At 67.9% G+C, this 87,229-nt stretch carries 78 protein-coding genes, 1 tRNA gene and 1 pseudogene; 44 read left to right on the top strand and 36 right to left on the bottom strand.

Annotated features, from left to right (window positions below; all coding sequences use genetic code 11):
• The first annotated feature begins 201 nt into the window (after positions 1 to 201).
• Both AB0M48_RS41590 and AB0M48_RS41585 read left to right on the top strand, forming a co-directional pair.
• Positions 202 to 822, top strand: a complete 621-nt coding sequence (locus AB0M48_RS41590; protein ID WP_363853586.1) for a hypothetical protein — start codon at positions 202 to 204, stop codon at positions 820 to 822.
• Positions 823 to 886: 64 nt separating this feature from the next.
• Positions 887 to 2,974: a M6 family metalloprotease domain-containing protein gene (locus AB0M48_RS41585; RefSeq protein WP_363853583.1), complete on the top strand. Its 2,088-nt coding sequence runs from the start codon at positions 887 to 889 to the stop codon at positions 2,972 to 2,974.
• Here the strand turns inward: AB0M48_RS41585 and AB0M48_RS41580 are convergent.
• Together AB0M48_RS41580 and AB0M48_RS41575 are read right to left on the bottom strand one after the other, a co-directional pair.
• Positions 2,971 to 3,444 (bottom strand): hypothetical protein, encoded by a 474-nt coding sequence (locus tag AB0M48_RS41580; RefSeq protein ID WP_363853580.1) that lies wholly within the window; start codon positions 3,442 to 3,444, stop codon positions 2,971 to 2,973. The genes AB0M48_RS41585 and AB0M48_RS41580 overlap by 4 nt on opposite strands.
• A 56-nt stretch (positions 3,445 to 3,500) precedes the next feature.
• On the bottom strand, positions 3,501 to 4,895 hold the full coding sequence (locus tag AB0M48_RS41575; RefSeq protein ID WP_363853577.1) for an LLM class flavin-dependent oxidoreductase: 1,395 nt from the start codon (positions 4,893 to 4,895) through the stop codon (positions 3,501 to 3,503).
• Positions 4,896 to 4,959: 64 nt separating this feature from the next.
• Between AB0M48_RS41575 and AB0M48_RS41570 the strand changes: the two genes are divergently transcribed.
• Positions 4,960 to 5,442: a MarR family winged helix-turn-helix transcriptional regulator gene (locus AB0M48_RS41570; protein ID WP_363853574.1), complete on the top strand. Its 483-nt coding sequence runs from the start codon at positions 4,960 to 4,962 to the stop codon at positions 5,440 to 5,442.
• Here the strand turns inward: AB0M48_RS41570 and AB0M48_RS41565 are convergent.
• Positions 5,439 to 6,011: a TetR/AcrR family transcriptional regulator gene (locus AB0M48_RS41565; RefSeq protein WP_363853571.1), complete on the bottom strand. Its 573-nt coding sequence runs from the start codon at positions 6,009 to 6,011 to the stop codon at positions 5,439 to 5,441. The genes AB0M48_RS41570 and AB0M48_RS41565 overlap by 4 nt on opposite strands.
• 120 nt (positions 6,012 to 6,131) lie before the next feature.
• Between AB0M48_RS41565 and AB0M48_RS41560 the strand changes: the two genes are divergently transcribed.
• Both AB0M48_RS41560 and AB0M48_RS41555 read left to right on the top strand, forming a co-directional pair.
• The gene (locus tag AB0M48_RS41560) at positions 6,132 to 6,947 is read left to right on the top strand and encodes an oxidoreductase (RefSeq protein WP_363853569.1); all 816 of its coding nucleotides are present in this window, start codon (positions 6,132 to 6,134) and stop codon (positions 6,945 to 6,947) included.
• A gap of 1 nt (position 6,948) precedes the next feature.
• On the top strand, positions 6,949 to 7,974 hold the full coding sequence (locus AB0M48_RS41555) for an NADP-dependent oxidoreductase (protein WP_363853566.1): 1,026 nt from the start codon (positions 6,949 to 6,951) through the stop codon (positions 7,972 to 7,974).
• 78 nt (positions 7,975 to 8,052) lie between these two features.
• Here the strand turns inward: AB0M48_RS41555 and AB0M48_RS41550 are convergent, their stop codons facing one another.
• The 7 genes and pseudogenes from AB0M48_RS41550 to AB0M48_RS41520 form a co-directional block, all read right to left on the bottom strand.
• Positions 8,053 to 9,285 (bottom strand): ABC transporter substrate-binding protein, encoded by a 1,233-nt coding sequence (locus tag AB0M48_RS41550; protein ID WP_363853599.1) that lies wholly within the window; start codon positions 9,283 to 9,285, stop codon positions 8,053 to 8,055.
• Positions 9,286 to 10,122: 837 nt separating this feature from the next.
• Positions 10,123 to 10,956 carry a trimeric intracellular cation channel family protein gene (locus tag AB0M48_RS41545; RefSeq protein WP_363853564.1) on the bottom strand — a complete coding sequence of 278 codons (834 nt, stop codon included), beginning with the start codon at positions 10,954 to 10,956 and terminating at the stop codon, positions 10,123 to 10,125.
• Positions 10,957 to 11,551: 595 nt separating this feature from the next.
• Entirely contained in the window at positions 11,552 to 11,911 is a 360-nt protein-coding gene (locus tag AB0M48_RS41540; protein WP_363853561.1) for a beta/gamma crystallin domain-containing protein, read from the bottom strand.
• Positions 11,912 to 12,016: 105 nt separating this feature from the next.
• On the bottom strand, positions 12,017 to 13,171 hold the full coding sequence (locus AB0M48_RS41535) for a helix-turn-helix domain-containing protein (protein WP_363853558.1): 1,155 nt from the start codon (positions 13,169 to 13,171) through the stop codon (positions 12,017 to 12,019).
• Positions 13,172 to 13,663: 492 nt separating this feature from the next.
• Positions 13,664 to 13,867, bottom strand: a complete 204-nt coding sequence (locus tag AB0M48_RS41530) for a hypothetical protein (RefSeq protein ID WP_363853556.1) — start codon at positions 13,865 to 13,867, stop codon at positions 13,664 to 13,666.
• A 448-nt stretch (positions 13,868 to 14,315) separates the two neighbouring features.
• A pseudogene (locus AB0M48_RS41525) lies at positions 14,316 to 14,801 on the bottom strand (IS701 family transposase); the annotation flags it as partial.
• Positions 14,802 to 14,814: 13 nt separating this feature from the next.
• Positions 14,815 to 15,747, bottom strand: a complete 933-nt coding sequence (locus AB0M48_RS41520) for a zinc-binding dehydrogenase (protein WP_363853552.1) — start codon at positions 15,745 to 15,747, stop codon at positions 14,815 to 14,817.
• Between the two features lie 95 nt (positions 15,748 to 15,842).
• Between AB0M48_RS41520 and AB0M48_RS41515 the strand changes: the two genes are divergently transcribed.
• A complete protein-coding gene (locus tag AB0M48_RS41515; RefSeq protein WP_363853549.1) occupies positions 15,843 to 16,526 on the top strand; it encodes a TetR/AcrR family transcriptional regulator in 684 nt (227 codons plus the stop codon).
• Here the strand turns inward: AB0M48_RS41515 and AB0M48_RS41510 are convergent.
• Entirely contained in the window at positions 16,519 to 17,502 is a 984-nt protein-coding gene (locus tag AB0M48_RS41510) for an AraC family transcriptional regulator (RefSeq protein WP_363853546.1), read from the bottom strand. The genes AB0M48_RS41515 and AB0M48_RS41510 overlap by 8 nt on opposite strands.
• A gap of 127 nt (positions 17,503 to 17,629) precedes the next feature.
• Here AB0M48_RS41510 and AB0M48_RS41505 point away from each other — a divergent pair, with 127 nt between their 5' ends.
• Positions 17,630 to 18,583 carry a zinc-binding dehydrogenase gene (locus tag AB0M48_RS41505; protein WP_363853544.1) on the top strand — a complete coding sequence of 318 codons (954 nt, stop codon included), beginning with the start codon at positions 17,630 to 17,632 and terminating at the stop codon, positions 18,581 to 18,583.
• Positions 18,584 to 18,710: 127 nt separating this feature from the next.
• A complete protein-coding gene (locus AB0M48_RS41500; protein WP_363853597.1) occupies positions 18,711 to 19,334 on the top strand; it encodes a GNAT family N-acetyltransferase in 624 nt (207 codons plus the stop codon).
• 140 nt (positions 19,335 to 19,474) lie between these two features.
• Here the strand turns inward: AB0M48_RS41500 and AB0M48_RS41495 are convergent, their stop codons facing one another.
• The 4 genes from AB0M48_RS41495 to AB0M48_RS41480 form a co-directional block, all read right to left on the bottom strand.
• Positions 19,475 to 19,675: a hypothetical protein gene (locus AB0M48_RS41495; RefSeq protein ID WP_363853542.1), complete on the bottom strand. Its 201-nt coding sequence runs from the start codon at positions 19,673 to 19,675 to the stop codon at positions 19,475 to 19,477.
• An 85-nt stretch (positions 19,676 to 19,760) separates the two neighbouring features.
• A complete protein-coding gene (locus AB0M48_RS41490; RefSeq protein ID WP_363853539.1) occupies positions 19,761 to 20,102 on the bottom strand; it encodes a hypothetical protein in 342 nt (113 codons plus the stop codon).
• Positions 20,103 to 20,331: 229 nt separating this feature from the next.
• Positions 20,332 to 21,519 carry a serine hydrolase domain-containing protein gene (locus tag AB0M48_RS41485; RefSeq protein ID WP_363853537.1) on the bottom strand — a complete coding sequence of 396 codons (1,188 nt, stop codon included), beginning with the start codon at positions 21,517 to 21,519 and terminating at the stop codon, positions 20,332 to 20,334.
• 298 nt (positions 21,520 to 21,817) lie between these two features.
• The gene (locus AB0M48_RS41480; protein ID WP_363853534.1) at positions 21,818 to 22,948 is read right to left on the bottom strand and encodes a serine hydrolase domain-containing protein; all 1,131 of its coding nucleotides are present in this window, start codon (positions 22,946 to 22,948) and stop codon (positions 21,818 to 21,820) included.
• Between the two features lie 291 nt (positions 22,949 to 23,239).
• On the opposite strand from AB0M48_RS41480, the gene AB0M48_RS41475 reads away from it, so the two are divergent.
• Together AB0M48_RS41475 and AB0M48_RS41470 are read left to right on the top strand one after the other, a co-directional pair.
• The gene (locus AB0M48_RS41475; RefSeq protein WP_363853532.1) at positions 23,240 to 24,454 is read left to right on the top strand and encodes a sensor domain-containing protein; all 1,215 of its coding nucleotides are present in this window, start codon (positions 23,240 to 23,242) and stop codon (positions 24,452 to 24,454) included.
• A complete protein-coding gene (locus AB0M48_RS41470; protein ID WP_363853529.1) occupies positions 24,442 to 25,098 on the top strand; it encodes a response regulator transcription factor in 657 nt (218 codons plus the stop codon). The genes AB0M48_RS41475 and AB0M48_RS41470 overlap by 13 nt, the downstream gene beginning before the upstream one ends.
• A gap of 362 nt (positions 25,099 to 25,460) precedes the next feature.
• Here the strand turns inward: AB0M48_RS41470 and AB0M48_RS41465 are convergent, their stop codons facing one another.
• Together AB0M48_RS41465 and AB0M48_RS41460 are read right to left on the bottom strand one after the other, a co-directional pair.
• Positions 25,461 to 27,965 carry an FtsX-like permease family protein gene (locus AB0M48_RS41465; protein WP_363853526.1) on the bottom strand — a complete coding sequence of 835 codons (2,505 nt, stop codon included), beginning with the start codon at positions 27,963 to 27,965 and terminating at the stop codon, positions 25,461 to 25,463.
• Positions 27,966 to 27,968: 3 nt separating this feature from the next.
• Positions 27,969 to 28,772 (bottom strand): ABC transporter ATP-binding protein, encoded by an 804-nt coding sequence (locus AB0M48_RS41460; RefSeq protein ID WP_363853594.1) that lies wholly within the window; start codon positions 28,770 to 28,772, stop codon positions 27,969 to 27,971.
• A gap of 290 nt (positions 28,773 to 29,062) precedes the next feature.
• Between AB0M48_RS41460 and AB0M48_RS41455 the strand changes: the two genes are divergently transcribed.
• Together AB0M48_RS41455 and AB0M48_RS41450 are read left to right on the top strand one after the other, a co-directional pair.
• Positions 29,063 to 29,446 (top strand): hypothetical protein, encoded by a 384-nt coding sequence (locus tag AB0M48_RS41455; protein WP_363853523.1) that lies wholly within the window; start codon positions 29,063 to 29,065, stop codon positions 29,444 to 29,446.
• A 206-nt stretch (positions 29,447 to 29,652) separates the two neighbouring features.
• Positions 29,653 to 29,817 (top strand): hypothetical protein, encoded by a 165-nt coding sequence (locus AB0M48_RS41450; RefSeq protein ID WP_363853520.1) that lies wholly within the window; start codon positions 29,653 to 29,655, stop codon positions 29,815 to 29,817.
• On the opposite strand, the gene AB0M48_RS41445 is transcribed toward AB0M48_RS41450, so the two are convergent.
• The gene (locus tag AB0M48_RS41445; RefSeq protein WP_363853517.1) at positions 29,802 to 30,065 is read right to left on the bottom strand and encodes a WhiB family transcriptional regulator; all 264 of its coding nucleotides are present in this window, start codon (positions 30,063 to 30,065) and stop codon (positions 29,802 to 29,804) included. The two genes, AB0M48_RS41450 and AB0M48_RS41445, sit on opposite strands and share 16 nt — an antisense overlap.
• Entirely contained in the window at positions 30,062 to 30,793 is a 732-nt protein-coding gene (locus AB0M48_RS41440; protein WP_363853514.1) for a hypothetical protein, read from the bottom strand. The genes AB0M48_RS41445 and AB0M48_RS41440 overlap by 4 nt, the downstream gene beginning before the upstream one ends.
• Before the next feature lie 192 nt (positions 30,794 to 30,985).
• Between AB0M48_RS41440 and AB0M48_RS41435 the strand changes: the two genes are divergently transcribed.
• Positions 30,986 to 32,632, top strand: a complete 1,647-nt coding sequence (locus AB0M48_RS41435) for a DUF6880 family protein (RefSeq protein WP_363853511.1) — start codon at positions 30,986 to 30,988, stop codon at positions 32,630 to 32,632.
• Between the two features lie 283 nt (positions 32,633 to 32,915).
• Here AB0M48_RS41435 and AB0M48_RS41430 read toward each other — a convergent pair whose 3' ends face one another.
• The gene (locus tag AB0M48_RS41430; RefSeq protein WP_363853509.1) at positions 32,916 to 33,056 is read right to left on the bottom strand and encodes a hypothetical protein; all 141 of its coding nucleotides are present in this window, start codon (positions 33,054 to 33,056) and stop codon (positions 32,916 to 32,918) included.
• Between the two features lie 259 nt (positions 33,057 to 33,315).
• Between AB0M48_RS41430 and sfnG the strand changes: the two genes are divergently transcribed.
• The 5 genes from sfnG to AB0M48_RS41405 all read left to right on the top strand — a co-directional run bounded on the left by sfnG (position 33,316) and on the right by AB0M48_RS41405 (position 38,853).
• Positions 33,316 to 34,446 carry a dimethylsulfone monooxygenase SfnG gene (gene sfnG, locus AB0M48_RS41425; protein WP_363853506.1) on the top strand — a complete coding sequence of 377 codons (1,131 nt, stop codon included), beginning with the start codon at positions 33,316 to 33,318 and terminating at the stop codon, positions 34,444 to 34,446.
• Positions 34,443 to 35,660, top strand: a complete 1,218-nt coding sequence (locus AB0M48_RS41420) for an acyl-CoA dehydrogenase family protein (RefSeq protein ID WP_363853503.1) — start codon at positions 34,443 to 34,445, stop codon at positions 35,658 to 35,660. The genes sfnG and AB0M48_RS41420 overlap by 4 nt, the downstream gene beginning before the upstream one ends.
• Positions 35,657 to 36,826, top strand: a complete 1,170-nt coding sequence (locus tag AB0M48_RS41415; RefSeq protein ID WP_363853500.1) for an SfnB family sulfur acquisition oxidoreductase — start codon at positions 35,657 to 35,659, stop codon at positions 36,824 to 36,826. The genes AB0M48_RS41420 and AB0M48_RS41415 overlap by 4 nt, the downstream gene beginning before the upstream one ends.
• 52 nt (positions 36,827 to 36,878) lie before the next feature.
• The gene (locus AB0M48_RS41410; protein ID WP_363853498.1) at positions 36,879 to 38,024 is read left to right on the top strand and encodes an LLM class flavin-dependent oxidoreductase; all 1,146 of its coding nucleotides are present in this window, start codon (positions 36,879 to 36,881) and stop codon (positions 38,022 to 38,024) included.
• Between the two features lie 475 nt (positions 38,025 to 38,499).
• Complete coding sequence (locus tag AB0M48_RS41405; RefSeq protein WP_363853495.1) at positions 38,500 to 38,853, top strand: hypothetical protein; 354 nt, start codon at positions 38,500 to 38,502, stop codon at positions 38,851 to 38,853.
• Positions 38,854 to 39,136: 283 nt separating this feature from the next.
• On the opposite strand, the gene AB0M48_RS41400 is transcribed toward AB0M48_RS41405, so the two are convergent.
• Positions 39,137 to 39,211: transfer RNA gene (locus AB0M48_RS41400), tRNA-Arg, on the bottom strand.
• A gap of 151 nt (positions 39,212 to 39,362) precedes the next feature.
• Here AB0M48_RS41400 and AB0M48_RS41395 point away from each other — a divergent pair.
• The gene (locus tag AB0M48_RS41395; RefSeq protein ID WP_363853492.1) at positions 39,363 to 40,271 is read left to right on the top strand and encodes a cation diffusion facilitator family transporter; all 909 of its coding nucleotides are present in this window, start codon (positions 39,363 to 39,365) and stop codon (positions 40,269 to 40,271) included.
• A 262-nt stretch (positions 40,272 to 40,533) separates the two neighbouring features.
• Here the strand turns inward: AB0M48_RS41395 and AB0M48_RS41390 are convergent, their stop codons facing one another.
• Positions 40,534 to 44,763, bottom strand: coding sequence for a GH92 family glycosyl hydrolase (locus AB0M48_RS41390; protein WP_363853489.1), 4,230 nt, complete (start codon positions 44,761 to 44,763; stop codon positions 40,534 to 40,536).
• Between the two features lie 151 nt (positions 44,764 to 44,914).
• Between AB0M48_RS41390 and AB0M48_RS41385 the strand changes: the two genes are divergently transcribed.
• The gene (locus AB0M48_RS41385; protein WP_363853486.1) at positions 44,915 to 46,084 is read left to right on the top strand and encodes an ROK family protein; all 1,170 of its coding nucleotides are present in this window, start codon (positions 44,915 to 44,917) and stop codon (positions 46,082 to 46,084) included.
• Between the two features lie 220 nt (positions 46,085 to 46,304).
• On the opposite strand, the gene AB0M48_RS41380 is transcribed toward AB0M48_RS41385, so the two are convergent.
• From AB0M48_RS41380 to AB0M48_RS41370, 3 genes are all read right to left on the bottom strand, one after another.
• Positions 46,305 to 48,179, bottom strand: coding sequence for an acyl-CoA dehydrogenase family protein (locus tag AB0M48_RS41380; RefSeq protein ID WP_363853483.1), 1,875 nt, complete (start codon positions 48,177 to 48,179; stop codon positions 46,305 to 46,307).
• Between the two features lie 597 nt (positions 48,180 to 48,776).
• Entirely contained in the window at positions 48,777 to 49,472 is a 696-nt protein-coding gene (locus tag AB0M48_RS41375) for a DUF305 domain-containing protein (protein WP_363853480.1), read from the bottom strand.
• A complete protein-coding gene (locus tag AB0M48_RS41370; RefSeq protein ID WP_363853591.1) occupies positions 49,472 to 50,299 on the bottom strand; it encodes a DUF3105 domain-containing protein in 828 nt (275 codons plus the stop codon). The genes AB0M48_RS41375 and AB0M48_RS41370 overlap by 1 nt, the downstream gene beginning before the upstream one ends.
• Before the next feature lie 169 nt (positions 50,300 to 50,468).
• Between AB0M48_RS41370 and argS the strand changes: the two genes are divergently transcribed.
• From argS to rho, 6 genes are all read left to right on the top strand, one after another.
• Entirely contained in the window at positions 50,469 to 52,097 is a 1,629-nt protein-coding gene (argS, locus tag AB0M48_RS41365) for an arginine--tRNA ligase (protein WP_363853476.1), read from the top strand.
• Complete coding sequence (gene lysA / locus AB0M48_RS41360) at positions 52,097 to 53,515, top strand: diaminopimelate decarboxylase (protein WP_363853473.1); 1,419 nt, start codon at positions 52,097 to 52,099, stop codon at positions 53,513 to 53,515. Before argS ends, lysA begins: the two co-directional genes overlap by 1 nt.
• Positions 53,512 to 54,813, top strand: coding sequence for a homoserine dehydrogenase (locus AB0M48_RS41355; protein WP_363853470.1), 1,302 nt, complete (start codon positions 53,512 to 53,514; stop codon positions 54,811 to 54,813). Before lysA ends, AB0M48_RS41355 begins: the two co-directional genes overlap by 4 nt.
• 11 nt (positions 54,814 to 54,824) lie before the next feature.
• On the top strand, positions 54,825 to 55,877 hold the full coding sequence (thrC, locus tag AB0M48_RS41350) for a threonine synthase (protein WP_363853467.1): 1,053 nt from the start codon (positions 54,825 to 54,827) through the stop codon (positions 55,875 to 55,877).
• Positions 55,874 to 56,728, top strand: coding sequence for a homoserine kinase (thrB, locus tag AB0M48_RS41345; RefSeq protein ID WP_363853464.1), 855 nt, complete (start codon positions 55,874 to 55,876; stop codon positions 56,726 to 56,728). The genes thrC and thrB overlap by 4 nt, the downstream gene beginning before the upstream one ends.
• A gap of 319 nt (positions 56,729 to 57,047) precedes the next feature.
• On the top strand, positions 57,048 to 59,096 hold the full coding sequence (gene rho / locus AB0M48_RS41340; RefSeq protein ID WP_363853462.1) for a transcription termination factor Rho: 2,049 nt from the start codon (positions 57,048 to 57,050) through the stop codon (positions 59,094 to 59,096).
• Positions 59,097 to 59,182: 86 nt separating this feature from the next.
• Here rho and AB0M48_RS41335 read toward each other — a convergent pair whose 3' ends face one another.
• Positions 59,183 to 59,569, bottom strand: coding sequence for a hypothetical protein (locus AB0M48_RS41335; protein ID WP_363853459.1), 387 nt, complete (start codon positions 59,567 to 59,569; stop codon positions 59,183 to 59,185).
• Between the two features lie 243 nt (positions 59,570 to 59,812).
• Between AB0M48_RS41335 and rpmE the strand changes: the two genes are divergently transcribed.
• The 5 genes from rpmE (at position 59,813) to prmC (ending at position 64,687) form a co-directional block, all read left to right on the top strand.
• A complete protein-coding gene (rpmE, locus tag AB0M48_RS41330) occupies positions 59,813 to 60,022 on the top strand; it encodes a 50S ribosomal protein L31 (RefSeq protein ID WP_363853457.1) in 210 nt (69 codons plus the stop codon).
• A gap of 85 nt (positions 60,023 to 60,107) precedes the next feature.
• Entirely contained in the window at positions 60,108 to 61,172 is a 1,065-nt protein-coding gene (gene prfA, locus AB0M48_RS41325; protein WP_363853454.1) for a peptide chain release factor 1, read from the top strand.
• A gap of 22 nt (positions 61,173 to 61,194) precedes the next feature.
• Complete coding sequence (locus AB0M48_RS41320) at positions 61,195 to 62,403, top strand: acyl-CoA thioesterase/bile acid-CoA:amino acid N-acyltransferase family protein (RefSeq protein ID WP_363853451.1); 1,209 nt, start codon at positions 61,195 to 61,197, stop codon at positions 62,401 to 62,403.
• Positions 62,404 to 62,414: 11 nt separating this feature from the next.
• The gene (gene lpdA, locus AB0M48_RS41315; protein ID WP_363853448.1) at positions 62,415 to 63,800 is read left to right on the top strand and encodes a dihydrolipoyl dehydrogenase; all 1,386 of its coding nucleotides are present in this window, start codon (positions 62,415 to 62,417) and stop codon (positions 63,798 to 63,800) included.
• Between the two features lie 17 nt (positions 63,801 to 63,817).
• Complete coding sequence (gene prmC / locus AB0M48_RS41310; RefSeq protein WP_363853445.1) at positions 63,818 to 64,687, top strand: peptide chain release factor N(5)-glutamine methyltransferase; 870 nt, start codon at positions 63,818 to 63,820, stop codon at positions 64,685 to 64,687.
• Between the two features lie 4 nt (positions 64,688 to 64,691).
• Here the strand turns inward: prmC and AB0M48_RS41305 are convergent, their stop codons facing one another.
• From AB0M48_RS41305 to AB0M48_RS41260, 10 genes are all read right to left on the bottom strand, one after another.
• Positions 64,692 to 65,015, bottom strand: a complete 324-nt coding sequence (locus tag AB0M48_RS41305) for a hypothetical protein (protein WP_363853442.1) — start codon at positions 65,013 to 65,015, stop codon at positions 64,692 to 64,694.
• Positions 65,012 to 66,682, bottom strand: a complete 1,671-nt coding sequence (locus AB0M48_RS41300; protein ID WP_363853439.1) for a hypothetical protein — start codon at positions 66,680 to 66,682, stop codon at positions 65,012 to 65,014. Before AB0M48_RS41300 ends, AB0M48_RS41305 begins: the two co-directional genes overlap by 4 nt.
• Positions 66,683 to 67,534: 852 nt before the next feature.
• Complete coding sequence (locus AB0M48_RS41295) at positions 67,535 to 68,143, bottom strand: hypothetical protein (RefSeq protein WP_363853436.1); 609 nt, start codon at positions 68,141 to 68,143, stop codon at positions 67,535 to 67,537.
• The gene (locus AB0M48_RS41290) at positions 68,140 to 69,396 is read right to left on the bottom strand and encodes a hypothetical protein (protein ID WP_363853434.1); all 1,257 of its coding nucleotides are present in this window, start codon (positions 69,394 to 69,396) and stop codon (positions 68,140 to 68,142) included. The genes AB0M48_RS41295 and AB0M48_RS41290 overlap by 4 nt, the downstream gene beginning before the upstream one ends.
• The gene (locus AB0M48_RS41285) at positions 69,393 to 69,695 is read right to left on the bottom strand and encodes a hypothetical protein (protein ID WP_363853431.1); all 303 of its coding nucleotides are present in this window, start codon (positions 69,693 to 69,695) and stop codon (positions 69,393 to 69,395) included. The genes AB0M48_RS41290 and AB0M48_RS41285 overlap by 4 nt, the downstream gene beginning before the upstream one ends.
• Complete coding sequence (locus AB0M48_RS41280) at positions 69,692 to 70,171, bottom strand: YbaB/EbfC family nucleoid-associated protein (protein ID WP_363853428.1); 480 nt, start codon at positions 70,169 to 70,171, stop codon at positions 69,692 to 69,694. Before AB0M48_RS41280 ends, AB0M48_RS41285 begins: the two co-directional genes overlap by 4 nt.
• Positions 70,168 to 70,920: an ESX secretion-associated protein EspG gene (locus tag AB0M48_RS41275; RefSeq protein ID WP_363853425.1), complete on the bottom strand. Its 753-nt coding sequence runs from the start codon at positions 70,918 to 70,920 to the stop codon at positions 70,168 to 70,170. The genes AB0M48_RS41280 and AB0M48_RS41275 overlap by 4 nt, the downstream gene beginning before the upstream one ends.
• Positions 70,917 to 72,104 (bottom strand): hypothetical protein, encoded by a 1,188-nt coding sequence (locus AB0M48_RS41270; protein WP_363853423.1) that lies wholly within the window; start codon positions 72,102 to 72,104, stop codon positions 70,917 to 70,919. Before AB0M48_RS41270 ends, AB0M48_RS41275 begins: the two co-directional genes overlap by 4 nt.
• 86 nt (positions 72,105 to 72,190) lie before the next feature.
• Positions 72,191 to 72,727 (bottom strand): DUF3558 domain-containing protein, encoded by a 537-nt coding sequence (locus tag AB0M48_RS41265; RefSeq protein ID WP_363853420.1) that lies wholly within the window; start codon positions 72,725 to 72,727, stop codon positions 72,191 to 72,193.
• Entirely contained in the window at positions 72,727 to 73,170 is a 444-nt protein-coding gene (locus AB0M48_RS41260) for a type VII secretion target (protein WP_363853417.1), read from the bottom strand. Before AB0M48_RS41260 ends, AB0M48_RS41265 begins: the two co-directional genes overlap by 1 nt.
• Before the next feature lie 268 nt (positions 73,171 to 73,438).
• Between AB0M48_RS41260 and AB0M48_RS41255 the strand changes: the two genes are divergently transcribed.
• The 13 genes from AB0M48_RS41255 to AB0M48_RS41195 all read left to right on the top strand — a co-directional run bounded on the left by AB0M48_RS41255 (position 73,439) and on the right by AB0M48_RS41195 (position 87,138).
• Positions 73,439 to 74,089 carry an L-threonylcarbamoyladenylate synthase gene (locus tag AB0M48_RS41255; protein ID WP_363853414.1) on the top strand — a complete coding sequence of 217 codons (651 nt, stop codon included), beginning with the start codon at positions 73,439 to 73,441 and terminating at the stop codon, positions 74,087 to 74,089.
• An 81-nt stretch (positions 74,090 to 74,170) separates the two neighbouring features.
• Complete coding sequence (locus AB0M48_RS41250; RefSeq protein WP_266038120.1) at positions 74,171 to 75,313, top strand: MraY family glycosyltransferase; 1,143 nt, start codon at positions 74,171 to 74,173, stop codon at positions 75,311 to 75,313.
• A 104-nt stretch (positions 75,314 to 75,417) separates the two neighbouring features.
• A complete protein-coding gene (locus AB0M48_RS41245; RefSeq protein ID WP_090066623.1) occupies positions 75,418 to 75,864 on the top strand; it encodes a hypothetical protein in 447 nt (148 codons plus the stop codon).
• Positions 75,865 to 76,013: 149 nt separating this feature from the next.
• On the top strand, positions 76,014 to 76,790 hold the full coding sequence (gene atpB, locus AB0M48_RS41240; protein ID WP_319987397.1) for a F0F1 ATP synthase subunit A: 777 nt from the start codon (positions 76,014 to 76,016) through the stop codon (positions 76,788 to 76,790).
• A gap of 61 nt (positions 76,791 to 76,851) precedes the next feature.
• Entirely contained in the window at positions 76,852 to 77,097 is a 246-nt protein-coding gene (locus tag AB0M48_RS41235; RefSeq protein WP_090008758.1) for an ATP F0F1 synthase subunit C, read from the top strand.
• A 31-nt stretch (positions 77,098 to 77,128) separates the two neighbouring features.
• Positions 77,129 to 77,674: a F0F1 ATP synthase subunit B gene (locus AB0M48_RS41230; protein ID WP_266038117.1), complete on the top strand. Its 546-nt coding sequence runs from the start codon at positions 77,129 to 77,131 to the stop codon at positions 77,672 to 77,674.
• A 3-nt stretch (positions 77,675 to 77,677) separates the two neighbouring features.
• The gene (locus AB0M48_RS41225) at positions 77,678 to 78,511 is read left to right on the top strand and encodes a F0F1 ATP synthase subunit delta (protein WP_363853588.1); all 834 of its coding nucleotides are present in this window, start codon (positions 77,678 to 77,680) and stop codon (positions 78,509 to 78,511) included.
• Between the two features lie 46 nt (positions 78,512 to 78,557).
• Positions 78,558 to 80,204: a F0F1 ATP synthase subunit alpha gene (atpA, locus tag AB0M48_RS41220; RefSeq protein WP_363853408.1), complete on the top strand. Its 1,647-nt coding sequence runs from the start codon at positions 78,558 to 78,560 to the stop codon at positions 80,202 to 80,204.
• A gap of 8 nt (positions 80,205 to 80,212) precedes the next feature.
• Positions 80,213 to 81,127 carry a F0F1 ATP synthase subunit gamma gene (locus tag AB0M48_RS41215; RefSeq protein WP_363853405.1) on the top strand — a complete coding sequence of 305 codons (915 nt, stop codon included), beginning with the start codon at positions 80,213 to 80,215 and terminating at the stop codon, positions 81,125 to 81,127.
• Complete coding sequence (atpD, locus tag AB0M48_RS41210; RefSeq protein ID WP_090066617.1) at positions 81,120 to 82,556, top strand: F0F1 ATP synthase subunit beta; 1,437 nt, start codon at positions 81,120 to 81,122, stop codon at positions 82,554 to 82,556. The genes AB0M48_RS41215 and atpD overlap by 8 nt, the downstream gene beginning before the upstream one ends.
• A 124-nt stretch (positions 82,557 to 82,680) precedes the next feature.
• Positions 82,681 to 83,889, top strand: a complete 1,209-nt coding sequence (locus tag AB0M48_RS41205) for an aromatic acid/H+ symport family MFS transporter (RefSeq protein WP_363853402.1) — start codon at positions 82,681 to 82,683, stop codon at positions 83,887 to 83,889.
• Positions 83,890 to 83,905: 16 nt separating this feature from the next.
• A complete protein-coding gene (locus AB0M48_RS41200; RefSeq protein ID WP_363853399.1) occupies positions 83,906 to 85,411 on the top strand; it encodes an ABC transporter ATP-binding protein in 1,506 nt (501 codons plus the stop codon).
• Positions 85,408 to 87,138 carry an ABC transporter ATP-binding protein gene (locus AB0M48_RS41195; protein ID WP_363853396.1) on the top strand — a complete coding sequence of 577 codons (1,731 nt, stop codon included), beginning with the start codon at positions 85,408 to 85,410 and terminating at the stop codon, positions 87,136 to 87,138. The genes AB0M48_RS41200 and AB0M48_RS41195 overlap by 4 nt, the downstream gene beginning before the upstream one ends.
• The last annotated feature ends 91 nt before the right edge of the window (positions 87,139 to 87,229 follow it).

Here is an 87,229-nt window from a genome sequence, read left to right as displayed (position 1 = left end):
TAGGGCGTGTCCCGTAAGTCCGTTCGATGAGAGTCACGGTCGAGAGTCCCGGAGGCGGTGCCGCCGCAATGCCCTCATACCGGGCGTATTCGGGCGTTGCGGCGGTGCCGTCTCCGGGGCCCTCGGCCGCGACTATCGCGGACGAGACTGACGGGACACGCCCTAGGGATCGCCTTCATGCCCGGCGAAAGACTGCCGGGCATGAACGGATCGATGTCTCGCCGGAGCGTTCTCGCCGCGGGTGTCGCGGGCTCAGCGGCGGTACTGCTCGGCACCGGGAACGCCTCCGCGGCGGCCCTCGTCACCCAGAGCGAGATCAACTCGCAGCCGACCTTCTACGAGGTGAACGGCGCCGCGACGTCGTTCCGCTACGAACCCGGCTTCTACTCCCGCCTGGAGGCCTGGCACGTGCACTGGCGCAACTGGACGCCGTACCACTGGACCGCGCCGCACAAGATCTACTCGTACGGCGCGTACGTGGACAAGCCCGGCATGCACGGTGAGGGCAGGGCGTTCGACCTCGCGCGCATGCTCATCACCGCCGAGCACCACAACCACGCCCACGTCGACAACGCGATCTCGGGCAGCGGCGACTCCAGCTTCACCACCGGCTCGGCGACCCAGACCTACTTCGTCCAGGCCGCCTGCCAGTACGTCTGGGGCTACTCCACCGGCATCGACGGCGACTGGGGCCCGCAGTCGCAGCGCGACTCCTCGGCCGCCCTCGTCCGGGCCGGCTCCGACGGCGTGATCACCACGCAGAGCCGGTGGCTCGCCTTCTGCAAGGCCAGCGCGCAGCAGGCCTGGGCGCTCGTGCCCTAGATCCGTTGACCAGCAGACGATCGAAGGGTGGCTGGGACGGGCCGGTCTGCACCACGGTGAGGACATGGAACGCACACACCGGCGCCCTGCCCTGCTGATCACCGCGCTCCTCTCGATCGCGATGTTCACCGCCGGCAACTCGGCCGCGGCTCCGCCGGAACAACCGTCGAACCACTGGCAATACAACCACTGGCCGCAACAACAGCCGTGGCAGCAGTCCGGGGACTCCGCCCGCGTGCTCGCGCAGGCCGGTTTTCCTGGCCCGATCGACCCGCAGAACTGGGTCAACCCCGACCACATGACGTGGGAACGGGACTACAGGAAGATTCCCGGTACGAACTGGGCCGACCCGTCGGTCAAGGGTTCGGTGCGCACCTTCAAGGGCGCGCTGGTCCTGCTGGACTACCCGAACCAGCCGTTCGTCGTCACGCAGGCCAAGAACTCCACGGTGTTCGGCAACCCGAGCGCCGAGGCCAGCAATGTGCCGCGCGCTCAGGTCGGGCAGTTCTACGAGGACTTCCTGAACAAGCCGAACAACCTCAACCGCGGCCACACCGTGCACGAGTACTGGATGGAGACCTCCGGCGGGCGCTACGGCGTCGACCTGAAGGCGTTCGGCCCGTACACCATGCCGGGCAAGGACCACGAGTACGCCATGGAGTTCCAGGGCGGAACCGGTTGTCCCGCGGGCGATTCCTGCAACCGCAACATCCGCACCGACGGCCGTGCCGCGTGGGTGGCCGACGTCGGTGCGGAGGTGCCGGCGGGCTACGACTTCATCTACTACCTGTCGGCGGGCCAGGACGAGTCCGGCACCTGGCAGGAGTTCGGGATGATGAAGTTCCGGACCAAGGAGGACGTGACCGACGACTTCGGCCCGCCGGACCCCGCGCTGCCGAACTGGTCGAGCACCCGTTACGTGGACTGGACCTCGTGGGCGGCGGGCTCGTCGATCTGGCCCAACGCGGGCGGCGGCTCGTCCACCCAGGCCGAGAGCTCCGGTCAGGGCGTGTACGCGCACGAGCTGAGCCACATCCTCGGCATCGGCGACAACTACAACAACCCGTACGGCAGCCCGCCGCGCCGTGACTACAGCGGCCCGTGGGACATGCTGTCGCGCGGTTCGTTCAACGGTCCCGGCGGCCCGCACTCCCGCTGGACGATCCCGGCGACGGGCGGCGGCTCTCTCGGCGCGCAACAGACCCTGCGCAACAAGATCAAGCTCGGCATCGTGGACGAGAAGAACGTCCTGCGGTTGTCCCGCGAGGCCCTGGCCGGTTCCGGCACGGTCATCGCGAAGATCACCGCCCGCGAGGTCGACCCCGGCGCCACCGGGCTGACCGGCATCAACCTCGCGCTGGGCACCGGCGACAAGTCCCCCTCCTGCAACGTCTCCACCAACCCGTTCTGCGACGGCGGCGGTTACAACAACTACACGCTCGAAGTCGTGGACCGGATGGGCGCCGACTCGTTCACCCCGGACTCCGGCGTGATGCTCGCCAAGACCAAGAACGTCGACGCCGCACCGTTCACGTGGGTGATCGACGCGAACCCGCAGGACATCGGCATGACCGACTACGTCCTGCCCGACGGCACGAAGGTCCCGATCACGATCGGCGACTACCGCCAGCTCTCCGACGCGCTGTTCCACGCGGGCACGAACTCCGGCAGCGAGTTCGAGTTCGTCGACACGGCCAACCGCCTGCACTTCTACGTGCTGGACCTGCAACGCGACTCCCGTGGCGTGCTGTCCTACACGGTGGCGATCCGGTCGCTCGACGGCGCCGGACCGCAGCAGCGCGGCGTGCGGGTCAACCCGACCGCCGCTCGTGCCGACTCGTCGGGCGTGGCGACGTGCCGCTTCCCGCTGACCAACACCGGCCGCACGGCACCCCCCGGTGGCCAGCACCCGGAGCCCGCCGACCAGTACCTCGACGGTGACGTCTACCGCGTGACCGCGAAGGCCGCGGACGGCTGGACTGTCTCGGTGCCGAACGCGCTGGCCACGGCCAAGTTCGGCGGGCGGGTCGACGTTCCGGTGCACGCCCAGCGCAACGGTGGGCCGCTCATGTCCAAGGTGACCTTGACGGCCGTGTCGGAGAGCAACCCCGGCAGGTCCGCGACCGCGACCTGCACGGTGACCGGCCGCTAGCGGCGACGGCTCCGGGCCGGTCCACGCCGGCTCGGAGCTTCCCGCTGCGGCACCGGTCCTGACGTCAGCATCACGAAGCACCCCGTCAGCAGAGCTGTGCCGCACGCCAGCCATGTCAGCGTCTGGACCGTCGGGATCGGGGCGACCACGCCGATGCTGAACAGCAGCAACGGCATGCCGAGCGCGTAGCAGACGCCGGCCGCGAACGCCCGGCCCGAGCCGGTGAGCAGCAGCGGCACCGCGGCTGCCGCGGTCAGTACCGCGAACGCGAGCCACGCGTAGGTCAGTCCGGTGTGCAGCGCGATCGTGACGTCGAGGCCGTCGTCCGCGCGGATCGCGGACTCCAGCTCGGCCGCGCAGCTGAACCCGACAGCGGCTCTCGTCCCCGCGGCGGCGGCTGTGAGCAGCAACGACGCCCCCAGGATGGTGCGACCGCGCCGGACGGGATCGACTCGCTTCCTGGTGTCCACGAATTCAGTCTGTTGGCAGCCGGCGGTGCCGTGGTGCCGCACACGCCCAAGTGCACTCAGTGGTGGTACGGGATGCGGGCCATCGGCTCGACGAGTTCGTGCTCCTCATAGGACAGATGCGAGAGCAGCGTCTCCGTGAGCAGGTCGGCCGCTTCCTGCACCTGGACGATCTTCCGCGGCTCCGCGACCGTGGCCACCAGGGCGGCGTCGAGTCGTTCGAGCACCTCGTGGATGACGTGGTGCTCCTCGGTCAGCCGGTCGAGGACGGGCCCGAGCCGGGCGTCGCCCTCTCTGAGCTGCGGGTAGAGGCTGGTGTCCTCGAGCGTGTGGTGGATGGTGACGAGCCGGCAGTAGCTCTCGCAGTACGCGCCCATCGTCCAGTTGTTCTGGCGCATGGTCATCGTGTTGATCTCGGACCGCGCCTCGCCCACGCCGATCGTGCCGTCCACGGCCTGCTTGATGATCGAACGGACCTTCGTCAGTTCCTCGCGCAGGTGGTTGTGGACCCCGATCAGCTGACGGCCCATCGCCCTGCCCGAAGCGGTGTAGACGGCGTCCGCTTCAGGCGCCGGGCCTTTTGGGCGCGTCGACTCGTCCCACAGGAGTTTCGGGCTGCGTTCCTTCTGCACCATCCCGCGCACGGCCGGTGCGACCTCCTCTGCGAACGTGCGCAGCTCGTCGTCGGTGTTGACCATCAGGATGAATCCGCTCATGCCGTCGTCCAGCGCCAGTTCAGCGAGTTGTTCGGCGGTGAACTCGGTTCCGATGTTGTAGATCCGGCGGATGTCCTTGGGTTCGCGTCCGGCTCCGTGTGCCGCCTCGTCGATGATGGCGTTCATCGCTTTGAGTTGTTGTGGCGGCGCATATGGACTCGACGGCAGCCAACCGTCGGCTTTCTGACCGGTGAGCCGGAGCATCCGCTTCTTGTAGGCGCCGAGCCAGATGCCTATGTCGTGCGCGGGAAACGGCCCAGGCCGCGCCCCGTTGAGCGAATAGTGGTTGCCGTGCAATCGAATCCCGCGACCAGGTGTCCACAGTGCTCTGATCACCGCGATGGCCTCTTCGAGTGCCTCGACCGACTCGGCAGGCGTGCGGTGCGGCCCGTCCATGGCGGCGATGGCGTCCCAGAACGCGCCCGCACCAAGCCCGAGCTCAACGCGCCCACCGCTGATGACGTCAAGACTCGCCGCCGCGCGCGCAAGAACAGCCGGCGGCCGAAGAGGCAGGTTCGCGACGTTGGGGAACACACGGACGTTGGTGGTGGACGCGGCGATGACCGACAACGACGTCCACGTGTCGAGGTTCGCCGCGTTGTACGGGTGGTCCTGGATGCTGACGAGGTCCAGTCCGAGCACGTCAGCGGCCTGCGCGAACCGCAACGTGTCACTGAACTGCTCGGCGCCGGGAGGCAGGAACACCCCGAACTCGAGTGGGTGGCCGTAATCTGTCATGCCGAAAGTATGCCACGCAGACGTTCTGCTCGACAGACGTTCTGTCCCGGCTATCATTGGCGGGGTGACCGCGCTAGAGGACGACTTCGGCTGGACCCTCGGCGTGGTGTTCCGCGCCTTCGTCAAGGCGACGAACCAGGCCGTCGGCGACCTGCCCGGAGGCCACCGCGGCTACCAGATCCTCACCGCCGCCACCCGTGACCAGCCAGAGAGCCAGTCCGCGCTCTGCCAGCAACTCGGCATAGACCGGACGGTCATGACCTACCTGCTGGACGACCTGGAACGAGCGTCGCTGGTCGAACGCCGCCCGGCCCCCACCGACCGCCGCACCCGCCTGGTCGTGGCGACCGACGTGGGCCGCGCCCGGCTGGAGGAGCTGGACCTCCGGCTGTCGCACGCCGAAGCGCATGTGCTGTCCGGCCTGTCCGCGGGGGACCGGGAGACGTTCAAGGCGCTGCTCCGCCGGCTGGCCGGGCACGTCAACGAGCTGGATCCGGTGCCGAGCGCCTGTCAGGCCGTGCAGGACATCGCGGCGAGCACGCCTTAATCGAGCAGCGCCAGCGCGTTGCGGATGCCCTGCTCCAGCAGGTCGTCGGCGAGCCCCCGGTCGGTCAAGGCGCGGGACAGCTGCAACGTGCCGACCATCAGGGCGTAGACGCTGAGAACCGTGGTGCGAGCCGACTCCGGATCTTCCGGCGCCAGGCGCGCGGCGAAGTCGTCCATGATCGCGAGCACGCTGTCGGTGTAGACCTGCCTCGTCGGCTCGCCGCACCGGCCGATCTCGTCGAGCAGGGCCGCGGACGGGCAGCCCTCCTCCGGGTTGTCGCGGTGCTCGGGGGAGAGGTACGCGCGGACGATCTGCTCCACTCCGGCGCGGCCGGGTGCGACGGCCGCGAGTTGCTCGCGCTGCTCGCGGAGCTGGTCCGAGACCGCGGTGGCGACCAGGTCCTCTTTGGACTCGAAGTGCGCGTAGAAGGCGCCGTTGGTCAGTCCCGCGTCTCCCATGAGCGTGGCGACGCCGGAGCCGTCGATCCCGCTGCGCTTGAACCGGCGGCCCGCAGTCTCGATGATCCGCTGCCTCGTCGCCAGCTTGTGCTCCTTGCCGTACCGCGCCACGTGCTCCTCCGCCGCCTCGATGTTAGTACGACCATAATCTAATTTTGCCGCATCTCTTGCCCTGGACTCGTGTCTCACCTTATGGTCGTACGGTCATAATACAAAACGTTGGAGCTCACGATGACAGCAACACCGCAGGTGGCGCTCGTGACGGGCGCGTCCTCAGGCATCGGCAAGGCGGCCACGCTCGCGCTGGCGAACGCCGGCTTCCGCGTGATCGGCACGAGTCGCAACACCTCGAGGATCACTTCTGGCGACGGCGTGACGTTCCTGGACCTCGACGTCACCAGCGACGAGTCGGTCGCCGCCGTCGTGGAGCAGGTGCTCGAACGGTTCGGGCGCCTCGACGTCCTGGTGAACAACGCCGGAGTCGGCGCCAACGGCGCCGCGGAGGAGATCTCCGCGGCTCAGGCGCAGACGGTCTTCGACGTCAACGTCTTCGGCCTCATGCGCATGACGAGGGCCGTCCTGCCGCACATGCGCGCTCGCGGCAGCGGACGGATCATCAACGTCTCGTCCGTGGCCGGATTCGTCCCCAACCCGTTCATGGCCGTCTACGTCGCGACCAAGCACGCGGTCGAGGGGTACTCCGAATCCCTGGACCACGAGGTCCGCGAACACGGTGTTCACGTCGCGCTCGTCCAGCCCGGCCCCACCAACAGCCCGTTCGACGCCAACATGGTGCAGGCGGACAGCCCGCTGCCGGTCTACGCGCACCGGCGCCGCGTCTACGACGACGTCATGGCGGAGGCGATGCGAGGCGGCGACGATCCCGCTCTCGTCGCCGCGGTCATCGCCACGGCGGCCACCGACCAGAAGCCGAAGCGGCGCTACACCGCGGGTTCGACCGCTGCGCGCGTCAGCGTGCTTCGTCGTGTCGCCCCCGCGTGGGCCTTCGACCGCGGCGTCCGCAAGCTCAACCGGATGGTGGGCTGACGTGCGCGCGTTCATCGTCGACCGCTACGGGAAGAGCGGCCTTCGGGCGGGTGAGGTACCCGAGCCGCAGGTGGGACAGCACGACGTGCTGGTCCAGGTCCACGCCGCGGGCGTCAACGCCCTGGACCTCAAGATCAGGGACGGGGAGTTCAAGCTCGTCCTTCCCTACCGCCCGCCGTTCGTCCTGGGCAACGATGTCGCCGGTGTCGTAGTCCGGGTCGGCGCCGGAGTGCGGAGGTTCCAGCCCGGCGACGAGGTCTACGCGCGGCCGGACAAGGCTCGAATCGGCACCTTCGCGGAACTCATCTCCCTCAGCGAGGACGACCTGGCGCTGAAGCCGAAGCGGCTCACGATGGAGGAAGCGGCCTCCGTCCCCCTGGTCGGCCTGACCGCCTGGCAGGCGCTGGTCGAGATCGCGGACCTGCGGAAGGGGCAGAAGGTCTTCATCCAGGCCGGCGCCGGCGGCGTCGGGACGTTCGCGATCCAGCTGGCGAAACACCTGGGCGCCACCGTGGCCACGACGACGAGCACGGCCAACGTGGACCTGGTCGAGCGGCTCGGCGCCGATGTCGTGATCGACTACCGCAAGGACGACTTCGAGACCGTCCTGCGCGACTACGACGTGGTGCTGAACAGCCTGGACGACGAGACGCTCATGAAGTCTCTGCGCGTGCTGAAGTCCGGCGGAAAGCTCGTCTCGATCTCCGGCCCGCCGGACCCCGCCTTCGCCAGGGAACTCGGCAAGCCCTGGATCCTGCGGCCGGTGATGCGGGTCCTGAGCCACCGGGTCAGGAAAGCCGCCCGACGCCGCCAGGTCGGCTACTCGTTCCTCTTCATGCGGGCGAACGGGCAGCAGCTGGGCGAGATCACCTCGCTCATCGACGCCGAGATCATCCAGCCGGTCGTCGACCGGATCTTCCCCTTCGAGGCGACCAACGAAGCCCTGGCGTACGTCCAAACAGGACGCGCCAAGGGCAAGGTCGTCGTGAAGGCCAGGAACTCGTCCGAGGAGGAGTCACGACCCTGATCACCGCTTACGAAGACGCACCGACCCGAACCGTGGACATCGGCGGACCACGTTCGCCCACCGCCGACTACGGTGCCGTCACTTGGCGGCTTTCTTCGCCTCCGCGACCGCCGTGTTCCAGGCGTCGTCCGCGCGCTTGCCCTGTTCGACGGACTGCAGGGCCGGGCCGAACACGTTCTCCTGGATCTGCCCGTCGGCAGGCCCCTTGTACTGCGCCGCCTTGACCTTCTGCACCTGTGCGGCGAACAGCGCGCCCGCCTTCACGTTGTCGAAGTAGGTGTTGACGTGCTCCAGCAGTGCCCTGTTCTCCAGGGCGTCGATCTGGCTGGGGAACGTGCCCTTCGCCTGGAACGCCTTGACCTGCTGTTCCGGAGCGGTCAGCCAGGCCGCGAGCTCCGCCGCCTCGGCCGCGTTCTTGCTCTGCTTCGGCACGGTCAGGTACGAGCCACCCCAGTTGCCGCCGCCGTTGGGGAACGCGTCGGTGACGGCCCACTTGCCGGCGTTCTCCGGTCCCGCCTGAGCCTCGATGACGCCGAGCATCCACGACGGGCAGACCGTCGTGGCGAACCTGCCGAGTTTGAAGCCGGTGTTCCACTCGTTGCTGAACGCGGCCAGCTTCCCCGACTGCCCCTTCGCCACGGCGTTCGTGACGGCGGTCCAGTCGCTCCTGATGTCCGGGTTCGACTCGACGACCAGCTTGTCGGACCTGTCGAAGTAGCCGACGTCGTGCTGGTTGTGCATGGCGTTGAAGATCTGTGCCGCGCTGTCGAACCAGGCCACGCCGGCAACCTTGGCGACGAACCTGTCGCCCGCCGCGAAGTAGCTGTCCCACGTGGCGAAGAGCCGCTTGACCTCGTCGGGGTGGGAGGGCAGACCGGCCTGGGCGAAGAGGTCCTTGCGGTAGCACATGGCCAGGGGGCCGATGTCCGTGCCGTAGCCGATCAACCTGCGGTCCTTGGTGGTCGCGGCGTCGGCCTTCCACTTCAGCCAGCGGTCCGGGGTCACCTTCTTCGGACCGATCTCCAGCAGGTCGTGGAACTGGTCGGACTTGCCCATGACCTGGCTCAGATACCCCTCTTCGACCGCCTCGACGTCGGCGAGTCCCGCCCCCGCGCCCAGCTTGGTGAAGAGGTTCTGGTGGTGCGGAGCGCCCTGACCCGTCTTGCGATGGGTGATCTTGACGTTCGGGTGCTCGGCCTCGTACGCCTTGAACAGCTCCTCGTAACCGAACTCGTTGAACGTGGCAACGGTCAGCTCGGTCTTGCCGTCAGCGGTCCGGCTCGCCACCCCACCTGTGCCACACGAAGTGATGGCGGCGGACACGACGGCGCAGATCACCACGTTGATCCAGCGGCTCGGACGCACGTGAAGCTCCTCTGACGGCGACAGCGACTGGGAGCGCTCCCAGGATTGGGGAGTCTGAAGTCGTCGGGCGGAGGTGTCAAGCGCCTTCAATCAAGGCGCACTCTGCGTGCTCGAACGGTTGCAGAGAAGAAGAAAACACCGAGCAATACGCGGGCTTTGGCCTGTTCCGTCGAGCAGTCGCGAGGGCGCGAAAATGCTTCACGTATCTGGGAGCGCTCCCAGATCGAAACCAGGACCGGTCGTCGAAAAGGACCGAAGGCGACCCGGTTCGCGCTGTCCGCGAACACGAATCGCCTTGGTCTTTGGTGCCCCCGGCAGGGCTGCACACACAGGTGCGCCGCACGCGATCAAGGTCGCTGTTCCGTCGATTGCTGCCGGTTGTGTTGCAGACCCGATCGTCGCCGGCGAGTACGGGAAGGCGGCGTTCGATGCTGTTGGCCCCCTGCTGCTGATTGGTTGGGCGGAGGTTGGTCCCACCAGAAGCCGATCTCTGCTGAGAACCTGCGGGCGCGGTTGCGGATCGGCGCCGCCCCTGCCCGTCAGCTGGTCAAGATTGTCCGAGACGAGTTCGACGAGCAGATGTGTAATCGTCTGACCGAGGCTGACGCGCTCTTTGAGGCGCTCCATTCTGACGTGGAGAACCCCCAACTCTCGCCGCGCGAACGGGTCTGACGATGTTCGGGCTGCGGTGAGTTTCGACGCAAGGCTCCCTGCGTGCTCAGCATCTTCGGGGTCGCATGGACGCCAGGAGCTCCACCATCGTTGGCCTGCGGAAACTCCATATCACCTGGTCATCCTCGGTCGCCCGTCATACGGGCGGCCGGTCCGACGAGGCTGGGCTTGAGGCATCGCGCCCAGGGCGACCCGCTTGCCGTGCGGATGCTGCGCCGTTCGTTGGCCGATGACCTGCCTACCGGACAGGACAGGAAACATTTCGAGCGTGCGTTCGACATCCTCCTGTCTGTGCAAGGCCAGTCCCGACGGAACTGGATCAGGCCGCAGTTCGCGTGGAGGCGAGCTCCGGGTCTGGGGAATCCGCGCCGTCGGGAGGTTCCATTTCCGGACCACCGCCAACATCCGCACGACGACCACCATCAGCACAGTCACGACCGCCACGACCTCGGGGGACAGATGCAGGGTGATCCCGAGTCCTACGAGGATCCCACCACCGAACGCGGGCAACGCGTAGATCTCCTTGTGCAGCACCGTCGGCACCCTCATGACCAGTACCTCGCGCATCAGGCCACCACCGACAGCGTTGATCATGCCGATGATGCCGGCCACGTAGACCGGCGTACCGTGCTCCATCGCCCTCGTCGCGCCGGTGATGGCGAACATGGCCAGTCCGATCGCGTCGCAGAACTGCACGGGCATGTCGAACCGCCACAGCCGCGGGTACCAGAGGACCACAATCGCCGCTATCACCAAGCTGGCCACGAAGTACCACGCGGTCAGCAACCCGATCGGTGGCTCGACCCCGAGGAGGACGTCCCTCAGCACGCCACCGCCGATCGCGGTGAGGACCGCTGCCGTGCCGATCCCGAACAGGTCCAGACGCGACCGTGCAGCATCCATGGCGCCCGCGAGCGCGAAAGCCAAGATGCCCAAAACTTCCATGACCACGAACACAGCTCGACCCCAAGACGTCCGAGAATGCGGGAGTTACCGAAAGCAGGTGAAGGATCCGACGACGATCTCGCCATGCGCCAACAGTGTGGCCACAGTGCGCAGTCCTACGAGCAGCCCTCTGCGGGAAGGGGCACTGGCCACCTAAAAATGCCCCCTCGGGCAAGGTTCTCCGCATGGCCCAGCAACCTTTTTGCCACCCACCGGGACTTGACGGCAGTGGATCAGCGTCGCGGACACCGCTGCGCCATAGCGAGATGCGCGAACGCGGCCGTCCGGCTGATCATCACTTGAGTCGAACTCGCGAGGCAGGTCGAGAAGAATCTCGACCTGCCTCGCGGAGTACGCCGCCAGGGGGATGAAGGCGCCGTGTGCCGAACCTGATGCACTAAAGGGCTCGTTCCGCCTTCAGTTTGCTTCCCGTCGAATGCGGAGTGGTCACGCGGACTTCGCTCGTCACCCCTCGTGAGCCCCACCGCATCGCTGCTGTGGTGCCTCGAGGCGATGACTGTGTCTGCCTCGACAAGGAGGCGCGCCGAATGGACGATTTCACCACCGCTCACGTCCGGCAGCCGGATCGTGTCCCTTAGACGATCCGGATCCCGGCCAGGCGCACGCCGCCAGGGTGGTTCGGCCAGGTGAACGTGGTCCACTTGCCGATCGGCGCTGCCGGCTGCCACCGGTTGTCACCCAACCACTGCACGCGGTTGTTGCCGGTCTGGATCTTGACGATCCAAGAATCCTCCGGGAGATTGTCGAAGGTCCCGGCGTGCGCGAAGCACATGTCGATGTTCTTGCCGTTGGACACGTGATACGTGATCTTCAGGAAATCGCTTCTGTCACACTTGGCCTGGACGATAGCCGATGCGCTGCCTACAGGAATTGCGGCCGTGATCGCAGCGGTGGCCAGCACGGTCGCCGCCAGCTTTGCGCCTTTTCGAGCCAACTGAATCCTCCGTGGGATGAGTAAAAACCTGCTGAAAAACGACAATGGAACCATAGCAATCGACCTGACAGAAAAGCCACGTGTGGTATTACGAGATGACCGACGTCAAATTGTAGATTCGCACAAGGTTCGATACTGGAGGGCCCACCAAATCTCGAACATGGTGTCCATGTCTTGGAGGTCCGCTCCTGTCAGTGTCGCGAACCGCTCCAACCTGTACCGCAATGTGTTGACGTGGACGGATAGAGCGGCCGCAGCCTCAGGGATTGACCGCCGGCAGGCCAGATACGTTTCGACGCTCGCGAGCAAAGCCTCGCCCATGGCACTCTCGACCTCGACCGGTTCGATGTACCGGGCGTGAAGCTGTCTTCCGAGCTCCGGCTCTTTCGCGACCGCCAGCCGCAGTGCCATGCGACTGTGGTTCACGATTCCGCGGTGGCCGAACCTGGTGGCGACCTCGAGCAGTTGTGTGGCTTCCGCGAATCCAGCGTGCAACTCTGACAGCCCGATCGGGCCGGTTAGTCCGACCGTGACGCCGTCGGTCAGTTCGCCGGTGATGGGCCGGGAAAACACGGCCGCTACATCACCGCCGTAGATGCCGACCAGGGCCGTGTCCTGTGCACCGGCCGCGCGTTTCAGCTGGAGGCTGAGCGCGAACGGATCGATGCCGTCGGATCGTGCCCGCAGGACCCAGTAGAGCTTGTCCAGTCCGAGTCCGAATCCGACCCCCGCCGCGACCATCTGGTCCATCGTCATCGTGCCCTCCAGCAAGCGGACGAGTAGAATCGTCTGCTGCTGCTCCGCGCGACGGTTGAGGTCCAGCTCGGCCGTGCGGTAACCGTCGAGGAACTCGTTGCTGTACTGGTCGCCAAGCTGCCAGATCCGCTGTGTGCCGAGTAGCACGGCGTCGGCAGGGGTCGCCTCGGCCTGAGTGATCCGGAGGAACTCGTCGCGCAGCAACGCTATACAACTCCGATAGGCGGTCAGGACATCCGCACTGGGTATGGCCTGCAAAGCCCGGCGCCGCCCGGTTTCTCGCTCGTCCACCTCCAAGGCGGCCGACACGTGGTCCCCACCACGGAGAGCACAGACCACGCGGATGACATTCCGGTGCGCGGACGGACGGAGCTCCGCCGGGGGAACCACGCGATACGAGCCGATCGCATTGATCACTCGCAATTGCGCGGCCACCAACTCGTCAGCCTGCTTCAACATCTGTGTTGCCGTCAAAGCAAGCTGGGCCTCGATCCGCTCGAGCACTGTCTAGCCTCTCTTGTTGGTGCACAACATGTTCATGTGCCTGAGACCTACTCGAGGAGCTGTATGCCGACCGCGGCTACAACCACGACCCGTACCGCAAGCTGTTGCACGCCAAGGCGTCAACGGGCTGGTCCCGCACGGCGCGGCAGCGAACACGGCTCCGGGCTGGGCGTGTACCACTGGGTGGTCGAGCAGGCTTTCGCGCTGCTGCACTGGTTCCGTTGCCTACGGAGCTCCGCTGGGAGATCCGTGACGACATTCACGAAGCCTTCTCTGGCCTGCGGCATCACCTGCTGGCGCCGACTCCGCAGCCTCTTATTGAGTGAGGTGAAGTGCCGTATGGTCGCTCGCTGCCTCACTGCGGAGCAGTACCGATAGGACGGCCAGCAACATCCAGGTCACCTTGTACAGCAGGGCGCGGTCACTCGGATTGCCCTCGGCGCAAGTACCTCACTGCTCCGCAGCGACCATGAGTTGTCGCGCGCGCACGCTTCAGTTCCGCGAATCCTCGCGGTTCTTGCGGTAGCTGGAGAAAAGTGCGATACCGCTGGCGACGGCGATCATCCCGAAAACGGCACTGATGTAGGAACTCAGGCCGAAGGCTTGAGTGGCGACGTTGGCCACGATGCTGCTGACCAGGAGCACCGCGAGCAGCGCTCGGGTGCGGGTGGGCGAGGAGTTCAGTTCCTTGTTCATGACAAGAAAGTTAGTTGTGCACGCCAGCGTCGGCCATACCGCAGGCTTCCGGCTGTCAGGTAGTGCAGGCTGTACTCGACCCCGTGACCTGGTGCGATGGTTCCGCTTCCGATACCGGGGAAGCGTTTGTGAAGCCGCATTCGGACTGAACCGGTCAGGTCGAGGCCGGTGCGGATGACGTGTCTCTCGGCGCGCGCGTCCGGCGCAGGACGAGCTCGAAGCAGAGCTGCTCGGCTCGCTCGGGAGCGGGCGCCATGGCTGGTAGCCACCAGGAGTGGTCAGCATTGTCGACGGTGCAATCACGCACCTGATATGAGCCTGCCGTCTTGGACCATCGCGGCGCTCGGATCGGCCGAGAGTGTGTTGGCGCAGAGGGCACCCGATCTCGTGCGATACCGAAGTGCTCGACTTAGGCGTTCAGCAAAGCTTCATCGCTGTCGAACTGCTGCGGCTTGGTGGCGAACTCCAGCTCGCCGGGAACGCCGGCCGCCCGGCACCGGTCCCGATCGGAGGTCCAGGACTTCGGCAGGTAGAGCTCACGATCGATCAACGCGTGGCCGCGCACCGAGGTGTAGGCCAGGAACACGCCCACCTGACAGCTCTCCGTGCGACCGGCGGTGCCCGAGTACTGCCGTTGCACCCCCGCCGAGCGATCGCCCTTCTTCAGAAATCCGGTGTCGTCGACGATCAACACCCCGTCCGGGGCACCCAGACTCTCCGCGACATAGTGCCGCAGATCGTCACGGACACCGTCGACGTCCCAGTCCACCCGCCGCAACAACCGCTGCATCCCGACCGCCGAGACCTCACCGGCCCGCCCGGCCGACGTCCAGCCGTTCTTGCGCTCCAACCCCGCGGTCAGACCAAGCACATACTCCCGCACCCGAGACTGCGGCTCCGGCCTGACGAACCGGCCACCGATCCGATCATGCAGTGCCGTTGCAGTACTAAGCGTGCTGGCCGATGTCGAGGATCAGCTTGCCGCGGTTGCGACCTTCGGCGAGCGCCTGAATAGCTGCGCCCGCGTTCTTCCAGTCCTCGCGCCGGGAGATGCCTGGGTTCAGGGTGCCGTCCGCTACCCGCGCGGCCAGCCAGGACAGGTCCGTGGACAGTTCGGCGTGGGCGCCCAGGAAGAAGGAGGTGATGCTGCGGTTGTTCCGGCCGTCGTGACCGGAGAAGGCGAGGGCGGGGAAGTGCTCCCCTCCGCCACTCATGTGCCCGACCGACACCAGCACGCCGTCTTCGGCCAGCTTCTCGTACGCCTGCACCATGTGTTCACCGCCGACCACGTCGATGACGCCGGCCACTGGATCGTCGAGGTCTCCTGGCTCGCGGACCACCTCGTCCGCGCCCAGCGCCCGCAGCTGGTCACCGTTGGCGTCCGGGTCGCCGGTGGAGGCCACGACGTACGCGCCGCCGAGCCGGGACAGTTGCACGGCGTATCGGCCCACCGCACCGGTGGCGCCGGTCACGAGAACCCGGCGGCCGAGAATCGGGCCGAGCCTGTGCAGCGCGCGCAGCGCACTGGTGCCCGCCACCGGAACCGTGCTGACGGCGGCGAGGTCGGCGCCGGCCGGGGCGACGCCGATCCAACCGGTCCGGACCGCGCGGAGTTCGGCCCACCCGCCGGCGAAGCCGAGCGTGACCACCGGTGTGCCGACAGCCGGACCCGAGCCGTCCGCAGCCGCCCGCACGATGACCCCGGCGGCGTCGTAACCGGGCACGCTGCCCTCCGGAGCGGCGTCTAGGTACAGGTCACCGGGGTTGACGGAGCTGGCGATCACACGGACGACAGCCTCGTCGGCGGCCGGCTCCGGGTCGGGAACTGAGCCGAGCCGGAGGTTGCCGGGTGCGGAGTGGTCGAGGAGCAGGGCCTGCATGGGTGCCTCCCAGGTCGATGATCGTTCCCTCGGCACTCTGCCACTGAGTGGCGTTTGCTTTCAAGCGGCGTATGGCACCGAGGTAAGATCGCCGCATGGCCACCGATTCCGCGCCGTCTTCCGTCCCGCGGCCGACGCTGCGGGAGCGCAAGAAGCAGCGCACACGCGAGGCGCTCGTCGACACCGCGCTGCGCCTGTTCACACAACGTGATTTCGACAGCGTGACGCTGGACGAGCTGTGCGACCGGGTGGAGGTGTCCAAGCGCACGTTCTTCCGCACCTTCGCCAGTAAAGAGGAAGTGGCGATGGCGCCCTATGAGGACATGTGGAGAGCGTTCATCGACGAGCTGGAATCCCGGCCGGTGGCCGCGGAATGCTCGATCCTGCAGGTGCTGCAAGACGCCGTGCTCGCCGCGATGCGGACCATGGACACCGGTGAGTGGGCACATCGGCTGCTGTCCTGCACACGGCTGGCGGGCAGGACTCCGGCGATCGAGGCGCACTGCCTGTACTTCTGCGGCGTCACCGTCCGCGCCGCCCTCGACGTCCTGCACCGCAGGTTCGGGCTCGCCCCGCACGACCTGCGTCCCCGCCTCGCGCTGGACGTCCTCGTCGCCGCGTTCCACCTCGGGCTGGAGACCTGGGCGGACCGGCCACGGGACCCCACCGCCGAGCACCTCGCCACCGACACGCTCGCGGCCTTCGCGGCGATCCCCGGCAGCCTCACCCTCACCGCTGCCGCACCGGCCAACCGAGCGCAGGTCGGAGGATCTACCTGACGGATGCGGTGGTGCCGGCGTTCCGACGGCTCTCACTGCCACGGCCGACGGCTAGCTCAGCGCGCCGGAACCGTCCAGGGGGCACGCCGAACGCTCTGCGAAAGGCGTTGGCGAAGGCGAACTCGGACCTGTAGCCGACCTGACGCGCAATGAGGGCGAGGGGATCATCGGTTTCCCGCAACAGCTGGGCGGCCCTGCCCAGCCTCCAGTTCGTCAGGTAGATCAGCGGGGGCTGTCCGACCATGGAGGTGAACCTCCGGGTGAACGCGGTTCGGGAAAGGCCAACTGCCTCACCCAGCTCCTGAACCGTCCACTTGCGACTGAGTTCCCGGTGCATGTGCTGAAGTGCCTCAGCGATCGCGGGATCAGCCAGCGCGGCCCACCAGCCGGTACTGGCTGTGCGCTCGGACTCCTCCTGCAACCACGCGCGGAGCGTGTAGATCACCACCAGGTCGATGAGCGCGGGCACCACCGCGTCAGCACCGGGGAGTGCGTCCACCACATCGGCGGCCAGAAGGTCGACCGCCGCGCGTAGCGCCGGGTGCCGGCCGGCCCGCGCAGGCACGTGGACGACGTCCGGCAGCGCCCGCAAGAACGGGTGCAGCGGCCGGAGCTGCAACTCGTAAGCGCCGCACACCATGTCCGCGTGCGCCTCCGCGGGTTCGACCGGCACTTCCGTTCGCAGATTGGCTCCTGGGGGGAGGCTTTCCTCCCTCGGCAGATCGGCCAGTGGCCGATCCGGTCGCTCGCTCAACCCGTGCCGAGTGCCGTGCGGCAGGAGCACCACGTCGCCCGGGCTGAGCGCCAACGGCGTCCGACCAGGCAGCAGAAGCCAGCACGCACCACGGAGCAGCACGTGGAAGCCCGCACCGGTGAAGCCGTCGAAGCTCCGCCCCCAGGCGCCGCTGCCGGAAGTGCGACAGAACGCCGGACGTCCGGCCCGGATGCTGCCGATCACATCGCTGAACACGTCCACGCCCGAAGTGTAGGCACAATCGCGCATGAATACGGCACATTTGCGCATGGCATGTGCTGATCAAGGCCTCATACAGTGATATTGCGATCCACTCGGACGCGGCCCCCACCGAGGAGAAACACCGATCATGAAGGCTGTTGTGCTGAAGGCATTCGGAGGCGCGGAGAACCTCGTCCTGGCCGACCTCCCCGATCCCCGGCCGCGACCGGGAGAGGTGCTGGTCGAAGTCGAGGCGGCCGGTGTGGGACACGTCGACGTCATGTCCCGTCGAGGTGAGTTCGGTGGCTCCTTCTCTCCGGGTTTCGTGCCGGGCATCGAGGTGGCCGGTGTCGTCGTCGGCACCGGTGAGGACGTCGACGACGCGTGGGTCGGCCGCCGCGTCCACGCGATGCTGGACCAGACCGGTGGTGGCTATGCCGAGCTGGTCACGGCAAACGTCGAGGATGTCGTCGCTCTTCCCGACCAGGTCGGTGCAGCGGAAGCGGTCGCGCTCGGGTTCAACGCGTTGACCGCTCTGACGTCACTCGAACGCGCCCAGGTGCGCAAAGCAGACAAGGTTTTGGTCCGTGGTGCCGGTGGTGGAGTGGGGCTCATGGCGACCCTGCTGGGCGTCCACCTCGGGGCCGCCGTGACGGCGGTGACCAGCTCCGCTCTTCGCGGTGAACGGCTGACAGCACTGGGGACGTCGACAGTCGTCAACCGTCTTGCCGATGCCCAAGCGTACGAGGAATACGACATCGTCATCGACCCGGTCGGCGGCCCGGAGTTCGATCGCTTCCTGGAGAAGCTGGCTCCCAACGGCCGGTACGTGCTGTGCGGAGGAGTGGCGGGTTTCCCCACACCCGACTTCGGCTCGACCTTGCTCGGCCGGTTCACGGCATCCCCGACCCTGCTCATGCTCAGCCTCTCCTCGATCAGCCGTGCAGAGCTCCGCGCGCGCATGGAAAAGCTTCTGGAGCTCGTCGCCGGCAAAACCGTCGTCAGTCCGATCGATGAAACGTTCCCTCTCGCAGCCGCGGCGCAGGCACATGACAAGCTCGAGTCCGGTGCCGCCTTCGGCAAGATCGTGCTCGTTCCCTGAACCGACGCGGAGATCAGCACTCGAACAACGGGCACGGACCAGAACGACGACGCAGAGCTTCCGGGCACCACCACGCGGCCGGATGTCGCCGTTGCGAGGCATTGAGGGAGAAGGCGCGTTGCAGACTGTGAACTGGGCGACCGTTGAGGTGGCGACCGAACGGTTCGTGCTGCGACCGTGGCGGGAGAGCGACCTCGGTGTGCTGGCGCAGGCCGCGGCAGACCCCTACATCACATCGATCACGACGGTTCCGGCCACATACACGACCGAAGCGGGACATGCCTTCCTCCGCCGGATGACGGAGCTGTCGACCGGCGGCGTCACGGTGCCACGAGCCATCGCGGACCGGGCTACCGGCACAGTCGTGGGACATATCAGCCTCCGCCTGCGTGATATCGACCTCGGTAGGGTCGGGCTCGGCTACTGGGTTCTGCCGTCAGCGCGAGGCCTGGGCGTCGCCCGCGAGGCCGTGGCCGGGCTCGCCGACTGGGCGCTGAACCGGCTCGGCAGCTGGCGCGTCGAGCTGTGCGTCGAGCCGTGGAACGAACCGTCGAGGCGAGTGGCGCTGAGCGCGGGGTTCGTTCGGGAAGGGCTGCTGCGCAGCTGGCAGGTCATGGGTGGGCGTCGGGCCGACGTGGAGATGTTCTCCCGCGTCCGCCCGCTCGCATCCGGGCCGGACGACGCTGTGCGCGGAGAGGGATCCGGCTCTGTGCCCTACAGCCCACGCCCGGCGGCGCCCGGCTCCAGCTGACCGCCGTTGACGGCGAACAGCGCCTGAAATGACTGCCGGGATTGTGCGGGCGCACCAGCACACGGTGCCCGCCGCTGCGTCGACGGCATCCGTGCTCGTCAAACCGGCCGGCCGCCGCGGAGCGAAAGGTACGGCCTGCGCTACCAAGAACCACCTGCAGCCGCTACATCACCGCCGTAGGCGCTGACCAGGGCTGTGTCCTGTGCACCGGCCGCGCGTTTCAGCTGGAGGCTGAGCGCGAGCGGATCGATGCCGTCGGATCGTGCCCGCAGGACCCAGTAGTGCTTGTCTGAGGCGAGCCCGAACCCGACCCTCGCCGCGACCATCTGAGCCGTCGTCATCGCGCCTTCCAGCAAGCGGGCGAGCAGGATCGTCTGCTGCTGCTCCGCACAACGGGTGAGGTCGAGCTCGGCTTCCCGGTAACCGTCAAGGAATTCGTTGCTGTAGTGGTTGTAGGGTCGCCTCGGCCTGAGCGACCCGGAGGAACTGGTCGCGCAGCAATGTGATGCGACTCCGATAGGCGGTCAGGACATCCGCGCTGGGTATGCCCTGCAACGTCCGGCGCCGTCCGGTTTCTCGCTCGTCTGCCGCCACTTCGGCAGGCAGGTGGTCCTCACCGCGCGAAGCGGCGACCACGCGCAAGACGTTGCGGTGCGCGGATGGCCGGATCTCTGACAGGAGAGCCACGCGATACGAGCCGATCGCATCGGCCACCCGCAACTGCGCTGTCACAAGTTCGTCGGTCTGCTGCAACAGTTGTGTGGCCATCAGGGCGAGGTGGGTCTCTTGCGGCTCGGGCACTGATTGGCCTTTCCCTTGGTGCACGACATTCTCAGTGCGTCTGAGATCGGCACGCGATCTTCCCGAAGCGGCACGCACCCGCTGTCCGGGTGGGACTGACGCGCGCAGGCGGTGCGTCGTTTCGACATAACTCACCGGCCGGTGCGGTGATTCTTCCATCGCATCGGCCGGTGAGCGTGTTCAAGAACGACGGCTGCTACTTCGTGGCGCACAGGGCCTTGTCGAAGAAGTCGATGACTTCGAACAGCTTGACTTCGTCGTTCGTCCCGGCGAGGGTGACCGCCCGGCCATCGGGGGTGATCGCGGCGCGGGTCTGGAAACCGTCGGCGTCGCCGCCGTGACCGTACGCGGTGATCCCGCAGCTGAGCTTCATCTCGAAGGTGCCCAGGCCGTAGCGCTGCCAACTAGCGACAGGGGTGGGCGCCTCCACCGTCTGACGCATCTCCGCCAGCCGGCTGGGCTTGATCAGCCGACCGTCCTGCAAAGCGACCAGGAACTTGTTGATGTCGCTCGGGGTGGCGATCATCTGTCCCGCCGCCCCGGCGACCGACGGGTCGAATCGGGTGATGTCGGTCAACTTGCCGGCGATCGGCTTGCCCTGGTCGTCCACGGACCCCAGGTAGCCCTGGGGGTGCGGGGTACGGATGTCGCGGTCGCCCGGACCGGGGTAGTAGGTCTCCTTGAGCCCGATCCGATTGATGATCCGTTCCGTGATGACCTCGGCGAGTGGCCGTCCCGCCACCTTTTGCGCCACCAGACCCAGCAGGATGTAACCGTTGTTGCTGTACGACCACACCCGGTTCTGCCCAGGAACGAAGGTCGGCGCCTGCGTCAACGCCGCGTCCAGCAGCTCCCTGGCGTCGAAGTACCGGTCCTTGATCGGCAGGATTCCCTTGGACAGCGCGGGGACCGTGGAAGACATCCCGCTGGTGTGGTTCAGCAGCTGCCTGATGGTGATGTTCCGGCCGTCGACCGCCGCACCGTCGCCGGTGCCCCGCACCACGCCTGGAAGGAACTTCTCCACCGTGTCGTCCAGTGCGAGCTTGCCCTCGTCGGCCAACTGCAGGATCGCCACGGCGACGAACATCTTCGTGTTGCTGGCGATCCGCACGTAACCGTCCGTCGGCACCTTCGACTTCGTCCGGATGTCACCCACCCCGGCGGTGTAGTTCGTCACCCGCCCGTTCCGGTCCCGCACCGACATCAGCATGCCGGGCAGCGACCCGTCACTGACCAGCGCGTCCATGTCCGCCTGCAGCGTCTTGTCCTGAACCGGCCTCGACCTGTTGTCCAACGCGCCCGCCGAAGCCACGTCCGTCAGCGTGAGTCCGGCGACCGCTACCGCCGCCATCGCCGCGGCGAACACACCACGACGCCGGCGCACGGGGGCCGGGCTGTTTTCAGTCGTACGACTCTGATCTTTCGGCAAGGCACACTCTCCGAATTGGACTGTTAGCACTGACACGCACAGTTTCGCCACCGTCCCGGTGCTCTCGCGATCCCACGTACTGCACAACTCCGGTACAGCCAGCACTACCTCCGGTCGGTCGTCGACCAACCCAGATCCCACCGGAGTAACACACAGCGCAAAGGGGTTCTGGCGTGATGCGACAACGCGCCACGCCAGAACCCCTGGTACCAAGTGACTTTCCAGACTCAGGAGCTGCCTCTTCGACCGGCGTTCACTTGGCGCACAACGTCGCGTCGACGAGAGCGGCTCGGTCCGCGGAGACGGACTTGTCGTTCACCGATCCGTTGAGCGAGGTGACGACGAGAGTCGTCGCGCGACCGTCGTCGGTGGCGGCGTTGAGGGTCGAGTAGCCCGGGATGTCGCCGCCGTGGCCCCACGCGACCTTCCCACAGCTCAACGGCATGCTGAAGATGCCGAGTCCGTAGCCCTGTCCCGACACCGGATCTGTCGGGATGGTGGTGCGCATCTGGGCCAGCTGGGCCGGTTCGAGCAACTTGCCGTCCAGCAGCGCGCGCAGGAACGTGTTGAGGTCGGCGGGCGTGGCGACCAGCTGGCCGGCCGCCCAGCCCCAGCTCGGGTCCATCCGCGTGAAGTCGACCAGCTCGCGGGTCGCGATGGTGCGCTGGTAGCCCTTGGGGTGCCGGCCGCGGATGTCCTGTTCGCCGACCTCGGGTGCGTACGTGTCGCGCAGACCGATCCGCTCGATGACCCTGGTGGTCACCAGTTCGTTGAACGGGCGGCCGGTGACCCGCTGGGCGATCAGCCCGGCCAGGACGTAGTTCGTGTTGCTGTAGGACCAACCGCCGCCGGCGGGGCCGCCGTCCTCCCGGGCGTTCGCCAGGTCGAGCAGTTCGCGCGGGTCGAGGTAGACGTGCCGGTAAGGGAAGAAGTCGCCCAAGGGCGCGAACATCGTCTCGGTGTAGTCGGGCAGGCCGCTGTTGTGCTGGAGCAGCTGGCGAACCGTGATCCTGGAGGCGTCCACGCCCTTGGCCCGCATCAGGCCCGGCAGGTACTTCTCGACCGCCGCGTCGAGCTCCACCTTGCCCTCCCCGACGAGCTGCAGCACGACCACGGAAGCGAACATCTTGCTCGCGCTGCCGAGCCGCACCCTGCCGTTCGCCGGCACCTTTGCGCCGGTCCGCAGGTCACCGACCCCGGCCGTGTAGTGGCGGGTCCGGCCACGATTGTCCCGGACAGCCGCCAACGCTCCTGGATGCCGGTCGACACCGACGAGCTTGTCGATGCTCTGCTGCACCGCATCGCCGCGGGGCTCGGCCTGGGCGGCGGGGACCGTGCCGGCGAACGCGAGACCGCCCGCCGCGACCGCCGCCGCCGCCGTCACGGCGGCCGCACGGCGATACCCCGAGGAAGAAGATCGATATCGCTGGGAAGATAATCTGAACAATGCAGCCAACTCCTGGGTTCCACGAACGTCGGTCTTGCGATGACCGACTGAGTCCAGGCTGCTCATCTCCTCCCAAGTGGACAATCCAGCTCGCTGAACAACGGAGGTAGTGGCAGCACCACCAGGCCGGGACTGCCCTTGTCCTGGTGGGTCGGCGGCGACGGGCAAGCCGACTCGATCCGATGTGGAATTGCGTTGATCGGATAGGGTCCCGGCTCGGGAGGTGGGATGACACGGGTGTGGCAGCGCCTGTGGGCGTCGCTCGATGCCGTTGCGCGCCTGATAGGCGGCCTGGGTACGGCGTTGCTCGCGATGGCCGTCCTCGTCTGGATCGGCGTGGTCGCGCTGCTCGGCTGTGTCGGTGTCGGCGTTCTCCTGGTGCCCTCCGCCCTGCGTTTGCTACGGGCGGGCGCGAACCGGGAACGGGTCAGGCTCGATGTTCTCGCCCCCGGCCCGGTGCCGCGCGAGACGCGCGCCGCGCTGCGCGCCGTGCTGCGCGATGTGACCGTGCGGCGTGAGCTGGCCTGGCTGCCGCTGCACGCCACGGTCGGCTTTTCCGTCGGGTTCATGGGGCTCGCGCTGCCGGTCACGATGCTGCAGAACACGACCTACCCGTTCTGGTACCACCTGCTGCCGCCCGAGGACAACGCTCCCAGCTTCTTCTTCTGGACCGTCAAGGGTCCCTGGGCCGTCGGGATGGCCGGCGTGCTCTGCGGCGCCCTCATCGTCGCGTTCGGGCCAGCGCTCATGCGGGTGCAGGAGTGGCCGGGCCGGCACCTGCTGGCGCCTCCGCCGGGTGCTGACCTCTCGCTGCGGATCGCCGAGCTGACCGCCACCCGTGCCGCCGCCCTCGACGCGCACGCTGCCGAACTGCGCCGCATCGAACGGTCACTGCACGACGGCACGCAGAACCGGCTCGTCACGGTGAACGTGCTGCTCGGCGCCGTCCGGCGGGCCGTGGACCGAGATCCCGCCACGGCCCACGCCGCGCTGGACCGAGCCCAGGACGCCGCCGAGCAAGCGCTTTCCGAACTGCGTGCCGTGGCCCGCAGCATCCTGCCCCCGGTGCTCGCCGACCGCGGGCTCGCCGGCGCCCTGGCCGGCCTCGCAGGCAGCTGCGGCGTGCCGTGCGAGCTGGTGGTGGACGTACCGGGCCGCTGCGCCGCCTCCGTCGAGGCCACCGCGTACTTCGTGGTCGCCGAAGCTCTTTCCAACGTGACCAAGCACAGCGGCGCCACGACCGCCGCGGTGCAGGTGGCCAGGCGAGGCGATCGGCTGATGCTGCGGATCGACGACGACGGCCGGGGCGGCGCGGACGAGAACGGCGGGTCTGGCCTGGCCGGCATCCGCCGGCGGATCGAGGCCTACGACGGGCGCTTCACCCTGGACAGCCCCGCCGGTGGGCCGACGACGATGCGAGTGGAGCTGCCGTGCGGATCGTGATCGCGGAAGACGACCTCCTGCTGCGCGAAGGGCTGGCGCTGCTGCTGCGCGCCGAGTCGCTCGACGTGGTGGCCACCACCGACACGCCGGGATCGTTCCTGGCCGCGGTGGCAGAACACCAGCCGGACGTCGCCATCGTCGACGTGCGGATGCCCCCCACCCACACCGACGAGGGGATCCTGGCGGCCGTCGAAGCGCGGCGGCGGCAGCCCGGCCTCGCGGTGCTCGTGCTCTCCGCGTACGTGGAGCAGACGTTCGCCACCGAACTGCTGACCGGCGGCGCCAGCCGGCTCGGCTACATGCTGAAGGAACGCGTCGGGAGGGTCGACGAGTTCCTGAGCGCGCTGCACCGGGTGGCCAGCGGCGGCACCGCCGTGGACCCCGAGGTGGTGGGCCAGCTACTGGCCCGCAACCCGAACACTGGCGCGCTGGGCCGGCTGAGCCCACGGGAACGAGACGTGCTCGCGCTCATGGCCCAAGGCCTCGGCAACATCGCCATCGCCGAGAAGCTCGTCATCACCGAAGGCGGAGTGCACAAGCACATCCGCAGCATCTTCGCGAAACTCGACCTCGCACCCGACGACCGGGCCGACCGGCGCGTCACCGCGGTCCTGCGCTACCTCGAAGGCACCGGACCCAGATAGCGCCGGTTCGCCGGTCACCACGGCGAGCGGAGTCACGCTGCGGCGATCGACCGTCGCCACCTCGGCTTCGGCAGAGGGGCTCGTGAGACCAGAAGCGTGAGACGTGTGGCGCGTCATCCTGGCCGAGCAACCGGCCCCGGCTACGGGTGCGAACCGAGTTCCCCACGACTGTGGACCGAATCCAGCCGCGGGCGGTGAAGGCGATCGACGTGTACCTGTGGCACGGGGCTCCGAACGCCGCCGTCAGCGTCCTTTTCGGCCGCACGCTTGACGATGACGACCGACGGGCGTCCTCGCGATGCGTGCACGCCCGTCGGTTGTCGTTCAACTGGATCCGGGACCTCTGCCGTCCCCGGTGACCGCTACTCCTTGACGCCGATGCCGGCGATCGGCGGGACGCGGAGCAGTCGTGCGGTGGGCAGGATGGTGGTGAGCAGGGCGAGCAGCGTCGTGCCGCCGATGATGGACACCCATCCCAGCGGGGGGACGTAGGGAACGCTCTGCCCGGTGAGAGTGCGCACCACCGATACCAATGTGATTGCCGCGATGGTTCCACCGATGAGCAGGGAAACGCCGAGCAGGCCGGACTGTTCCGCGTGGACCATCCTTTTCAACTGCTTCCGGGTGACGCCGACCATGCGCAGTGAAGCCAGTTCACGGCCACGGGTGAGAGCGGCCATGACCATGGTGTTGGCGGCGGCCATGGCGGCGAAACCGATCATGATGCCCATCAGCAGCTTGTTCAACCAGGCGCTGAGCGCCAGATCGTTGGCAAGCTGGCCGGCGTGCCCGGCCGTGTTCGTCACGGTGCTGCCGGGGTACCGGCCGGTGACGTCGGCCAGGGCGGTGGTGATGTCGGTGCCCGGTTCGGCGCGGACGAGGATCCGCTCGTAGCCGGTCGAGGCAGTGTGGCCGGCGATGACGTCCTTGGTGACGGTGAAGTCGTTGAAGCCTATGCCCCGGCCGTAGATCGCGACGATGCGCAGCGTGGCCGGTGTGCCGTCGCCGAGCCGCACCTCGGCCTGGTCACCGACTTTCCAGCCGTTCGAATCGGCTTGCAGGGCCGACACCGCCATGGCGGACCCGCGCAGGTCGGACAGGCTTCCGCTGCGAACCTGGAGATCCATGGTGTGCTCGACGCCATCCGGATCGACGGCCTGCACACCGCCGCTCTCCCCGCTCCCGGCGAGGATGATCGAGGTGTTCCGCACTCCTGTGGCGGCCACCACGCCGGGAATCTCGCGTATTTCCGCGAGAGCGGTCTCAGGCAGGCCGGCGGCGGAGCCCACGGAGTGCTGGGCGAGCATCCCGGCGCGGGTCTGGGTGACGGTCTGTCGTAGCAGGTTGTCCTGGAGGAACCAGATCGAGCCACCGAGGCCGACAGTCAGCACCAGTGCGGTCAGTACGGTGACCATGCTCTGAGCGTTGCCGCGCAGGTTCGCCGCGGCCAGGTAGCCGCTGTCGCCCCACGCCGCACGCAGCACCGGGCCGAGCAGCCGGGCAGCCGTCCGGTTGATCCAGGGGGCGAGCAGGGCGACCGCGAGGATGAGCGCGGACAGCATGCCGAGCGCGGTGCCGAGGGCAGCGTTACCCTTCTGCGTCGTGCTGAGCGTGGTCAGGTAGATGGCACCGGCCAGGGTGGCGAACCCGACGAACAGCCGGATCTTGCTGTTCCGAGTGGGTTCCACGGCGATCTCGCCGAGCGCCTCTGTCGGGCGGATCAGCATTGTCCGACGGGCGGCGATCAGCGCGGCCCCCACCGCCACCGCCATTGTCGCCCCCACCACGGCGGCCGCGGTCAGTGCACCGTCGCTGAACAGGAACGTGTTCGGGATGAACCCGCGGTCGACCAGTTCCCCGCGCACCCATCGGGTGGCGAACCAGCCAGAGGGCACACCGATCACGACCGACAACAGACTGAGCAGCCCCACCTCGGTGAGGATCAACCGGGCGATCTGGCCTGGGGTCGCGGCGACGGCCCGGAGCAAGGCGAGGTCGCGTCGCCGGTGCCGGACCGCAAGGCCGATGGTTCCGGCCACGACGAACATCACCAGCAGCGCCACGAATCCGCCGAAGACAATGCCGAGCTGGACCAGCATGTCGCTGGCCGCCAGGTCCGCGGACTGTTCCAACAGTCCGCGCTCGGCGCCGGCGTAGGCCTTGAAACCGGCCTCGGTGGCCAGCTTGCGCACGTCGGCGACCAGTGCGGCGTTGGAGGCACCCGGCTCAGCGATGATGCCGACGGCGTCGACCCGGCCCTGCCGCGGGTACAGGGCCGCCGCGTGCTCGTCGGTGAAGAACACCTCGGGCGACGCGTCGGGGCCAGCCCTGGGGCCGGCGTTGCGCACGAGGCCGCTGACCCGGTACACGCGCGCCGTCCCCTCGATCAGGATCGGGACCTCGTCTCCGGGCGCTACCGAACCGGCCACGCGTTCATCCAGCGCGACCTCCTCCGCCTTCTTCGGCTCGGCACCCGAAACCAGCCGGTAGGGGGTCAGCACCGTGCTGCTCCACCCATGTCCGGTGGCCCCGCCGTTCTCCAGGATCGCCGTCACCGACGTGTCACCCACCACCGTGGCCACACCCGGTAGCTGCCGGAACTGCTCGACCATCGAGGCCGGGACAGTGCCCCCTTCAGGCAGCTCTACGGTGACTTTCTCCTCATCGCTCGTCGTGAGCGTGATGTCGCGATTGGCGACGACGACGTCCGTTGCGGCGTAGCGCTTCGCCGCGGCCTCGAACCGCAGGCCGGACTCCACGAGCAGTCCCATCGACATCAAGAGCACCACTCCGGCCGTCAAGGCCAGCAGGGTGGCGACCGCGCTGCCCTTGCGGTGGCGCAGCATCTTCGCAGCCAGCTTCAGCATCGGTCAGCGCTCCTGCGTGACGCGCTGACGGCGGCCCAGCAAGGCCAGTTGCTCCGCGATGCGTTCCGCACCCGGCTGCGGCATGTCGTGCACGATCTGGCCGTCGGCCAGCACCATCACACGATCCGCGTACGACGCCGCCACCGGGTCGTGCGTCACCATGATCACCGTCTGCCCCGCCTCGTCCACCACCGAACGCAGCAGGCTCAGCACCTCGCCCGCGGTCTGGGTGTCCAGCGCACCGGTCGGCTCGTCGCAGAAGATGACCTCCGGGCGCGTCGCCAACGCCCGCGCGATCGCGACCCGCTGCTGCTGACCGCCGGACAGCTCCGACGGCCGGTGCGACAGCCGATCAGTCAACCCGACCCGATCGACGACCTGCCGCACCCATGCGGCGTCGGCGCGTTTTCCCGACAGCTGCAACGGCAACACGATGTTCTCCCGCACCGTCAACGCTCCGATGAGGTTGAACGCCTGAAAGACAAACCCGATCTTCGAACGCCGCAGCTTCGTCAGATCGGTCTCCGACAGTCGCGACAACTCCGTGTCGCCAACCCACACCTGGCCGCCGGTCGGCTGGTCCAGCCCCGCCGCCGTCTGCAGCAACGTGCTCTTGCCCGAACCGGACGGCCCCATCACCGCGGTGAACGTGCCACGCTCGAACATCGCATCGACACCCGCAAGGGCAGTCACCGCCTGCAGTTCCGCGCCGTAGACCTTTCTCAGGCCCTGAACCCGCACCGCCGGCGCGGGCTTGGCAACGCCCGCACCAGAAGTCCCGTCAACTTGCACATCATGGATTGACATCACAAAAACCCGAGGTCCTATTCGTCGATTTCCCAGGCAGGACGGTAATCTCGCCCGCCCGCCGGAACGACCCAGGCAGCAGGTGATCACTGGTAGCGCAGGCTGTACCTTTTGCTCCGCAACAATCCCAGCCTGGATTCGACGACACGGACGTCATCGGCGTGACATCAGCTGACCGACAACGGCGGAGTCGGCAAGCCGGTCGGTGGCGGACATGAAAGCAGGTGACTCAGAGCCGGTCCCTCTCCGCGCACAACGCACCAGAGCGACGTAGTCCGCTGCTCGAGCCGGTGACTGGCAAGCAGGAAACCCTGGCCACCGTGGGCCTGACGACGGCACACGAGCTCGCGGAACCGAGCAAAGTCCTGCTGCGCTTCGAACTCATCGCACCAACGCACAGAATCGAGGTGCAGCCTGCTCTACCTGACACTTGGGAGCCTGCGGTATCGGCGACGTTGGCGAACACAACTAACTTCTTCGTCATGAACCTCTCGCCCACCCACAGCCGAGCCCTGCTCGCGACGGTTCTGGTAGTCAGCGTCGCGGCCAACTTTGCCGCTCAAGCCTTCGGTCTGAGCCTCTACATCAGCGCCGCTTTCGGACTGATCGCCATCGCCAGCGGCATCGCCCTGTTCTTCAACTACCGCAAGTACCGTGAGGATTCGCGGAACTGAAGCGGCCAATGCCCGTTCATCACGAGTGGTCACCACGATTTCCTGGGTGCTCGTCGAGCTGCATGTGAAAGTCACCTGAGCCTATTTGATGAAAGTCAAGCTGCTTAGGTCGAGTTGGTGCCTGACTAGGTAACGCGACGCAGGCGGGTTTCCTTGGGTAGTGGTCAGGTGGCGCTCGCGTGTGGTGCCGCGCTACCGTTTCGGTGGTGCCACAGCACTACGTCGCGGATGGCGGCCGCCTGTTGCAGTCCGAGGCGCTCAGCATCGGCGCCGTCAACGAGGTTGATCTGGAAGACGACGTCCACGGCTTCATGTTGCTGGCGACGGGTCTGCTGCTTGGAGTCGGCAGTTGTGTTCATGCTGCGACCTGAACCTCAGCATGTCTGAGCGCTTCCCGGTCGGCTTGATCCATGCCGCCCCACACGCCGTAGCTCTCGTCAGTGGTGAGTGCCGTGATGGCACAGGTGAGGCGGACTGGCCATAGGCGACAGATCGCTTTGCGGTCCGCTGTGGCCGCGCTTCCCGGCTCGGTGTCGATCCAGTCGACTTCTCGGTCTGCGTTTCGGCATGCTGCGTGCACCTGCCACTTCGGTGCACGCAGCGCGATGTGCGTGGTCATGCCGCTGGACGGAGGGGACCGCCGAGGAGGTAGTCAGCGAGGTGGCGGGAGGCGGTGTTGAGCTGCGCTGCCACCTGGTGGCGGCTTATGCCGCGCCGCTTGGCCGCGGTTGACCGGTCTCCGTGGTCGAGGAGCACATCGGAGACGAGGTCGGCTTCGTGCGGTGTGATGACACCGGACAGCATGGCTCCTGCGAGGACGAGGTCCGGATGTCCGTCGGCTGTGCGGGCGTCGATCGCGGTGTCGGCGAGTTCGGACCGAGACATGGCGCGTCGCCTTTCGCTGTTGCACGCTTCGTGGCCGCGTCGGAAGGCTGCCCAGTAGAGCTGCCCGAAGATCTTCGGCGACCGTACGTCGGCCACGTCGAGCGCTTGGAGGAAGCCCTCGCGGATCTCGGAGTCCAGGTCGTTGCGGTCACCGCAGAAGCGGGTGCCCAGCTTTCCTGCGATGTGCTTGAGGCCGGGCATCATCATGGCGGCAGCGATGGTGGTCCAGGGTTCGGGTGCCGCGTGTGCCCTTCGGACGAGTTCCTTCCACACGGCGTCTTTGCTCACCCAGCTCGTCTGTCGCTTGAGGAGCAGTACGCGCACGCGGTCCAGAGGCAGCTCCTCGTCGGGTAGGCCGCATCCAAGTGCCGCGCAGTCGAGCGTCAACGGCTGCGGGCCGGCGGTCATCGCGAGGAACCGCTGTTCGATCACGTCCAGGTGCGAGGGGGAGAGCGAGGTCATCGGGGAAGGTGCCTTTCCGGGGCGAGGGACCATCTCACCGCCAAATCCGCCTCCTGCAGCGTCTGATGGAAAGGATTCACCAAAAAGGGTGGCGTGTCGCTGATGTGGCTCGGTGGAGGTGCGGTTGGCGTTGGAACCGCTCCTTGCGGGTGTTTGGCATGATGACCAGCCGTGGCGGTGAGCAGGAGCACGGTGCGGAAGCTGGCTGACGCGAGGTCGTTCGAGCGAGGAGAGCGGTACTTCGCGGCTGGCCAGGTTCGGCGGGTCACGGTGGACGGGGCGACCGTGACCGCAACGGTGGACGGCACCCGGACTTATCGCGTGCGGCTCGATGTCACGCCGAAAGGCTTGCACGGGCGTTGTTCCTGCCCGTATGGAGCCGACGGCGCGTTCTGCAAGCACTGCGTCGCTACTTCGCTGGCGTGGCTGGAGCTAGGCGGTGAGGTGGGGGAGCCGCGTGCGAAGCCGTTGTCGGACAAGCGGTTGCGGTTGTTCTTGCGTGGTTGTGATCAGGAGTGGCTGATCGAGCAGCTGATGACGGCCGCGAAATCCGATCGCGTGCTGCGTGCCCGGCTCGCCGCCGCGGCCGGGCAGAAGAACGCGTTCGACGACCGGGACATCAGAGACCGTCTTGAACGCGCCATCGACATCCCCGATTTCGTCGACTACGGCGGGGCGTACGGCTACTTCATGCACGTCGGTGAGGCTCTGGACGAAGTCGAACGACTGGTCGGATCCGGATTCGCCGACGCTGCGATCACCCTCGCCGAGTACGCGCTGGACCTGCTGGAGTCCTCGGCCGAGCGGGTGGACGACTCCGACGGCGGATTGTCCGAGGCGATCGCCCGCGTGGAGGAGATCCACCTGGCGGCGTGCGAGGCGGGCTCGCCGGACCCGGTGGAGCTGGCCGAGCGTCTGGTCACGCGTGCGGTGAGCAGCGAGTACGAGGTGTTCCTCGACGTGCTGCCTGCGTACGAGGAGGTTCTCGGCTCAGCAGGCTTGGCACGGTACCGGGAACTCGTCGAGCAGGCGTGGCGGAAGTTGCCGCCGAAGAAGCCGAACGACTACAGCGCCCGACGCTTCGTCATCAGCCACCTGATGGAGAGCCTGGGGGAGTCGTCGGGAGGGGCGGATGGACTGATCGAGGTGCTGGCCCGGGATGTGACGAGCGCCTACGACGTGCTCCGCATCGCCGAGCGGCTGTGCGCCGACGGCCGTGACGACGAGGCGCTGACCTGGCTGGAACGCGGCATGTCCGACTTCGAACCTGACCTTCGTCTTCGTTGTCTGGCTGCCGAGATCCACGTGCGCGCGGGCAGGCGTGATCAGGCGGGTGAGTTGCTGTGGGCGAACTTCACCGAACGCCCGACTCTGGAGTCCTTCCGCGTGCTCCAGCAGGCCACCGCCGAGGGCTTCCCACCCTGGCGGGAACGCGCGCTGGCGTTCCTCGCCGACGCACCGCCCGCCAAGGGGTCCTGGTCGCCAGGCCGCTCGACGCTGGTGGAGATCCTGTTGGAAGACAACGAGATCGAGGCCGCCTGGCAGGCCGCGGTCGACGGCGGCTGCTCGGAAGGTCTGTGGCTCCGCCTCGCGCGTGCCCGTGCCGCGAACCACCCGGCCGACGCCATCCCGATCCTGCTCCGTGCCGCGGACCAGGCGATCGAACGCCGCGACCGCGACTCCTACCGGGCGGCGGTTCGTCTGCTCGCCGAGGCCAGGGTTCTGTTCTCCCGCTGCGGCCGCGATGACGACTTCTCCGACCACATGGCCGCGGTGCGCGACGCGCACCGCACGAAGTGGGCTCTGCGCCAGGAACTCGACTGGGCCCACTTGCCCTGACCAGCCGAGCACACGTCTGAGATGCGGGTGATCGCGCAGGCCGGTTCCGTCTTGTAATAGTCAGGTGGCGCTCGCGTGTGGTGGCGCACTGCTCCCGTTTCGGTGGTGTCACGGCATTACGTCGCGGATCGCCGCAGCCTGTTGGATGCAGGCGCTCAGCTTGGGCGCCGTCAACGAGGCTGATTTCGAAGCGACATCTATGTTGTTGCATTGCTGCTGGCGGCGGCTCCGCTGCGTGGAGTCGGGCGTCGTGTTCAAGCTGCGACCTGAGCGTCAGCGTGTGTCAGTGCTTCGCGGTCTGCAAAGCCGAAAGCCAGCGGAACTCCGGCACCGGGCGGTCGTGGTTCAGCCGCGGTTTCCAGCCGGTGATGTCGGCGGACGGGTCGTGAACGTGTGCGTGCGGCCTGACCAGAGGCTCATTCATGGCGACCCGCAATTGTCGACCTCTGCGGAATCGTGTCGGTGGCGGAGTTGTTCTCGTCATCTGGACGACCTTTTCCTGGCAGTGTGGTACTGCCACGATCGGCTCATGAGTGGTCACGAGATGTGCGGCACGGGGGTCGGCCTGACCCGTCGTAGGCACATCGACCTCGGACGCGTGTGGGCTCAGGGGTGTCGATTCTGAGGCAGTTCCCCGCGTCCCGTCCTTGCGGACATCGCTCCTCCGGCTCTGGAGTTTCACCGTGCCCGAAAACAGAGAACCACTGAAGTTCGCCTATTGGGTTCCGAACGTCAGTGGAGGTCTCGTCGTCAGCAAGATCGAGCAGCGGACCGACTGGTCCTACGAGTACAACCGTGAGCTCGCCGTGCTCGCGGAGAACAACGGATTCGACTACGCGCTCAGCCAGGTGCGCTACATGGCCAGCTACGGTGCGGCGTACCAGCACGAGTCCACGAGCTTCAGCCTCGCGCTGTTGCTGGCCACCCAGCGACTCAAAGTGATCGCCGCGGTGCACCCTGGGCTGTGGCACCCGGCCGTGCTCGCCAAGCTCGTCGCCACCGCGGATCACCTCTCCGGTGGCCGTGCCGCGGTCAACGTGGTGAGCGGCTGGTTCAAGGGCGAGTTCACCGCGCTCGGTGAGCCGTGGCTGGAACATGACGAGCGATACCGGCGCGCGGAGGAGTTCATCCGTGTGCTGCGCGCCAGCTGGACCGAGGAGTCCGCCACGTTCGCCGGCGACTTCTACCGGCTGCGAGGATACGACCTCAAACCCAAGCCGCTGACCGCTCCGGGTCGCCCCCATCCGGAGATCTTCCAGGGCGGCAACTCCAGCGCTGCCAGGGCGATGGCGGGCCGGGTGTCGGACTGGTACTTCAGCAACGGCAAGGACTTCGACGGCATCAGCGAACAGATCGCCGAGGTCAACGAGGGGGCCGCGCGCCACGGTCGAACCGTCCGATTCGGACTCAACGGCTTCCTGATCGCCCGCGATACCGAGGCGGAGGCCAGGGACACGCTGCGGGAGGTCGTCGCCAAGGCGGACACCGAGGCCGTGCACGGTTTCCGGGACGCCGTCCAGCAGGCCGGCAGCTCGACCGCCGACAAGAAGGGCATGTGGGCGGACTCGTCGTTCGACGACCTGGTCCAGTACAACGACGGTTTCCGTTCCCGGCTCATCGGTACGCCGGAGCAGATCGCCCACCGCATCCTCGAGTACAAGCGGCGTGGCGTCGACCTCCTGCTGCTGGGCTTCCTGCACTACCACGAGGAAGTCGCCTACTTCGGCAAGCACGTGCTGCCCATCGTGCGGCAGCTCGAAGCAGAAGCCGACTCCTCCGCCGCCACGCCCGAGCCGATCGGAGTACGACCGTGACCACCACCCAATCTCCTGCCTTCGCCACGATTCCCACCGACGCCGCAGGCTGGCTCACCCGCGCCCGCGAGGTCGCCACCGTCCTCGCCACCGACGCCGTCGACCGCGACCGCGCCGGGCAGACGCCGCACGCCGAGATCCAGTTGCTGAAGGACTCCGGCCTCGTCACCCTGCTCGGCCCGGTCGAGCACGGTGGCGGCGGACAGAACTGGACGACCGCGTACCGGGTCATCCGCGAGATCGCCGCAGGTGATGGATCCATCGGCCAGCTCATCGGCTACCACTACCTCTGGTTCTGGGCCGCCCGCCTGGTCGCCACCCCCGGCCAGATCGCCGCCGTAGAAGAACAGGCCACGCGGGAGCGGTGGTTCTTCGGCGGCGCGGTGAACCCGCGTGACAACGACCTCACCATCACCGACGAAGGCGACACGATCGTCTACAACGGACGGAAGTCGTTCTCGACCGGCAGCAAGGTCTCCGACGTGACGGTGCTGGAGGGAGTGCTGGAGGGCACCGACAAGCACATCTTCGCGATCGTGCCTTCCAGCCAGCCCGGGATCGTCTTCGGCGACGACTGGGACAACCTCGGACAGAGGCTGACCGAGAGTGGCAGTGTGGAGATCCGCGGCGTACGGGTCCCGTGGGAGCAGGCGGCGGGATACGTCGGCAAGGAGTTCCAGCCCCGAACGTACAACACCCTCAACGTGCCGCTGATCCAGCTGGTGTTCACCAACTTCTATCTCGGCATCGCCAAGGGGGCACTGGCCACGGCCACCGCCTACACGCGCGACAGGACGCGCCCGTGGCCCTACGGCGGTGACAACAAGGAGTCCGCCGGTGAGGAGTTCTACATCGTCGAGGGCTACGGGGACCTCCAGGCCAAGCTATGGGCGGCTGAGGCGCTCGCCGAGCGGGCCGCCGAGGCCATTGAGCGAATCAACGGCCACCCGGACACCGTCACCGCGCAGGAACGCGGAGAGGCGGCGGTGGTCATCGCCGCGGCCAAACAGCGCGCCGTCGACACGGGCCTGGAGATTGGAACGCGAGTGTTCGAGCTGACCGGTGCACGCGCCAGCGCCAACTCGGTCGGACTCGACATTTACTGGCGCAACCTCCGCACGCACAGCCTGCACGACCCGATCGCGTACAAGCGCGCCGAGGTCGGCCGGTACGCACTGCTGGGGGAGATCCCGGAGCCCACGTGGTACACGTGATCTCCACTGCCGACGAGGCGATCCGGACAGCTGTCGCGCTGTCCGGGCGCTTCGCCGTCCACGCCGCCGAGCGCGATGCCCAGCGGCGGCTTCCCCGTGCCGAGGTGGACGACCTGTCCGCCTCCGGCCTGCTGGCCATCACCGTGCCGGCGAAGCACGGCGGCGCCGACCTGCCGTGGACCACCGTGCTGCAGGTGTTCCGGATACTTGCCGTCGGTGATCCGAACATCGCCCAGATCCCGCAGAACCACTTCGCCTACGTCAACGTCGTGCGCGAGCGGGGGGACGCCGGACAGCGGGAGTTCTTCTTCGCGGAAGTACTTGAGGGCAGGCGTTTCGGCAACGCGCAGTCGGAGAAGGGAACCCGGCACGCGCAGGACTACCGGACCCGGTTGCGCCGCGACGGCGACCGGTTCGTCCTCGACGGCGTGAAGCACTACGCGACCGGAGCTTTGTTCGCGCACTGGATTCCCGTGCTGGCCAAGGACGACGAGGAACACCTCGTGGTCGCCTTCGTCCCGAGCGACGCGCCAGGGGTCCGGGTCCTCGACGACTGGGACGGAATGGGACAGCGCACGACCGCCAGCGGCACCGTCGAACTCACCGGCGTCGCGGTCCCGCCTGAGCACGTCCTGCCGCACTACCTCACCTTCACCGCTCCGCAACTGCACGGCGCGCGGGCACAGGCGATCCACGCGGCCATCGAGGTGGGCATCGCCCGTGGGGCCCTCGACGACACCGCCGAGTTCGTCCGGCACCACAGCAGGCCGTGGGCCGAGGCGGACGTCGAGCGAGCCGCCGACGACCCGCTCACCATTCAGCGATTCGGTGAGCTCGAGATCCAGGTGCGGGCGGCCGAGGCGCTCCTGCGCGAGGCAGGCGCGGCGCTGGACGACGCCGCAGCCGAGCTCACCGACAGCAGTGCCGCGGCGGCCTCCATCGCGGTCGCCACGGCCAAGGCGTTCGCCGAGCCCGCGGCGCTGGCGGCCGCCAGCGCCGTGTTCGAGCTGTCGGGCACCCGCGCGGCTGCCGAGGGCCTCAACCTGAACCGTCACTGGCGCAACGCGCGCACCCACACCCTGCACGATCCGGTGCGCTGGAAGGTGCAGCACATCGGCCGCTACGCGCTGAACGGCACCGCACCTCCGCGCCACGGCCTGATCTGAGCCGCCACCAGCACGTCCGCGCCACCTCTTCCGACACCCTGACGAGGATCCGATGTCGCTCACGTTCCACTGGTTCCTGCCGACCTACGGCGACAGCCGCTACCTCGTCGGTGGCGGACACGGCGTCGCCACCACCGCCGCCGGGGGCGACCGTCCCGCGACGCTCGCCTACCTCGGTCAGATCGCCCGAAGCGCCGAGCAACTCGGGTTCGAGGGAGCGCTCACCCCGGCGGGCGCCTGGTGCGAGGACGCGTGGCTGACCACCGCCATGCTGGTCGCCGACACCGAACGACTGAAGTTCCTCGTGGCCTTCCGGCCCGGTCTGGTCAGCCCGACCCTGGCGGCGCAGATGGCCGCCACCTTCCAGCGGCACTCGGCGGGTCGTCTGCTGCTCAACGTCGTCACAGGGGGAGAAGACGACGAACAGCGCGCCTACGGCGACTTTCTCGACAAGGACGCACGCTATCGGCGTACCGGTGAGTTCCTCTCCATCGTGCGGGCCCTGTGGCGCGGTGACCGGGTCGATCACGTGGGTGAGCACCTGACGGTCAGCGGCGCCGCACTGACCCGTACCCCCGATCCGGTGCCCGACATCTACTTCGGAGGTTCCTCCCCGGCGGCGATCAGCGTGGCGGCCGAACACGCTGACGTCTACCTGACTTGGGGTGAGCCTCCCGGCCAGGTCGCCGAGAAGATCGCCGCCGTTCGTGCCGCCACCGCCCCGCTCGGCAGGCAGCCACGTTTCGGCATCAGGCTGCACGTCATCAGCCGTGATCGGTCCGAACAAGCGTGGGCCGAAGCACAGCGGTTCCTCGACGCACTCGATCCGGCGACCATCGCCCGCGTCCAGGACGGCCTTGCCCGCAGCGGCTCCGAGGGCCAGCGGCGCATGCGTGCCCTGCACGGTGGCACGACGGACGCCCTGGAGGTGTCTCCCAACCTGTGGGCGGGTGTCGGCCTCGTCCGGGGCGGGGCGGGCACCGCCCTCGTCGGCAGCCACGCGGAGGTGGCCGAGCGCATCGCCGAGTACCACGCTGCGGGCATCACCGAGTTCGTCCTTTCCGGGCACCCGCATCTTGAGGAGGCCTACTGGTTCGGCGAGGGTGTCCTGCCGTTGCTGGAGCGCCGCGGCCTGTGGCGCCACCCTGCTCCGTTCACCTCGCCGAAGGCTGTCGTCCCGTTCGTGCCCGTACCTTGAACTGCGACTGCTCACGCCTTGGCGCCGGGTGGCCGTCCGGGTCCTGGGTGGGAGGTTTTCGGTGCACCCTCTGAAGAGGTCATCGTTGCGCGGATGTTGCGAAATCCGCGTCGGCCCCGAGCCGGAGCCGGGTGTGCCCGATGATCATCAGCCAGGTCCAGCGGTCGGCCCCTCGGGCGCGCAGCTTCGGGACAGTCCGGCCCAGGGTCTGCTTGAGCAGACGGAGGTGTGCTCGATGTCGAAGCGGCGCAGGAACATTTGCCAGCAGCAGCGGCGACGTCGGCGTCGCAGGCGTCTGTGACCACCATGATCCATACCGGTTTCGCCTCGCCGCCGTGTGGCACTCGCTGAACGGTCAGCCGGATCACCGTGTCCTGGATGATCGGCAGCGTCCTTGTCGGTCCAGGCCGCTCGTCCGGTGAGCTCGGGATACAGCCGGTCCCATGCTTGTGCGGTGGCTGTGCAGTAGAGGCGGATGCCGGTGGTCGTGCGGTCTGCTCGGTCCTCAGGTGGCCGGGTCGCCGAAGACGAACTCGCCGCTGTGGCGGGCGGGGCGGCTGGGGCCAGGGCAGGGCCGCAGTGGCGGCGCAGCACACATCCGGCCGAGGAACTGCACCGGCAGATCGTCCGGCAGGCGAGTGATGCGCGGGGCGTCGTAGCCGACATCGAGCACAACCAGGATCTCCCGGTCGCCCTCGCGTCACTGTCCGGCGGTGATGAGCCGTTGCACGACCTCGCGGATCTGCGCGGTGGTCACTGCCGCGACAACGGCCCCGGCTTGCGGAGCGCCAGGGCCAGCGAACGCATAGGCGAGGCGGTCGGCCATTGAAACGGCTGACATGACGCGCGTCCCCCGTAGGAAACGATCGGGAACGGGCCTGAACTGGGGATTTGTGTTGCCGTCCCTGTCTCGACCTTGTAAGGGGAACAGTGCTGAACTGCGGTAACGCTTGATCGATCTGGTGCCCCCGGCAGGGCGCCGCACAGACGGTCCCGACCCACGATGGGGGTCCGGGGGCTTGCCCCCGGCTGGGGTCTGGGGGCTTGCCCCCAGAAAACGCCCGAAGGCGACCCGGTTCGCGCTGTCCGCGAACACGAATCGCCTTCGTCTTTGGTGCCCCCGGCAGGATTCGAACCTGCGCTCCCGCCTCCGGAGGGCGGTGCTCTATCCCCTGAGCTACGGGGGCCGTAGCTATGTGGAAGATCCTAGCGCACGCACGCGACTGTGTTTCACACCTACCCCCGATAGCACCCCGGAGCGTGGCCTCCGTCACCAACACCCCTGGCGGGGAATGCTCCGGATTGCACTCATGCGCATGTCGCTATATGTTCCGAAGCATGGGTCACGGCCATGGACACGGATCAGCGTCGGCGAGCGGGCAGCACGCCGGGAAGCTCTGGATCGCGTTCGGCATCGGCGCGGTCTTCATGGTGGTGGAGTTCGTCGTGGGGTTCGCGACGTCCTCGCTCGCCTTGATCTCCGATGCCGCTCACATGCTCACCGACGTGCTCGGGGTCGGCATGGCCCTGGCCGCGATCATGGTCGCCAGGAGGGCCAGGGCCGGGAAGAACCGCACGTTCGGCTTCTACCGTGCCGAGGTGCTGGCCGCGCTGGCCAACGCCGTGCTGCTCTTCGGGGTGGCCGGGTACGTGATCTACGAGGCGGTCGGCAGGTTCCAGGACCCGCCCAGCGTGCCGGGATGGCCCGTCCTCATCGCCGCGACGCTGGGGCTCGCGGCCAACCTCGTCTCCTTCAGCGTCCTCAGGGAAGGCGCCAAGGACAGCATCAACGTCAGGGGTGCGTACCTGGAGGTGCTGGCCGACCTCATCGGGTCGGTGGGTGTGCTCATCTCCGCGCTGGTCACGATCACCACCAGCTGGAAGTACGCGGACCCGATCATGGGTGTGCTGATCGGCGTGTGGGTGCTGCCGCGGACGTACACGCTGGCCAAGAACGCGCTGCACATCCTGTTCCAGCACGCGCCGGAGCGGTTGGACGTCACCGAGATGCAGAAGGCGCTGACCGAGCTGCCCGGGGTCACCGAGGCGCACGACCTGCACGTGTGGACGCTCACCAGTGGCATGGAGGTGTGCTCGGCGCACCTCGCCACCGCGAAGGACGCCGACCACGAGAACGTGCTCAAGGCCGCGCAGTCGTTGCTGGCGACCAAGTACCACATCGAGCACGCGACGTTGCAGGTCGAGGGCGGCTCGTCAGCGCAGCGGTGCCGGCAGCTTTCGTGGTGAGCCGGGCAGGTCGCGGATCCCGTCCTTGGTGGACTGCGCTCCGGTCCGTGACGTAACGACGGGAAGCCCGGGTTGCGGCACCGCCACCCACACACGGCCTCGTTCGAACGGCACCACAACAGCCTCCCCAGTCACCGCACACGAGCTGCCAAGATCTCACCGAAGTATGTCTGAAAGGGATAGATCCTTTCAGGTGAACGGGAAAGGCCGCGTTCCGTGACGGAACGCGGCCTTCCTCGTCTGCGTGAAGGTCAGTTGCGCACTACAGCCCAGCGCACTGTCCTGCCTTCGGACCCTTCACGTCGTTCGCGAAGCCGTTGTTCGACGGCGCCGGGTCGTTGCCCGTGCAGGACAACGGCCCGCCGACCGAGGTGGCCGCCACGACTGACCTGGTCTTGTTCGACGTCAGTGACACAGGGCCACCGACAGAGGTGTTCTCCACCGCGACTTCCGCCGAAGAACCGTGCACCGTCACCGGGCCGCCGACCTTCGTGCCGACCAGCACCACGGACGCCGCGTCGGCCGCCGACAGCGGGCCCTTGATCTCGCCGCCGAAGACGTAGAGCGTGGCGCCCTTCTGCACGGTGACCGGGCCGCTGATCGTGGCACCGTCCACATAGGTCACACCCGTGACCTGCAGCGGACCGTTGACCGCGCCCGTCACCGTGGTGGTGGCGGCGGGCAGCGGCTTCGACATCAGCTCGAACTCGGCCAGCGTCACGTCGCCGGAGAACTCCAGCCGGTAGAAGTTGTACCGGCCCGGCGAGGCGATCTTGAACGACCGGGTGTACTGCTGCCACTGGAAGTTCTCACCGGATCGCTTGTCGACCGTCGACCACGTCTTGCCGTCGTAGGAGCCCTTCAGCTCCCACGCCGACGGCGACGTGCCCGTCTTGCCGTTGGTCAGCGTGTAGAACTCCGCCTTCTCCTTCGCGTCCGCTGCCTTGAAGTCGAAGGACTTCACCACTGCGGAGGTCGAGGAGTCGTTGTCGACGAGCGCACCGACAGCAACGCCGGAGGCGACGTCCCGCAGAGGCGTCGGGACCGCGTCACCCTTGGTGATCGAGTCCGGCACGTCGTTCACGCCCGTGCCCCACGCGGAAGGCTTCGGACCCATGTCGAAGTCGATCGTGGCGCCGGCCGAGAGCAGGTCGTGCGGCAGCGACGTCTTGTTCCACGTCTTGCCGTTGACCTTCACGCCCTGCACGTAGATGTTCTTCGCGTTGTTCTTCGGCGCGTTGATGACGAGCTTCTTGCCGTTCTCCAGCTTCACGGTCGCCTTGGTGAACAGCGGCGAACCGATCGCGTAGGCCGGCTTGCCCATCTGCAGCGGGTAGAAGCCCAGCGACGAGAAGAGGTACCAGGCCGACATCTCGCCGTTGTCCTCGTCACCCGCGTAGCCCTGGCCCTGCTGCGAGCCCACGTACAGGCGCGACAGGATCTCGCGCACCTTCTCCTGGGTGCCCGAGGGCTTGCCCGCGTAGTTGTACATGTAGGCGATGTGGTGCGACGGCTGGTTGGAGTGGCCGTATTGGCCCATCCGCACGTCCCGCGCCTCGATCATCTCGTGGATCACGCCGCCGTAGCCGCCGGGGAACTTCGCGGTCTCCGGCAGGGTGAAGAACGAGTCGAGCTTCTGCGCCAGCTTGTCCCGCCCGCCGTACAGGTTCGCGAGACCCTGCCCGTCGTGCGGCACCGTGAACGCCATGTTCCAGCCGTTCGTCTCGGTGTAGTCGTAGCGCCAGTCCTGCGGGTTGTACTTCGCCGGGTCCTCGACGCGCCACGAGCCGTCGACGTTGCGTCCCTGGAAGAAGTCGATCCGCTTGTCGAACGTCAGCACGTAGTTCTGGGCGCGGTTGAGGAAGTACTCGTGCTCCTCGGCGTACCGCTTCTCGCCCGTCTTCTCGTGCAGCGCCTTCGCCATCGACGCGATGCCGAAGTCGTTGAGGTAGCCCTCGATCGCCCACGACCACGCCTCGTGCAGCTGGTCGTTGCCGGTCCAGCCGAGGAAGATCGACCGGTCCATGCCCTTGCGGCCGACGTTGTTGCTCGGCGGCACGACGGACGCGTTCTTCACCGCGGCGTCGTAGGCCGCCTTGATGTCGAAGTTCGAGACGCCCTTGAGGTACGCGTCCGCGAACGCCACGTCGGAGCTCGTGCCCGTCATCAGGTCCGCGTAACCGGGGGAGGACCAGCGCGAGATCCAGCCGCCGTCCTTGTACTGCTGGACGAAGCCCTCGGCCATCTCGCCCGCCTTGCTCGGCGTGAAGAGGCTGTAGGCGGGCCAGGTCGTGCGGTAGGTGTCCCAGAACCCGTTGTTGACGTAGACCTTGCCGTCGACGATCTTCGCGCCCGTCTTCGTGGGCGTGTTCTCCCCGACCGGCGGCGACACCGGAGACGCGTACTGGATCTTGTCGCCGACCTTCTCGAAGCCCGAGTTCGGGTAGAGGTAGAGCCGGTACATGTTGGAGTACAGCGTGATCAGCTGCTCTTCGGACGCGCCCTCGACCGAGATGACGCCGAGGATCTTGTCCCACGCGGCCTGCGCGCGGTCGCGCACGGCGTCGAACGTGTCGGACGCCGAGACCTCCTGCTCGAGGTTGGCCCGAGCCTGGTCGACGGAGATCAGCGAGGTGGCGATCCGCAGCTCGACGGTCTTGTCGCCGAACGAGAAGTAGCCGCCCACGTTGTCACGGCCCGCGCCGGTGAGCCGGCCGCTCGCCGTGACCGCCTTGTCGACCTTGCCGTAGACGAACAGGCGGGTCGCGCCGGTGGAGAGGCCGCTCTTGACGTCCGAGTAGCCCGTGACGACGCCGTTCGCCGCGTCCAGGGTGAGACCACCGAGGTTGCTGACGTTGTCGAACACCAGGTTCTTCTCGCCCGTGTCGGCGAACGTGAACCGGAAGACCGCCGCGTGGTCGGTCGGCGCGATCTCGGTCTTCATGCCGTTCTCGAAGGTCACGCCGTAGTAGTGCGCCTTCGCGACCTCGTTGTCGTGCTTGAACGGCAGCGCCCGCAGCGCGCGGTCCTGCGTCGGAGCCTTGTCCGACGGCATGACCTGGAACGTCTGGCGGTCACCCATCCACGGGCTGGGCTCGTGGGAGGTCGTGAACGCCTGCAACGTCGGCAGGTTCTGCGCGTTGTTGCGCTGCTGGTACTCGTACAACCAGGAGATCGAACCCGCGTTGGTCATCGGCGACCAGAAGTTGAAGCCGTGCGGCACGGCGGTCGCCGGGAAGTTGTTGCCCCGCGAGAACGAGCCGTTCGAGTTCGTGCCACGCGTGGTCAGCACGTAGTCCGAAGGCTTCGCGTACTGCTTCGTGACGACGTCACCGATGCGGATGTCGTCGAACCAGGCGCCGAACTCCGTCGGGCCCTTCGGGCCGTCGTAGGCGACCAGGATCCGCTTGATCGTCTTGCCCGCGGCGACGGCGCCGATCGTGGACGCCACCTTGTTCCACTGGTTGGCGTACAGGAACTTGCCCGCACCCTGGCCCTGCGGCGACAGCGTCGCGCCGTGCTGGTCGACGGCCTTGAGGTCGCTCAGGTACGTGCCGTCGGAGAACGCGAGGTCGACCGACGAGTACGTGCTCGGGTAGTTCAGGTTGTCGGTGATGAAGTCCGGGAAGATCATGTACGACAGCTCGGTCTTGGCGTTGACCGGGACGTCGACGTCGAAGACCTTGTTGTAGCTGTACGCACGGCCCTCGGTCGTGTGCTTGCCCTGGGCGCGGAACGCCTTCACGCCCGTCCAGCCGACCCGTGACTTGGCCGTGTAGCCGCCGGTGGGGCCGGTGCCGACGAGGCTGCGCATGTTCGGCGCCGGGGGCGTCGTCGTGCCGTCGGACAGCTCGACCTCGGCGAGCTGCACGATGTTCGCGCCGTGGTTCGCCGTGATGTCGAGCTTGTAGTGCCGGTACGACGCCGGGGAGGCGATGTCGTAGACCTTGGTCTGGAACCGGTCGGTGAAGTTCTCGCCGGCGCGGGTGTCGAGGACGGTCCAGTTCGTGCCGTCGTTCGAGCCCTGCAGCGTCCAGTCCCTCGGGTCGCGCTCCGGTGCGTCGTTCGCCGAGGAGAGCGAGTACTTCTTGATCGTCTGGGCGCTCGTCCCGAAGTCGAACGTCACCCAGCCGGTCGTGGCGAAGACCAGCCACTTGGTGCTGGTGGTGCCGTCGACGAGCTCGGCCTTGCCTTCGCCCGAGCCCGCGTTCTCGCCGTTGACCGCCAGGGTCGCCTTGTCGGCGACGTTGCCGGGCAGCCCGGTGCCGCTCGAGCCGATCACTCCCGCCGACTTCGGCTGCCCCGCCGCGTCGGTCTCGACCGTGCTGACCCACGACGGTTGCGGTTGACCGTCCTCAAAGGACGACGAAAAGCCCACGCCTTGCTCCTCTGGTGCGGCGGCCGCGTAGCCGTTGGTGACGCCGCACACCAGTGTCGCAGTGATCGCAACGCTCAACAGAGTTCTGGTTCGTCTCTTCCCCAGTTGCCTCATTGCAACCCTTCCGCCGCCTAACCTGCCCCTTTTGGTGGGGACCTTTTCTGCACGTGACATCGTTGTCAAGGGAGCGGACAGGAATTGTCGCGCAACCTGTCCTCTCCTCAGTTGCGCGCGACACGAGTCGATCAAGATCTAGAATCGGCAGGTGAGCGACCGCAAGCCGCCAGAGGTGGGTACACCGGCGGGCATGCGCGTGCTCAACCAACGCGCTGTGCTCGACTTGTTGCGCCGTTCGGGTGCGGCCACCCGTCCGCAGATCGCCAAGGACACCGGCCTGTCCAAGCCGACGGTCGGACAGGCGCTGGCCGACCTCGAACGCCACGGCCTGGTGCGTCCCACCGGCCGCACGACGTCGGGTCCCGGCCGGTCGGCCGTGGTCTACGAGCCGAACGCCACCGCCGGGTACGTGCTGGGCGTCGACATCGGCCGGGAACGCGTCCGGGTGGCGCTGGCCGACCTGGGCGGGGCCGTCGTCGCCCGCGTGGACGAACGGAACCGCAGCCGCTCGGCCGCCGCCGTGGTGCGCACGGTGACCGGCCTGGCCGAGCGGACGGTGGCCGACGCTGGGATCGCTCTCACGGACGTCGTGGTGAAGGTGATCGGCAGCCCCGGAGTGATCGATCGACGGTCACGGGTCGTGCGGCACGCGCCGCAACTGCCCGGCTGGGAGTCGAACGGCGTCCTGGACGGCCTGGAGTCGTCGCTCGGGCCGGTGGTGGTCGTGGAGAACGACGCGAACCTGGCCGCTTTGGGCGAGCACGTCTACGGGGCGGCACGGGACGCGCGCGTGTTCGTGTGCGCGACGGTCGGCACCGGTGTCGGCATGGGCATCGTCGTGGACGGCACGCTGTTCCGCGGTGCGCACGGGGCGGCCGGCGAGGTCGGTTTCCTGCCGTACGGCAAGTCCGCTTCGAACGTCCGGCGTGGACAGTTCGAGGACGCGGCGTCGGCGGGATCCGTTGTGGCACTGGCGCGGGAGCGAGGACTGACGGCGCGCACGGCCCGTGAGGTGTTCGGGCTCGCGCGCAAGGGCGATGCCCAGGCGCTGGGGATCGTGCGGATGGAAGCGGAACGGCTCGCGTTCCTCGTGGCCGCCGTCACCGCGGTGATCGACCCGGAACTGGTCGTGCTGGGTGGGGGCGTCGGGTCGAACGTCGACCTGCTGCTGGAGCCGCTGGAGGCTTCGCTGCGGACGATGACACCGCTGGCGCCCCGGATCGTGGCGGGCTCGCTCGGTGACGGCGCGGTGCTCTCCGGAGCCATCGCGATGGGCCTCGAAGCCGCCCGGGAATTGGTCTTCAAAGTTACTCTCTGAGTGTAGTTGAGTACCCCTCACCTGGTAGTTCACTCAATTGTCGTAACTGTTAACGGCGTTTTGTGGCTTAGCGTTACCGGAACCTCCACCTGGAGGGTTGTGTCCTTCCGTTGCAAGGGGAGTCGGTAGGGGGATGCGGGGGACGTAGCCCCCTACCGGCCGTGCACTGGGCAGGTGCCGCGCCCGCACCACCATCAGCCTGCCCAGTGCAGCCAACGGGCTATCGGGGTGTCGGCCGGTGGACGTTGTCCGCCGTCGACGCGTGGTGCGTGGAGTCCGCGATCCAGCCGCCCGGGATCGACGAGTCGACCACGCCCTCCTCGAGCCACGCGTAGTTGCCGTCGAGAACCTGCTTCGCGAGCACCTGGTCGCTGTCGTCGGTGTTCTTCCAGAGCTTCTCGAACAGCTCGTCGACCCGGATCCGCGCCTGCTTGGCGAACGCGTCCGCGAGCGCCTGGGCGTTGGGGTTCTCGTCCCGCGCGGCCCGCACGCACACGGCGCTGATCGCGAACAGCTCGGCCCCGATGTCCACGATCCGGCTCAGGAACCGCTGCTTGCGCTCCATCTTCCCCTGCCACCGCGACATGGCGTAGAACGTCTGCCGCGCGAGCTTGCGCGCCGACCGCTCGACGAACCGCAGGTGCTTCGCGAGCGGCCCGAACTCCGTGTAGCCGGCCGGGGTCTGGCCCTTGCCGACGACGAGCGTGGGCAGCCACTTCGCGTAGAACCCGCCGGCCTTGGCCGCGGCCTTCATCTTGGCCTGGCGGTCGGCGTCGGGGTCGATGATGTCGCCGGCGACGCTGAGGTGCGCGTCCACCGCCTCGCGGGCGATCAGCAGGTGCATGATCTCCGTCGAGCCCTCGAAGATCCGGTTGATGCGGAGGTCGCGCAGGACCTGCTCGGCCGCGATGCCGCGTTCTCCACGCGCTGCCTGGCTTTCCGCCGTCTCGTACCCGCGGCCGCCGCGGATCTGCACCAGTTCGTCGGCCACCAGCCAGGCCTTCTCGGACGCGTAGAGCTTCGCGAGGGCGGCCTCGATGCGGATGTCGTGGCTGCCCGCGTCCGCGAGCTCGGAACTGAGGTCCAGCACGGCTTCCAGCGCGTAGGCCGTGGCGGCGATGTAGGCGATCTTGCCGGCGACGGCCTCGTGCTTGCCGACCGGCAGACCCCACTGGATGCGTGCGCTCGACCATTCGCGTGCGATCTTGAGGCACCACTTCGCACTTCCGGCGCAGAGCGCGGGCAGGCTGAGACGGCCCGTGTTGAGGGTGGCGAGAGCGATCTTGAGCCCGGCGCCTTCCCTGCCGATGACGTTCTTCTTGGGCACGCGGACCTGGTGGAACCTCGTCACGCCGTTCTCCAGACCCCTCAGGCCCATGAACGCGTTGCGGTTCTCGACGGTGATGCCCTCGGCGTTCGCTTCCACGACGAACGCCGTGATGCCCTTGTCCGGCACCTGGGCCATGACGACGAGGAGATCGGCCACGACACCGTTGGTGGTCCAGAGCTTCACGCCGTCGAGGACGTAGTCGTCGCCGTCCGGCGTGGCGATGGTGCCGAGCCGCGCCGGGTCACTGCCGACGTCCGGTTCGGTGAGCAGGAACGCGGTGATCTCGCCCTTGGCGCACCTGGGCAGGAACTCCTGCTTCTGCTCGGGGCTGCCGAACATCGCGACCGGTTGCGGCACGCCGATGGACTGGTGGGCGGAGAGCATGGCGCCGAGCGCGGGACTGGCGCTGCCCACCAGCATGAGGGCCTTGTTGTAGTAGACCTGCGTGAGGCCGATGCCGCCGTACTCGGGCTTGATCTTCATGCCGAACGCACCGAGGTCCTTCAGGCCCTTCAGCACGTCGTCGGGGATCTGCGCGTCGCGTTCGATGACGGCGTTGTCGATGTGCGACTCGGTGAACTTCCGGAGCTTCTCGAGGAACGCCTCGCCGCGTTCGCGGTCCTCGGCGGTGCCACTCGGATGCGGGTGGATGAGGTCGATGCGGAAGTGACCGAGGAAGAGCTCCTTGCCGAAACTCGGTCGCTGCCAGCGGGTTTCCCTTGCTTGTTCGGCGACCTGCCTGGCCGCGCGCTCGTCGACGGTCATGGGTTACCTCCCAGTAGGTGTGACCCACGTTACTCAGAGGTAGGCGGTTGTCCATGGGTTTGCGGACGCCTGGGCGGGTCGACTTGCGTTGGCCGGTTCGTGTTCCAGCGGGGTGGGTCGCGTTCCTGGGTTCCGTCGCCTTGCGAGGGTGCGCGCGCAGGTCGTGACGAAGAGCGGGGTTGCGATTGGGGCTTGACCTCGAGCCTCTGGCGGGATGCTCAGACGGCCGGAAAAGGGCCGGGCTGAAAAGCGCCCGGCCGTGCCGGTGAGGGGAGCATCCCGCCCACTCAAGGTAAAGCCCCAATCGCCATGAGCGGGGTGCACCGCTACCCGGCCCTGAAGGTTCACACGGCTCGCTTCGCATCGCCACGCCACGACTCATACGTGGTCGCTGTGCGTTGGCGGGCGCTTGGTGGCACCGCGCGGGTCGGTTGCGATGGCTGGCGCCGGTTCCAGCGGAGGGGTCGCCTTACGTGCAGGCCGTTGCCTTGCAGCGGGCTTGCGTTGGACGGCCCGCCCGTCTCTGCTGCAGGCAAGCGAAAGGGCCGCCCCCACACCTGTGGGGACGGCCTTCGAAAAACTGATCGGCGACACCGGCTACGGCAGCGGGGCGGCTCCGCGCTTCGCCAGGTAGTCCTTCATCAGCTCGGTCTCGGCGGACTGCGACTTCAGCATGTTGTCGGCCAGCGTCCGCACGACGGTCTGACCGGCGGCGGTCGTGGCGTACTCGGCCATCGGCGCCCCGCCCATGTGGTGGCGGAGCATCAGCTGCAGCCAGTACACGTCGAACTCGCGGCCGGCGGGCACCGTGCGCAGCTTGGTCAGCTCGTCGGTCGTGGCCATGCCGGGCATCAGCGGCTTGCCCGCCTCGGGCGTGGTGGCGCCGTGGCCGTGGACGCCGGCGGCGTCCATCCACTTCATGTAGACGCCCGAGATGTTCTGCTCGTGCTCGTTCCACATCATCAGCCACCCCTTCATCCGCCCCACCTGTTCGAGCTGGGTGGAGGAGATGTCGAAGGCGAGCTGGCGGATCTCCGGGTCCGTCGAGCGGTCCCTGGCGATGTTCGCCATCTGGATGCCCTGCAGGTGGTGCATGGCCATGTCCTGGCAGAAGCCGACGTCCACGGAACCGGAGGCCGGGGCCGCGGAGGACGAGCTGGAGCCGGGGAGCTTCACGAGCAGGCCCACCGCCGCGCCGAGCAGGAGCACGGCGAGGACCGCTGCGCCGATGACGAGGGCCCGGACCACCCCGGAGGGGCGGCCGGACGTCTCGTCGGTGTCAGGAAGCGCCATCAGCTCGACGGCGGCGTCGAGGCGGAGCCCGACGCGGGCGGCGTGCTGGGGTTCTGCGGCTGGCCCTCGGTCACGGAGTCGTCCTTGCCGCCGTCCATCGGCACGGCGTCGGCGCCCGGCTTCTCGGCCACGAACGGGGCCGGGTTCGACAGGAACGCCGTGTTCTCGCAGGACGCGCCGACCTCGGGGTAGGAGTTCGGGTTGCGCAGCAGCGAGGAGATGAACTGGTCGATGCGCTCGTCGTCGGCCTTCTCGACCTTCAGCTGGTGACCCCAGGACTGCAGGGAGATCGGCTTGTCGAGACCGGGGAACGGCGACAGCATCATGTACGGGATGCCCTCGACCTTGGTCTTCAGCTTGGCGAGCGCGTCGTCCTTGACCTGGTCAGGGTTGTACGCGATCCACACGGCGCCGTGCTCGAGGCCGTGGACCATGTTCTCCGTGCGCACGGCCTTGTCGTAGACGACGCCGGTGCAGTCGGCCCACTGGGCGTCGTGCGGGCCACCGAAGGCCGGAGTCTGGTCGTACGCGACGCGCTGGGTCGGCTCGACGTGGCGGGAGCCCTTGTACTCCTTGATCACGATGCCCGCGAGCGCCGTCGACGGGTCCTTGTTCGTGTCCGAGGGCTTCCACTTGGCCAGGGCGGCCTCTTTGACGTTGTTCGCGTGGATCTGCGAGTACGCATATCCGAAAACACCGCCCGCGAGGCCCAGCACCGCGATCACCGCGATGATCGTGCCCCACGGCTTCGGCTTGCTCGCCACCACCGAGGAACGGGCTGCGGCCACGCTGTTGCGTGTGGCCTTCGTCTTCTTGCCGCTGGTCATGTCCGCCTCAGATGTCGTCCTGGTCAACCGGCGCCAGTGTAGGGACATCGTGTCTGATCACTGTCAGCGCAGTGCGATACCACGTGCGCGTTAACACTTGCCGTCTCACCCTCCGAGACCCGGTAACCCGGTCGAGACCTGCGACAACGCTTCTCTAGACTCTCGGGGCGTGACTCCTGAAGTGCTCGCCGATCTCGTCCGGACCACGGTCGCCCGCTTGCTGGCCGACCGGGGCCTGGACACCACCGCGCTCCCCGAGCAGGTGACGGTCGAGCGACCCAGGAACCCCGAGCACGGCGACTACGCCACGAACGTGGCGCTCCAGATCGCCAAGAAGGCGGGCGTCGCGCCCCGCGAGTTCGCGACGTGGCTCGCCGGGGCCCTGCTCGCCCAGGACGCCATCGCCCGGGCCGACGTGGCCGGTCCCGGCTTCCTGAACCTCACCATCGCCACCGAGGCGCAGGGAGCGATCGTTCGTGCGGCCCTGGAGACCGGCTACGGCACCGGCGCCGAGCTGGGCGGGAAGCGGATCAACCTGGAGTTCGTCTCCGCGAACCCCACCGGCCCCATCCACCTCGGCGGCGCGCGCTGGGCGGCCGTCGGTGACGCGCTGGGCAGGGTGCTGCGGGCCCGCGGCGCCGAGGTCACCCGCGAGTACTACTTCAACGACGCCGGTGCGCAGATCGACCGGTTCGTCCGGTCGCTGATCGCCGCCGCGAAGGGCGAGCCCGCCCCCGAGGACGGCTACGCGGGCACGTACGTCAGCGACATCGCCGCCGAGGTGCTGCGCCGCGAGCCGGGTGCGTTGAACGACCCGGAGACGGTGCGCAAGGTCGGCGTCGGGCTGATGTTCGAGGAGATCAAGAGCAGCCTGCACGACTTCGGCACCGACTTCGACGTCTACTTCCACGAGGACTCGCTGCACCAGAGCGGCCGCGTGGACGAGGCGGTCGCCAAGCTCAAGGCGAACGGCTCGCTGTACGAGAAGGACGGCGCCTGGTGGCTGCGGTCCACCGACTTCGGTGACGACAAGGACCGGGTCGTCATCAAGAGCGACGGCAACCCCGCGTACATCGCGGGCGACATCGCCTACCTCGTCGACAAGCGCGGCCGCGGCTTCGACCTGTGCATCTACATGCTCGGCGCCGACCACCACGGCTACATCGCGCGCCTCAAGGCCGCGGCGGCCGCCCTGGGCGACGACCCGGACAGCGTCGAGGTGCTGATCGGCCAGCTCGTGAACCTCGTCAGCGACGGCCAGCCCGTCCGGATGAGCAAGCGCGCGGGCACCGTCATCACGATGGAGGACCTGGTCGACGTGGTCGGCGTGGACGCCGCCCGCTACGCCATGATCCGCTCGTCCGTCGACTCCGGCCTCGACATCGACCTCGACCTGCTGCGAAAACACAGCAACGAGAACCCGGTCTACTACGTGCAGTACGCCCATGCGCGCACGTCGTCGATCCTGCGCAACGCCGCTGATCTCGGCATCACCCCGGGTGAGGACTTCGCGCTGCTCACCCACGAGCGCGAGGGCGACCTGATCCGCACCATCGGCGAGTTCCCGCGAGTGGTGGCCACCGCCGCCGAGCTGCGTGAACCGCACCGCGTCGCCCGCTACCTCGAAGAGCTCGCGGGCACGTACCACCGCTTCCAGCAGGACTGCCGCGTCCTTCCGCGCGGCGATGAGGAGACGACTCCGTTGCACCAGGTCAGGCTTCAGCTCGTCAACGCGACCAGGCGCGTGTTCGCCGCGGGCCTCGGCCTGCTCGGCGTGACCGCCCCGGAGCGCATGTGATGCGCGCGCATCCGGCCGGACCCCGGCACGCCGACGTCATGGCATCCGGCACCACCGCCGGCGACCGCCCTTCCACCGCGGAACAGCTCGACCACCTGCACCCGACGGTGTGGCCGCGCAACGCCAGGCGCAACGACGCGGGCGTCGTGGAGCTCGCGGGTGTGGACGTGCGCGGGCTCGCCGAGCAGTACGGCACCCCGTTGTTCGTCATGGACGAGCAGGACTTCCGCGCGCGTTGCCGCGAGCACGCCGAGGCGTTCGGCGACCCGACGCTCGTGCACTACGCCTCCAAGGCGTTCCTGAGCGTGCAGGTCGCGAAGTGGGTGGCTGAAGAGGGCCTCTCGATCGACGTCTGCAGCGGCGGCGAGCTCGCCATCGCGCTGCGGGCGGACTTCCCGGCCGAGCGCATCGCCCTGCACGGCAACAACAAGAGCGTTCCCGAACTGATCGCGGCCGTCGAGGCCGGGGTCGGCGGGGTCGTGCTCGACTCGTACCACGAGATCGCGCGCCTCGACCAGATCGCGCGCGACCGCGGTGTGGTGCAGAAGGTGCTGATCCGCGTGACGGTCGGCGTCGAGGCGCACACGCACGAGTTCATCGCGACCGCGCACGAGGACCAGAAGTTCGGCTTCTCGCTGTCCTCCGGCGACGCGGCCGAGGCGGTGCGCCGCGTGCTGAAGGCGAGCGGGCTCGAACTCGTCGGCCTGCACAGCCACATCGGCTCGCAGATCTTCGACGCGTCCGGCTTCGAGGTCGCCGCGCGCCGCGTGATCGGCCTGCTCGCGGAGATCCGCGCCGAGCACGGCGACGTCCCGTCGTTGAACGTCGTCGACCTCGGTGGCGGTCTCGGCATCGCCTACACGCCGGACGACGACCCGCCCCCGCCCGCCGAGCTCGCGCGGCAGCTGCACAACATCGTGCAGAAGGAGTGCGAGCACAACGGCCTGGAGATGCCTCGCATCGCGGTGGAGCCCGGCCGCGCGATCGTCGGCCCCGGCACGGTCACCGTGTACGAGGTCGGCACGATCAAGGACATCGAGCTCGACGGTGGCGCGCGGCGCCGGTACGTCAGCGTCGACGGCGGCATGAGCGACAACATCCGCACCGCTCTGTACGACGCGGTCTACGACTGCAAGCTCGTTTCGCGCGCCTCCGAGCCCGAGTCGAGGGCCGTGCTGTGTCGTGTGGTGGGCAAGCACTGCGAGTCCGGTGACATCGTGGTGCGCGACTGCTGGCTGCCCGACGACCTGGCACCGGGCGACCTGGTGGCGATCGCCGCCACAGGGGCCTACTGCTACTCGATGGCGAGCGGGTACAACCGACTTCCACGGCCCGCGCTCGCCGCGGTGACCGATGGAGAGGCGCGGCTGCTGCTGCGTCGTGAGACCGAGGACGATCTGTTCCGTCTGGAGGTATGAAAGCCGTGAAACCGATTCGGGTCGCCTTGCTGGGATGTGGCACGGTGGGCACGGAGGTAGTCCGGCTGCTGACGGACCAGGCCGAGGACCTCACCCAGCGCATCGGCGCGCCGGTTGAGCTCGCCGGCATCGCCGTGCGCAGGCCGAACAAACACCGTGCAGTACCGGAGCACCTGCTCACCACGGACGCCGAGGCGCTCGTGAAGTCGGACGACGTGGACGTGATCGTCGAGGTCATCGGCGGCATCGACCCGACGCGCGGCCTGCTGCTGGAGGCGTTGCGGCGCGGCAAGTCCGTCGTCACGGCGAACAAGGCGCTGCTGGCCGAGCACGGCCCCGACCTGTTCGAGGCAGCCGACGCGTCCGGCGCGGACCTCTACTTCGAGGCCGCTGTCGCCGGTGCGATCCCGTTGCTGCGCCCGTTGCGGGAATCCCTTGCGGGAGACCGGATCACGCGCGTCATGGGCATCGTGAACGGCACGACGAACTTCATCCTGTCCGCGATGGACGCCACGGGTGCGGGGTACAGCGAGACCCTCGAAGAGGCCTCGCGCCTCGGTTACGCCGAGGCCGACCCGACGGCGGACGTCGACGGGTTCGACGCCGCGTCGAAGGCCGCGATCCTCGCCTCGCTCGCGTTCCACACGCGCGTGACGGCGTCGGACGTCTACCGCGAGGGCATCCGCGCGGTGTCCGCGGCGGACATCGCGGCGGCCAAGGGACTCGGCCGCACGGTGAAGCTGCTCGCGATCTGCGAGCGCGTGACCAGCCCGTCCGGCCAGGAGTCAGTCGCCGTTCGAGTGCACCCGGCGATGATCCCCAGGACGCATCCGCTGGCGAGCGTCAACGGCGCGTTCAACGCGGTGTTCGTCGAGGCCGACGCGGCGGGGGAGATGATGTTCTACGGGCAGGGTGCCGGTGGCGCCCCCACGGCGAGTGCGGTCGTCGGCGACCTGGTCGCCGTGGCGCGCAACATGGTCGCGAGCGGGCACGGTCCGCGCGAGTCCGCCTACGCCGCGCTCACCGCGCAGCCCATGGGAAACACGCCCACGCGTTACCACATCAGCCTCGACGTGGCGGACAAGCCCGGTGTCCTCTCGCAGGTCGCCGCCGTGTTCGCCGAGCACGACGTGAGCATCGCCGCGGTGCGCCAGGAAGGCCGCGTCGAGGACGCCAGCCTGGTGATCGTCACGCACGCGGCGACCGACGCCGCGCTGCGGTCCACTGTGGACAAGATCGGTGGCCTCCCCGTGGTGCGGGACGTCGTCAGCGTCATGAGGGTGGAGGGCGAAGAGTGAGTCCAGAAGGAATGAGCCCTGCGAGAGCAGGCTGGCCCGGTCTCATCAACGCCTACCGGGACCGCATCGAGATCCCCGCGGGCGCCGAGGTCGTGACGCTGCACGAGGGCGGCACGCCGCTGGTGCACGCCAAGCGCCTCTCCGCCGCCACCGGGTCCGACGTCTGGGTCAAGGTCGAGGGCGCGAACCCGACCGGCTCGTTCAAGGACCGCGGCATGACCGTGGCCATGACGTACGCGCTCGCCTCCGGTCTGAAGGCCGTGATCTGCGCCTCCACCGGCAACACGTCGGCGTCCGCCGCGGCCTACGCGGCCAAGGCGGGCCTGACGGCGGCCGTGCTGGTGCCCAGCGGCAAGATCGCGATGGGCAAGCTGGCGCAGGCCGTCATGCACGGCGCGAAGATCCTGCAGATCGACGGCAACTTCGACGACTGCCTGGAGCTGGCGTCGAAGACCGCGGCCGAGTACCCGGTCACGCTGGTGAACTCGGTCAACCCGGTGCGCCTCGTCGGCCAGCAGACCGCCGCGTGGGAGGTCTGCGACGTCCTCGGCCAGGCGCCGGACGTGCACTGCCTGCCGGTCGGCAACGCGGGCAACATCACCGCGTACTGGAAGGGCTACACCTCCTACGACCGGGGTCTGCCCCGCATGTTCGGCTTCCAGGCCGCGGGCGCCGCTCCGCTGGTGAGCGGTCAGCCGGTGCCGAACCCGGAGACCATCGCGACCGCGATCCGCATCGGTTCGCCGGCGTCGTGGACGGGCGCGGTCAACGCCCGCGACTCCTCCGGCGGCCTGATCGACGCCGTCACCGACGAGCAGATCCTCAGCGCGTACCGGCTGCTGGCGTCGTCCGAGGGCATCTTCGTCGAGCCCGCGTCGGCGGCGTCCATCGCCGGTCTGCTGAAGACCGCCGAGGACGGCAGGCTGCCGAAGGGCTCCACCGTTGTGTGCACCGTCACGGGTCACGGTCTGAAGGACCCCGACACGGCGCTGCTCGGCACCACCGAGGTCGAGCCCGTCCCGGTCGACCCCGGCGCCGTCGCGCACGCGCTGGAGCTGGCGTGAAGTTCCTGGTCTCCGTCCCCGCGTCGACCGCGAACCTCGGTTCGGGGTTCGACGCGCTGGGCATGGCGCTCGGCATGTACGACGACGTCGAGGTGGCCGGCGGCGAAGGCGTCGACGGCCTCTCGATCACCGTGGACGGTGCCGGATCAGGCGATGTCCCGCTCGACGAGACCCATCTCGTCGTGCGGGCCATTCGCGCCACCGGCTACACCGGTGGCCTGGCCCTGAGGTGCCGCAACACCATCCCGCACGCACGGGGACTGGGCTCGTCGGCCGCCGCGATCGTGGCGGGTGTCGTAGCCGGGTTCACCCTGCTGGGTCGCGAGTTGGACACGGGCGCGTTGCAAATCGCCGCCGAGTTCGAGGGGCACGCGGACAACGCGGCCGCCTCCCTGTTCGGCGGGGTCGTCGTCGCGTGGTCCGAAGGAGAGCGGTACCGCGCTGTCCGGATGGACGCGGACGCACGCGTGCGCCCGGTCGTCCTGATCCCGTCGCAGGAGTCGTCCACCAAGACCACGCGCGGCCTGCTCCCCGCCGAGGTGCCGCACGCGGACGCGGCGCACGCCGCAGGGCGGGCTGCCCTCGCGGTGCACGCGCTGACGTCCGATCCGACGGTTCTCCTTGCGGCCACTGAGGATCGACTCCACCAGAACTACCGCGAGCCCGCATGGCCGGACACCGTTCGGGTGATCAACGATCTTCGCAAGCTGGGAGTTCCCGCCTGCGTGAGCGGAGCGGGACCCACCGTGATCGCCTTCGGCGATCTTCCGGCCGAGGTCGACACGCACGGCTTCGACGTGCGCAGACTCGACGTCGACGCCGCCGGCGTGCGCGTTCGTCCATTGGACTGACACGCCCGACCCCGGTTGTTGCATGCCGGGGGAGCGGCGTCTACCCTCGGGGGCGATCAGTCACTGCGCGCACGGGCGCCGGTGTCGCGCTCGGACATTCGTTCCGGGTCGCAATCCTTTTGTGTTCCGGCTCTGTGCCGTGCGGGCGGGGCGGACGCGAAAAGGCACCCGATCGCCGTGTGATCTGAGAAAAGTCCCGTGCTTGGGGGAAGCCGTCGTGCTTCCGTCTTCATCGGACTTGACCGCCGTTCCCCGCTGAAGTGGGAAGGCGGGTCCGCTGGGCCGCGTAGGAGGCGGGGCCTGGTCAGGAAGGACTTGTGTGACCAACACCGATTTGCTGAGCAGCGAAGTCGCAGCTGCCGCTGGTTCTGGAGCCGAGGAGAACGCTCTGTCCACCCCATCGAACGGCACGACGCCGCGCCGCCGCGCGGGTCTGTCCGGCATGGTGCTCGCTGAGTTGCGCGAGCTCGCCGGCCAAATGGGCATCACCGGAACCGCAGGCCTGCGCAAGGGCGACCTGATCGCGGCCATCAAGGAGAAGCAGGGCTCCGGAGCCCCGGCGAAAGCCGAGAAGCCCGCGAAGACCGAGAAGGTCGCCGCGAAGGCCGAGGCGCCCGCCGAGAAGCCCGCTGAGAAGCCCGCCGCAAAGGTGGTCGAGAAGCCTGTTCAGCAGCAGCTCGAGGTAGCGGAGAAGCCCGCTGCCGCCGAGTCCGGCGCGTCTGACGACTCCCGCTCGTCCGAGGACGGGGGGCGCCGTGGAAACCGTCGCCGCCGTTCCGGCCGTGGCGGCGGCAACGCCGAGGGCGATGGCCAGCCGCAGCAGGAGCAGCAGCGTTCCGAGCGTCCTGAGCGCACCGACCGTCCTGAGCGGACCGAGCGGCCGGAGCGCGCTGAGCGCCCCGAGCGCGGCGAGCGTCAGGACCGGGGCGAGCGCCAAGACCGTGGCGAGCGTCAGGACCGTGGCGAGCGTCAGGACCGCGGCGAGCGCAGCGAGCGTTCCGACCGCGGCGACCGCAACGAGCGCGGCGGCCGTGACCGCAACCGCGACCGCGGCGAGCGTTCCGACCGCGGTGACCGCGGCGGCGACCGCCAGGGTGGCGGCCAGCCCGACGGTGACGACGACGGTGGTCGTCGTGGCCGCTTCCGCGACCGCCGCCGTCGCGGTGGCCGTGGCGACGAGCAGGGTGGCGGCGGTCGCGTGGACCGCGAGACCGAGGTCCGCGACGACGACGTGCTGCTCCCGGTCGCGGGCATCCTGGACGTGCTGGAGAACTACGCGTTCGTCCGCACCTCCGGCTACCTCGCCGGCTCGAACGACGTCTACGTGTCGCTCTCGCTCGTCCGCAAGTACGGCCTGCGCCGTGGCGACGCCCTCACCGGCGCCGTCCGCCAGCCGCGCGACGGCGAGCAGCAGCGCCAGAAGTTCAACCCGCTGGTCCGCGTCGACAAGATCAACGGCCTGGACCCGGAAGAGGCGCGCAACCGCCCGGACTTCACCAAGCTGACGCCGCTCTACCCGAACGAGCGTCTGCGCCTGGAGACCGAGCCGCACATCCTCACGACCCGTGTCATCGACCTGGTGATGCCGATCGGCAAGGGCCAGCGCGCCCTGGTCGTGTCGCCTCCGAAGGCCGGTAAGACCTCGGTGCTGCAGTCGATCGCGAACGCGATCACGACGAACAACCCCGAGTGCCACCTCATGGTGGTGCTGGTGGACGAGCGTCCGGAAGAGGTCACCGACATGCAGCGCTCGGTGAAGGGTGAGGTCATCGCCTCCACCTTCGACCGGCCGCCGTCGGACCACACGACCATCTCCGAGCTCGCGATCGAGCGGGCGAAGCGCCTGGTCGAGATGGGCCACGACGTCGTCGTGCTGCTCGACTCGATCACGCGTCTGGGCCGTGCGTACAACCTGGCGGCACCGGCCTCCGGCCGCATCCTGTCCGGTGGTGTCGACTCGACCGCGCTCTACCCGCCGAAGCGCTTCCTCGGTGCTGCTCGCAACATCGAGGGCGGCGGCTCGCTGACCGTCATCGCCACGGCGCTGGTCGAGACCGGCTCCGCCGGCGACTCGGTGATCTTCGAAGAGTTCAAGGGCACGGGCAACGCCGAGCTCAAGCTCGACCGGAAGATCGCGGACAAGCGGACGTTCCCGGCCGTGGACGTCGACTCGTCGGGCACCCGCAAGGAAGAGCTGCTGCTCTCGCCGGACGAGATGGCCGTCACGCACAAGCTGCGCCGGGTGCTCCACGCGCTCGACGGTCAGCAGGCGATCGACCTGCTGCTGGACCGGCTGCGGAAGTCGCGCACCAACATCGAGTTCCTGATGCAGGTCGCGAAGACGACGCCGGGCGCCGAGCAGGACTGACGCCGTGTGAGTTTCACGTGAAAAAGCCCCCGCTGCAGGTCAGCGGGGGCTTTTTCATCGCTCTTCACTCGAATGCCGCGCCGGCTTCAGCGGCAGCCGGCGGCCTGGCGGTTCTCGTCGTTCTGCACCAGCAGCTGGAACACCAGGGCCAGCAGCACCGGCATCCCCACCACCGTCGCGGCCAGCACGGGTACCTCCACCGCGCCCACCACGACTCCCAGCGCCAGCACCGCGGCCAGGTAGGGCCACCGCAGCCAGGTCCGTTGCCACCCCCGCCTCCACCGCACCCCGCCGGAGACGGCGGCGGCCACGGCCACCCCGGCCCCCGACACGACCGGTGACAGCGGCACCGTGGTCCAGGAAGCGGTGAGCAGCCCTGCCGACCCCATCAGGCCGAACACGGCGGCGGAGAAGAGAAACGGCACTCCCAGCCACAGGTGCTGGTTCATCGGCCGCTCTGCGGTGCAGAACACGGCACACAGTCTGATGGAGACCGTCCAACAACACGGAGCCGTATCTGGTCGAACGGCGGCACCTTGCGCCGAACGGCGTATCGCAGAGGTTAAGCGGTTGTGACTTGAGGCACTGATCAGCCCCGGGAACAACCGCGTTTTTGCCGGTGTTGCACGGTCTGGCAAACTAAATGGTCGAGTCCGGCTCCGGTTCACCCGTTCACCAACTGGGACCCGGCGGCCATCCTTGAAAGGGACAAGATCTTGAAGACTGGTATCCACCCCGAGTACACCCCCACCGAAGTGACCTGCAGCTGCGGGAACACGTTCATGACGCGCAGCACCTCGGCTTCCGAGGTTCGCGTCGAGATGTGCTCCAACTGCCACCCGTTCTACACGGGCAAGCAGCGCATCCTGGACACCGGTGGTCGCGTGGCGCGCTTCGAGGCGCGTTACGGCAAGCGCAACAAGTAGCTGCTTTCACGGCGCCTGACCTCGGCCTTCCGGCCGGGGCAGGCGCCGTCGCCGTTTCCAGGGGAACACTACGAAAGCAGGAGACGTGTCGCAGTCGCTGGACAGCTTGCTCGCCGAGTACGACGAGCTGGAGAAGAAGCTCGCCGATCCCTCCGTGCACGCTGACCAGGTGGGTGCGCGCAAGCTCGGCAAGCGCTACGCCGCGCTCGGTCCCGTCGTGAAGACGGCGCGGGAGATCGAGCAGGCCAAGAGTGATCTGGAGGCGGCCAGGGAGCTCGCCGCCGAGGACCGGTCCTTCCAGGAGGAGGTCGACCAGATCGAGGCGCAGCTTCCCAAGCTGCAGGAGAAGCTCAACGAGCAGCTGCTGCCGCGTGACCCGCACGACGGGGACGACGTGGTGCTGGAGATCAAGTCCGGCGAGGGCGGCGAGGAGTCCGCGCTGTTCGCCGGGGACCTGCTGCGCATGTACACGCGGTACGCGGAGCGACAGGGGTGGAAGGTCGAGCTGCTCGACGGCACCGACTCCGACCTGGGCGGGTTCAAGGACGTCACCGTCTCCATCAAGGCCAGGACCGCGGTACCGGACGGGGTGTGGAGCCGCCTGAAGTGGGAGGGCGGCGTGCACCGCGTGCAGCGCGTGCCCGTCACCGAGTCGCAGGGGCGCATCCACACGTCGGCCGCCGGTGTTCTCGTCTTCCCGGAGGCCGAGGAGACCGCCGCGGTCGAGATCGACGAGAAGGACCTGCGGATCGACGTGTACCGGTCGTCCGGCAAGGGTGGCCAGTCGGTCAACACCACCGACTCCGCGGTGCGCATCACGCACCTGCCCACCGGCATCGTCACGTCCTGCCAGAACGAGCGCAGCCAGCTGCAGAACAAGGCTCGCGCCATGCAGGTGCTGCAGAGCCGCCTGGTCGCCCTCGCCGAGGAGCAGAAGGCGCAGGAGCAGTCCGACGCCCGCCGCACCCAGATCCGCACCGTGGACCGCAGTGAACGGGTGCGGACCTACAACTTCCCCGAATCACGCATCTCCGATCACCGCGTTGGGTACAAAGCGCATAACCTGGACCAGGTGCTCGACGGTGACCTGGACGCGGTGGTGGACGCACTCGCCGCCGCTGACCGGGCAGAACGGCTCGCAGGCGGGTGAACCGACGTGAGAGGGGCGCGTTGTGGCCGAGATCCTGGTTAGTCCGCAGACAGCGCCCCTCGACCAGCAGGTCGAGGTGATCGTCGCCGGGCTCAAACCCGGCCAGTCGATCACCGTGCAGCTGTCCACGGGTGATCGCGCCTCCCGTGCCGTGTTCGAGGCTGACGACCGTGGCGTCGTAGACCTCACGCGGCACGCACCAGTCGATGGCAGCTATCAGGGCGTTGACCCGATGGGGCTGTTCTGGTCGCTGGAACGCACCGGCGGCAAGGCCGGCCCCACCGTCCTCTCGGTCGAGGGCGTCGGGGACCGCGTGCTCGAACGGCAGTCCGTGCCCGAGGGCGTCGAGCGGCTGGAGGTCCGGGAGCACGGGCTGGTCGGCACGTTGTTCGCCCCTGAGGACGACGGAGGCGACCTGCCGGGCGTCATCGTGCTCGGAGGGTCCGAGGGCGGTCTTCAGGAGACTGACGCGGCGCTGCTGGCCGCGCACGGGTTCGTCACGTTCGCGCTCGGCTACTTCGGCGTGGACGGGCTGCCCGAGCACCTCGAGGACGTTCCGCTGGAGTACTTCGGCACGGCGATCGAGTTCCTGTCCGAACGCGCGGGCGAGATCGGTGTCGTCGGCGGCTCGCGCGGCGGTGAGCTGGCCTTGCTCGTCGGATCCAAGTTCTCGCAGGTCAGCGCGGTGGTCAGCGTCGTCGGCAGCGGTGTCGTGACGCAGGCGGTCGGGCCGGGCGCGAACCTGCTGCAGAAGCTCCAGCACGAGGCGGCGTCGTGGACGTGGAAGGGCGAGCCGCTGCCGTACCTGCCGTACTACGTGGGCGACGAGCTGCGCGCGAAGATCGTGAACGACGAACCGGTGCCGTTGCGGCTCGCGTTCGACACGAGCGACGGCATTCCCGAGGACACCGAGATCCCGGTCGAGAACATCGCCGGGGGTGTGTTGCTCATCTCGTCCGGACAGGACGACGGGTGGCCGTCGGCCGAGCTGAGCGACGTCGCGATGAGGCGGCTGAAGGACCACGAGCACCCGTTCCCGTACGAGCACGTCGTGTATCCCGAGGCAGGACACCTGATCGCGGGCCCGCCGCACCGGCCGGCCACCGACGTGACCTATCCGGGGCCCGGTGTCACCTTCTCGGGTGGTGGTGCTCCGCAGGCCACCGCGCACGCCCGCGCGAACGCCTGGAAACGGACGGTTGAGTTCTTGCGGGAGCAGCTCGGGAGCTAGGTTGTGTGCTTATGAGCGCACACTTTGATGTCGTCGTCGTGGGTGCGGGTCCGGGCGGGTACGTCGCCGCGATCCGTGCGGCTCAGCTCGGGCTGAAGACCGCCATCGTGGAGGAGAAGTACTGGGGCGGTGTCTGCCTGAACGTGGGCTGCATCCCCTCGAAGGCTCTCCTGCGCAACGCTGAGCTCGCGCACCTCTTCACGCACGAGCAGAAGACGTTCGGCATCAAGGTCGAGGGCACCGTCAGCTTCGACTACAGCGCGGCGTGGCAGCGCAGCCGCAAGGTCGCCGACGGGCGCGTCAAGGGCGTGCACTTCCTCATGAAGAAGAACGGCATCACCGAGTACAACGGGTGGGCCAGCTTCACCGACGACCACACGCTGACCGTCGGGGACGAGACGATCACGTTCGGCCACGCGATCATCGCCGTGGGCGCCACGACCCGGATGCTGCCCAACACGCAGAAGTCCGACCGCGTCGTGACCTACGAAGAGCAGATCATGACCGAGGACCTGCCCGAGTCGATCATCATCGCCGGTGCGGGCGCGATCGGCGTCGAGTTCGCCTACGTCATGCACAACTACGGCGTGAAGGTCACCATCGTCGAGTTCCTCGACCGCATGGTGCCGCTCGAGGACGAAGAGGTGTCCGCCGAGCTCCTCAAGCGCTACAAGAAGCTGGGCGTCGACGTGCGCGTCGGCACGCGGGTCGAGTCGATCGACGAGTCGGGCCCGAAGGTCCGCGTCACCGTGTCGAAGAACGGCGCCGAGGAAGTCCTCGAGGCCGACAAGGTCATGCAGGCCATCGGTTTCGTGCCGCGCGTCGAGGGCTACGGCCTCGAGAACACCGGCGTGAAGCTGACCGAGCGCGGCGCGATCGACATCGACGGCCGCGGCCGCACCAACGTGCCGCACATCTTCGCCATCGGCGACGTCACCGCGAAGCTGATGCTCGCGCACACCGCCGAGTCCATGGGCATCATCGCCTCGGAGACCATCGCGGGCGCCGAGACGATGGAGCTCGACTACGTGATGATCCCGCGGGCGACGTTCTGCCAGCCGCAGATCGCCTCCTTCGGCTACACCGAGAAGCAGGCCCGTGAGAAGGGCTTCGACGTCCAGGTCTCGAAGTTCCCGTTCACCGCGAACGGCAAGGCGCACGGCCTGGCCGAGCCCGGCGGCTTCGTGAAGCTGATCAGCGACGGCAAGCACGGCGAGCTGCTGGGTGGCCACATCATCGGCCCCGAGGCGACCGAGCTGCTGCCCGAGCTCACGCTGGCGCAGCAGTGGGACCTCACCGTCCACGAGGTCGCGCGCAACGTCCACGCGCACCCGACGCTGTCCGAGGCGGTCAAGGAAGCGGTGCACGGCCTGGCCGGGCACATGATCAACTTCTGAGGTAGTTTTCTCATCTGATGACGAACCGGCAACCGCTCCGCCTCGCCGTCTCCGAGGCGGCGAAGATCCTCGCCGAGGCGGGTGTGGACAGTCCGCGCGTCGACGCGGAGTACCTGGCCGCGCACGTGCTCGGGGTCGGGCGCGGGCGGTTGCCGCTCATCCCGCTGGTCGATCCGACGGTGATCGACCAGCTGCACAAGCTCGTGCGGGTTCGTGCCTCGCGCATTCCGTTGCAGCACATCCTCGGCTGGGCGCCGATGGGTGCCATCTCGGTCGAGGTCGGGCCGGGGGTGTTCGTGCCGCGGCCCGAGACCGAGCTGCTGATGGAGTGGGGCCTGAAGGCGCTCGCCGGCGTTTCCTCGCCGGTGGTCGTGGACCTCTGCACGGGAACGGGCGCGCTGGCGTTGTCGATCGCCGCCGCCCGTCCGGACGCGGTGGTGCACGCGGTGGAGATCGACCCGCAGGCGCTGTCGTGGACGCGGCGCAACGCCGACGCGCGGGTGGCCGCCGGGGACACGCCGATCCGGCTGCACTCGGGTGACGCCACCGATCCGTCGCTGCTGTCCGACCTGGACGGTCTGGTGGACCTCGTGGTGTGCAACCCGCCCTACGTGCCGGAGGGAACTCCGGTGCAGCCCGAGGTGGGCGTGCACGACCCGCACCACGCGGTGTTCTCGGGCGCCGACGGGCTGGACGTGATCCGGCACGTCGTGCGGGCGGCCGCGCGGTGGCTGAAGCCCGGCGGGTCCGTCGGGATCGAGCACGACGACACGCAGGGCGAGTCCGTGCCGGCGCTGCTGGCCGCGCGCCGGGTGCTCACGGACGTGACCGACCACGCCGACCTCGCCGGACGGCCGCGCTTCGCGACCGCCCGCAAGGTCGGGTAGCTGGTCAGAAGAGGGCGTCGAAGGCCTTCGACAGGTCCTTCACCTGCTCGCCCAGGCCGCGGTCCGACAGCTTGTCCATCAGGTGGTCCGCGACGTCCTTGCTGGGCTTGGGTTTGCGGGCTTCGGCGCGGAGGTCGTCCACCACCTCGATCGTGGACGTGGGCGCCTGGGCCGCGTTCAGGTCCACGCGCAGTTCGTCGAGCAGCCGCAGCACGGTGCTCACGTCCTTGATATGTCCGATGTGGACGTTCCCGGTCCTGGCACGTCCGCTGGTCCCGATGTTGCTGCCGATCACCGGTCCCCGGATCTCGAAGTTGCGCTCGTTCATGAGGTTCCCTTGCCGACGTTCGTCTTGCCCGTGCGTGCCTTGCCCGACGTGCCGATGTTGCTGGAGATCACCGGGCCGGTGATGTGCACGTTGTTGCTCGTCACCTGCATGGCCTGTTCCATGAACTCGGTGACCGAGATGCCCTTGCTCTCCAGGAACTCGCCGAGCGTGCGCAGCAGCCGTGACTCCAGCACCTTGATGTAGCGCTCGACGTCGGTGAGCTGGAAGTAGTTGTCGACCTGGGTCCTGCTCGCGAGTTCGCGCAGGCTGTTGCTGGCGCCGTAGCGTTCCGCGACGTACGTGCCCTCGGCCTGGGGGATGGGGTTCATCCAGGCGACCGCCGAGGTGAACCGCTTCGGTATCGAGGCCGGGAACTTCAGCAGGTCCACGATCGCCTCGACGAACGGCCGCAGCGACTGCTCCGGCAGCACGTCGATCTTCCGGTGCTCGGAGTTGATCGGGTGCAGGATGCACGGCGTCCACTCGACGTAGAGCATCTCGTCGTCGAGCCCGAACGTCAGGTACGCGGAGATCACGACGTCGCGGTCCCACGTCTCGACCTGGAACGAGCGGAAGTAGCGCATCCACTCCATCGGCCGGGTGATCAGATCGTCCACAACGGACCGGTCGACGGTGTCCCTCGGCGAATGGTCCTTGTCGGGCAACACGATCCGCGCTTCGGCATCGTCGATGTGGTCGATCAGCTCGACCGAGGAGATGACGACGCGGTCGCCGGTCTTGAGGTTGCGCAGCCGATGACCCGGCGAGAGCGACGGCGAACGGCCCGTCTTGACCAGCTCGCTCGTGATGCGTTCGTACAGCTCCGCCAGGGCGAATCCGGGCAGCGGCGCGTCGAGCTTCCCCTCGGCGGGCTTGAGGGGCAGCGCCATGGACCACGGTTCGAACATCGCGCCGGAGCCGACGAACGGCCGATAGCCGTGGTAGACGATCACCTGAGCGCCGTCCGCGTCCTCAGGCTCGTCGTTCTCCTCGATCGGGTAGAGCGCGAGCGCTTCGGCGTAGCTCGCGTGCCCAAGCCCCCGGAACGCCCACTCGTTTCGCCACAGCTCCTGCTCGCCCTTGCTGGTGCGGAACCCGGCGCGCCGGAAGCTCTTCGTGACCAGCAACCACGTCACGACCCGATCCGCCAACAACACCGCGAAGATCAGCACGATCGCGATGATCAAGACCGCGAGCGCGCCGTCGCTGCTCTCCGGCCCGCACTCCTCGTACCTGGGCCTGCAGTACGAGGTGGAGTCGTCGAGCTCTTCGATGAACTTGTACAGCACGAAGAAGAGCGCGATCGCGCTGGCGATCGCGCCGAGCACGGCCGGCCCCCGCTGCGTGACGACTCGTCGCGGCCGCGTGAACGCCACCCGAGCCCCGGTCCCGACCGCCGCGATCGAGGCGACCACCAGCCACAGCACGAGCACCGTCCCGCTCGCGGCGAACAGCGCCACCAGCGCCAGCACCAGCAGCAGCGCGTCGCGCACCTTGCGCCGCGTGCGCGCCGCCACCGCCTCCCGCAACACCGCGCCGGCGTTGACGCCGGGCGAGCGCGGAATCGACCGAGTGGCCTCCACGAGGTACTCGCGAATGGCGGAATCCGCGAACTCCTCGTCGCGGTGAGCGGCTCCGCAGAGGAAGCGGGTGGTGTCGTCGCGCAACTTCGGAGAATCTTTTCCCGTCGCCGGCGCGGGAGTTGACATTGTCCTGTCCACTTTCTGTCATTGAATAAAGCACTCTGTGTTTGTGCTGGTCAGGGACATGGTGAGACAACAACAACACGCAATTGAACTCTGTCGCTGGGACAATAGTCGGTCCTGATCGGAATGGGGCGAAGACGGCGGAAACAGGCATTGTCAATGCGCCGAACGAGGGCAACTGACACGCTTGCCGGACGCCCCGCCGATCCGTTGCTTCCGTCGCCGCCCACGAGGACGACGTGGCCCGCTCGCTGTGGGGAGTGGCCAAATCCTGGCCAATAACACGACGTTTGATGCCATTGGGACCAAACGGTCGTATGTTCTCCGCGGGGAGGGCACGCGGTCACGCGCTTCGAGGAACCGCCGCCTCGCGCGTGACCGCGTGTGCGCCTACCTATAGGAAGCCTCGGCCGACCTTGGGCTTGGCCCCCGCAACGGTTGCCAGACCCACCAGTGCGCTGACCCACGGCTTGATCGTGTCCGGCTCCGCGCATCCCGCTAGCCCGGTGGGGTCGACCACCAGGTCGGTCCGTTCGCCGGCTTTCCATGCACCGAGAGCCACAGGGACTTCATGCCCGTCGAGGACACGAAGGCGATCGCAACCACGACGAGCAACGCCCATGCGGAAGTACGGCTCCACGGCCGCAGTCGTGCCGTCGCGAACCAGGCCGTACCTCCACTGGCCAACGCGATGGCGATGTGCGATGTCAGATCGCCCTTCATCGCCAGAACCGGTGCCGCGATCGCACAAGCGAGCGCCGCGGCCAGGAGCGCGGTCCAGCTCTTGCGGCCGTTGCTCGCCGGCTGGGGAGGTCACATGAAGTCTTCTCGCAGAGATGCCTGCCGCTTCGTCCTCGATTTCCTTCGAGGCGCCTTGAGCACCAGGAGGACGGAGCCGACGCCCCAGGCGACAGCCAGCGGGACCAGCAGGTTCCTGCTGGTCGAGACCTTGGCCGGTTCCAGGTCGAGCGTGAACCCGACGCGGTCGACCACGAGGTCGACTCGTTCGCCCTTTTCCTTGGCCTCGACACCCCAACTCGGCGTGTAGACGAGCTTGCGCTCGCCGCAGGTGACGTCGTTGGTGACGGTGTCCGGCGACCGCCGATTCGCGTGGGTGTTGACGGCGGTGACCTCGCAGTCGTTGAGCCGCTCGCCGAAAGCCGTGAGCCACAGCGAATGACCGCCCATGTACAGGAAGAGCGGGATGAAGATGGCCATGAAGCCCACCCACGCATCCACAGAACTCTTCGGCCGCAGCCGCTCCAGGCACGGCATCAGCGCCAGCCAGCTGAGGAGCACCACTGGCGCGCCCGCGATCGCCCAGCGACCCGCGCCGTTGAAGACGAACCCGCCGATCCCCATGAGCAGCAGGCAGAGTCCTGCGAGCGAGATCCACAGTGGTGTGCGGGATGTCGTGGTCACAGGTCGAGGCTGCCTTTGATCTTTTCGAACGTGCGCTTCTGTTCCGGAGTCGGGTCCTTGCCCAACTGCCCCTCCAGCTCGTCCTGCTTGGCCGTCTCGCGCAGGACGTCCGCCCCGAACTTGGTCTGGAAGCCGCCGCCCATCACATCGGGAACCGAATGTGGCGTGACGCTGCCATCAGCGCGTGTGATCGGTTTGAACGGAGCGTATGCGTCGACGGCGGCATTGCTCGGCCTCTTGTCGGCGTAAGCGCGGTTGTACGTGTTGCCGGCGTCCTTGTACGCGTCCCAGCCCTCGCGCAGGCCCTCTTTGCCCTTTGTCGCGGCATCACCGAGCGTTGGGCGGGAGTTGCCCCAGTCCTCAAGCCGCTTGCCGGCGTTCTCCACGCCATCTGCGCGGCTGGGAGTGGTGGTCGCGTCCGGACTGTCACGAACGCGCGGAGCGCTCGGAGCGTCCGTGCCTCTGCCGCCCTTTCCGAACCGCCCCAGGCCTTTGAGCATGTCGCCCACCTTGCTGAACAGACCCTTCAACCGGCCTGAGATGCGGGTGATGACCCGCATGAGCTTGGCGAGGTACTGCGTGATCTTGCCCAGCACGGCGGCACCGCGGCCGACCGCCCATGCTGCGAAGGCTGCGACCGAACTGCCCAGGGACACGTAAGAAGCGCTGAGTGCGATGACAGCGTTGCGGATGACCTCGAAGACGAACATGGCGACGAGGTCGCGGATCATGCCGCGGACGGCCGCGGTGATCGTGCCTGCGGTGGCGATCTCCTGAGCGGTGGCGACGCAGGTCTTGCTCATCGCTTCGATCTCGTCGGCGAGCCTGCTCTGGCTCTGCCTGAATCCGTCGGCAGCTGCCTGGGACCAGCCGCGAACCTCGCGGTCGACTGCGGTGCGTTGTTCCTCCGCGACGTCTTTGACCTGAATGGCGACCTGGTTCCAGGTGGCGACGGCGGCCTTGATCGCGTCACCGTTGCCGGCGAGCCAGTCCAAGCCCTGGCGGAGGAAGCTGACGTGCTCGATCAACCACCCGATGCCCGCGGTGGCCAGGGAACCCAGGGGATCGAGGAAGGTCCCGAGCAGGTCGAGACCTGCCGCACCGAGGTTGAGGCCGATCTCCGCGAAGTCGCCTTCCCCGGCGCGCGTCACCGAGTCCGCGAGTTGAGCGACGGACTCCACCGCGCCCGCACCCGCGAAGTTGTCAGGGCCTGCGATCTTGCCGTCGGAGTCCCATCCGGTCCAGAAGTTCACCGCTCACCTCCGAACCGGTTTCTGTTCGAGTCCTCGTACGCCTCATAGGTCAGCGCTGTTGCTTTGGTGTCGTCCGCGGCCCGGCCAACGCCTTCCACCAGCTTCCTGAGGTTGTCGACGGTCTCGCGCGCCTTGTCCTGAGCGTCGTCGGCGAACCACTGGAGCAGTTGTCCGAAGGTCTCGCCGCCGAGGCTGACCCCGGACGCGGTGTTCGCGGCGCTCGCCAAGGCGTTCTGCCGGTCGAACTGACCTTCTGCGAACTTGTGCAGTTCTCGTGGATCTACACCGAACCCGGTCATCGCAGCACGCTCCCGAAGCCGTCTTCGTCGTCCTCAGGCGGGCGCTGCGGCCTCGGCTGGGGCTTCTGCGCAGGCTCGTTCCACGAGACCTCGCGCATGACCTGACCGTCCTCGGGCGGTGGCGGCGCTTCCGCTTCCTCAGGCTGCGGGATGAAGCTGCGCAGGAAGTCCATCGCCTCCGTGCCGCCGAACTCGGGCTCCACAACGGACGCGACCTGTTCGGCGGCCTGGATCTGGGCCTTCTGCACGGTCTGCATCACGAGCTGGCTCAGTTGCACGTGCGTCAGGCGCATCGCGACGGGCGAGAACTCGATGTGCTGCAACGCGCCGTTCGGTGCGACCCGCACCGTCACCGCCTCGTTGGGGGAGGTGACGGTGCTGCTGGCCTGCTGGATCTGCTCCTGCATCTGCTGGGAGCGTTGCTGGAGCTGCTGCGCCCTGGACTCGAGGTCCGCGATCATCTGTTCGGGGTTCATCGCTCGCTCGTCATCGCCAGCACCTGTCCGAGGTGTCGCACCAGGCCCATGTTGTCGGCGGGGCTGATCGTGAACCAGCCCTTGCGGGTCTCGACGTTGGAGTAGCGGCCCTGGTTCGTGTCGATCCACGTGACCGGCGGGAAGTCCCGTTTGGTGCGGCCCTGGCCCATCTGCACGAGGAAGTGGCCGTTGCCGATGGCCGGGCCGGTCAGCATCTGCTTGGCGATGCGGACCTCGTCGCTCTCCGCCGTGCGGACCGACTGCCGGAAGCCTTCTTGTTGCTGCGGACGGCTTTCGAAGGCCTGCGCCGGCACGGTCACGAGCTTGCCCGGCCCCGGCCTGCCGTGCGGCACGACGTTCGCGAGACAGGTGGCGATCTCGTTGGGCTGCACCAGGCTCAGCGTGACGCCGGTGTCCTCCTGGACCACCAGCACCGCGTACCCGCCGCGCGCCACCACGCTGGCGCGAACGAGCTTCTGCTGGTTCATGTCCGGGATGCAGAGCGCGATCACGCGGAGTTCGGGACGCGCCAACAGGTTCAGCGCGTCCTCGAGATCAGGCTCGGGCCTGCCGCGCCGCGCCAGGTGCCGGCGTTCGAGATCAGCGTGCACGGCGGCCTTGATGCGAGCGCGCTCGTCGAGCGTCTCGCCGTGCTGGCTGATGTCGAAGGGGTACGGGATGCTCCCCGCCCGCAGGTCCTCCCAGAGGACCTCGAACGCGGGCAGGGAGAGCTGCGCGATCTGCTTCATCCGCCGATCACCGGCGGCGCGACCATGCGATCGTCGTCGAAGAACTCGTCGGTCGGGATCAGGTAGTTGGACTTGTGCTCCTTGTCCTCCTCGCCGCTGCCCGCACCGGCGCCGCCCCCGGCACCCATGCCGCCCGCACCAGCGGCGCCACCACGGCCCGCGGCACCAGCACCACCGGCGCCCGCAGCGCCACCCGGACCACCCATGACGCCGGCGCTGCCACCGGGAGTGGCGGGACCGAAGCTGCCCATGGCACGCGCGGAGCCCGCACCACCCATGCCGCCAGGACCCATACCGCCCGGGCCCATGCCGCGACCACCTGCGCCACCACCGGAACCGCCTCCGGGGCCGCCGCCGGGACGCATGCCCGGACCACCGCCGGGAGGACGTCCCTGCAGACCGCCGCCGGGCGGCCGCACACCGGGAGGCAGCATGCCGGGCGGGGTGAACGGCGGCCGGTTCTGGCCACCGGGGTTGTTCTGGTTGTTGTTGCCTTGCTGCAGCGACGGGTCCTTGACCTGAGGCGCGGCCCACGCGGTGTTGGTCGTGCCGTTGCTGGAACCCGGCGGCATCGACGGCATGCCCGTGGTGCTGTTGTTGCCGAACTGCTGGTTGGCGTTGACGTTGCTCAGGCTGCTCGTGCTGGTGGTGCTGCTCGTCTGCGTGACGCCCTGGTCCTGCGTGACCTGCGGAGTGGTTTCCATGGCGGGCATGGACATCGCCGCTGCCATCATCGTGTTGTCACGCGTCTGCATGACCTGCACGGCTTCGGCCTTCGCCTCTTGCTGTTCGTTGTGCTTGGAGAGCATTTCGAACGGTGCGCCGACCATGGCGGGAGGGAAGATGACCGAGGGACCGGCGTACTTCTTCATGATGTCCAACGGATTGAAGCTGACCGGTTCAGGCATGCTCTTGTTCGCCTGCACCGCCGCATCCCGCTGCTGCGCGATCGCAGTGGACGTGCGCACGAACGCTTCGCCGGTTTGCTCCGAGAAGGTTCCTACTTTGCCCAGAGCTGCCCGAACACCTTCGGCGGCCCGTCCTTTCCAGGCATCCTGAGAACCGTTGACGAGGATGCTGAAGTCGGTGGCCAGTTCCTTGAACGTCGTACCGATCGACTTCCACGCATCACTGACAGTGGTGGCAGTTTCGGGGTTGTAGTTCTGGGTGACCAGAGCCTTCATCTGCTCGTGCTGTTGGCCGGGGTAGTTCGCGTTCGGTGTTGGAACTGTGGGTTGAACGGGCGCCATGAGATCCCCCTCGGACGTCGTTACGGCAGCTTCGGTGCGATCAGGTCGGCGGCTTTGGACGACCGTTGGCAAGCGGCTGCGGTGTCCTCTGAGGTGGCAGTCAGGTTTCCGATCACCACGATCGATGACGTCTCGCTGACCGAGATCGCGATCGTGCAGATGTTCTTCGCTCCGTCCTGCGCCTCGACCTTGGTCGCGTCGTACTTGCCGACCTTGGTCGGCGAAACCTTGTCGCCGTCGAGGTTCAGGTCTTTGAGGCCTGAGTTGGTTCGGATCCCCACACGGAGTCCTCCGTTGCCGCTGACGGCCCAGTCGCAGCCATCAGAGGTGCCTACCTTTTCTGCTTCGCCTGGGTACTTGAGGCCGAGGCTGGTGACGTCGGCTTCGGTGAGCAGGTCGCACGGTTTGACGGCGTCCAGGCCCGAGGCCGAGTCGGAACCGCTGGTCGGGGCTGCGCTGCCATCCGTCGGCGTAGGAGTTCCCGTCGTGCCGCCGCTGGTGCAGCCGGCGGTGAGGACAGCCAGGCTGATCGTCGTGGCGATGAGGATGCGCTTCATTACTTCCCAAGTTTCTTGAGCGAGTCCGCACCCGCTTGGTCAACGTTCTGGTACGAGGCGCGACTCTTCTCGATCTGCCTCTTGAGTTCGTTGATCGCTTTGACGAGATCTTTGATGGTCTGCTGAGCCGCGGTGCCGAACGTCCTGTTGCCCTGGCTGATCGATTCGGCGTATCCCCCGCCGAGCTTGGTCTGCGTGCTGAGATCCGCCGACTTGCGGCCGACTTTGTCGAGCTCGTCCTGCATCGCGGTGAGTTTCTTGATCATGGCGTCGACCAGGTGCGGGTCGACGGACAGTTGCTGGGTCTCCACGGCTACCGCGACGGCCTTGCCGGCGTCCATGACGGCGCTCAGGCCACTGCCGAAGATGCCGTCCCAAGCGCCCCCAGAGGCCCTGTCGGCAAAGCTGCCGACCTTGCCACTTGTCACTACTTCTTCAGACACAGAAGCTCGACCCTCCCCGATTGCGCTCTGTGGTCGACCCATGACCTTACAGTTGTGCGGCCGTTTGGGGGATGCGTTGAACTACTTAGCCTGTTCGGGCCGGAACTTCACCTGGTCAGAGAGGTCGTAGACGCGTGAAGTGAGAACCGAAGCGCAGGTTCAGGGCCGCTCTTCGCGGCTTGGAGAGTGTCCGGTCCGGACCCTCGCGCAAGTGGGATAGGGCGGGCCTTGCGTCACCCTGCCGTAGAGGCTGGCTAGGCTCACCGAGGTGAGCACGGTCTACGACTGCAGCGAACCGGGCAATCGCGCGGCGGGGCTTGCCGCCGCCGCCGGCGCGGTGCGGAGCGGGCGCCTTGTCGTCCTGCCCACCGACACCGTCTACGGGATCGGCTGCGACGCGTTCGACGCGGAAGCCGTCCGGAGTCTTCTCGACGCCAAGGGGCGCGGGCCCGACATGCCCGTGCCCGTGCTGGTCGGGTCCTGGACGACCATCGACGGGCTGGTCCTCAGCGTGCCTCGGCAGGCGCGGGCCCTCATCGAGGCGTTCTGGCCCGGTGGGCTCAGCATCGTGCTGCCCCACGCGCCGAGCCTGGCCTGGGATCTGGGGCAGACGCGCGGCACGGTCATGCTGCGCATGCCGTTGCATCCTGTGGCCCTGGAGTTGTTGCGCGACGTCGGGCCGATGGCCGTGTCCAGCGCCAACAAGACCGGGCACGCGCCGGCGTCCAGTGCGCAGGAGGCTCGTGACCAGCTCGGCGACGCCGTGCCCGTGTACCTCGACGGTGGGCTTAGTGGCGAGAACATCGCCTCTACCATCGTCGACCTCACCGGGCCCGACGCGCTGATCCTGCGCGAGGGTGCGGTCAGCAAGGAAGACGTCAACGAGGTGCTTGGTATCGAGGTCGAGGTCGCTCGGTAGCGAGCGGCTGCCAGAATTGATCATGGTCGCCGCGAGTACCGTGGCGAGCACCCCGAACACCCCCGATCGATTGGTAGGCCCGTGGGGCCCGCATCCTCGTTCATCCTTCCCGTGCGCGAGTACCTGCTCGTCGCGTTGATCGCTGCCGTCGTGACGTTCCTGCTCGTGGGGCTGGTGCGCGCGATGGCGTTCCGGCTCGGGGCGGTGGCCTACCCGCGGCAGCGAGACGTGCACGTGCAGCCGATGCCGCGCATGGGTGGTGTCGCCATCTACGGCGGTGTGCTGGCCGGCATGTTCGTGGCGCACCAGTTGCCGGTGCTGCGGGCCGCGTTCGACTTCTCCAACGACCCGTGGGGTGTCATCGTCGCGGGCGGGGTCATCGTGCTCGTGGGTGCGATCGACGACAGGTTCGAGCTCGACTCGCTCACCAAGCTCGCCGGTCAGGTCACGGCTGCGGGCATCCTCGTGCTGTTCGGTCTGCAGTGGATGATCGCGTGGGTGCCGTGGGACGGCGGCGCGACCATCTCCCTCGACCAGAACCAGGGCGCGTTGCTGACCGTGCTGCTCGCGGTCACCATGATCAACGCGATGAACTTCGTCGACGGTCTCGACGGACTCGCCGCCGGCATCGGGCTCATCGCCGCCGCGGCGACGGCGGCGTTCTCGATCGGTCTGCTGGTCGAACGCCAGGGTGCCGTCGAGGCCTACCCGCCGGCCCTGATCGCCGCCGTGCTGGCGGGCGCGTGCCTGGGCTTCCTGCCGCACAACTTCAACCCCGCGCGCATCTTCATGGGCGACTCCGGCTCGATGCTCATCGGCCTCATGCTCGCCGCCGCGACCACCAGCGCGTCGGGCAAGATCAACCAGGCCACCGGCAGCGCGGCCGACCTGCTCGGTCTGCTCTCGCCACTGATCGTGGTCGCCGCGGTGCTGTTCGTGCCGCTGCTCGACCTGCTGATGGCGATCATCCGCCGCACACGACGCGGCGAGAGCCCGTTCTCCCCGGACAAGATGCACCTGCACCACCGGTTGCTGGAGATCGGGCACTCGCAGCGTCGCGCCGTGCTGCTCATCTACTTGTGGGCCGGCGTCCTGGCCTTCGGCGCGGTCGCGCTCACGCTGTTCGACCCGATCATCGTGGCCACGTGCTTCGTCATCGGGCTGATCGTGACGTTCGTGGTCTCGGTGATCCCCCGGCTCAGGGACGCTCGCAGCAAGTCCTGAAGGTTTGCCGGAAATTGGTGCGCCGTCTTGTTTGGGGCCGCTTAACCGCCGTTAACGAGGGGCTGCTCGCAGCGCCTCACAAGCGGGTTCCTAGACTTCGGGACATGAGCGACGCGGACAAGGCCGTCACGCACGAGCTGACCGTCCAGCGACTCGCCGGGGAAATGTTCCGCGAGGCCGCGTGGGCCGCGCTCGGCACGTTTGTCCTCGGCGTCGTCGTGTCAACTGTGATCTGGGGGACCGCTGGTCTCTTCGGATCATTGATCGGTGGTGCGATCGCCATCGGTTCGAGCCTTGCCACGTTGTTGTTGATGCGCAAGACGGCGGCGCTCGATCCGATGTTCGTGATGGTCGCCGCACTCGGCGGATTCATGGGCAAGCTGATCGTGTTGCTGCTCGCGGTGATCCTGCTGCGCAACCAGTCGTGGCTCGAACCCAAGGCACTGGGAATCACCCTGGTGGCGACAGTGCTCGTCACGTCGTTCCTGGAGGCCAGAGCCTCCAAGCGCAGCCGTAGCCAGATGGTCGTGCCCGCCTCCGAAGGCGCCTAGACCTGCTGATATGGTCCGCGCAGACCAGGGACACCCGATAGCAGGGGTGCCTCTGGTAGTCGCTTGCGAACCGTAAGGTACGTTAAGTCCAGATCGTGACGATTCCCCCGGCGGAGTGAACGCCGGCCGGGAGAACCGGAAGGAACACAGTGACCAAGTTGCTGGCTTCGGGGGGCGAGTTCGTCGCTCCCGGTGTGAAGGACTTCTTCCTCCCGCCGATCTTCGGCTCGGTCACGAAGCCGATGGTCCTGCTGGTGCTGTCGATCGTGATCATCGCCGTGTTCTTCATTGCGGCGACCCGCAACCTCAAGGTCGTCCCCGGCAAGTTCCAGTTCGCCGCCGAGTCGCTTTACGACTTCGGGCGCAACAACATCGCCAGGGAGCAGATCGGTGCGAAGGACTTCAAGCCCTTCATCCCGCTGATCCTCACGATCTTCACCTTCATCCTGGTGAACAACCTGTTCGGGCTCATCCCGATCGTCCAGTTCCCCACGATGTCGCACATCGGATTCCCGCTCGCCGTTTCGTTGCTCGTTGTTTACCCGGTGTACCACTTCGTCGGGTTCAAGCGGCACGGCTTCGTGGGCTACTTGAAGCACCAGACGGTTCCGCCGGGCGCGCCGTGGTTCGTGCTCCCGCTGCTGATCCCGATCGAGTTCTTCCAGAAGTTCATCCTGAACCCGCTCACGCTGGCGATCCGAGTTTTCGCGGCCATGTTCGCGGGTCACCTCCTGCTGCTGGTGTTCACCCTGGCAGGTGAGTTCCTGCTGCTCAATGGCGGACTGACCGTCATCGTGGCGCCGGTGTCCTTCGCCTTCGCCATCGCGCTGACCTTCCTGGAGGCACTGATCATGTGCCTGCAGGCCTACATCTTCGCGCTGCTGTCTGCCAGCTACATCGGCATGGCGTTGGCAGAAGAGCACTGACAAACGCAAAGCCTCCGATCCGCGAAATCTCGCGGACCGAGTTGGAAAGGGAACAGCAACAGTGAGCGCTATCCAGATCGCCCAGGACGCCGTCAACCTGAACCAGGGTCTCGCGGCCATCGGCTACGGTCTCGCGGCCATCGGCCCGGGCATCGGCGTGGGTCTGATCTTCTCCTCGGTCATCAGCGGCACCGCCCGCCAGCCCGAGGCCCGCGGCGTGCTGCTCGGTCTCGCCTGGACCACCTTCGCCATCGTCGAGGTCCTCGCGCTGATCGGCTTCGTCGTTTACTTCATCGCGACTGCCTGACCGAATCCAGATCGCGTTAGGAGAAACCGTGATGGACACCCTCATCCTGGCGGCGGAGGGGCCGGTCAACCCGGTCCTCCCGCACACCTCGGAGATCATCCTCGGTCTCGTCGCGTTCCTGCTCCTCCTCTTCGTCATCAAGAAGTTCGTCTCACCGCGCTTCGAGGCGTTGTACGAGGAGCGGACTGCCAAGATCGAGGGTGGCATCGAGAAGGCTGAGCAGGCTCAGGCCGAAGCCCAGCGTGCTCTCGAGCAGTACAAGGAGCAGCTGGCCGAGGCTCGCGCCGAGGCCGCGCGCATCCGCGACGACGCTCGGGCCGAAGGCCTGCAGATCGTCGAGGAGATGCGCGAGCAGGCGCAGGCCGAGTCCGCGCGCATCGTCGCGCAGGGCCAGCACCAGCTGGACGCTCAGCGCGCCCAGATCGTCGCGGAGCTGCGTGCCGACCTCGGCCGCACCGCTGTCGAACTGGCGAGCAAGGTCGTGGGCGAGTCCCTCGAGGACGACTCCCGCCGCCGTGGCACCGTCGACCGCTTCCTCAACGAGCTGGACGCCGTCGCGGCGCCCGCGAGCAAGTAGAGGCTGCCGATGACGTTGCATGCCGCAAGTCGTGAAGCTCTGGCAGCCGCGGAACTGCGGCTGCTGGAGCTGGCCGACGCCACCACGTCGACGAACGACCTCGCCAAGCTCGGCGAGGAGCTCTTCGCCGTGCTCGACCTGCTGGTCGCTCAGCGCTCGCTGCGCGGCGCGCTCGCCGACGCCTCCTCCGAGGCCGCCGGTCGTGAGCAGCTGGCTCGTGGCCTGTTCGCGGGCAAGGTGAGCGACGCGACCCTGCAGATCCTGGCCGCCGTCGTGACCTCGCGCTGGTCCAGCCCGCGCGAGCTCGTGGACGGTGTCGAGTCGCTCGCCCGCACCACGCTGCTGGTGCGTGCCGAGCGCGACGGCCAGCTGGACTCGACCGAGGACGAGCTGTTCCGGCTCGGCCGCATCGTGGCTGGTTCGAACGAGCTCGAGCTGCTGCTGGCGGACCCCGCCGGTGACGCAGCCGGCAAGGTCGCGCTGGTCGACTCCCTCATCGAGGGGAAGGTCAGCCCGGTCACCAAGACGCTGGTGGACCAGCTGGTTCGCAACCCGCGCGGAGTGCGTGTGGCGGACGGGCTCTCCGAGCTCGCCGACCTGGCGGCCAAGCGCCGTCAGCGTTCCGTCGCGCACGTCCGGTCCGCCGTGGCACTGACCGCGGAGCAGGTCGACCGCTTGACCGCGACGCTGACCACGATCTACTCGCGCCCGATCGCTCTGCACGTGGAGGTCGACCCCTCACTGGGCGGCGGCCTCTCGATCAAGATCGGCGACGAGATCATCGACGGAAGCATCGCCGGCCGGTTGGCGGCACTGCGCCGCAATCTCGCCAGCTAGCCCCCGAGCCCTTTCCCAAGAACGAAGAAGTGAGAGCAGGAACGACATGGCGGAGCTGACGATCTCGTCGGACGAGATCCGCAGTGCGATCGAGAAGTACGTCTCGAGCTACTCCCCGGAGGTCAGCCGGGAAGAGGTCGGTACCGTCTCCGAGACCTACGACGGCATCGCCATCGTCGAAGGCCTTCCGGGCACGATGACCAACGAGCTGCTCGAGTTCCCCGGTGGCGTCCTCGGCGTCGCCCTGAACCTCGAGGTCCGCAACATCGGTGCGGTCATCCTCGGTGACTTCGACAAGATCGAAGAGGGCCAGGAAGTCCGCCGGACGGGCAAGGTCCTGTCCGTGCCGGTCGGCGACGGCTTCCTCGGTCGTGTCGTCAACCCGCTCGGCACGCCGATCGACGGCCTCGGTGACATCGTCGCCGACGACACCCGCGCCTTGGAGCTGCAGGCGGCGTCCGTGCTGCAGCGTCAGCCGGTGTCCGAGCCGATGCAGACCGGCATCAAGGCCATCGACGCGATGACCCCGATCGGTCGCGGTCAGCGTCAGCTGATCATCGGTGACCGCAAGACCGGCAAGACCGCGGTCTGCATCGACACGATCATCAACCAGAAGAAGGCCTGGGAGTCGGGCGACCCGAAGCAGCAGGTCCGCTGCGTCTACGTCGCCATCGGCCAGAAGGGCTCCACCATCGCGGGCGTCAAGGCCGCGCTGGAGGAGGCGGGCGCACTCGAGTACACGACGATCGTCGCCGCCCCCGCTTCTGACTCCGCCGGCTTCAAGTGGCTGGCGCCGTACACCGGCTCCGCCATCGGCCAGCACTGGATGTACCAGGGCAAGCACGTCCTGATCATCTTCGACGACCTGACCAAGCAGGCCGAGGCGTACCGCGCGATCTCGCTGCTGCTGCGCCGTCCGCCGGGCCGCGAGGCCTACCCGGGCGACGTCTTCTACTTGCACTCGCGTCTCCTCGAGCGTTGCGCGAAGCTGTCCGACGACCTCGGCGGCGGTTCGATGACGGGTCTCCCGATCATCGAGACCAAGGCGAACGACGTGTCGGCGTACATCCCGACCAACGTCATCTCGATCACCGACGGTCAGTGCTTCCTCGAGTCCGACCTGTTCAACGCCGGTGTCCGCCCGGCCGTCAACGTGGGTATCTCCGTTTCCCGCGTCGGTGGTGCCGCGCAGATCAAGGCGATGAAGGACGTCGCGGGCTCGCTGCGTCTGGACCTGTCGCAGTTCCGCGAGCTGGAGGCCTTCTCCGCGTTCGCGTCCGACCTCGACGCCGCGTCGCGCGCCCAGCTGGACCGCGGTGCCCGTCTGGTCGAGCTGCTCAAGCAGGGCCAGTACTCCCCGGTCCCCGTCGAGGAGCAGGTCGTCGAGATCTTCGCCGCGACCAAGGGTCACCTGGACGACGTTCCCGTCGCCGACATCCGCAGGTTCGTCGCGGACTTCAAGGACTCGCTGCGCCGCAACCACGCGGACGTGCTGAGCAGCATCGTCGAGACCAAGAAGTTCCCCGAGGACTCGCAGAAGCGCGTTGCCGCCGCCGTGGCCGAGTTCAAGAAGCAGTTCACCGCTTCGGACGGCACGACGATCGTCAACGAGGCGCCGGAGAAGGCGATGGACGCCGACAAGGTCGCCCAGGAATCGGTGAAGCTCCACAAGCCCGAGCCCACCAAGAAGTGATCTGAGCCATGGGCGCACAGATTCGGGAGCTCCGCCAGCGGATCCGAACGGTCAACTCGACCAAGAAGATCACGAAGGCGTACGAGCTCATCGCCACGTCTCGCCTCGCCAAGGCGCAGACCAGGGTCGCGGCCTCGCGCCCCTACGCGGACGAGATCACGAACGTGCTCTCCGCGTTGGCCGAGGCCTCGGCGAACCTCGACCACCCGCTGCTGTCGGAACGCGAGAACCCCAAGCGTGCCGCCGTCCTGGTCGTGACCAGTGACAAGGGCATGTGCGGTGGTTACAACGCGAACGTGCTCAAGGCCGCTGAGCAGCTGATCCAGCTGCTCAAGTCCGAGGGCAAGGAGCCGGTGCTGTACGCGACCGGCCGCAAGGCGATCGGGTACTACAACTTCCGCCGTCGCGAGGTCACCGCGTCGTGGAGCGGGTTCTCCCAGACCCCGCACTACGTCAACGCCGTCGAGGCGGGTGACGCGCTGGTGGAGGCGTTCCTGGAGGGCACGGAGAACGGTGCGCAGGGCGTGGACGAGATCCACGTCGTGTACACCGAGTTCAAGTCCATGCTGAGCCAGACGCCGACCGCCAGGCGGATCGCGCCGATGGACGTCGAGTACACCGGTGAGACCCCCCAGGGCCCCCGCGCGGTGTACGACTTCGAGCCCAGTGCGGAAGCGCTGCTCGGAGCGATGCTCCCCAAGTACGTGAAGACGCGGCTGTTCTCGGCCATGCTGGAGGCGGCGGCTTCGGAGTCGGCGGCTCGTCGTACGGCCATGAAGGCGGCGACGGACAACGCGACGGAGCTCGTGCGCAACCTCAGCCGGGCGGCGAACTCGGCCCGTCAGGCCCAGATCACCCAGGAGATCAGCGAGATCGTCGGTGGCGCCTCCGCGCTTACCGGTGGCGCAGGAAGTGATGACTGACATGAGTGCTACTGCCACCACCACCCGCACCGGCCGTGTGGTCCGGGTGATCGGTGCGGTCGTCGACGTGGAGTTCCCGCGCGGCGCCGTGCCGGAGCTGTTCAACGCCTGCCACGCCGAGATCACCTTCGAGGCGGTCGCCAAGACGCTGACCCTCGAGGTCGCGCAGCACCTCGGCGACAACCTGGTCCGCACCATCTCGATGCAGCCGACCGACGGTCTGGTGCGCGGTGCGACCGTGACCGACACCGGCAAGGCCATCTCGGTCCCCGTCGGTGACGTCGTCAAGGGCCACGTCTTCAACGCCCTCGGTGACTGCCTCGACGTGCCCGGCCTCGGCCGGGACGGCGAGCAGTGGGGCATCCACCGCAAGGCGCCCGCCTTCGACCAGCTCGAGGGCAAGACCGAGATCCTCGAGACCGGCATCAAGGTCATCGACCTGCTCACCCCGTACGTCAAGGGTGGCAAGATCGGCCTGTTCGGCGGCGCGGGTGTCGGCAAGACCGTGCTCATCCAGGAGATGATCACGCGTATCGCGCGTGAGTTCTCCGGTACGTCGGTGTTCGCCGGCGTCGGTGAGCGCACCCGTGAGGGCACCGACCTCCTCCTCGAGATGGAGGAGATGGGCGTTCTCAGCGACACCGCCCTGGTCTTCGGTCAGATGGACGAGCCGCCCGGCACGCGTATGCGCGTCGCGCTGTCCGCTCTCACGATGGCGGAGTACTTCCGCGACGTGCAGAACCAGGACGTGCTGCTCTTCATCGACAACATCTTCCGGTTCACCCAGGCCGGTTCCGAGGTGTCGACCCTGCTGGGCCGCATGCCTTCGGCCGTGGGTTACCAGCCGACGCTGGCGGACGAGATGGGTGAGCTCCAGGAGCGCATCACCTCGACGCGCGGTAGGTCGATCACCTCGCTGCAGGCCATCTACGTGCCCGCGGACGACTACACCGACCCCGCCCCGGCGACGACCTTCGCCCACCTGGACGCGACGACGGAGCTTTCCCGTCCGATCTCCCAGAAGGGCATCTACCCGGCCGTCGACCCGCTGTCGTCGTCGTCTCGAATCCTCGAGCCGTCGATCGTCGGCGAGGAGCACTACCGGGTCGCCCAGGAGGTGAAGCGAATCCTGCAGAAGTACAAGGAGCTGCAGGACATCATCGCCATCCTCGGTATGGACGAGCTCTCCGAGGAGGACAAGGTCCTCGTCGGTCGCGCGCGTCGTCTCGAGCGCTTCCTCGGCCAGAACTTCATCGTGGCCGAGAAGTTCACCGGTCAGCCCGGCTCCTTCGTGCCCATCAAGGACACGATCGAGGCGTTCGACCGCGTGTGCAAGGGCGAGTTCGACCACTACCCGGAGCAGGCGTTCTTCTCCTGCGGCGGGCTGGACGACGTCGAGGCCAACGCCAAGAAGCTGGCCGGCAACTGAGCTAGGTTCTCCGAAAGGGCCGTTCCTCCTTTGTGGAGGGACGGCCCTTTCGGCGTTCCTGGAGCACATGACGTTTCCGTTGGATGGAAACCGCACTCCCGATCTGGGGCTCTGAAGTCGCACGATGCTCGGCATCACCAGGCGCCTCGACGAGGAGGAAGAGCGCGTGAACAAATGGGTGTTGCCGCTGTGCTGGACCGCTGTCCTGCTCGACGGCTTTGACCTCGTGGTGCTCGGCACGGTGATTCCTGTGCTGTTGCAGGAGAAGCTGCTCACGACGGCGAGCGCCGGCGCGGTGTCCACGGCCGGCCTGGTCGGGATGATGCTCGGCGCGCTGATCATCGGGACCATCACCGACGTCATCGGGCGCCGCAAGGTGATGATCTACGCGGTGGCCGGGTTCTCCGTGTTCACGCTGGCCTGTGCGTTCGCGCCGGACGCGACGACGTTCGGGATCCTCAGGTTCCTCGCGGGGCTCGGCCTCGGTGGCTGCCTGCCCACGGCGATCGCGCTGGTCAACGAGGCTCGGCCGCAGCAGGGCGGGCGGGCCACGACGCTCATCATGACCGGTTATCACGTCGGTGCGGTCATCACGGCGTTGCTGGGCATCGTGCTCATCCCGCAGCTGGGCTGGCGGTCGCTGTTCGTGGTGGGCGCGCTGCCGGCGTTGGTGCTGATTCCGTTGATGGTCAAGCACTTGCCGGAGACGGCGGCGCGCACGGCTCCCGCGCTGGAGGCGGTCGGGTCGCTGTTCAAGCCGGGCCTGCGCAAGGCGACGATCGCGTTCTGGGTGGCGTCGTTCATGGGGCTGTTGCTCGTGTACGGGCTGAACACCTGGCTGCCGCAGATCATGCGCAGCGCCGGGTACGAGCTCGGTACGGCGCTGGCGTTGTTGCTCACGCTCAACATCGGTGCGGTGGTGGGACTTCTGATCGCCGGAGCGGTCGCCGACCGGATCGGGATCAGGCCCGCGGCCATCGGGTGGTTCGCGGCCGCCGTGGTGTTCCTGGCCTTGCTGAGCATCAAGCTGCCGGGTGTGGGCGTGTACGTGGCCGTGTTGCTGGCCGGGTGCTTCGTGTTCAGCGCGCAGGTGCTCGTTTATGCCTACGCGGGACGGGTCTACGAGGAGAACCGGGCCACCGGCATCGGGTGGGCCGCTGGGATCGGACGACTGGGTGCCATCAGTGGGCCGTTGCTCGGCGGTGCGTTGCTCACGGCTGGATTGGCGCACCCGTGGGGCTTCTACGCGTTCGCGTTCGTAGCTGCGTTGGGCGCAACGGCCGTTGGTGCGATTGGGCTGAAGGCGAAAACGGTCCTGGCGCCCGCTGGATGATGGCAAGGTCGGGTGCATGGCCCGACACGTTCCGTACGACGACCCGGGGACGCCGGACGTCCGATCGCCCTGGCGGTACCTGTGGTGGCTCGTGCTCGTGCAGCGCGGGCGGGTGCTCGCCGGGGCGTGGTGGGGCTCGCTGTCGATGTGCGGGCTGATCCTGCCGCCGTACCTCATCTCTCGCGCTGTCGAGGCCGGTGTGCGGGGCGGTGACCGGATCGCGTTGCTGTGGTGGTGCGGTGCCCTGCTCGCGGTGGCGCTGGGGCTGGCCCTGGTCTTCATCGCCCGGCATCGCACGATGACGCTGGTGCGGACCGACGCCGCGTTGCGCACGGCCCAGATCGTCGTCCGGCACGTCACCCGGCTCGGCGGGGTGGTGCGGCGGAAGCTGTCCACAGGGGAGCTCACGTACCTGCAGAACGGCGACACGGCGCGCATTGCGCACGCGCTGACCAGTACCGGGCCCGGAGTGGGCGCCGTGGTCGCGTACGTCGCCACGGCGGTGTTGCTGGTGCGGATCTCACCGCTGGTCGCTGTCGTGGTGCTGCTCGGGGTGCCGGTGCTCGCTCTGGTGACAGGGCCCGTCCTGCGCCGGCTGCACGCCGTGGAGGCCGGGTACCGCCAGCGGCAGGGGGAGCTGAGTTCGCGGGCCGGCGACATCGTGGGCGGGCTGCGGGTGTTGTCCGGAATCGGTGGGAAGCCGGCGTTCGAGGCGCGGTTCCGCGCTATGTCGCGGGAGGTCCTCGAGGACGGCTACCGGGTGTCGGCGTGGCTGAGCTGGGTGCAGGCGCTGACGTGGGGGCTGCCCGCGTTGTTCCTCGCCGTCGTCACGTGGATCGTGGCGCGCATGGTGGTGACCGGTGCCATCTCGATCGAGGAGATGGTCGCGGTCTACCTGTACGTCACCACGCTGACCGTGCCGGTCGGCTTCTTCATGGAAGGGGCGGACGCCATCCCGCGTGCGCTGGTGTCGGCGCGGCGAGTCATCGACGTTCTCCGGTTGCAGCCCAAGGAAAAGGACCCCGAAGCGGTGCCGCTGGACGTGAAGACCGGCGCGTTGACCGTGGTCGTCTCGGCGAACGCGACCCTGGCGAGGGACGCCGTCGACCGGTTGCCGGGGGTGGTGGCGGACAACGACGACTACCTGTTCGCGGGCACCGTGCGCGAGGCGGTGTCGGTGTCGGTGCACAGTGATCGCGAGCTGGACGAGGCGTTGTACGCGGCGGCCGCGGTGGACGTCGTCGAGGCGTTGCCGGAAGGCCTGGACTCACACCTGGAGTCGCAGGGGCGCAACGTGTCCGGCGGTCAGCGGCAACGGCTGCGGCTCGTGCGGGCGTTGCTGAGCGAACCGGAACTGCTCGTGCTGGTGGAGCCGACGTCCGCGCTCGACGCGGTGACCGAGGCGGCGGTGGCGAAGAGGGTGCGGGAGAGGCGGTCGGGGCGGACCACGGTGGTCGTGTCCTCGTCGCCGTTGTGGGCGAACCAGGCGGATCAGGTCGTGCACCTGGAGGCGAGCCGATGACCAGGCTGCCGATCGCGGACCGCCGTGAGGTGCGGCAGGCGGCGGCGCGGCTGCTCCGGGGCGAACGGCGTGCGCTGGCCGCGGTGCTCGTGCTCACCGCGCTTTCGGCGGTGTCGGGGCTCGTCGGGCCGTACCTGCTCGGCAAGATCGTCGGCGGGGTGGAGGCCGGCACGCTGACGCTGTCCACTGTGGACCAGCTCGCGCTCGGGGTGCTCGGTGCGGCCGTCGTGCACCTGCTGCTGGTGCGGTACAGCGCGTTGCGGGCGGCGAGGCTGGGCGAACGGTTCCTGGCCTCGTTGCGGGAGGAGGCGGTGACGCGCACGCTGGCGTTGCCCGCGCGAGTGGTCGACCGGCTGAGCACCGGCGACCTGATGTCCCGCGTGACGAGCGACGTCGGCACGGTCGGCCAGGCGTTGCGGGACAGCGTGCCCGAGGTGCTCGCGGGCGCGACGCACCTCCTGGTCGTGTTCGTGGCGGTGTTCTGGCTGGACCCGGTGCTCGGCCTCGTCTCGCTGGCCGGGATGCCGTTCGTGGTGTGGGTGGTGCGCTGGTACCTCGCCCGTGCGCGCGACGCGTACCTCGCGGAGAGCGAGGCCAACGGGGACGTCGCGGAGATGTCCGCGGCGGTCGGCGAAGGCAGCCGGACGATCGAGACGTACGGCCTGAGGGCCCGGATGCTGGCGGCGGCGGACGGCACCATCGCGCGGTCGTACCGGGCGCGGCTGCGGACGCTCGCGCTCAGGAACGTGCTGTTCCCGGTGACCACCTTCGTGAACACCCTGCCGGCCGTGCTGGTGCTGCTCGTCGGCGGCTTCTTCTACGCGGCCGACGGCGTGCGGATCGAGGTCGTCGTCACGGCGGTGCTGTGGGTCTGGCGGCTGGTCGAGCCGATGGACCGCATCCTGTTCTGGGTCGAGTTCCTGCAGCGCGGCGGCGCGTCGTTCGCGCGGATCGAGGGGATCGGTGCGCACGTCGAACCCGCGCCCGCCGTCCGCGAACCGGACGGCGACCGCATCGAGGTGAGCGGAGTCCACTATTCCTATGTGGACGGTCATGAGGTCCTGCACGGCGTCGACCTCGTGGTGCAGCCGGGAGAACGGCTGGCGATCGTCGGCGTCTCCGGCGCGGGCAAGTCGACGCTGGGCCGGTTGATCGCGGGCGTCGACCGGCCGGGGGAGGGCTCGGTGCTCGTCGGAGGGGTGCCCGTCGCCGATCTCGCGGCAGCCGGGGAGCAGCGGATCGTGCTGGTGACGCAGGAACACCACGTGTTCATCGGCACGGTCAGGGAGAACCTCGCGATGGCGGCCCCGGATGCTCCGGACGACCGGCTGCTCGAAGCGTTGCAGACCGTCGGCGCGGCGTGGTTCGAGGAGTTACCCGAAGGGCTCGACACGCTGCTCGGTGCGGGCGGCGTCGAACTGGATCCCGCGCAGGCACAGCAGTTGGCGCTCGCCCGCGTCGAGGTCGCCGATCCGCACACGTTGGTGCTGGACGAGGCGACGTCCTCGCTCGACCCGGCCACGGCCAGGCACGCGGAGCGCGCGATCGCGGCCGTGCGGGAGAGACGCACGGTGATCGCGATCGCGCACCGCCTGCAGACCGCGCGTGACGCCGACCGGATCGCGGTCGTGGACGCGGGCCGCGTCGTGGAGTTGGGATCCCACGACGACCTGGTCGCCAGAGACGGCACCTACGCGACGCTCTGGCGTTCCTGGCACGGCAACTAGCTTGAGTTTTAACCTCTGAGTGGCTGGGTGAGACCCCGGGTGATCATGGGTGAAGCCCTTGGTCGATTCTTCTTCTTGCGACAGACGAAGA

The organism is Lentzea sp. NPDC051208 (assembly GCF_040682435.1).
GTDB classification, from domain to species: domain Bacteria; phylum Actinomycetota; class Actinomycetes; order Mycobacteriales; family Pseudonocardiaceae; genus Lentzea; species Lentzea kristufekii.
Note: the sequence above shows the minus strand (reverse complement) of the source record. Positions and strands in the feature narration are given on the sequence as shown.

What these genes read in the sequence shown, in the direction of transcription:
- AB0M48_RS41590 (WP_363853586.1), top strand. Translation starts at nt 202, where the DNA reads ATGAACGGATCGATGTCTCGCCGGAGCGTTCTCGCCGCGGGTGTCGCG.
- AB0M48_RS41270 (WP_363853423.1), bottom strand. Translation starts at nt 72,104, where the DNA reads ATGAAGGCTCTGGTCACCCAGAACTACAACCCCGAAACTGCCACCACT.
- AB0M48_RS41490 (WP_363853539.1), bottom strand. Translation starts at nt 20,102, where the DNA reads ATGGCCACACAACTGTTGCAGCAGACCGACGAACTTGTGACAGCGCAG.
- AB0M48_RS41515 (WP_363853549.1), top strand. Translation starts at nt 15,843, where the DNA reads ATGGCCACCGATTCCGCGCCGTCTTCCGTCCCGCGGCCGACGCTGCGG.
- lysA (WP_363853473.1), top strand. Translation starts at nt 52,097, where the DNA reads ATGCGCGCGCATCCGGCCGGACCCCGGCACGCCGACGTCATGGCATCC.
- AB0M48_RS41305 (WP_363853442.1), bottom strand. Translation starts at nt 65,015, where the DNA reads ATGAACGAGCGCAACTTCGAGATCCGGGGACCGGTGATCGGCAGCAAC.
- atpD (WP_090066617.1), top strand. Translation starts at nt 81,120, where the DNA reads ATGACTGACATGAGTGCTACTGCCACCACCACCCGCACCGGCCGTGTG.
- AB0M48_RS41530 (WP_363853556.1), bottom strand. Translation starts at nt 13,867, where the DNA reads ATGAACAAGGAACTGAACTCCTCGCCCACCCGCACCCGAGCGCTGCTC.
- AB0M48_RS41370 (WP_363853591.1), bottom strand. Translation starts at nt 50,299, where the DNA reads ATGACCAGCGGCAAGAAGACGAAGGCCACACGCAACAGCGTGGCCGCA.
- AB0M48_RS41560 (WP_363853569.1), top strand. Translation starts at nt 6,132, where the DNA reads ATGACAGCAACACCGCAGGTGGCGCTCGTGACGGGCGCGTCCTCAGGC.
- AB0M48_RS41410 (WP_363853498.1), top strand. Translation starts at nt 36,879, where the DNA reads ATGTCGCTCACGTTCCACTGGTTCCTGCCGACCTACGGCGACAGCCGC.
- AB0M48_RS41395 (WP_363853492.1), top strand. Translation starts at nt 39,363, where the DNA reads ATGGGTCACGGCCATGGACACGGATCAGCGTCGGCGAGCGGGCAGCAC.
- AB0M48_RS41215 (WP_363853405.1), top strand. Translation starts at nt 80,213, where the DNA reads ATGGGCGCACAGATTCGGGAGCTCCGCCAGCGGATCCGAACGGTCAAC.
- AB0M48_RS41195 (WP_363853396.1), top strand. Translation starts at nt 85,408, where the DNA reads ATGACCAGGCTGCCGATCGCGGACCGCCGTGAGGTGCGGCAGGCGGCG.
- AB0M48_RS41205 (WP_363853402.1), top strand. Translation starts at nt 82,681, where the DNA reads ATGCTCGGCATCACCAGGCGCCTCGACGAGGAGGAAGAGCGCGTGAAC.
- AB0M48_RS41265 (WP_363853420.1), bottom strand. Translation starts at nt 72,727, where the DNA reads ATGAAGCGCATCCTCATCGCCACGACGATCAGCCTGGCTGTCCTCACC.
- atpA (WP_363853408.1), top strand. Translation starts at nt 78,558, where the DNA reads ATGGCGGAGCTGACGATCTCGTCGGACGAGATCCGCAGTGCGATCGAG.
- AB0M48_RS41445 (WP_363853517.1), bottom strand. Translation starts at nt 30,065, where the DNA reads ATGACCACGCACATCGCGCTGCGTGCACCGAAGTGGCAGGTGCACGCA.
- AB0M48_RS41495 (WP_363853542.1), bottom strand. Translation starts at nt 19,675, where the DNA reads ATGACGACGGCTCAGATGGTCGCGGCGAGGGTCGGGTTCGGGCTCGCC.
- AB0M48_RS41380 (WP_363853483.1), bottom strand. Translation starts at nt 48,179, where the DNA reads ATGACCGTCGACGAGCGCGCGGCCAGGCAGGTCGCCGAACAAGCAAGG.
- AB0M48_RS41355 (WP_363853470.1), top strand. Translation starts at nt 53,512, where the DNA reads ATGAAAGCCGTGAAACCGATTCGGGTCGCCTTGCTGGGATGTGGCACG.
- AB0M48_RS41475 (WP_363853532.1), top strand. Translation starts at nt 23,240, where the DNA reads ATGACACGGGTGTGGCAGCGCCTGTGGGCGTCGCTCGATGCCGTTGCG.
- AB0M48_RS41520 (WP_363853552.1), bottom strand. Translation starts at nt 15,747, where the DNA reads ATGCAGGCCCTGCTCCTCGACCACTCCGCACCCGGCAACCTCCGGCTC.
- AB0M48_RS41285 (WP_363853431.1), bottom strand. Translation starts at nt 69,695, where the DNA reads ATGACCGGGTTCGGTGTAGATCCACGAGAACTGCACAAGTTCGCAGAA.
- AB0M48_RS41230 (WP_266038117.1), top strand. Translation starts at nt 77,129, where the DNA reads ATGGACACCCTCATCCTGGCGGCGGAGGGGCCGGTCAACCCGGTCCTC.
- AB0M48_RS41430 (WP_363853509.1), bottom strand. Translation starts at nt 33,056, where the DNA reads ATGAATGAGCCTCTGGTCAGGCCGCACGCACACGTTCACGACCCGTCC.
- prmC (WP_363853445.1), top strand. Translation starts at nt 63,818, where the DNA reads ATGACGAACCGGCAACCGCTCCGCCTCGCCGTCTCCGAGGCGGCGAAG.
- AB0M48_RS41465 (WP_363853526.1), bottom strand. Translation starts at nt 27,965, where the DNA reads ATGCTGAAGCTGGCTGCGAAGATGCTGCGCCACCGCAAGGGCAGCGCG.
- AB0M48_RS41280 (WP_363853428.1), bottom strand. Translation starts at nt 70,171, where the DNA reads ATGAACCCCGAACAGATGATCGCGGACCTCGAGTCCAGGGCGCAGCAG.
- AB0M48_RS41405 (WP_363853495.1), top strand. Translation starts at nt 38,500, where the DNA reads ATGCCGGTGGTCGTGCGGTCTGCTCGGTCCTCAGGTGGCCGGGTCGCC.
- AB0M48_RS41575 (WP_363853577.1), bottom strand. Translation starts at nt 4,895, where the DNA reads ATGACAGATTACGGCCACCCACTCGAGTTCGGGGTGTTCCTGCCTCCC.
- AB0M48_RS41585 (WP_363853583.1), top strand. Translation starts at nt 887, where the DNA reads ATGGAACGCACACACCGGCGCCCTGCCCTGCTGATCACCGCGCTCCTC.
- thrC (WP_363853467.1), top strand. Translation starts at nt 54,825, where the DNA reads ATGAGCCCTGCGAGAGCAGGCTGGCCCGGTCTCATCAACGCCTACCGG.
- AB0M48_RS41440 (WP_363853514.1), bottom strand. Translation starts at nt 30,793, where the DNA reads ATGACCTCGCTCTCCCCCTCGCACCTGGACGTGATCGAACAGCGGTTC.
- AB0M48_RS41245 (WP_090066623.1), top strand. Translation starts at nt 75,418, where the DNA reads ATGAGCGACGCGGACAAGGCCGTCACGCACGAGCTGACCGTCCAGCGA.
- AB0M48_RS41545 (WP_363853564.1), bottom strand. Translation starts at nt 10,956, where the DNA reads ATGGAAGTTTTGGGCATCTTGGCTTTCGCGCTCGCGGGCGCCATGGAT.
- AB0M48_RS41200 (WP_363853399.1), top strand. Translation starts at nt 83,906, where the DNA reads ATGGCCCGACACGTTCCGTACGACGACCCGGGGACGCCGGACGTCCGA.
- AB0M48_RS41390 (WP_363853489.1), bottom strand. Translation starts at nt 44,763, where the DNA reads ATGAGGCAACTGGGGAAGAGACGAACCAGAACTCTGTTGAGCGTTGCG.
- lpdA (WP_363853448.1), top strand. Translation starts at nt 62,415, where the DNA reads ATGAGCGCACACTTTGATGTCGTCGTCGTGGGTGCGGGTCCGGGCGGG.
- AB0M48_RS41375 (WP_363853480.1), bottom strand. Translation starts at nt 49,472, where the DNA reads ATGGCGCTTCCTGACACCGACGAGACGTCCGGCCGCCCCTCCGGGGTG.
- AB0M48_RS41505 (WP_363853544.1), top strand. Translation starts at nt 17,630, where the DNA reads ATGAAGGCTGTTGTGCTGAAGGCATTCGGAGGCGCGGAGAACCTCGTC.
- AB0M48_RS41460 (WP_363853594.1), bottom strand. Translation starts at nt 28,772, where the DNA reads ATGTCAATCCATGATGTGCAAGTTGACGGGACTTCTGGTGCGGGCGTT.
- AB0M48_RS41275 (WP_363853425.1), bottom strand. Translation starts at nt 70,920, where the DNA reads ATGAAGCAGATCGCGCAGCTCTCCCTGCCCGCGTTCGAGGTCCTCTGG.